The sequence below is a fragment of the Chlorobium sp. N1 genome (assembly GCF_004332115.1).
Classification (GTDB): domain Bacteria; phylum Bacteroidota; class Chlorobiia; order Chlorobiales; family Chlorobiaceae; genus Chlorobium.
Genome location: NZ_SJPA01000001.1, coordinates 171,131 through 286,473 on the forward strand (window position 1 = coordinate 171,131; position 115,343 = coordinate 286,473).

Sequence of the window (115,343 nt, forward strand, 5' to 3'; positions counted from 1 at the left end):
TGATCTTCTTGGCCAGGCTCTTGCGGACCTTCTCGATCGCCAGGACCTCGCGGACGAGCAGCTTGAGCATCCCGCCGCTCACCTCCGCTTCGGCGACGAGCATGACGGGCTCGTCGGCCTTGAGCAGGTGGGAATACTGCTCATAGACGCTGGCGAAGACGGTGAAGTCCGCCTTGCCGGTGAAATCCTCGATGACGCCGAAGAGCATCTGCTTGCCCTTCCGGTCGCGATAGGGCTTCGTCGATACCACGAGGCCGATCACCCGGTACTGGCGCGAAGGGGTGACGTCGCGCGAGTGGAGCTGGAGCGAGCTGAAGGCCTGCCAGTCCCGCTTCCATGGAGAGAGCGGATGGCGGCTGAGATAGAACCCCACAAGTTTCTTCTCGTGCATGAGCTTTTCGGGCTCGGGCATCGGTTCGGCGCCGTCCAGGTCCGGATAGTGCGACTCCTCGTCCATCGTCCCCTCTTCGACGCTGAAGAACCCGCACTGGCCGAGGGTGACGGCGCGGTTCTCGATCTGGCCGAACTTGATGGCCTTGTCGATGTTGGCCAGGAGCCGGGCCCGGTGGGAGTCGATCTCGTCGAAGGCGCCGGAGAGGATCAGGCACTCGAGCGCCTTGCGGTTCATCACCCGCTGGTCGACGGATGCAGTGAGGTCGAAGAGGTTCAGGAAGTCTCGCTTGCGCCGGAGCCGGGCCGTGATGATGGCACGGGCCGCGCCGCCGACCTGCTTGATGGCGCTGAGCCCCACCCGGATGCCCGGCACGCCCGTCGAGTCGTCGACCGAGAAGAGCGCGTCGCTCCGGTTGATGGAGGGAGGAAGGATCGAGATGCCGAAGCTCTTGGCCTCGTCGGTGAGATGCTTCATGCGTTCGGTGTCGCCGATCTCGCTGTTGAGGATGGCGGTCATGAATTCGATCGTGTAGTGCGCCTTCAGCCATCCCGTCCAGTAGGCCAGCACCCCGTAGGCTGCCGAGTGGCTCTTGTTGAAGCCGTAGCCGGCGAACTCGGCCATGAGCTCGAAGACCCGCGTGCCGAGGCTCTCGTGCACCCCCTGGGCCACGGCGCCCTGGACGAAGTCCGCCTTGAACTTCTCCATGATCTCGGGCTTCTTCTTGCCCATCGCCTTGCGCAGGTTGTCTGCCTTGGCCATCGAGAACCCGCCCATCACCTGCGAGATCTGCATCACCTGCTCCTGGTAGACGATGACCCCGTAGGTCTCCTTCAGGATGGTCTCGAGCATCGGGTGCATGTAGTCGATCGTCTCGCGGCCGTGCTTGCGGTCGACGAAGAGGTCGACGGCATTGCGCTTCTCGTCGATGCGCGCGTTCAGCGCCCCCGGCCGGTAGAGGGCGCTCATTGCGATGATGTCGCCGATCTGGGTCGGCTGCAGCCGCGTCATGTAGCTCTGCATGCCGGAGGACTCGAACTGGAAGATGCCGGCCATCTTCCCCTCCTGGAAGATGCGGAAGGTCCTGCGGTCGTCCATCGGCACCGTCTCGAGCTCGATCTCCCTGCCGTGGCGTTTCCTGATGAGCCGGAGGGTTTCGTCGATGACGGCGAGGGTGACGAGGCCGAGGTAGTCGATTTTCAGCAGGCCGGCCGTCTCGATCCAGTTCTTGTCGAACTGGGTGACCATCTGCTTGTCCCCCGCCCCGTCCTGACCCTTGGACTTCAGGCCGGCCGTCTCCTCGTCGAGGTCGATCTCGTCAGCGTACTGACGCTCTTCGGTCTCGATCTTGTTGGAGACGTAGAGCGGCACCTGCTCCTCGAGCGGCCCTTCGGTGATGACGACGGCGCCGGCATGCATCGAGACGTTGCGGGCCCGGCCCTCGAGCGCGCGGGCGTACTCCATGAGCTCGCGGATCTCCGGGGTGCTGTCGGCATACTCGCGCAGCTCCTTGACCTCCTGCAGGGCCTTCTCGAGTGTGGTTCCGGGCCTGGGGGGAACCATCTTGGCGAGCCGGTCGGCGACCGAGAGGGGAACCTCGAGCACGCGGGCCGCGTCGCGGATGGCAGCCTTGGCGCCGAGGGTGCCGATGGCGACCACCTTGGCCACGCTCTCTGCCCCATACTTCTCCACCGTGTACTCGAGCACCTTCTGCTTGCCGACCGGGGTGAAATCGATGTCGATATCGGGCATGGAGAGCCGCTCGGGGTTGAGGAAGCGCTCGAAGAGCAGCTTGTACTTGAGCGGGTCGATCCGGGTGATGCCGGTCAGGTAGGCCACGATGCTGCCGGCGGCCGAGCCGCGGCCCGGCCCGACCGAGTAGCCCATCTGGCGCGACGCCTTGATGAGGTCGCTGACGATGAGGAAGTAGGAGCTGAACCCCATCTTTTCGATAACGCCGAGCTCCAGCTCGATGCGCTCCTTCACATCCTCCTTCGTGATGCCGTCGGAAGGGTTCTGGCCGTACTTCTCTTTGGCACCCTCCCAGGTCAGGTGGCGGAGGTAGGCCGCCTCGTCGGCGAACTCCCCGGGAACGGGAAAATGCGGCAGGATCGGATCCTTTTCGGAAAAGGCGTAGGTGCAGCTTTCGGCGATCTCGAGGGTGGCGGAGAGCTCGCCATGGCTGTCGTCGAAGAGCATCGCCATCTCATCGGGACTCTTCAGGTAGTACTCCATCCCGGGAAGGGCCTGCAGGTTCTGGCTGGAGAGCTTCTCCTTCGTGCGATTGGCCACCATCGCCCGGTAGCATCCCGCGTCGCGGCGCTCGAGGTAGTGGACGTTGTTGGTGGCGACGAGCGGAATGGAGAGTTTGCGGCCGAGCGCCACCGTCGCTTCGTTGAGTTCGTCGTCGTAGTGGGTGTTGTGGCGCTGCAGTTCGAGATAGAAGCGGTTGCCGAACAGCTCGCGGTAATACGCAGCCAGCGTCTCGGCCTCCGCCGTGGCCCCGGCAAGCAGGGCGCGGCCGATGCGGCCCGCGCTGTAGGCAGAGAGGCAGACGAGGCCGTCGTGGAACTCTTCGAGCAGTTTGGGATCGGCATGCGGCATGCCGTTCTGGAACCCGTCACGGGATGCCCTGGAGAGCAGGATGCAGAGGTTCCTGTACCCGGTCTCGTTCTGGGCAAGCAGGATGAGAGAGGGGGCCTGCCCCCCCTTCTGCTGGTGCTCAGCACCCTCGAGCAGGAACAGCTCGCTGCCGATGATCAGCTCGACTTCGGCCCTGGAGGCCTCGCTGAAGAGCTCCGGCATGTTGAAGATGGCGCAGTAGTCGGTGACGGCGATGCGCTTCATCCCGCGGGAGGCCGCCGCCCTGAAGAGCTCGCCCGGAAAAATCGGGCTGCTCTGCATGGAGTAGTGCGTATGGGCGTGCAGATGGACGAAATCCATGGGTTCAGGGCGTCTCTTGGGTGGCAAAAGGGATGGGGTAATATGTGCATTGCGAAGCAAAAATCCACCATGCGCAGCCGCTAAAAATCCCGTCTTATGCCAAGCAGTCCCGCCCCGTCGCAGCGGGCGGGACTCAGCGGCGTTCAGCCACCCCCCGGCCGAGCACCCGCCGCAAAGGTTCCCGGGGCCGCTCGCTGAAGAGCGCCGACTGGAAACGGCCGCGACGGACGATATCCTCGTAGAGCGACTCGTACGAGCGGACCATCGCGTCGGCCGAGAAACGCTCGATGAACTCCCGGCGGCAGCGGTGGCGCGAGATCGTGCCGATGTGGCGGACGGCCCTGATGAAATCCATCCGGTTCCGGCAGAGAAAGCCGGTCTCGCCCTCCGTGATGATTTCGGGAGAGGAACCGCAGGCGCGGACGATGACCGGCGTGCCGGAGGCCAGCGCCTCGATCATGACGAGGCCGAACGGCTCCGGCCAGTCGATGGTGTTGAGCAGAGCGCGGGCGTTTTTCAGGAGCTCCCGCTTTTGCCGCTCGTCCACCTCTCCGAGATACTCGATAAGAGGGTGGCCGAGGAGCGGGCGGACCCGCTCTTCGAAATAGTCGCGGTCGACAGGATCGATCTTTGCGGCGACCTTGAGCCGGACTCCGCAGGCGATGGCGAGCATGATGGCCTGGTCGGGCCGCTTCTCGCGCGAAAACCGCCCGAGGTAGAGGAAGTAGTCGTCCGGGTGCTCGTTGAAGTCGAATGCGGAGGGCGGATAGCCGTGGTAGACGGTGCCGACCCAGTTGATGTCTGGAACGGGGCGGCGCTGGTCGTCGCTGATCGAGACGTAGGGCAGGTGGCGGTACCGGCGCATGATGGCCGCATGGTCGCCGATGTCGAGCCGGCCGTGCATGGTGAGCACGGTCGGCGAGGGAGCATGGACGGCGTAGGGGAAGGTCACGTACTCGAGGTGCGAGTGGATGATGTCGAACTGGCCCGCCATCCTGCCGTAGACATCCTCGAGCATCATCATCGTCCTCAGGAGCGGAGAGTGCTCCTTGCGGCCGAGCCGCAGCCCCTCCCGCACCGGTGCGACAAGCGTGGCGCTCGTCATCGAATCCCCGGAGGCGAAGAGGGTCACCCGGTGCCCTCGTTCGACGAGGCCCTCGGTCAGGTGGTAGACCACGCGTTCCGTGCCGCCGTACTTCCTCGGCGGCACCCGTTCGATGAGGGGGGCAATCTGGGCGATCCTGAGCGGTGTCGTCTTCATCGGTCTCCTTCCTTTTTCATGTTGGCGTATAGGGCAGTTCGGCACGGACGTTGGTCGTGATCCTGCAGGTCCGGCAGTAGAGGCTCAGCGGCACTTCGACGTCCTCGTCGGAGTGGACCAGGACCGACACGCGGTCGTGGTAGACATCCACCTCCACCAGCCGATCCCGCCAGCGGACCGAAAAGGAGAGGCTTTCCCATTTCTTCGGCAGCCAGGGCTTCAGGACCAGCCGGTCCGACTTCAGCGAGAACCCCCCGAATCCGTAGACGGCCGTCTGCCAGGCTCCTCCGACAGCGGCGGCGTGGATGCCGAGATCGGTGTTCCTGTGCAGGTTCTCAAGGTCGAAAAGAGCCGTTTTCATGAAATAGCTGTAGGCCCGCTGCCTCCGCCCGGCCGCGATTCCGATCATGGCGTGGATGCAGTGGCTGAGCGAGGACTTGTGGGCCGTGCGCTTTTCGTAGAAATCGTAATTGGCCTCGATCTCATGGCGGCTGAAGGCATGGGGAAAGAGCATGATCATCATGATGACGTCCGCCTGCTTGATGAGCTGCGTCGACTGGATGTTGCGGTAGGTCACCCCGCGCGGAAGGACGGGATGGCCCTGGCGGTCGAAGCGCCCGATCACGTACTCCTTCAGGCCGAAATAGCCGTCGAACTGCTCGATCACGCCGGTTTCCGGGTTGCGCCTGAAGCCCAGCTTGCGGCTCATGCGCAGCCAGGAGGCCACCTCCGCCCTGTCGAGCGAGAGCCGTTCAGAGAGCGTTGCGAGCAGGTCCGGACGTGATTTGCCGACATGCTTGAACAGCATGGCCGCGAGCTTCAGGTGCCACTTGACGAGCATGTTGGTATAGGCGTTGTTGTCGACATGCTCATGGAACTCGTCGGGCCCGATGACTCGGCGTATCTCGCAGCGATCCCCGCTGTCGACGATCCTCGAGGCCCAGAACCGGGCGGTGAGGAAGATCATCTCGAGACCGCAGTCGGCGAGGAACCCTTCGTCGCCCGTGACCCGGAAGTACCGCTCCACGCCGTAGATGACGTCGGAGACGATGTGATCCTCCTCCGTGCCGGTATAGATGAAGCGGATGGTGCGTTCCAGCTTGGAGGCGAAGCGCGGCGTCACGTCCACGCCGGTCGTTGCCGACTCCCACGCATACTTGGCGCCCTCGCACCCCATCCGCCGGGCGTTCTCCCTCGCCCCCGGCAGCGTGTTGAACCGGTAAAGCAGCATGTTGCGGGCCATCTCCGGGAAGTTGTAGATGTAAAACGGCAGGATGAAGATCTCCGTATCCCAGAAGACGTGGCCCAGGTACCCCTCGCTGCTGAGGAACTTGGCGCCGATCCCGCCCGGTTCGGGAGGACCGTTGATGAGAAGCTGGTAGATGTTATAGCGGAGCGCCTTCTGGGCCCCTTCATCGCCCCGGATCCGAACGTCGGCCTGATGCCAGCGCTCCTCCCAGAGCTCCACGTGCGAGCGGATCTCGCCCTCCACGCCGGCCCTGACGAAGTCCCGGAGCCGGCAGATGGAATCCTTCATCATGGCCTCGGGCGGCACCTCCCGGGCGGTGGTGACGACGGCGAGTTTCTCGAAGACGTAGGAACTCCCCCGCTCCACGTCGAGGGTGATTTCGCTCGTGAACTTCTCGCCGTAGATGCGCGGCTCCCATTTCAGGCGCCCTGCCGCGGGGGAGACCAGCCGCCAGGAGGCCGCCTCGGCGATGCGCACCGACTGCTCCCGGGTCTTCATTCCGAGGTACATGAAATTGCGCCCGCGCTCGATTTTCTCGAGCTGCAGATGCTTGAGCTGCTCGCCCTGGAAGTAGCCGCGGTTGCAGACCGCGCCGTTCAGGCCGCTGTTGACGCGCAAGGGACCCGAAAAGTTCCTCGGGGTGATGCGCACCAGCATGCACCCGTAGTGCGGGTTATGGAGCATGGCGATGCGGAGGGTCTCGAGCGTGAGGATCCTGCCGGACGGGTGGCGGAAGGTGGTGCGGCGGTGGAGCACCCCTTTGCGCAGGTCGAGGATCTGCTCGTGCTGAATCGGCCTGGCGGTCGAAAGGCAGAACGGCTCGCCCTCCACCCAGAGCGACAGGTCGGTCCACATCGGACACTTGACGAGCTCCTCGACGTCGGCCTCGGATTTGTCGTAGAGGCCGGAAATGTACATGCCGCCCGAGTGGCCCGGCGGCAGCTCCTCGAGGCTCCCCCTGATGTTGAGATAGCCGTTGCCGATGGTCAGGAGCGTCTCGTTGATCCGGATCTGCTTCTCGCTGCGGCGGAAGCCGCTCTTGCGCAGCAGCCACTCCTCTGAGGAAAGCTCAAGAAGAGCCTCCCTGTTCTCCCCTGCCCTCTCCGCTCCCATGACTCGCTCCCCGGGAGATGCTCCCGACGCTTCATTAGTACAATGGGGGAAGAAAGCAACTGCAACAGCCGGTGCGGCCAAAAAGTTCGGCGTTGGAGCACAAGCCGCACCGATAGTTCAGGAACCGGCAAAAAAACTCGTGGAAGCGGAGAGGGATTTCAGGGGTCCGGTATGGGGATAACGCTTTTTTTCTTATCATTTAATAACACTCCGCCACCAAAGGGGCGGGGTCACGGACACCGCCCCGGCCCTGCAGGAACGGCAGGATCCGGAAACCGCTTCACCAATGCCTTAACCGCCACCCGCTTTGGAGCAAAACACCTACCATCAGTGCCCCGTCTGCAGCTTTCCGCTCACTGCCGACAGTGCGGTCTGCCCCCGGTGCGGAAACGACATCCTCGAGGACATCTCCTCGCTTGACGAGCAGGACATGGAACGCCACCACCGCATCGTCGAGGAGAAGAAGGCCGAGTGGTACACCCGCTGCCTGACCGACAAGATCACGGGGTTCGACGAGCCCGCAGGTTCGACTCCCGAAGCGCTCACGCCGAACAGCGAGTCCCGCCACATCTACTGCAGCCCCGACGAAGCCGAGTTCCTCCGCACCACCACAAGAAAAGCCCTCATCGCCGAGAGCCAGCTGCGCAGGAAGTGGTGGAACGCCCTGACGGCCGAATGGAAGGAGGTGGTCCGCCAGACCCTGAAGCTGAAGGGCGATCCGGGCGAGGGCGAGCTGCTCGCCTTCTTCGACACCACGAGCCTGCGCTGCGACAACCGCCGGATCCACGACCTCCTGCCGGTCGCTCCGCTCGAAAAGCTCCAGCAGCTGCGCTGCGACGAGTCGCCGGTCGAAAACCTCGACCCGGTCTCCCATCTCACCAACCTGCAGCGCCTTTACGCCTTCGACTGCGACTTCAGCTCGCTCGAACCGCTCCGCCACCTGAAGAGCCTGAAGCTGCTCTGGATCTCGAGCACGATGGTCGAGTCGCTCGAACCGATCAGCGGACTCGTCAACCTCGAGGAGCTCTACTGCAGCGAGACTCCGATCACCGACCTCTCGCCGCTTCGAGACCTCAAGGCCCTCGAGAAGCTCAGCTGCTACAAAACCCGGATCGACTCCATCGAAGCCCTCTCGGGCCTTGAAAACCTGATCGAGCTCGGCATCAACAACTCCGCGGTACGCGACCTCTCGCCGCTCTCAGACCTCGGGAACCTCGAATACCTGCGCTGCAACAAAACGCTCATTGAGGACATCGAAGCGCTCCGCAACCTTCCGTTCCTGCGCGAGCTCAGCATCGCCTCAACCCCGGTCGAGAGCATCGAGCCGCTTGAGATGCACGCCGAACTCGAGGAGCTCGACATCACCAACACCAGCGTCCGCTCGATCGAGCCGATCATGGCCCACGAAAGCCTCGAGAAACTCGAACTGACGGCCGGCCGCATTCCCGAGGCGGAAGTCGAGCGCTTCATCGAGCTGCACCCCGACTGCGAAGTCATCCTGAAAAGCTGAACGGCAGCCGAACAGCCCTATACAGCAATGGCGGCCATATGGCCGCCATTCTTGCGTCTGGACGCAGAAGCTGCAAACAGATCCCGTTACATGAAGACGGCAAGCAGAAGGCCTGCAGCGACCGCCGAACCGATGACGCCGGACACGTTCGGGCCCATGGCGTGCATCAGGAGGAAGTTGTGCGGATCGGCTTCGAGACCGACCTTGTTCGCGACGCGCGCGGCCATCGGCACGGCAGAAACGCCGGCAGAGCCGATGAGCGGGTTGATCTTCTGCTTCAGGAAGAGGTTCATAAAACGGGCCATCAGCAAACCGCCGGCCGTACCGATCGAGAAAGCCAAGAGGCCGAGGACCAGGATGCCGAGGGTCTCGAGGTTCAGGAACTTCTCGGCAGAAAGCTTGCTGCCGACGCCGAGTCCGAGGAAGATGGTGACGATGTTGATGAGGGCGTTCTGTGAGGTCTCGCTGAGACGCTCGACGACACCGCACTCCTTCATGAGGTTGCCGAACATGAGGAAACCGATGAGAGGAGCCGCAGAGGGCAAAAGCATCGCACAGAGCAGGATCACGACGATCGGGAAGATGATCTTCTCGCGCTTCGAGACGTAGCGGAGCTGGCTCATCTTGATCTTCCGCTCAGCCTCGGTCGTGAAGAGCTTCATGATGGGCGGCTGGATGATCGGCACGAGCGCCATGTAGGAGTAGGCCGCCACAGCGATGCTGCCGAGCAGGGCCGGGCTGAGGCGCGAGGCCACAAAGATCGAGGTCGGACCGTCGGCACCGCCGATGATGCCGATCGAGGCGGCGTCCTTCATGGTGAAGTTGATGCCCGGGACATACTGGGAAAGCAGGAGCGCTCCGATGAGGGTCGAGAAGATGCCGAGCTGGGCGGCGCCGCCGAGCAGCGCGGTCTTCGGGTTGGCGATCATCGGACCGAAGTCGGTCATGGCACCCACGCCCATGAAGATGAGCAGCGGGAAGACGCCGGTTTCGATGCCGACGTGGAAGATGTAGTAGAGGATGCCCCCCTCGTCGTTGATGTAGGCCAGCGGGATGTTCGAGAAGATGGCGCCCATGCCGATGGGAAGCAGGAGCAGCGGCTCGAACCCCTTGGCGATGGCCAGGTAGATGAGCAGGGCGCCGACGCTGATCATGAGCAGGCGGCCGAGCCCTTCGGTCCAGGTCAGCCGGTTGTCGGTCACAAGGGCGTAGATGCCGGTACTCTCGACGAGGTTCTTCATGACGATACTCAGCGAGAGCCTGTCGGTGGTCGCCTCCGAGCCCTGGACGTTGACGAGGAGATCCTCGCGCGAAATCCGCATGAGTTCGGTGCCGGGAGGGATGGCGGAATACTTGTGGTAGAGCTTGTCGTTGATGTAGGTGACATGGCCTGAGAGGCCGGCCGTCACCGAGATCTTGTTGTGGGCCTCATCGGCGAACAGGCCGAGGAAATCGCCCTCACGGACGGCATCGCCGACCTGCAGCTTCCGGCTGTCCCGGATCGGCACCTTCACCAGCTCGAGGCTGTCGGGAATGGTGAGGATGACGCAGTCTCCCTCCGTCTGGAAAAACGTCTGGGAAAACCCTGCCGTCGTCATGAACAGCAGGGAGAAGACGACCATCAGTAACTTGCGCATAGCTGTCGTTTGAATCCTTGAATGGTTTCGAGGGGCACTCTTTCCCCATGCGTACAGCCGCAGGCCGGGCGCATGGGGATACATGTAAGCAGTCTTCAGGCGATGGAGACGAGCTGGTCGCCGGTCGCCACGGTGTCTCCGACGGCGACGTCGATGGAGACGATCTTGCCGGCTTTCGGCGACTTCACCGGGGACTCCATCTTCATGGCTTCGATGACGGCGATCTCGTCGCCCTCGGCGACGGTGTCGCCGACTTCGACCGAGATGGCCACGACCGTTCCGGGAAGCGAAGCCTCAACGGGAACGCCGTCCCCGGAAGAGGGTGCCGGAGCTGCCGATGGGGTTGCGGCCTGCACTGCAGGCTTCTGGGCGCCGGTTCCATCGGCGACCGATACGTTGAAGGACTTGCCGTCTACCGTTACGATATAATTTGACATACAGGATTTCTGAGGTTTGTCGATGAGTTCATTGAGACGCTGGTTGACATTCTTCTCCGCAGCGGCAGGTTTCCTGCCGGCGATCTTGGCCGCCATTTCGGCTTCGACGTCGGCCTTGTAGCGGATGCCGAGCGGCTTGTCGCCCTTGAGGAACGCAACGCCCTTGGCTCCGCAGGTCGCGGCGATGAAGATGTTCTCCTCGGTCGCTTCAATGCCGGCCTTCTCGAGAAGGGAGCGGTTGTATTCGATACCGAGCTCGGGGTTGCGGTCGTTAATGTCGTGCACGTCCTTGCGGGTCGGCTCCAGTCCGAGCTGCTCGGAGGCCAGGCGCACCACTTCCGGATCGGGTTCGGCCGGGGTGTGGCCGAAATAGCCGAGCACCATCTTGCCGTAGCTCTCGGTGATCTTCGTCCAGGGCCCCTGCACGGTGTTGGCGAAGGCCTGCTGGAAGTAGAACTGCGAGACCGGGGTGACCGAAGAGCCGAACCCGCCCTTGGCGACGACCTCCCGCATGTTGCGGATGACCTCGGGAAAGAGGTGCAGGGTGTTGTTGTCGCGCATCATCTGGGTATTGGCCGTCAGCGCACCGCCGGGCATCGGCGAGAACGGGATGACCGGATTGACCTCCTTGGCTTCCGGCGGCATGTAATACTTCTCCATGCGCTCGGTGAAGAGCGACTCGACCTCGATGTACTTCTCGGGATCGATGTCGAGCGTATAGTCGGTGCCGCGCAGGCGGTGCCACATGGTGAGGATGTCGACCTCTGCCGTGCCGCCGCTGACGGGGGCCATGGCAAGGTCGATAATGTCCGCTCCGCCCTCGATGGCGGCAAAGTTGCAGGCCACGCCCATGCCGGCGGTGTCGTGCGTGTGGAACTCGATGAGGGTGCCCTCGGGCAGCATCTTGCGGGCTCCACTGACCGCTTCATAGACGACCGCAGGAGTCGTGACTCCGGAGGCGTCCTTGAAGGCGACGCTGTCGAAGGGGATGCCGGCGTCGAGGATCTCCTTCAGCTTGTCGAGGTAGAACTGCGGGGTATGGCAATAGGTCTCTTTCAGTCCCGGAGGCAGGCCCATGAGGGCGATGACCACCTGGTGCTTGAGGCCGGCGTTGTGGATGCACTGGCCGGAGTAGGCGATGTTGCGCACGTCCATGAGGGCGTCGAAGTTGCGGATCGTCGTGATGCCGTGCTTCTTGAACATCCTGGCGTGCAGGTCGATGATGTCGCGCGACTGCGAGACCAGGCCGACGACGTTCGCGCCGCGTGAAAGGGTCTGGAGGTTGATGTCGGGCCCCACGATCCTGCGGGCCGTGTCCATCATCTCGAAGGCGTCCTCCTGGCAGTAGAAGTAGAGGCTCTGGAAGCGGGCGCCTCCGCCGATCTCGAAGTTGTCCGTCCCGGCCGCGACCGCGGCCTCGAGAGCGGGAATGAAGTCCTCGGTCTTCACCCGTGCTCCGTAACAGGACTGGAACCCGTCACGGAAGGAGACATCCATAAACCGTATGCGTTTCATGTGGCTACTTTGTTTTTTTAAGCTTTGTCAGGTTCATCGTTACGCACTCAGGCCCGGCCTGATGCGTGGGCATGGACGGCCGCCGTGATGACGGCGGTGAGCCGTGCAGCATCATCGGCGCCCCCCATGGAGGCCGATTTCTTCATCTCCTTCTCTTTCTTCTTCCTCCGCTTCGCCTCGATCTCCTCGAGCAGGCTCTTCTCTTCGCCGAGGGCGTGGGTTCTGTAGACATTCGAGAGGATGGTGATCATGAGGATCATCAGGAGGAGGAACACATAGACGGTGAGCATGCCCACCACCATCAGGATAACGCCGTCAAAAGCCATTGGTTCGGATTGTTTTGGTTGTTGCTTGGCAGTCGGAACACGGTGCTCCGGCAAACCGCCGGAGCGCGGGGCTCAGCCCTCGGCCTCGAGGGCCTTCATCGAATCGCTCTCTATTTCGCTGTGGAGGCTGTTGCCGTGGGCGTCCATGGTGACGATTGCCGGGAAGCCCTCCACCTGGAAATGCCACATCGCCTCCGGCACACCCATCTCCTCGAGGAGATCGACGCCGGTTACGTTCTTGATGCAGGCCGCATAGTACTGCGCGGCGCCGCCGATCGCGTTCAGGTAGACCGCTCCGTGCTCCCGGAGGCCGCTGAGGGTCTTCGGCCCCATGCCGCCCTTGCCGATGATGGCGCGCAGGCCCAGCTTCTCGATCACGTCGGCCTGGTAGGGCTCCTCGCGGATGGAGGTGGTGGGCCCTGCGGCGTTGACCCTGTAGGATCCGTCATCCTGCTTCAGCACGACCGGGCCGCAGTGATAGAGCACGCCGCCCTTCGTATCGACCCCTTCGGGCAGGTCGTGGTGCATGATGTAGTGGTGGAAAGCGTCACGGCCGGTGTGCATCTCGCCCTCGACGATGACGACGTCGCCGACCTTCAGCGAACGGACCTGCTCCTCGGAGATCGGAGCTTTGAGCACGACCTCGCGGCCGGTAAGCGGCATGCCCTCGCCTTTGGCCATGCGGGTGATCTCATTCTCGTCGCGGAACTGCCACTGCCTGATGCTGCCGTCATTCGGGTCGATGATGACGCCGAGGCGGCGGTAGGCCCAGCAGTTGTAGGCGACGGAAACGAAGAAGCTCGCCGGCACGCGGTGCGACTTGCCGATCTTGCAGCCGAGCAGGGTGGTCTTGCCGCCGAATCCCATCGGACCGATGCCGAAGGTGTTGGCCGAAGCCATGACGCTCTCCTCGAGCCCCTGCAGTTCGGGATCGGGATTGGTGTCGTCGACCCGGCGGAAGAGCTGCTTCTTGGCGAGCTCGTAGCCGCTGGTGCGGTCGCCGCCGACCCCTACGCCGATGAAGCCGGGGCTGCAGCCCTGGCCCTGCGCCTGCCATACCGAGTGCAGGATGCACTTGCGCACGCCGTCGATGTCGCGGGCCGCGCGGCCGAGGCCGGGGATCTCCATCGGAAGCGAATACTGGATGTTCTTGTTCTCGCAGCCGCCGCCCTTGAGGATGAGCCGGACCTCGATCTCCTCCTTCTCCCAGGGCTCGAAATGGATGACGGGGACATGGCAGCCGAGGTTGTTGCCGGAGTTCCTGCCGCTGATGGCGTCGACGGCGTTCGGGCGAAGCTTGCCCTGACGCGAGGCCTCGGCGACGGCCTCCTCGATCTCGCGCTTCATCATGAGCTGGTCGGCGCCCTTGGGTGCGTGGATGAAGAAGGTCGGCATGCCGGTATCCTGGCAGACGGGAGCAACCCGGTCGACGGCCATGTCGATGTTGAGCGAAATGGCCGACATGCACATTCCGGCCCTCGAATCCGGCTCTTCCCGGCCTATGGCCCCGGCAATCGCCCGGCGGACGTCGCTCGGAAGGTTGGCCGAAGTCTCGGTGACGAGGGAGAGTATCGAATTTCGGAAATGCGTCATCATAACGAAAACAGCTCTACGGGTTCAGTGAAATACGAACGGGGCCTCAAACCGAAACGATCCGGTTCGAAACATCCTGCTTGACGAGCAGCACGGGAATATCGGAAGAACGGAACACCGCCTCGGCGACGCTGCCCATCATGAGCCTGCGGAAGCCGGTGCGGCCGTGCGAGCCCATGATGATGAGATCGGCACCCCACTGTGAAGCCTGGCCGGCGATGACATTCGAGGCATCCCCCTTGAGCACCAGCACGTCGGCCTGGAGCCCCTTCTTCTTTTCCGACATGAGCAGTGAGGAAAAATCTTCGGGAAGCACGTCCTCGGCCGGCTTGCCGCTGATCGGCACCCCATAGCCCGCCGCGGTCTTCTCGGCGATGTTCCCGCCGTGGAGCACATGCAGGAATCGCACGTGGGCGCCGACGCGGTGCGAAAAATCGATCGCGTAGCGGACAGCCGTATGCGAAGCCTCCGAATAGTCCGTCGGACAGATGATTTTGGTCAGATGGATCATAATCTCAGAAGTGGAACCTGGGTTGAACGGCCGGGAGCAGGGAAGGCCTCAAGACCATAGGGAGAAAGGCCATAGCCGCAAAACTTCAATTTAAACTTTTTTCGGACTTAATCTATCAGATTGTGCCGCCGCCGGACAAACCTCCCGATAAGACAAACGCACGGCCCGCGCCCCCCCATGCTCCCCCTCGGCGGAGGTTGGCCGGAGGGCGGAGTCCTCGTATATTACTGAAAATGCGAAGTTCCGTTTTCTGCAAACCTCCCCTCACAGGACCCTTCAGAGGGAGATGCCATGGACAGGCTTCCTGATGCGCTTCTCGACCCGCGGGCCTACCCGCACCCGGCAGAACAGGTGGAGATGGTGGAGACCCACATCTCCTGGATCTTCCTTGCCGGAGCGCATGCCTACAAGGTCAAGAAGCCCGTCGACCTCGGCTTCCTCGACTTCTCCACCCTGGAGAGGCGCCGGCACTGCTGCCACGAGGAGATCCGGCTGAACCGGAGGCTCTCGCGGCATATCTACCTCGACGTCGTGGAGGTGGTGCGCCGCAACGCAACGCTCCGTATCGGCGGAGAGGGCGAAACAGTCGACTATGCCGTCAGGATGGTACGCTTCGACCGCTCGCGGGAGCTCGACCGCCTGCTCCGACAGGGAGCGCTCGATACCGGCACCGTCCGGCGCCTGGCAGACACCGTCGCCGCATTCCACCTCGAGCAGGAGCCGCTCTCGCCCGAAACACCGTTCGGTACGGCCGAAGCCGTCATCAAACCGATGCTCGAGAACTTCCGCCACCTCGAGCCCGCCGCATCGGAGGCCGGGGAAGGGCCGGCGCTCGAACGGCTCAGGGAGTGGACGCTCCGGCGCCACCGCGAGCTCACTGCGGCCTTCGCGGAGAGGAAGAGGAACGGATGGATCCGGGAGTGCCACGGCGATCTGCATACGGCCAACATGGTCCTCATCGAGGGCGAGGTGGAGGTGTTCGACTGCATCGAATTCAGCCGCGAGCTCAGCTGCATCGACATCGCGAGCGACGCCGCATTCCTCTTCATGGACCTCCTCCACGGCGAACACAAGAAGCTCGCATGGACGTTCATGAACGGCTGGCTCCAGGGAACCGGCGACTTCGAGGCGATGCGCGTGCTCAAATTCTACGTCCTCTACCGGGCGATGGTGCGGGCCAAGGTGGCGGCGATACGCTGCAGCCAGGAGCCGGGGGAACAGCGCCGCCTGGCGTTCGAGGAACACCGCAGCTTCATCCGCTTCGCAGAAACCCTCGTCGGGTGCCGCCGCCCCGCCCTGCTCGTCACGACCGGGCTCTCCGGCAGCGGAAAATCGACCCATGCCGCCGCCCTCGCCCCCGTCCTCGGCGCCGTGCACGTGCGTTCCGACGTCGAGCGCAAGCGCCTCTGCGGGCTCCGGCCGCTCGAAAGCAGCCGGGAGCTTCCCGATTCCATCTACACCCCGGAAATGAGCCGCAGGACCTACCGCCGGCTCCTGGAAGCCGCCCGGGCCGCACTCGAAGGGGGCTGGCCGGTCATTGCCGACGCCGCGTTCCTCCGCCGCTCCGAGAGGCAGCGGTTCATCGAGCTTGCAGAGCGCCTCGGCTGCCCCTGCAGGATCCTCTCGTTCGAAGCCCCCGACGAGGTGCTCCTTGCGCGGGTGCGGGCCCGGAGCGAACGGAGGAACGACGCTTCCGAGGCCGACGAAGCGGTCCTCATGGAGCAGTACGGAAAACGGGAAGGGTTCGGCCCCGAGGAGGAGCGGCTGGTGGTGCGGATGGAGAGCGGGGGAAGGATGGATCCGGAGGCCGAGGGGAGGCTCGTCGGAGCCTCCCTCGAGCGGACATGATCAGACCTCGATGCCGAAGGCGTAGCGGATCGCGTAACCGGCCAGGAAGCTCAGGGCGGCGACAGAGAAGCTCAGCCCCACCATTTCGAAGAAACGGGCCCTGAACGGCTCGTTGCGGGCGACGGAAATGTAGTAGTTGAAGAAGCCGATGATGAACACCGCGCCTGCGAACGACAACCCCAGCGACACGTAGAGGTCGGCAAGGAGGATGTAGGGGGCGACAAGCACGACGACCGTCAGAAGATAGGCGATGCCGGTATAGAGCGCCGCCCGGAAGGGGTTGTTGCCGTTCGGCTCGGACTTCGTCGAAAGGTACTCCGAGGCCGCCATGGAGAGCGCCGCGGCAAAGCCCGTGATGGTGGCCGAGAGGGCTACGAGCGTAGCGTCCTGCAGGGCGAAGGTCAGGCCGGCAAGCACGCCCATCAGCTCGACGAGCGCGTCGTTCAGGCCGAGGACGATCGAGCCGGTATACTGCAGGCGCTCCTCGTCGAGCAGCTTCAGGAGCGCTTCCTCGTGCTCCTCCTCGTCGCGCAGGATGCCGCTCGCCTCATGCAGGGACGGAGGCAGCGCACCGTAGGCATTGAGCGCCCCCTGCTCCCCCTTCTCCATCAGCCGGATGCCGAAGGTGAAACCGAAGAGCATGCTGATGAGCGAGTAGAACCAGATCCGGAACCGGTTCGGGCGGACGTCGCGGCCGGTATGCTGCTTCCAGATGTTGTAGTGGCGCATCTCGTCATCGGCGATCTGGGCCAGCACCCGGCGGTTCTTCACCCCGCGCACCTTGGTCGAGAGGTTGCGGTAGATGTAGTACTCGGTGATCTCGTTCTTCTGGAAAGCCTCGAGCTCCCTCATGTTCAGTTCCCTGTTGCGTTTCACATTCTGCGTTTTTGCGGTTGTTGAGCCAGGCGGTCAGCGAGAGAGCGTCGCCGCCTCGATGAGTTCGTTCATCCTCGAGACGAAATCCGTCGTAGAATCCAGTCCGCCCTCGAGCAGGAGCGCCCCCTCGTAGAGCTGGCGGATGGTGGTCCGGATGAGCGGGTTCCTCTCGTCGGCCATCATCATGCCGGAAAGGTTCCGGATGATGGGGTGCGAGGGGTTCACCTCGAGGATCTTCTTGCCGGCCGGCATCTCCTGCTGCATCATCTTCATCATACGCTCCATCTGGCTGTCCATGGCATCCTTGCCGCTGACGAGCGTGACGGGGGAGCTGACGAGGCGGTGCGACTCGACGACGTCCTCGATCCCCTCGCCGAGGGTTTCGCGGAAGATGGCGAGCAGCGGCGTCAGCAGGTTCTCGGCGACCGCCTCATCCCTCTCCTTCGTCCCGGAAGAGAAATCGATGTCGGCCTTCTCGATGGACTTGAGCGGCTTTTTGTCGTACTCGTGGATCGAGGGGATGACGAAAACGTCGACCGGATCGCTGAGCAGGAGCACCTCGATACCGTTGTCCTGGAAATACTCCAGGTTCGGGTTGGCGAGCAGCTGCTTCTTCTCGCCGCCGGAATGATAGTAGATCTCCTTCTGCTCCGCCCCCATGCGTCCGACGTACTCCTTCAGGGTGACGTACTCCCCCTCTGCGGTTTTGGTGCTCTCGAAGCGGAGGAGCTCGATGAGCTTCTGGCGGTTGGTGAAGTCGGTATTCAGGCCGATTTTCACGATCGGGCCGAACGCCTTGTAGAAGGTGCGGAACCGCTCGGGCTGCTCGGTTGCCATCTCCTCGAACCAGCCGAGGATCTTGCCGGTCAGGATCTGGCGGATCTTGGCCATGACGGGGCTCGACTGCACGATCTCGCGCGAAACGTTCAGCGAGAGGTCCTCGGTGTCGACCACGCCGGCGATGAAGCGGAGGTACTCCGGCAGGAGGTCGCGGCACTCGTGCTGGATCATCACCTTCTTGACGTAGAGCTGCGGGCCCTTCTGCTCAAGCTCGCCCTGGCGGTAGAGCAGCTCCATCGGAGCCTCCTTCGGAAGGAAGAGGATCGCCTTGAAGCTGACGGCGCCCTCCACCGACACATGCAGGTAGTCGAGCGGGTCGTTGAAGTCGTTGGAGATGAACTTGTAGAACTCGTTCACCTCCTCCGTCTTCAGCTCACTCTTCGGGCGCTGCCAGAGGGCGGTGATGCTGTTGAGCTGCTTCTCTCCGAGATAGATGGGGAAATCGACGAAGTTGGAGTACTTCCTGATGATGTTCTCGACGCGGTACTCCTCTGCGAACTCCTTGTGCTCCTCCTTAAAGGTGAAGGAGATCTTCGTGCCCGGCTCGTTCTTCTCGATCTTCTCGATGGTGTAGGTACCCTGGCCGGAAGAGCGCCAGCGGAGCCCTTCGGAGCCCTCCAGGGCGCTGCGGGTCTCGACCGTCACCTCGTCGGCAACCATGAAGACCGAGTAGAAACCCACGCCGAACTGGCCGATGAGGTTGCCGTCGAGCTCCTGCTTCTGCTCGCGGAGCGCCTGCATGAAACCGAGCGTACCGGATTTGGCAACGGTGCCGAGGTTGGCGATGAGCTCCTCCTCGGTCATGCCGATGCCGCTGTCCTCGATCGAGAACGCCGCCGTCTTGGAGTCGAGCGTGATGCGGATCGCCGGCTCGCCGACGGCCTTGAGCCGGCCATCATCGGAAAGGGAACCGAAACGGGCCTTCGAGAGCGCGTCGGAGGCGTTGGAGACCAGCTCGCGGAGGAAGATTTCAGGATGGGTGTAGAGGGAATGGACGATGAGGTCGAGCAGCTGCTTCATTTCAGCCTTGTACTCGAACTCCTGGACTGCGCTGTTTTTTTTGCTCATTATGGTTCGGTCGTTGATCGTGATCTGATGAAACTATTGACGTGCCGCCTTTCGATGAAGAATGAACGGTGCACGGCCATGCCGATGCCCCGCTCAGTGGCGAAGCATGAATTTAATGGAGACAGGTTAATATAGCAAGCTCCCCGGGCAGCTAGGAGCGACGAAGCTTGCGGCGGGCCGCCGCCTCGCCCTCGTAGACCCGCTTGATGCCGTCTCCCATGGCTTTTTCGATCTCCCGGGTGTTGGAGACGAGCCGTTCGAGCCCGCCCATCTCGACGGAGGCCGCCTGGTCGGATCCCCACATGGCACGGTCGAGCGTGACATGGCGTTCGATGAAGGTCGCGCCGAGCGCGACTGCCGCCCAGGTGGTTGCAAGTCCCGTCTCATGGCCCGAATAGCCGATCGGCACCTCCGGATAGAGCGCCTTCAGGCTCTCGATCATCCTCAGGTTGAGCTCCTCGACCGGACAGGGGTAGGTGGAGTTGGTATGGGCGATGAGGAGGTTCTCCCGGCCGAGGGCGGCGATGGCGGTCTCGATCTCCTCCATCGTCGACATGCCGGTGGAGACGATGAGGGGCCGGCCGGTGTCCCGGGTTTTCTTCAGAAGCGGAAGGTCGGTGAGCGAGGCCGATGCCGCCTTGTAGCACGGAGGCTCGAACGCCTCCATGAAGTCGACGGCCTCCTCGTCCCAGCAGGAGGCGAACCAGAGGATCCCCTGCTCGCGGCAGAAACGGTCGATCTCCCGGTACTCCTCCACGCCGAACTCGACCCGGTAGCGGTAGTCGATGTAGCTCATCCGGCCCCAGGGCGTGTCGCGCTCGATGTCGCGCTGGCTCTCCGGCACGCAGAGGTCCGGAGTGCGTTTCTGGAACTTCACCGCGTCGCAGCCGGCCTCGGCCGCCCCTTCGATGAGCTTCTTGGCCGTCTCGAGCGAGCCGTTGTGGTTGATGCCGATCTCGGCGATGATGAAGACCCGGTGGCCGTCGCCGACCTCCCTGCCGCCTATGTTGACTGACTGCATTGGTTCTATGTATCTATCTGTAAAACAGTGAAAAATGCCTTTCCAACGGCCGCCCTAGAGGCTTCCGAGGCGGATGAGCCACTCTGCGAAATCCCTGAACGCTCCGTGCCCCCCGGCCGACGGCGCACGGTAATGGACGAGAGGCTCGACGAACTCGGTCGCATCGGCCGGGCATGCCACGAGGCCTTCCGGGCCGATCGCCTCCATGATCTCCACATCGTTGACGTCGTCTCCGATATAGGCCAGCTCCGAGAGCTGCAGACCACTCTGTTCGAGCACCTCTTCGAGCATCGAGCGCTTGTCCTTCACGCCGAGGTAGAGACGGCTCATGCCGAGTTTTTCGGCGCGCTTGCGAAGACTCGGCGAGGTCTCGCCGGTCATGACCGCGGTATCGATGCCGTGCATGCGCAGCCGTTCTACGCCCATCCCGTCGCGGATGGAGTAGCGCTTCATCGCCTCTCCCGCTTCGGAATAGTAGACGCCGTTGTCGGTGAAGACGCCATCGTTGTCGGAAATGACGAGACGGATTGCGGCGGCACGTGAGGCAAGCGTGGCGAACGGCAGTGAGAGCATGCGATGACGGGTATGGTTGCCCTGCGCCGGCCGGACCACAGCAAAAGGAGCGGACGCGGAACAGGGAGAAAGAGTATGCTGCGGCAGAATATAGGAACATTTTCCTCATTTTCAGAGCGGCGAAAAAAATACGCACCGCCACACTATCCACAAGTTGTCAACATTCCATGCACATCCGAACGCCGTGTTGTCCACAGGCGGCAGAGAACTACGCCAGAACGAAAAAACCGGGCACGGAAACAGCAAACCGCTACCCCAAAACAACTTAGCGGAATACACGGCCTTAACAGCGAAAGGCCGCATCCCCTTCCGAAGGGGCTCATCATGGGATGCGTCAAAGTTGTCAACACCGGCAAAACGCAGACGGGGACGGCCGAAGGGGGATCGGGAGCCCTGAAAACGCCAGAAATGCCTCCTCCTTAGGGAGTACGCCACGAGAGACAGGATAGCGTAATCACCGGAACCTCGGCTCCCGACGCGGCGGATGCGAACCGGGGCTCTCAGCGGCAACTATTCGGCAAGCAGCACCCTGCGGCATGCCTGGAGCTCCTTGCGGCGTTTGGCGGTCGGCTCCGGGTAGCGGAGATCGAGCCCCCGGAAGAGCTCGAGAAGGATCGAGGATACGATGAGCCGGGCGTTGCGCTTGTCGTCGGCGGGAACGATGTACCAGGGGGCGTGCTTCGTGCTCGTCGCCGAGAGGCATGCGGTGTAGGCCGCCATGTAGTCGTCCCAGTATCGGCGCTCCTCGATGTCGTCCATGCTGAACTTCCAGTTCTTCTCCTCCGTGTCGATCCGCTTCAGGAACCGGCGTCGCTGCTCCTCCTTCGAAAGGTGGAGAAAGAACTTGACGCAGCGGGTGGCGTTCAGGTCAAGATGGCGCTCCATGTCGTTGATCGAACGGTAACGGTGCTCCCATACCGTCTCCTTGCGGTGATGGCCGTCGGCGATCCCCTCGCTTTCGAGGATTTCGGGATGGACGCGCACGATCAGCACCTCTTCGTAGTACGAACGGTTGAAGATGCCGATGCGCCCGCGCTCCGGCAGGACGCAGCCGGTACGCCAGAGGAAATCGTGGGCATGCTCTTCCGGCGAGGGGTGCTGGAAACTGTGGACCTGGCACCCCTGCGGATTGACGCCGGTCATGACATGGCGGATGCAGCTGTCCTTGCCGGCCGCGTCCATGGCCTGGAAGACCAGGAGCACGGCATAGCGGTTGTCGGCGTAATGCACCGCCTGCAGCTCGCTGAGCAGCGACACGTGGCTCGCAAGAAGCTCCCTGTAGTGCTTTTTGGAGCTGTAGAAGGGGTCGACGAGGGTCGGACGGGAGGAGAGGTCCACAGGCTCTCCCGGAGCCGCGAGAAACCTCGAGGTATCGATCCGGCTTTCCATCAGCAATCCTCCTTATGGTTCGACTGTTGAGTACGGCGGGGGCCACAGCGGCAATATACAACAAGGAAGGGACCCCTTCATCCCTCCGCCCCAAACGGCAGAACGGCAGGGGAACCGAAATCCCCCTGCCGTCCACACTGCAGCGTACCTGCCCCGGAAGGGCCTTCAGCCCGTCAGTTTACGGGTGCATACACCTTGTTGTAGTTCTCGATGGCATGCAGGATGCTCTCACGGGCGATTTCTGCGTTCTGGAACTGCTCGACGAGCACGGTCTTGTTCTCGAGCGACTTGTACTCCTCGAAGAAGTGCTGCAGCTCGGACTTGAGATGCGGTGAGAGCTGGTCGATGTCGTGGATGTTGCTCATGCTCATGTCGTCTTCGGCCACGGCGATGATCTTGTCGTCGCCTTCCCCATGGTCGATCATGCGCATCACGCCGATGACGCGGGCACGGACCAGGCACATCGGCACGATCTGGCACTGCGATACCACCACGATATCGAGCGGATCGTGGTCGTCGCCGAGCGTCCTGGGAATGAAACCGTAATTGGCGGGATAGAACACGGAGGAGAAGAGCACCCGGTCAAGCATCAGCATGCCGGTTTTCTTGTGGAGCTCGTACTTGGTCTTGCTGCCCTGAGAGATCTCGATGATCGCGTTGACAACCGAAGGGCTGTCCTCTCCTACCTCAACATGGTGCCAGGGATTGAAATTCATGAGCGTCAGAATCGTTAAATGTAATTGAAGCCTGCAATGAAAAATGCTGTGCTAGTATAGCATTTTTTTTCAAACCGCCATACCCTCCAACGATTTAGGGCGGAATCCCCGGCTATGCGCCCCCGGTGCCGTCCGCCTGCACGCGGAACCGGGGCTCGCGGTACTCTTTCGGCAGATGCTCCGGTGCGATCGTCGACGCGTTGCCGTCGCGCAGTGCTCCGTAGTGCGGAGAGAGGATCTCGATGCCGGCCTCCTGAAAGCAGTCCTGGATGTTCTGGTAGAGTTCCGAATAGATCGAGGCCATGCTGTGCGGCCGGTCGGTATAGGCGTTGACCTCGTAGTGGACGTAGAAGTCGTCGAGCGCGGTCTGCAGCACGAACGGCGCCGGCTCGGCAAGCAGCCCCCCGGTCTTCCGGGCGGCAAGGATGAGGGTTTCATGAATCCGGCGCCACGCAACGTCGTAGCCGAGCGTCACGGTGGCATGCAGAATCAGCCCGCCCCCGTGCGATTCGCCGCTGTAGTTGATGATGTGGCTTCCCATCACCATGCCGTTGGGTATGGTGATCTCCTCGTTCTTGATGGTGCGCACCCGCGTGACGAGCAGCCCCTTTTCGACCACGTCGCCGACCGTATCGGCGATCCTGACCCGGTCCCCCACCCTGAAGGCGCCCGTATAGGTGAGGACGACGCCGGAGACGACGTTGGCGACCACCGAGGTCGAGCCGAGCGAGAAAAGGAGGCCGATGAAGACCGAGATACCCTGGAACGCCGGCGAGGACGATCCCGGCAGATATGGGAACGCGAGCACCAGGGCCAGGGCGATGACGAGGAACCGGACCAGCTGGTAGGTCGGCACGGCCCACTCCGCCTTGAAGCGGGCGATGGTGATCGTCCCCTTTTCGACCTCCCCGAACAGGAAGCGGATCAGCCTCAGCCCGTAGCGGGTGCCGACGACGATGACGACGAGGATGAAGAGGCTCGGAAGATACTCCGTAAAGCCGCTCCATGCATGCTCGATGCTGAGGAAAAACGAACCCAGCGCGCTCTGCACGGTGCCGCGCGTCTGCGGAAAGATGCTGAACAGGCCGGTCAGGTAGACGAAGGCGAGCAGCGCGTTGAGGCCGAAGCGCACATAGCGGCTGAGTCCGAGCAGGAACAGGGTAAGCTGCGAGGAGGTGAACACCTGCACTTTCTGGATGGAAAACCCCTTCAGCCGGCGGTCCTCTTCGCTGCGGATCACGGCCTCGAGCCTTCCGAACCCGCCCTTGAGCCAGCCCGTCACCCGAAGGAGCAGGAGGCTCTCCAGGCCCACAAGGGCGACGTTCAGGACGAACTCCACGGCAGGAAGGACGATGAAGCACCGAAGCACCAGGAAACTCTCCTCGATGAAACGCGCGATGGAGGGATGCGTGCCGAGGATATGCCAGCCGGCAACGGCCGCCGAGACGATGAGGGCCACACGCACGGCCGTGGAGAAGCCCTGCGTTAGCGGGGTATGCTCCTTGAGCTTCAGGCGGATGGCGACGAGTCGGAAGAGCGGGGTGCGCTCGAGGAGCGCGGCGAGGAATGCGGCAATGCGGCCGGCAAGCAGCAGGGTGAACAGGACGACGGCAACGGCCGCCGCAAGGGTCGCCCAGAGGGAGTCAGGGACGGCACGGAAAAACTCAAGAGGATCCATCTGAACAGGGGCGGTGAATAAGGGTAGAATGAGAACTGTTTCCGGAAGATACATCCTTGATGCAGGTAATACACCGGAATTTATGCAGAAGTCCCCGCAGGCCCGCCATGAGGGAATTCTTTTTTTGCACGCCGTCTTCGTATCTTCACGCCACCCGAACAATACAACAGACGCCCGAAGAAACGGATCGCACGCCCATGGATTTACAGAAAGAGATCTCGAAACGCAGGACCTTCGCCATCATCAGCCACCCCGACGCGGGCAAGACGACCCTGACCGAAAAGTTCCTGCTCTTCGGAGGGGCCATCCAGACGGCGGGAGCCGTCAAAAGCAACAAGATCCGCAAGAGCGCGACGAGCGACTTCATGGAGATCGAAAAACAGCGCGGCATCTCGGTGGCGACCTCCGTCATGGGGTTCGAGTACGAGGGCAAGCGCATCAACATCCTCGACACGCCGGGCCACAAGGACTTCGCCGAAGACACCTACCGCACGCTGACGGCCGTCGACAGCGTCATCCTCGTCATCGACTGCGTCAAGGGCGTCGAGGAACAGACCGAGCGCCTGATGGAGGTCTGCCGCATGCGCCGCACCCCGGTCATCATCTTCATCAACAAGCTCGACCGCGAAGGACGCGATCCGTTCGAACTGCTCGACGAACTCGAAGAGAAACTCTCGATCAGCGTCCGCCCCCTGAGCTGGCCCATCGGCCAGGGCCAGTCGTTCAAGGGCGTCTACAACCTCTACGGCAAGAACCTCAACCTGTTCGAGTCGAACGCCAGCCGCGTGACGGAAAGCTTCGTCAGCCTCCGCGACCTCGAAGATCCGGAACTCGAGCGCTGGATTCCCGACAGCTTCGCCCGGAAGCTCCGCGACGACGTCTCCCTCATCGAAGGCGTCTACGAACCCTTCGACAGGGAACTCTACCGCGACGGGCTCCTTGCGCCGGTGTTCTTCGGCAGCGCCATCAACAACTTCGGCATCCGCGAGCTGCTCGAGACCTTCATCGAGATCGCGCCGAGCCCCGATAAACGCGATGCGGCGGAGCGGACCGTCCAGGCGGCAGAGGAGGCCATGACGGGCTTCGTCTTCAAGATCCACGCCAACCTCGACCCGAACCACCGCGACCGTACGGCCTTCTTCAAGATCTGCTCGGGCCGCTTCGAACGCAACCGCTTCTACACCCACACCCGGTTGCAGAAAAAGGTCCGCTTCTCGAGCCCGACGCACTTCATGGCCAACGAAAAAAGCATTATCGACGACGCATGGCCGGGCGATGTGATCGGCCTGTACGACAACGGATCGCTGAAAATCGGCGACACCCTCACCGAAGGGGAGGAGCTGCACTTCCGCGGCATTCCGAGCTTCTCGCCGGAGATCTTCAAGGCGCTCGAGAACCGGGACCCGATGAAGCAGAAGCAGCTCGACAAGGGAATACGGCAGCTGACCGAAGAGGGGCTCGCGCAGCTTTTCACCCAGTTCGGCAACCGCAGGATCATCGGCACGGTCGGAGAGCTGCAGTTCGACGTCATCAAGTTCCGCCTGGAACACGAGTACAACGCCCAGTGCGACTTCAGTCCGCTGCGCTACCACAAGGCATTCTGGGTCACGGGAACCGACCGCGCCATGCTCGACGAGTTCCTGCGCCGCAAGGCCGGCGCGATCGCGCTCGACCGCGAGGAGCGCCCGGTCTTCCTCGCCGAAAGCGAATGGATGCTGAAGGTCGCCCGGGAAGACTACCCCGGCCTGGAATTCCACACCACCTCCGAATGCGAAACGGACGAATAGCGAGCGACACCCTGCACGTCCCGTAACGCCACACCTGCAGCAGAACGGCACAGCGGACAGAACGCCCCGGCACGCCCACGTCCACTCCGCCAAGACGCCGCCTCCGGCACGGAATTTGCCATAAAACTGTTGTCATGACGGCCGGCGCCGCCGGCGCCGGATCCACCACAACAGGACCCTGATGCACATACGAATCCATACGGCCGAAGGCAGCCGGACCTACAGCAGCATAGAAGAGATGCCGGAAGGCACCGGCAAGGGGTTTGCGGCATGGATGCTGATGGCGGGCGAGCACTTCCTGGCGATCCACGACACCGTCATCGAGATCATCGAAGGAGAAAAGGACCCATCCAGCGAAGACGGAGCGGCTACGAGCACGCCGTAAGCAGCTCCCCGACCTTCGAGGCAAGCTCCCTGACCGAAAAGGGCTTCTGGATGAAACGCACCCCACGGGCCGAAACTCCCTGGCCGTCGATGACGTCGGCCGTGTATCCCGACATGTAGAGCACCCTGATGCCGGGATGCAGTTCGGAGATCCTCGAGGCCAGCTCGCTGCCGTTCATCTTCGGAAGGATCACGTCGGTGAGGAGAAGATCGATCGAGCCGCCGTGCGAGCGCGCCAGGGAGACGGCCTCGCCGGGAGAAGGTGCGGAAAGGACGGCGAACCCCCTGGCTTCAAGCACGAAACGGCAGAGCTTGAGGATGTCCGGCTCATCCTCGACGATGAGCACCACCCGGCCATCACTGCGTCCGGGAACCTCGCACTCCGCGACGCTGCCGGAACCGGCACAGACGGAACCGTCCTCGGCCACGACGGGAAGATGGATGCTGAAGCGGCTTCCCCGGCCGGGCTCGCTCGAGACGTCGATGAACCCGCTGTTCTGCTTGACGATGCCGTAGATGGTGGAAAGCCCGAGGCCGGTCCCCTTCCCGAGCTCCTTCGTCGTGAAAAAGGGCTCGAAAATGTGGGGGAGCACCTCCGGCTCCATTCCCGAACCGGTATCCTCGACCGTAAGCACCGCATACTCCCCCGCCTTGCGCTCGCCCCTCTCCTGCGGGAATGCCCGCTCACCCAGATGAACGATCGAGCTGGAGATGGTCACGGTGCCGTTCCTGCCGATCGCGTCGCGTGCGTTCACGCAGAGGTTCGTCAGAATCTGGTCGACCTGCGAGGGATCGATCCTGATCCGGACACCCCCGGCACCGGGACGCCAGTCGAGCTCGATGTGCTCGCCGATCAGGCGGTGCAGGAGCGACATCGTATCCGCGATGGCCTGATCGAGCTCGAGCACCTTCGGGAGCACGACCTGTCGACGGGCGAAGGAGAGCAGCTGGCGGGTGAGATCGGCGGAGCGGTTGGCCGCCTTCAGGATGGAATCCAGGTGATCCCGCCCGTCCGAATCCTCAGGGGTCTCCTCGAGCAGGGCCTCGGCATGGCCGAGGATCACGGCAAGCATGTTGTTGAAATCGTGGGCGATCCCGCCGGCAAGCTTGCCGACGATCTCCATTTTCTGCGAATGCTGAAGCTGCTGGCCGAGTTTCTCGTTCTCCTCTTCCGCCCTCTTGCGGTCGGTGATGTCGACCCCGGTGCCGATGATGAAAGGCATGCCGCCGATGATCGCCCGGCGCCCGGTCATGAGGAACCAGCGGTAGTCGGGTCCGCCGCGAAGCAGCACGCGGCCCTCAGCGATATCCTCCACCCCGGTCTCGAGCACCCGCTGCATCCGCTGGACGGCTTCGGCCCGGTCGTCGGGATGGAAGGTCTCCATGGCGTTGCAACCGGCCATCTCACGGTCGCCGGAGCCCACGATGACGTCGCGCTGGAACGCATTCCATCGCACGTAGCGCCCCATGGCGTCGAGCATATAGAACGCCCCGGGAATAGACTCTATGATACTGTCGGTAATGTCATGCTCCGGAATCCGGGAGATGCCCTGAAGTTCGCCGAAGGCTCCGTGGCCCGGCTGCAGGGTACTGTCCATAATGGTGCGGCAGGAATTGTTGGGGGCAAGTCGCAACTATGCAAAATATACTTTTATTTACCCAAAACAATACGCCCACATAAAAACAGCGTATAAAAGCAGCTGAAAGGAAGGGGCCGACATGAGGAAGGACGGGAAGGGGAAAAAGAAAAAGGCGACTGCGGAACCTGCCGCAATCGCCTTTCGTGTCGGGGTGGCGGGACTCGAACCCACGACCTCTGCGTCCCGAACGCAGCACTCTACCATCTGAGCCACACCCCGATATGAGATATCCCCTGCTTCCTGTGCCCTTGGACAGATTCGAACTGCCGACCTTTAGTTCCGGAAACTACTGCTCTATCCACTGAGCTACAAGGGCCCGTCCGAGATTCACTGCACTACCTTGAATCAGGGCTTCAAAGATAACATTTTTTCATTCTTTTCAGAACAAACATTTCAGAATATTTTTTCTCACCCCTCTACGACGCCCGCGGCTTTCATGACGCCCTCGGCGGCGAGGTTGGCGCTCATGACCGCCCCTCCCATGGAGTCGTAGTAGAGCTGCTGGGAGAAGCCGCCGGCAAGGAAGAGGTTCCCGACCGGCGTCTGCTGCGTCGGCCGGTACTGCTCCATGCCCGGCAGCGGCGCATAGACCGAACGGGGGATGCGCACGACCGTCGACTTCAAAATCTTCGCTCCGGCCGAGGATGCGGGATAGCAGTCGCGCACGGACCGGTCGACCTGGGCGACGATCTCGTCGTTCATCTTCTGCATGAGCGGTGCTGCGGGGGCCACGCAGAACTCGAGGCGGCTCCCGCCCCGGAAGGGCTCGCCGCGAAGCGTATCGTAGTCCGGCGTGGTACGCGCCAGGTTGGCGTAGACGGGAATGACGCCGTCGGGACTGAAGAGCACGTTGTCGACCGGGGTGATTTCGCGGTCGTACCAGAGCTGCACGGAAATGACCGGCACCCCTTGGAGGCGGTCCAGGTCGCTGAAGAACCGGTCGTGGCGCTTCAGGGCCTCGGGCAGCACCCGGTTGAGGTTGTGGATCGGCAGGGCCGCAAGGTAGTAGTCGGCCGTCAGTATCTCGCCGTTCGTGAGCTGCACGCCCTTGATCTCCGTGCCGTCGAAGAGCAGTTCCTCGACCGAAGCGCCGGTGCGGAACTCGGCCCCCTTGCCGCGCGAATGCTCGACAAGCGGACGGTGGATGTATTCCGAGGGGGCGCCCTTCAAAAATCCCATGCGCGAGGCGTCGGGCACGCGGTAGAAGGTCTCGGTGACGTCGAGGATGATCTTGGCCGATATCTCTTCGGGCGGGATGAACTTGAGCGCCAGCGACATGGGCCGGAACATCCTGTCCATGAGATGGCTTCCGAACCGCTTCTTCTCAGCCCACTCGGCGAAGGTCAGGTGGTCCTGGGTCGGCGGATAGGCCCGCTGCTGCAGTGCGAGCGGAATGAGCGAACGGGAAAAGGCCGCCATCTGGCCGAACGTGAAATAGCCGTTGTTTATGATGGCCGGAAGCAGATGCAGCGGGCTCGGCAGGTTCCAGGTATTGAAGGTGAAGTCCTTTCCTCCCGACATCGTGTAGGTCAGCCGGTGGTCCTTCCAGAGGACCGCGTGGTAGGAACCGATCTCGCGCAGGAGGTCGTAGAGCACATCGTAGGCGCCGAAGAAGCAGTGGGTGCCGGACTCGATCCAGTCGCCCTCCTCATCCTTCCAGCTGGAGACCTTGCCGCCGAAGATATCGCGTTTTTCAAGAAGCCTGACCTCGAATCCGCGGTCGGCGAGGCGCTTTGCTGCGGTAAGGCCGGCCAGGCCGCCTCCGAGGATCAGTACCGATTTTTTTTCTCCAGTCATAATCTGTCCGATATGCTTGTTCAGAAACCGCGCTCTCCGCCTAGACCGCAGAACGGCCCTCCATGGCCCGTGAGAGGGTGGCTTCGTCGATGAATTCAAGTTCTGCGCCGACGGGGATGCCCCGGGCGATCTTGGTGACCTGGACGCCGAGAGGCTTGAGCAGGCGGCTGAGGTAGAGCGAGGTGGTCTCGCCTTCGACCGTGGGGTTGAGGGCGAGCACGATCTCGCGCACGCCGCCGGCCTCCTCCCCCCGGAGCCGCTCGAGCAGTTCGCGGATCTTGACGTCGTCGGGACCGACGCCGTCGAGCGGGGAGATCACCCCGTGCAGGACGTGGTAAAGGCCCCGGTAGTGGGCGGTCTTCTCGAAAGCCAGCACGTCGACCGGGGACTCGACGACGCAGATGAGGGTGCGGTCGCGTCCCCGTCCGCTGCAGATCGGGCAGGGATCATCCTCCCGGTCGGTGACGTTCTGGCAGACCGAACAGCGGATCACCCGTTCCTTGACGTCGACGAGCGCCGAAGCGAGCCGCTCGGCCTCCTCCCTCGGCTGCTGCAGGACGTGCATGGCCAGGCGGCGGGCGCTCTTGCGCCCGATGCCCGGAAGCCGTGAAAAGGCCTCGATCAGGGTTTCAATGGAGGATGAACCGTACTGCATGCGCCCTGGGTGGTTACTGGCCGAGGTTCTTGAGGAGGTCCTGGGGGTTGATCATCCCGCCGGCCACCTTGGAGATCTCCTCCTGGGCCATCTGGCCGGCGGCCTCGAGGGCGTTGTTCACCGCGGCGAGCACCAGGTCCTGGACCATTTCGGCGTCGTCCATGATCTCGGGATCGATCGTGAGCTCGAGCAGGCGCTGCTTGCCGTTGACCGTGACCTTCACCATCCCGCCGCCGGCCTCGCCGGAGACCGTGAGTTTTTCCAGCTGCTTCTGCACATCCTGCATCTTTTCTCCGGCCTGCTGGATCTGCTTCATCATATCGCCAAGGTTCGGCATTGCCATCTTCTCTCGTTCCCGTTTGTCTCCGTTACTGTAAAAAACTCCGGCACCCGCAGCGGGCATCGCGCCCGTCCCGGATACCGGAGACACTTTCCCTCACGTTCCCGCCATGGAAGACGGCCGTCCCCTCACTCTTTCCTGCGAAGGGCTATGTAGATCTTCTCGAGGATGTCCTCGGTCGTCAGCTTGTACTTGCGGAGCAGGTCGTCGGGCTTGCCCGATTCACCGAACTGGTCCTCGACACCGACCATCTCGATCGGAACCGGTATGTTGCGGGCGCAGACGCCGGCGACGGCGTCGCCGAGGCCGTTGTGGATCTGGTGCTCCTCGGCCGTGACGATGGCGCCGGTGTCATTGGCGGCGCGCACGATCGCCAGCGTGTCGATCGGCTTGATGGTGTGCATATTGAGGACGCGCACTCCCACGCCCTCCTTCTCGAGGATGCGGGCGGCTTCGAGCGCCTTCCAGACCATGATGCCGCAGGCGATCACGGTGACATCCTTTCCGGGATGGAGTTCGATCGACTTGCCGATCTCGAATCCGTCCTCGTCGAGGGAGAAATCGGGGACGTTCGGGCGTCCGAACCGGAGGTAGACCGGGCCTTCGTGGGCGGCGACGGCTCTCACGGCGCGCTTCGTCTCGCTGAAGTCGGCCGGCACGACGACCGTCATGCGCGGCAGGCCCCGCATGAGGCCGATGTCCTCGAGGATCTGGTGGGTGGCGCCGTCCTCGCCGAGGGTGAGCCCGGCATGCGAGGCGCAGACCTTCACGTTGAGGTTCGAGTAGCAGAGCGACTGGCGGATCTGGTCGTAGACGCGGCCGGTCGCGAAGACCGCGAAGCTGGCGGCGAAGGGGATCTTGCCGGTGGTGGCAAGGCCCGCGGCCATCGAGATCATGTTCGCCTCGGCGATGCCGGTCTGCACGAAACGCTCGGGGAATTCGTCGCGGAAATGCTGCATGTTGAGCGAACCGGTCAGGTCGGCGCAGAGCGCGACGACGGACTCGTTCTCCCTGCCTGCTTCAAGAAGGGCTTCGCCGAATCCGGCACGGGTCGCCTTGTTGCCGCGCGATGCGTATTGCCCGGCTTCGGCTCCGGTGTTATTTTCTCCCATTACTGATCGGAATAGAGTAGATTACAAAAGCTTTACCCATTTGTCCCCGCCCTGCCGGGACCGGCTGAAAAACCAAGCCCCCCATGACGAAAGTTGAATATAAGCATACAGAAATAGCGGTAAAAAAAAAACTGGGGCAAAACTTCCTCACCGACCGCAACATCACGCGCAAGATCGTCGCCCTCTCGGGTGCCGGCCCCTCAGACAGGATTCTTGAGATCGGCCCGGGATTCGGGGCGCTGACGCGCGAGATCCTCGAGGTGGCGCCCTCCTTCACGGTGGTCGAGAAGGACCGTGCGCTGGCCGCCTTCATCCGCGAAGAGTACCCGCAACTGCACCTCCTGGAGGCCGACTTCCTCGAGGTGGACCTCTTGGCGCTGGCCGCCGAAGGCCCCCTGAGGGTACTCGGCAACATCCCCTACTCCATCACCACCCCGATCCTCTTCAAGCTGCTGGAGAACCGCTCCGCCATCATGTCGGCGACCCTCATGATGCAGCACGAGGTGGCCGCGCGGCTCGTAGCCGCACCCTCGACGAAAGAGTACGGGATCCTGGCCGTGCAGCTGCAGGCCTTCTCGGAGATCCGCTACCTCTTCAAGGTCGGCCGCAAGGTGTTCCGCCCGCAGCCGAACGTCGACAGCGCCGTCATCAGCATGGTGCCCAAGGCGGAAGCGCCGGTGGACGACGCCAGAGGGTTCAGCCGCTTCGTGCGCACGGCCTTCCACCAGCGGCGCAAGACCCTCCTGAACAACCTCAGGGAGACTTACGCCCTCGATGAGGTCGGGGAAGCCACCCTGAAACTGAGGGCCGAAGCCCTCAGCGTCGAGGAACTCGTGCAGCTCTTCGGGCTTGTCCGTCCGCTCCCGGCCGGCTGAGCTGGCGCACCAAGTGCCTGAAACGACAAAGGAGGGCCGGCGCACATGCATGCCGCCAGCCCTCCCCTGCACCGGAACGGAACCGGTTGCGGCTCACTCCTCTCCGATGAACTCCTTCTCCTCCTCCTTGACGATCAGCACCGGGCACCCGGCCCTGCGCACGACCGTTTCGGCAACGCTGCCCATCAGGAGCCGGCTGAGCCCCTTCTTTCCATGGGAGCCCATGATGACGAGGTTGACGTCGAGCTCGTTCACCCGTTCGAGGATGATGTCGGCGGGGTTGCCGATGCGCACCACCCCATCGGCATTGACACCGGCGGCGCGGAGCTCGCCGAGCAGCTGCTGGAGGTCCTCTTCGGCGGCCTTTTCGAGATCCTCTTCGAGCGGCACGTAGTTGAGCGAGATGTCGACAGCCATCGGCCGGGGCTCCACCACGTTGAGGAGCATCAGCGAGGCCCCCATGCCGGAGGCGAACTCCTGGGCGTAACGCACGGCCTTCTTCGAGGCGTCCGAAAAATCAACCGGACAGAGGATGGTCTTGATCTTGAACATGGCTGGATGGGTTAGGTTGTCGGGCGGGAAGCGTGGCCGGTTTTTTCCATGAAGACGGAAAACAGGTCGATCGGGATCGGGAAGACCGTGGTGGAGTTGTTCTCCTGCGCGATGTCCTTCAGGGTCTGCAGGTACCGGAGCTGCAGGGCCGAAGGGGCGGCCGATATGACGGCGGCGGCGTCGGCCAGGCGCTGGGCGGCCTGGAACTCGCCCTCGGCGTTGATGATCTTCGAGCGGCGCTCACGCTCCGCCTCGGCCTGCTTGGCCATGGCCCGGCGCATCTCTTCGGGAAGGTCGATCTCCTTCACCTCCACCTTGCTGACCTTCACACCCCAGGGCGCGGTGTCCTTGTCGAGGATCGACTGGATGCGCTCGTTGATCTCGTCGCGCTCGGCCAGCAGGTTGTCGAGCTCCCCCTGCCCGCAGACGCTGCGCAGCGTGGTCTGGGCGAGCTGCGAGGTGGCGAAGTGGAAGTCCTCGACGTCGAGGATGGCCTTCACGGGATCAAGCACCCGGAAGTAGACCACCGCGCTCACCTTCACCGAGACGTTGTCACGGGTGATGATGTCCTGCGGCGGGACATCGAGCGTGACGGTGCGCAGGTCCACCCTGACCATCTTGTCGATGCCGGGAATGAGGATGATCATGCCGGGGCCCTTTGAGCCGAGCAGCCGGCCGAGCCGGAAAACCACGGCGCGCTCGTACTCGCGGAGGATCTTGACCGAGGAGGCCAGAAAGGCCACGAGAAGTATGAGAATCGTGAAGAGGTTCATGGAGAGCATGGATAGAGTGGGTCTGGAACAGCTGTTTGGCGGCACCCTCCGCGCCGCAGAAACCGTCTTGAGCGGTGCGCGGAGGGATGCGCACGCCATTGACATGAAAGCAACCGCTGCGTTCATGTACTCTAAAAGTAAATATGGCAGGTAAAGCGTTCCCTTCCAAGTCCCCGCAAACCCTATTTCGCCGAAGCGAGTTACGCTTTACATTAAAGAAACTTATCAGTATGTTTAGTTGTTCTCTTTCCTGTTGGCGCAGCTCTTCAGGCACCCTTGCGGCAACCGCCCCGAAGGACCACGGCACGCACCCGATGAACCATCACCATAAGCCACCATGTTTTACTTCGATCCCCTCTATCTCATATACGCACTCCCCCCGATGCTGCTCGGCCTCTGGGCCCAGTTCCGCGTCAAGGCGGCATTCAACAAATACTCGCAGGTCCGCACCCGCACCGGCATGAGCGGCGCCGAGGCGGCGCGGCGCATCCTCGAGCGCGGCGGCATCCCGCAGGTCACGGTGGAGGCTACCCGCGGCATGCTCTCCGACCATTACGACCCCCGCCACAAGGCCCTGCGCCTGAGCGAAGGGGTCTATAACGCGACGAGCGTCGCCGCCGTCGGCGTCGCGGCGCACGAGGCCGGCCACGCGCTGCAGGACAAGACCAACTATTTCCCGCTGCAGGTCCGCTCGCTCATGGTGCCGGCCGTCTCCATCGGCAGCAGTATCGGCCCGATACTCTTCATGGCGGGGCTGTTCCTTGCCGGAACCCTCGGCACGACGCTCGCCTGGGCGGGCATCATCCTCTTCGGCTCGACGGCGCTCTTCGCGCTGGTGACCCTGCCGGTCGAGATCGACGCCAGCCGCCGCGCCAAGGCGCTCCTGGTCTCGCAGGGCATCGTCTCGCCTGCCGAGATGCAGGGAGTCAGCGCGGTGCTCGACGCCGCGGCCCTCACCTACGTGGCAGCCGCAGCGCAGGCCGTCATGCAGCTCGTCTACTTCCTCTCCATCATGAACCGCCGCAACTGAACGGCACCATGAAGGAAAAAAGGGAGAGGAAGACCATCCTCATCACGGGAGCCTCGAGCGGCATCGGCGAAGCCACAGCGGTCCTGCTCAGCGAAGCGGGCTGGAACGTGGCGCTCGCGGCCCGATCCGGCGAGAAGCTCGAAGCGCTCGCCAGGCGGATCGGGACTGAACACGCGCTCGCCCTCCCGACCGACGTCTCGGACTGGCAGGCACAGGAGCGGATGGTGCGGCAAACGATCGAGCGGTTCGGCTCGATCGATGCAGTCTTCGCCAACGCGGGATTCTCGAAAGGCTCGAGCTTCTACGGCGGGTCCGACCGCCCGGACGAGTGGCGCGAGATGGTGCTCGTCAACGTGTACGGCGCCGCGGCGACCGCCCGGCTGGCGCTGCCGGAACTGGTGAAGAGCAGGGGGCACTTCCTCCTGACCGGATCGGTAGTCGGGCGCATCACCTCCATCCGCAACCTCTACTCGGCGACCAAGTGGGCCGTCACCGGCATGGCGCAGGCGATCCGCAACGAGATGGCCGGAACCGGCGTGCGCGTCACCCTCGTCGAGCCCGGAGTGGTCGACACCCCCTTCTGGGAGAGCATCCCGAAGCCCGGCACGCCGGAACTGCTGCCGGAAGACATCGCCCGCGGGGTCCGCTACGCGCTCGAGCAGCCGCCGCACGTCGACGTCAACGAACTCCTGATACGCCCCGTCGGCCAGCCGCACTAACACCAGACCATTTGCCAGCCATGCTCATCACCTTTGAGGGAATCGACGGCGCAGGAAAATCCACGCAGATCAAGAAACTCGCCTCGCACCTCAGGCACAAAGGCCGCGAGGTGCTCACCCTGCGGGAGCCGGGAGGAACGGAAGTCGCCGAGAAGATACGCCAGATCCTGCTCGAAAGCCGCAGCGACATCACCCCCGTCGGCGAACTGCTCCTCTTTTCGGCAAGCCGCGCCGAACTGGTGGCGGAAGTGGTGCGGCCGGCACTCGAGCAGGGCCAGACCGTCATACTCGACCGGTTCTTCGACTCCACCACAGCCTACCAGGGCTACGGCCGGGGGCTCGACATCGAAATGCTCCGCACCGTCATCTCGATCTCGACCGGCGCCCTCTCCCCCGACATCACCTTCTACCTCGACATCCTGCCCGAGGAGTCGCTGATCAGGAAGTTCTCGGAAAAGTCCCTGCCTCTGGCCTTCGAAAGCGAGGAGCTCGACCGCATGGAGCGTTCGGGCCTGGAATTCTACCGCAAGGTGCGCGAAGGCTACCGGAAACTCATCGAAGCCGAACCCGAGCGATTCGTGCGCATCAACGCCCGCCTCAAGGTGCAGGAAATCCACCAGGAGATCGTCAGATCCCTCAGGGAGCGCTTCGACGAGGGATCATAGCCACTCAGGCCCTTTCCTGCAGGGAACCCCTGAAGAAGGGTTGACGTTGTGTTAATTATCCAACAATCCTGCCGATTTTGGCGGGATTTTGCTTAGATTGTGTATCTGTAACGCCTCTCCTTTCCACCGTTTCCCGATACGCCGCAAGCCAATGCACGAAAGCATCCTCAAAGAGCGCCAGCTGACCACCTGCACCACCCCCATCACGCTGCAGGACATCAGGACCCTCAAGGAGCTTTACACCCTCAAGGCAGAAACGAAGGAGCTGCGCGAGCCGATCGTGCGCAACATCATCAAGCAGCGGGTCGTCGGAAGGGCCTGCGTCGAGTCGCTGAAAAACGCGCTCTACTCGCTCGAGACCATCTACATCGACGACAACACCGGCCACCGCCTGCTCCGGCTCGACGGCATGAAGCAGATCGAGGTGGACCTCACCTACGAGATCCGCGAGCTGCAGAAGGACATCTACTACCTCGAGTACGGCGAAGACAAGTTCATCGACTACCTGGCCAAGTTCATGCCGGAGTTCCGCGCCTACGTCAACAAGGGCGTGAACATGCTCAAGGGTAAGCATTTCAGCGCGTTCATCACCGACCGCGACGGCACCACCAACAACTACTGCGGACGCTACCGCTCCTCCATCCAGCCGATCTACAACTCGGTCTTCCTCTCGCGCTTCGCAAAGAACTGCTGCACGCACCCGATCATCATCACCTCGGCGCCGCTCAAGGACTTCGGCATCCTGAACGTCTCGATCAACCCGAGCCACACCTTCGTCTATGCCGGCTCCAAAGGCAGGGAGTTCATCGATCTGGACGGCGAGTTCAACAGCTTCCCGATCGAGGAGGACAAGCAGAAGCTTATCCACCGGCTCAACGACCACCTTCGGGTGATGCTCCAGGATCCCGACTTCGAGAAGTTCAACTTCATCGGTTCGGCGCTGCAGATCAAGTTCGGCCAGACCACCGTCGCACGCCAGGACATCAGCAGCTCGATCCGCGACGACGAATCCTCGGCCTTCCTCGAAAAGGTCAAGAGCATCGTGCGCGAGATCGACCCCGAGGGCAAGAACTTCCGCATCGAGGACACCGGGCTCGACATCGAGATCATCCTCACCATCGACGTCGACGAGAACGACAGCCTCATCAAGGATTTCGACAAGGGCGACGGACTGGCCTTCATCAGCCGCGAGCTCGGCCTCGAGGGAAGCAGCGGCCCGATCCTCGTCTGCGGCGACACCCCCTCCGACATCCCGATGCTGAAGGCCGCCATGGAGATGTTCGACGACGTCTGGACCATCTTCGTCACACGCGACCACGAACTCAAAAAAGAGGTCCAGGAGATCTGCCCGAAGAGCATCACGGTGCCCTATCCGGACATCCTGCTCACCATCCTCGGCCTGCTCTCTCTCTGATTTTCACTCTTTTCCGCACCATACAACCATCATACTTTACTACACGGCATGAGCACACTCTTCAAAGGCGCGATATTCGATCTGGACGGTGTCATCACGGGAACGGCCAAAGTCCACAGCCTGGCCTGGGAATCGATGTTCAACACCTTCCTCAAGCAGTACTCGGAAGACAACAGCGAACCGTTCGTCCCCTTCGATCCGCTGCACGACTACCACCGCTACGTCGACGGCAAGCCGCGCATGGAGGGGGTGAAGAGCTTCCTCGAGTCCCGCGACATCGAGCTGCCCTTCGGCGAGCTCGACGACATCCCCGAGAAGGAGACCGTCTGCGGTCTCGGCAACCGCAAGAACATCGTCTTCACCGAGATCCTCAAGCGGGAGGGACCCGAGGTCTACCAGACCTCCGTCCGGCTCATCCAGTCGCTCATCGAAAACGGCATCCGCATCGGAATCGCAAGCTCCAGCCGCAACTGCAAGCTCATCCTCGAGCTTGCGAACCTCGAACACCTCTTCGAGACCCGCGTCGACGGCGAGGTCTCAATCGAGCTCGGGCTGAAGGGCAAACCCAACCCCGACATCTTCGTCACCGCAGCCTCGAACCTCGGCCTTGAGCCGCACGAGTGCGTGGTGGTCGAGGACGCCATCTCGGGCGTGCAGGCCGGCTCGCGCGGCAACTTCGGCATGGTGCTCGGCATCGCCCGCGACATCGACGGCTCGAAGCTCCGTGAGCAGGGCGCCGACGTGGTCGTGCGCGACCTCGGCGAGATCACGATCGACGGCATCAGGGAGTGGTTTACGGAGGGCCTCCGCCACGAAAGCTGGAACCTCACCTACACGGAATTCCAGCCGAAGGAGGAGAAGCTCCGCGAAACCCTCACCGCCATCGGCAACGGCTACCTCGGCGTGCGCGGCGCCTGGGAGGGGGCGGACGCCTCCGACCACCACTACCCCGGCACCTACATCGCCGGCGTCTTCAACCGCCTCCCCTCCAAGGTCCACGGCCAGACGGTCTTCAACAACGACTTCGTCAACGCGCCGAACTGGCTCCCCGTGCGCTTCCGCATCGGCGGAGGCGAGCTCATCGACCCGATGGAGCAGAAGATCCTCAGCTACCGCCAGAACCTCGACATGGAAAGCGCCGTGATGGAACGTGAGATGGTCGTCCAGGACAACCTCGGACGGATCTCGCGCATCACGAGCCGACGCCTGGCGAGCATGGCGGACCCGCACCTCGTCGCACTCCGCTTCACCCTGCGCCCGGTCAACTACAGCGCACCGGTCGAGTTCCAGACGATGATCGACGGCACCGTCGAGAACAAAGGCGTCGCCCGCTACAGCGAACTGGCCTCCGACCACCTCGAGGAGGTCTCCGGCTCCTGCGGGAACGGCCAGATGATGCTGCACGTCCGCACCAGCGTCTCCAAGTACGACATCGTCACCGCGGCCCGCACCCGCGTGCTCTCGCACGGCAAGGAGCAGGAGACCGAGCGCACCCCGATCCGCAAGACCCGCTACGTCGGCGAGTCGTTCACGCTCGAGCTCACCCCCGACAGGAGCGCCACGATCGAGAAAACCGTCGCCATCCATACCTCGCTCGATACCGGCGCCGCTGCGCCTCCGGCGGAGGCCGCCGCGGCAACCCTCAAGGGTGCCGGCTCGTTCGACGAGCTCATGGAGGCGCACCGCGCGGCATGGGCCGCCATCTGGGAGCGTGCCGACATGCAGGTAGAGGGCGACCGGTTCAGCCAGAAGGTGCTGCGCCTGCACATCTACCACATGATGGGCACCGCCTCGCCGCACAACCCCTCGATCGACGCCGGCATGCCGGCCCGCGGCCTGAACGGAGAATCCTACCGCGGCCACATCTTCTGGGACGAGATCTTCATCCTCCCCTTCTTCAACAGCCACTTCCCGGAGATCTCCAAGGCGCTGCTCATGTACCGCTACCGCCGGCTCGCCGCAGCCAGGGAGTACGCCCGCGAGAACGGCTACAGCGGAGCCATGTTCCCCTGGCAGACCGCCGACGACGGACTGGAGGATACGCAGATCCTGCACTTCAACCCCGCCAGCGGCACCTGGGGCCCCGACCTCAGCCGCAAGCAGCGCCACGTCTCCATCGCCGTCTTCTACAATACCTGGCGCTACGTGCACGACAGCGGCGACAACGTCTTCCTCAACGCCGAAGGTGCGGAGCTGATGCTCGAGATCGCCCGCTTCTGGGCCTCCATCGCCCACAGCTCGGCTGAATCCGGCAAGTACCACATCGAGGACGTCATGGGTCCCGACGAGTTCCACGAGGCGCTTCCCGGAAGCGGACGAGAAGGGGTGAAGGACAACGCCTACACCAACATCATGACGGCCTGGCTTCTGGAAAAGGCGGTCGAGGTCACCGAGAAGATCGAAGGGCCGGCCCTCAGCGCGCTCATGGAGAAGATGCAGCTCGGCTTCGACGAGATCGAGCTCTGGCGCACCATCAGCCGCAACATGACCATTCCCGTCGACAAGAACGGCATCATCGAGCAGTTCGACGGCTACATGGGGCTCCGGGAGCTCGACTGGGCGCACTACCGCCAGAAGTACCCGAACATCCACCGCATGGACCGCATCCTCAAGGCGGAGGGCGACAGCCCGGACAACTACAAGGTCGCCAAGCAGCCCGACGTGCTGATGACCTTCTACACCCTGCCTCCCGCCGAAGTCGCCCGCATCATCGAAGAGAACGGCTACGGCCACGTGGACCCGGCCGTGCTCGTGCGCGAGAACTACGACTACTACGAACCCCGCACCAGCCACGGCTCGACCCTCAGCAAGGTGGTCCACTGCATCATCTCCGGCTACCTCGAAGGTGGCGACGAGACCGCATGGAACTGGTTCAGCGAAGCGCTGAAGAGCGACATCCGCGACACCCAGGGCGGCACCACCCAGGAGGGCATCCACTGCGGCGTCATGGCCGGGACGCTCGATACCGTCACCCGCTTCTTCGCCGGCATCTCCTTCGACGGCGAACGGCTCGAGGTAACGCCCAACCTTCCGGCGCGCTGGAAAAAGCTCTCGATGAAGGTCGCCTTCCGCGGCAGCCTCTACGCGGTGGAGATCGAGCGGTCGAAAACCACCCTCACCCTCATCGACTCCCCCGCGGGCGAAGCCGCAGCCGCCATCAACGGCAGAGAGGTCACCCTCACGCAGGGCAAGCCCTGCAGGGAGAGCTAAGGGAAACGTCGCAAAACCGGGGCCGACTCCATGAGCTGCCCCGGTTTTGTATTTTTGGCGTCAAACCCCTATTATGATTTTTTCTTTCCAGCAGTTCTATCGCACGAAAGCATATGCGCCTATCAAATTTCCGCTACACCCTGCCGAAGACCCGGATCGCCGACCATCCCGCTGAACCGCGGGATTCATGCAAGATGATGGTGCTCAACCGACGCAAGAAGGACATCGAGCACAAGGTCTTCGAGGACATCGCCTCCTACTTCAGGAAGGGCGACCTCCTCATCCTCAACAACAGCAGGGTCTTTCCGGCCAAGATCTTCGGCCAGAAGGAGAAGACCGACGCCAAGATCGAGGTCTTCCTGCTTCGGGTGCTCAACCGCGAGGCAGGACTCTGGGACGTGCTCGTCGACCCCGCCCGCAAGGTCCGGGTCGGCAACAAGATCTACTTCGACGAGGACGTCGTGGCCGAAGTGGTCGACAACACCACCTCGAGAGGCCGCACCATCCGCTTCCTCAACCCCGAGATCGACGTCTTCAGCCTCGTCGACCGCATCGGCACCGTCCCCCTCCCGCCCTACTTCACGAGGAAGGCCAAGGATGCGGACAAGGAGAACTACCAGACCGTCTATGCGAGCCAGACCGGTTCGGTCGTAGCCCCGATGGCGGGCATGCACTTCACGATGCCGCTGCTCGAGAAGATCAAGAAGATGGGCGTGAAGATCCTGCCGATCACCCTCCACCCGAGCCTGAGCACCTTCAGCGCGATCGAGGTCGAGGACGTCTCCAAGCACAAGATGGATTCGGAATATTTCAATATTCCCTACCAGACCGCCATGGAGATCAACGAGACGAAGATCAAGAAGAGCGGACGCGTCATCGCGGTCGGCACCACCACCTGCCGCGTGCTGGAGGCCAATGCCACCGTCGACGGCAAAATCAAGTTCGGCCAGGGATGGACCGACAAGTTCATCTATCCGCCCTACCAGTTCAAGGTGACCGACGCCCTCCTGACGAACTTCCAGCAGCCGGAGACGACGCTCCTCATGGTCGTCAGCGCGTTCGCCGAGCACCGGCTCCTCATGGACGCCTACAAGGTCGCGCTGAAAAACGACTACAAGTTCCTCGCCTACGGGGACGCCATGTTCATCCACTAAGCAGTACCTGGAACACGTGAAGGCCATCGCCATCATCGCCGCCAGCGGCGCGGGAAAACGGATGCGGCTGCCGGGCGGCAAAAGCAAGCAGCTGCTCGAGATCGGAGGGCTGCCGGTCATCCACCACACCCTCCGCGCCTTCGAGGAAGCGGAGCTCGTCGGGGAAGTCTACATCGCAACGAAAGCGGAGAGCATCGAACTGCTCCGGGAGATGGCCCTCAAGGCCGGCTTCGGGAAGGTCCGCCACGTCCTCGAGGGCGGCGCGGAGCGCCAGGACTCGGTCGGCAACTGCGTGAGGGCGATCGCCGAAAGCGGCAGCGAGGCGGAGGCCATCCTCGTCCACGACGGTGCGCGCCCCTTCATCCGCCCCTCGGAAATCGACGAGATCGTCCGGCTCTCGCTCGAATCGGGAGCCTGCGTCCCGGCCAACCGCCCGAAGGACACCATCAAGTTCGTCGGCGACGACCCCCGCTACTTCGGCGCCACGCTCGACCGCTCGAAGCTCCTCCAGGTGCAGACCCCCCAGGGGTTCCGTACCGAACTGCTGGTTGAGGCGCACACGAAGGCGGCCGAAGAGGGCTGGTACGCCACCGACGATGCCGCGCTCGTCGAGCGCTATTTCCCCGAAAACCCCGTCAGGATCTACGAGACCGGCTACCACAACATCAAGATCACGACCCCCGAGGACATCGGCGTCGCCGAGGCGATCTACCGCTCGCTCCGGGAAGAGGGCTGAAGGGGGCGGCAGAAGAGGGAAAAAAGGCAGATTGGATTTGTTTATTACGCGGGCTGTCGTATATTATCAGCCCGGAAATGGTGAGGTAGCTCAGTTGGTTAGAGCACAGGATTCATAACCCTGAGGTCGAGGGTTCAACTCCCTCTCTCACCACCAACCGCCAGTTTGCCCCCCACAGGCAAAACACCGAAAGCCCCTGATTCAGCAGGGGTTTTCGCGTGTATGGCTCCCGCCGCCGTTTGCCACCTTGCCATATACTTAAGAGGAAACCGATACAGTACGCTACGGTTCGGGTTGCCCCCCTCAAATTTCCCTCTTGATCTCCTGCAACTGCGCGTCCTCCTTCAACAGGCTCAAATCCTGCTGCCGATCCCGTAGCTCGAACTTCTCCGGATACTGAATGACGAGGCTCCGCCCGTAATGACACACCACCGGCACCATCCCGACCGGCTTGGGCTTGTCGACAAGGCTCTCCGGCTCCATGCCGCTGTCCGTGATCCGGTAGGCCTCGATCTTCTCCCTGGTCCAGATCCGCTCGGCCAGCACCTTCAGCCCGTACCGCTCCTGCACCCGCCAGACCCATACCATCGTGCAAGGGTAATCGCAATAGAGAGAAACTGCCGCAACAGCATTGGCGAAACTTCTCAAAGCGATAAAAAAAGCGAACGGTTTTTTTAAAAAAAGTGCGATATTGGTTGGCACGAAGCGGTGAGGTATCCGATATCGAAGAAACCGCCAGTGAAGTCTGAAAGAGGAGGGTGTTCGCGCGCTCTCTTACCACCAGAAGCGGGTGTAACTCAGTTGGTAGAGTGTTTGCTTCCCAAGCAAAATGTCGCGAGTTCGAATCTCGTCACCCGCTCACACTCCGATTCCCTTTTGCGTCAGTCACGCACTCCCCCCCCCTAACCACACCGATACGCCCATGAGCCAGCCATCCGTATTCGTTGGCGCCGTCAGCGCCGAGGAGATCAACCGCACGCAGATCGTAGACGGCCAGATGGCCCGACACATCGGCATCGAAATGGTCGAAACGGGGCCCGACTTCATGACGGCCCGCATGCCGGTCGACCATCGCACCATCCAGCGCATCGGCATCCTCCACGGGGGAGCATCCCTGGCGCTGGCCGAAACGGTCGGCAGCATCGCCGCCTCCTACTGCGTGGACCGCGAGAAGTTCTACATCGTCGGCCAGGAGATCAACGCCAACCACATCCGCCCCACCAGGAGCGGCTGGATCTACGCCACCGCACGCCCGCTCCATCTCGGCCGAGCCTCCCAGGTCTGGGACATCCGGCTCAAAAACGAGGAAGGCAAGCTCACCTGCGTCAGCCGCTTCACCGTCGCCGTCCTGAAAAAGGACGACGCGAAGGCCTGAATCCCCCCGCAATCCGCCGCCGCCGTTATGAAAGAGCGCTTCCCGGACCCTCCGGGGGCGCTTTTTAACGAAACTTTTTCTAAATTGCAGGTTCCTTAGCACACGCTCCATTCAGGCCGTTTCACCTCATCTGTCGTAGTCAGGGTATGCAGACCGTACAAGCTGAACCGCTCACCGCCTCTTCCGCCTCCGCCATCTCCCCGGAAACCGTCCTCCAGCAGCTGGTCCGCGAGCAGAAGACAAGGAAGAAGTGGCTTTTGATCCAGCCGAAGAGCGGCACGAGCATGATGGTCGACTCCGGCACCGTCAGCATGCCGCTGAACCTCATCATGGTGGCGACCCTCGTCGGACAGCTGTTCGAGGTCACCTTCATCGACGAACGGCTCGGAGAGAGCGTACCGGAAGATTTCTCCGGCTACGACGTCGTGGCCGTCACCTCCCGCACCCTGAACGCAACGAAAGCCTACAGCATCGGAGACCGGGCGCTCCGCCAGGGAAAGACCGTCATCCTCGGCGGCGTCCACCCGACCATGCTTCACGGCGAAGCCTCATCGCACTGCACAAGCGTCGTCTACGGCGAGATCGAGTCCGTCTGGACGGAGCTGGCCACCGACCTCCTCAGGGGCCGCATGAAGCCCCTCTACCACGCCACGGAGCTCAAGCCGATGGAGCACATGCACCGCCCGGACTTCAGCTACGCGCTCGGAGCGAAGAACGCGAAGAAGTACAGCTCGCGGATTCCGATTCTGGCCACCAAGGGGTGCCCGGTCGGCTGCAACTTCTGCACCACCCCGACCATCTACGGCAAGAGCTTCCGCTACCGCGAGATCGACCTGGTGCTCGAGGAGATGCGCTACCACCAGGAACGCATCGGGAAGAAGAACGCCAACTTCTCCTTCATGGACGACAACATCAGCTTCAGGCCGAAGTACTTCCTGACGCTGCTCGAGGAGATGTCGAAAATCGGCATCCGCTGGAACGCCAACATCTCGATGAACTTCCTCGACAAGCCGGAAGTGGCCGAACTGGCAGGCCGCAGCGGCTGCGACCTGCTCTCGATCGGCTTCGAGTCGCTCAACCCAGAAACGATCAAGAGCGTCCACAAGGGCTCCAACCGCCTCGGCAACTACGAGACGGTGGTCCGGAACCTGCATCAGAACGGCATCGCCATCCAGGGCTACTTCATGTTCGGCTTCGACAACGACAGCGAGGAGAGCTTCCAGCTCACCTACGACTTCATCATGAAGAACCGCATCGAGTTCCCCGTCTTCTCGCTCGTGACCCCCTTTCCCGGCACTCCCTACTTCGAGGAAATGAAGCCCCGCATCCGCCACTTCGACTGGGACAAGTACGACACCTACCACTACATGTTCGAACCCAAAGGCATGGGCGGAGAGACCTTCCTGAAGAACTTCGTCAAGCTCCAGCAAGAGGTCTACAAGGGCAGGGCCATCATGCGCCGCATGCAGGGCAAGCCCCTCAACTGGGTATGGCTCGCCAACTTCATGATGAACCGCTTCACCCGCCGCCTCACACCGGAGATCTACCTGTAGGGAGAGCGAATACGGAATGAACGATAAGATGGAAGGGCGGTCATGCAGACCGCCTTTTTTCGTTACGGCCGGAGAGGGCCTTTCAGCAGGCGAGCTCACGAAAGGCGCTCCGGTAGCGGAACATGCCCGCACGCGCCAAATCCATCGGTGCTGTGAACTCCTCCCGGCAGGGCGTGAGGCGATACCCTGAAGAGGTTTCAGTAAGAGAGAGCACCTCCCCGGGGAAAGACAATGCCTCCCGAACCGCCGACACTGCATACATTCACCCGCATAAACACCTCCGTTTTGTCAAACCGCACGGGACGGGAAAGGAACGCAAGATTCAAGAAAACCGGTCGGATAAGGGGCGCGTGAACTGTGCATGCATGTCCTGAGTTCGCCATTTAGTGCGGATGCTCTGGAACCCCAATCTTTTCAAGCAGGCTGTTGGTAAGTTCGCTCGTCTCCATCTGCATCACGTGCACCTCGCCGGTTCTCTGATCGAGTATCTGCGCTTCGTGCACCTTCCAGAGCTCTTCACGGATTTTCCTTAACGACAGCCCCGTATTGATCTCCAGGTATTTGCCCATCATGAGGCCCATGAAGCAGACAAGCATGTGGGCTTTGATGGAGTCCTGGGTTCGATGGAAGATCGGCCTTGCCTGCAGGTCCGACTTGCTCATGCGAAACGCCTGCTCCACATGCCAGAGATCGCGGTAGTATGAGATCACGTCCGTACTCGACATCGTCTCTTCCGGAATGTTCGTAACGAAGCCCTTCACGCCGAGCAGCTTCTCCGTTTTGGCCTGCAGTGCCGTATCGAAAATGAACGACTTGTCCTTCTCTTTGGACTTCTTGACGAACTTGGCCCGCCGACCGGGCTCGTTACGTTCAAGCAGGTCAAGCGCACGCTTGACCTGCTTGTCGAACTCGCGCTTATCCTTCCTGTAGCGGGCGTCGGAGAACTCGCAGATCATGGCGGCGTTCTTGACGGAGTGGCCGTAGTCGAAGCGCCTCAGAGCCTTGTCCGTACGGGGCAGCGTTCGATCGATCAGATCGATGAAGCCCGCGGTTGTGCTTGCCAGTCGGGCGCCAACGATGTAGCAGTACCCTTCCTTTTCCAGTTCCTGCATATTGGTTTTCGAGAGCATGGCGGCATCGGCAACGATCACCGGTTTGGTTTCGCCGACCCTTTCCTGAAGCCGCTTCACGACGGCAAGCATGGTATGGCCTTCGAAGGTGTTGCCTTCGAACACCTCGTGCATGACCGGAAACCCTGAACGTGTGGTGATGAGACCGACGACGATCTGCGGCTGCATCGGCTTGTTGTCCTTGGAGAATCCCGGTTTCTGGAAGTCGTACTCCTTGAAGGACTCGAAGTAGAGCGTGGTGACGTCGTAGAGCACCAGACTGAACGTCTCCTGCATGTCTTCACGGGCGGTCTGAATCGCTGCCGTCTCGATTGCTGCCTGATGCTCGATGAGTTTGGAGAGCATGCGGTAGGCCGTTCGTTCGACGTATCGAACGCTGAAATAGCGCTCCAGCAATTCCAGCGTCTTCAGCTTCGATGCCGGCTCGATGATGCGCATGAGCGCCAGGTCAAGATAGAGTTCGTTTAGGTCGCCGAGGCCGCATTTCCGGGCACAGGCAAGCAGAACTCGACGCGCAAACTGATGGGTAATACCGACAAGCCTGGTCTGAGCGAGAACGCTGGCGAGCGTTGACGGGGATGGTTCTGGCGGAGTTTCGGCAAAGAGATTCGGTTGCCGGCAGTGGGCTTCAGCGCACTCTCGGGCCTCGGTCATCAGCAACTCAAGATCGTGCTCGGTATGGGCACTGCCGATGTGCTTGAGGGAAGAGCGTTGTTTCCCCTTGTTCTGGACAACCTGGACGGCTGTTGCCCCAGATTTAGTCTTAACTGTTCTGATTGTCAAGTCTCCGCGCATGGAGGAAGATACCATTAGTGCGGATACCCGAACCCCAGAAAAACTTAAGTCTCTGAAAAATAATGACTTATTTTTCAGAGACTCGAAAACAGGGTCAATGTGGCGAAGTCAGGAAGAAAACCGGTCGGATAAGGGGCGCGTGAACTGTGCATGCATGTATGCATATCCGCATGCGATCAGGCTGGTATGGTGAATTATGCGCACACGGAAATCACCCTGAGCCCCGACTGCCAACAACCTGGAAATGGGTGCAAATGGGTGTGCTATTGGGTATGCTTGGTACCGAGACACGTCAAATCACCCCGGAGATCTTCAGGAGCAATAACAGGGAGATCTCTCCTGCCACTCCAATCGAAGTTCCTGGCAGACGTCGCCCCCGCCTAGAGGTAGCGGAGGGAGATTTCGATCTCCTTCACAGGCGTATCGAGCTGGAACGAAGCGTCCCTGAAGGTGGGCGGGCCGAACGAGGTTCGGGGGTTGTTGGAGGTGCCGACACCCTCCCGGGGCATGCCGAGGAAGTTGGCGTCGAGCTTTCCGCCCGCGTCCTCGTCGTGGAAGACGCTGACGGCGTAGGTGCCGTAGGGAACGGGACCGATGCTGACCGCATGGAGCGAAGCCGGAACGGAGAGGCGCCGGAGCGCCCGGTCGGTCTTTACGGGGAAGCCTTTCCTGTTGTCGAAAAGAAGAACGACGAGCCGGCCCTCCCCGCCCTCGACGCCGGAGACCCGGACCGAGACCGCTCCCCTCTCCTCCGCCCTGGCGGGCAGGGGGAGGAGAAAGGAGACACAGAAGAGGAGCGCTGCGGCCGTCAGCCTCACTGCTTCTCTTCTTCGGGAAGGTCGAGGCGGATGCTCAGCTCGCGGAGCTGCTCCATAGAGACCTCCGACGGGGCCGACATCATGAGATCCTGGGCCTGCTGGTTCATCGGGAAGGCGATGACCTCACGGATGTTCTGCTCGTCGCGCAGGATCATCACCAGGCGGTCGAGCCCTGGAGCGATGCCGCCGTGGGGCGGGGCGCCGAGCTTGAAGGCCTCGATCATGTGGCCGAAGCGCTGGTCGACCTCGCGGCTGCTGTAGCCGGCGATCTCGAAGGCCTTGTACATGATCTCCGGCTTGTGGTTGCGGATGGCGCCGCTGGAGAGCTCGATGCCGTTGCAGACGATGTCGTACTGGTATGCGAGGATGTCGAGCGGGTCCATCGTCTCGAGCGCCTCCATCTCGCCCTGCGGCATGGAGAACGGGTTGTGGGAGAAGTCGATCTTCTTCAGCTCCTCGTTGTACTCGAACATCGGGAAGTCGACGATCCAGCAGAAGGAGAGCTCGTCGGGATCGAGGGTGAAGAGGTCGCCGAAGTAGGTGCGCATGCCGCCCATGATCCTGCAGGCCGCCTCCCATTTGCCGGCGGCGAAGAAGACCACGTCGCCCTGCTCGAGGCCGAGCTGCTGCTTCATGGCCTCGAGCTCCGGCTCGGTCATGAACTTCACGATCGGACCTTTCGGCCCCTCCTCGCGGAACTGGATGTAGGCAAGGCCGGCGGAACCGAGCTCGCGGGCCCGCTTTTCGGCCTTGTCGTAGAAGAGACGCGACTCGCCGCCGCGCCCCTTGAGCACGAGCGCCTTGACGGCGTGGCCGGGTTTGGTGTTCGAGGCGAAGACCTTGAATCCGGACTCGGTGAACATCGAGGTGACGTCCTCGATCTTGAGCGGGATGCGCAGGTCGGGCTTGTCGGTGCCGTAGCTGTCCATCACCTCGCGGTAGGCGATGCGGGGGAAGGGGAACTGGGCGATGCGCTTTTTCGACATGGTTTCGGTCAGGTGCCGGAACATGCCCTCGAGGATCTCGAACAGGTCGTCCTGCTCGATGAATGCCATCTCCATGTCGAGCTGGTAGAACTCGCCGGGGCTGCGGTCGGCACGGGCGTCTTCGTCGCGGAAGCAGGGAGCGATCTGGAAGTAGCGGGGGAAACCGGCCACCATCAGGAGCTGCTTGAACTGCTGGGGAGCCTGCGGCAATGCGTAGAACTTGCCGGGATGCAGGCGGCTCGGCACGAGGAAGTCGCGGGCGCCTTCGGGCGAGCTGGAGGTGAGGATCGGCGTCTGGATCTCGATGAACTGGCGCTCCTCGAGGTAGCGGCGGATGGCCGCGCTGATCTTGCTGCGGAAGATGATGTTCTCGTGGATCTTTTCACGGCGCAGGTCGACGAAGCGGTACTTGAGCCGGAGCTCCTCGGAGGTCTGCACTTCGTCGGCCACGGGGAACGGAAGCGGTCGGGCATGGCTTTCGACACCGAGCGAGGAGACGACGACCTCGATCGAGCCGGAAGCGAGCCGGGGGTTGACGGTCTCGGGCGAGCGGTCCACGACCCGGCCTTCGACCGTGATGACCGATTCGGCGTGCAGATGGCTGGCGACCTCGAAAAGCTCCTTCTCCTCGGGCTGGACGACGAGCTGGCAGATGCCGGTATGGTCGCGCAGGTCGATGAAGACGAGGCCGCCGTGGTCGCGGATGCGGTGGACCCAGCCGCCGAGCCGGACCTCTGCTCCCTCCGAGCCGGAGCCGAGCTGGCCGCAGTAGTCGGAACGGAAACGGTTTTTTAGGGCTATAGCTTCGCCTGCTGCTGTCGTCATGGTCTATGTGGGATGTCGTAGGGATTGGAATATGCTGTGCCGGCCTCGGCCGGAAAGACTGAATATCGGGAATTTTGGCCTTAAATCATAACAAAGCGCCCCCTCACCCAAGCAACAGACATGGGTCAAAACGGCAACGGGACACCAGAGTACCGAACAGCCTCGGGGAGGCCGGAAGGAAAGAGTTGCCGGGGGCTCCATAACGGGATCCGTCAATGGCGTTGACGGGTGAACAACAGCGCTTCGAGCCCTATACGGCAGAACCCTCTTGAAGGATCAGGGATTCCGAAACGCTATACCCTTTGCCCCTGACGGTCTTGATCGGGAGCCTGACTCCCGACTCGACCGCTTTCTGGCGCAGGCGGTGGATCACCACGTCCAGCGTCTGGCTACCGGACCGGGAACCGTCGTAACCGAGAACAACCATAAGTTGCTTACGTGTAGCATGCTGCTCCGGATTTGAGACCAAAAACTCCATGATATCCACCTCTCTTGAGGAGAGGCTTATCTTTTCGCCGGTCGGAGCAGTGAGGATGGCTTTAGATCTATGGAGTTGCCAGGATGGTGATAACGGCTCGAGGTGATGAACGGCGGGATCCGAAGCCTCCTCAGCCCGGGGGCAGAGCCTGCCGAGGTTACTCTCCACCGTCGCGATGAGCTCCGAGGTATCGACTGGTTTGAGCAGATAGGTGTCGGCACCGGCCTTATAGGCAGCAACACGGCTTTCTATCGCGGACCGGGCGGTCAGTACGACGATGCGCATCCGGGTGTTCTGACGGATGAACTCGGCAAGCACCACCCCGCTCTGATCCGGAAGACCGAGATCGAGAATTGCCAGCGAACAGGGCTTTAGGGCGACTTTCTGATAGAAGTCGAGTGCGCTTTTGGCTCCGATCACCTCATAACCGTACAGTGAGAGGGTCTCGACAAGGCTTTCACGGAAATCGCTGTCGTCCTCAACGACAATGATGCGGCCCTGTGCGGATTCGTCCTTGAGAAGCTCATCGGGCGCTGCCATGGATGGAACAGTAGTCATACGCTTACGCTGTTTCGTTCTCTGCTAGGACAGGAAGGATGATCCTGGCTTCGATGCCGTTCCCCACCCTGGAAAGAGCAATGGAGCCCTCATGCTGCGTCACGATATTCTTCACCAGCCAGAGCCCCAGACCGGCCCCGGCCGTGTTGCTGGCATTTGAACCACGGTGGTATTTTTCGAAAAAGAGCTCGAAATCCTCTTCAGAAAAATCCGCCATCAGCTGGTTTCCGACAACAATCTCGACATGTTCTCGGTCATTCCGACAGCATCTGATGCTGATTTTCGACTCATCCGGCGAATACTTCCGGGCATTGTCGAGAAGATTGAAAATCGCAAATTTTATCCCGGATTCCTCACCGTATATCTTTTCTTTTTTGGTGCAGTTCTCGAACAACACCTTCCGCTCCTTCCATATCCCAGAGAAGGTCTCGACCTGCGACCTGATGATTTCTGCCAGCATGAGCGGATGTGGGTTTGCAAACGACTTGTGCCGTTCCGCCATTTTGCTCTCCTGGATCGAAACCTCGAGGACCTCCACCAGACGGGCAATGCTCCGATCGATCTTGGCGAACTCCTGGCGGTTGGAATAGTTCCCCATCTTATTCTTGATCTTTACGAGATCAAGATTGGTCCTCATGACCGCAAGCGGGGTTCGGTACTCGTGGGAGATCATGCTCAGGAAACGGTGCAAGCGATCCACCTCCCGCTGCAGCTGGATGTTCCTGTCGGCAATGGACTGCTCGAGCCGGCTGATGTTCTGCTGCTGCATCTTCTCCAGCGTGATATCGACTATCATCACCAGTAGCAGGGCTGCGCCGTCGAGTTCGATGAACTCCGTCGAATAGAGGACATCGACGACATCGCCATCCTTGTCGCACATGAGGATCGGCTTATTGCAGATCCGTTCACGCCGGGAAACGCTCGCAAGGATATCTTCGTAATCGGACTCGCTGAAATGCAGGCCCAGTTCGAGACCGGTCCTGCCCATAACATCTTCGAGCGAGTAGCCGAGCAGCTCCAGCCATGAGTCGTTGACATCGATGATCCTGCCGCTCTCGATATCCTTGATGCTGATGGCAATCGGTGCATTGTCGAAAATGCTCCTAAATTTCTTCTCGTTTTCCCGGAGCTCATCGTCGAGGCGCTTCCTGTCGGTGATGTCCATGACCGTTCCGACATACCGATCCAGCCTGCCCTTGCTGTCGAGCTGGGGCTTGCCCCTGCAGACCAGCCAGTGAAGGCTCCCGTCTTCAGGGTGGCACACCCTGAATTCGATATCGATGTTCGTCTCCTTCGTAGCTGCCTGCATGACGATTCCGAAGGTCTGCTCCCGATCCTCCAGGTGGACGTTGCTTTCGCACAGCTTATGGTTGTTCGTCTTGCTGCCGGGCTCGAGGCCGTAGAGCCGCCAGATGCGATCGGACCAAATCACCTCGTCGCTCTTGAGGTTCCACTCCCAGACACCGGCCCTCGTGGCCTCGAGGGCAAACGCCATCCGAGCCTTGCTTTTCTCAAGCTCCACCTCAAGCTCCTTCTGCTCGGTGACATCGATGACCGTCCCGAGGTATTTGACAAGAACGCCGTCGTGCGCCCTCACGGCCTTCCCCCTCGACATCACCCAGTGATGGGAGCCGTCAGGATGCCTGACACGGTAGTCGATGGAAATGTCCTGGCCTTTTGCGGCGGCATTCTGGACAGCCCGACAGGTCGCATCCCTGTCTTCAGGCGGTATGGTGCTTGCCCAGAGTTCAAAGGAGGGGGGGGCAGCTCCGGGGTCGAGGCCGTAGAGCCGCCATACCTCTTCCGACCATACGTTCCGGTCGCTTTTCAGGTCCCATTCCCAGACACCCGCATGCGCCGCCTCCAGGGCGTAATCCAGGCTGGCCTTGCTCTCGTGCAATCGGATTTCTGCCAACTTGCGTTCGGTGATGTCGGTCACAAGCCCGATGTAGCTCGCAAGGGCTCCGTCATCGTCGAAATGCGGCTTGCCCTGGGAAAGCAGCCAATGGACGGAGCCGTCGTGGGGATGGATCACACGGTATTCGACAGTGGCTTCGCGTCCATGGGACAGGGCGTCCCTGATCATGCTGCTCACAAACTCCCGATCCCCCTCATGGACCGTCATGACGCAGAGCTGGTTGTCGAGCTTCTCGCCCTCGACCGGCAACCCGTAAAGCCCCCATACCTCTTCGGACCACTTCAAGGCGCCGGATTTCGCATTCCATTCCCAAATACCCGAACGGGCAGCATTCAGGGCAAAAGATATGCGCCCCTTGTAATCAAGCAACTGCTGCTCGACGGAGAGTCTCGCGGTTTCTCCGCTCCCGGAAGAAGGAGGCGGGGAATCGCTGCCCCGCCCAAACATCTTCGGATCCGAAGGAAGAGTGACGACCAGGCGTGTCTCCCCCTCTGCGGTCGGAGGGAGCGGGCGCACGTTTCCGGCCTGGCGTCCATCCGTGCAGGCCTGGAGGCAAAGCTCCGGAAGCGCATCAGCCAGCGAAGACCAGGAGGACGAAGAGGAGAGAATGCGAAAAAGGTTTTTGCCGAGCGTGCGGGATGGGGCACGGCCGATAGCGGAGAAAAAAGCGCCATTTGCCTGAAGAAGCTTGCCGTCGCAACTAACAACGGCAACGGCATCCGGAATCAACTCAATGAGTGCAGCGATCGATTCTTTGTCAGAATGGGATGTCGGCATGGGCGCCACAGGCAGCTAATCTATTAAAAATTTATGTTTTAATAATTAATGAAAGTTTTCACAGACATCAAAATACCGACAAGCATGAAGGCTTACATATACTTCATGCCTATCAGCGCCGCGGCCACGAACTGGTTGATGAGGAAAAGGATGTTGTTGATCACCTGGAAACGCAGGAAGGCGTTGTGCTCGTCCACCTCGCTCTTGCCGATAGCGTTGCCGAACCCATCGGTGACAGCCCCCTGCATGAACGACGCCCCGGTCCTGGGGTCGCGGTATATCGGCACCTGCACCATGATATTCACAACAAGAGATGCCAGGATCATGTACATCAGAATATGGAACCCCCACTGCCATGCGAGGACTGCGAAGCCGGCGAAAGCCAGGTCAATGATGATGAAGGCCGTCAGGAATGTGTATCGGGGACCGATGAGCACCGTCAGGGATTTCATGCCGCTCTCGGCGTCCCCCTTCTGCGACTTGAAATCGTTCATGATGATGAGCGACATCGCCATGAAGAAGTTGAGCACGGCGAGCCATACCACCTCGGGGCGGATCTCGCTGAAAAGCACGTTGGCCGAAAGGTAGGTAATGAAGCCGTAGGAGATGCCGACGGCCGGAGCTGAAAGGAAGATGTTCTTCTTCAGCTTGAAGGGCGGGGCCGAGTATACATAACCGAGCCCTAGGCCCGTCGCCATGCAGAGGGAGAAGACGACGCCCCGCTGGCCTCCGATATGGAAAGAGAGAACGATACTGGCAAAAAGCGCGACAAGCAGTACGATGCCCCAGTTCCAGGCAGCCTCCTTTTCCGAGATCCGTCCTGAAGGGATGGGCCGTGTCGGTTCGTTGAGACGGTCGAGTTCAAGATCGAAATAGTCGTTGACGGACTGGCTGAATCCCGTACCGAGGGGGCCGTACATGACGAAGAGAAGGAACAGGAGGAGATAGTCGTGAACAGTAGGCTGCATCGCCCCGGAACCCATCACGCCGCAAGCAAGACAGGGAAAAACGCTGATCCAGGTAACGGGATCGAGCAGTTCGATATGACTCCTGATCTTGTCTTTCAGGCTAAATGTAGTGGAGGATGGCATAGCTTGAGTATTCATGGTTGATTCCGGACTGAACGACAGATTCATCAGAGAAAAATGTCCGGCGTCAGACTTCGGGTGAAGCGGTTCATCTGGAGGTTGGCCAGCCAGACCCAGTTGACGGGCTTCCCCTTCATTCGGCGCATGATGGCCCCTCCGCGGTAGACTTCCCGCTGCACCTTAACGAAATTGTCAAGGAAAGCCCCTGTACCGAGACCCTTGGGCTCGAACATGTAATGGTAGGTATCGTACTTGTCCCAGTCCTGATGGCGGAGACGCGGCTTCATCTCGTCGAAATAGGGCGTTCCGGGAAACGGGGTGACAAGCGAAAAAACGGGAAAATCAATCCGGTTGTCCATGATGAAGTCGTAGGTCATCTGGAAACTCTCCTCACTGTCGTTGTCGAACCCGAACATGAAGTAGCCCTGGATGGCGATGCCCTGCTCATGGAGGTTCCTGACCACGGTGGAATAGTTCTCGAGCCGGTTGGATCCCTTGTGGACGCTTTTCAGGGTTTCGGGGTTGAGGGACTCGAAACCGATACTCATCAAATCGCAGCCCGACCATGCCGCAAGCTCGGCAATCTCAGGGTCGTGCAGGAAATTCATGGAGATATTCGCATTCCAGCGAATCCCCAGCCGCCCCATATGACTGAGGAGCTCTTTGAAATACGCAGGACGGAAGCTGATGTTATCGTCCATGAAGGAGAAATGGACCCGTTCCTTTCCGAGCCTCTCCTGATGGTAACGCATCTCTTCGAGTACGAGCTCGATGTCGCGAAAACGATAGTTTTTCCCGTAAATGGTCGGCGTCGTGCAGAAATTGCAGCCGACCGGGCAACCTTTTGTCGCAAGGATTGGAATGCGGGAGCTGTACTTGCGGCTGTTGCGGCTCCCGAGAGCATAGGAAAAATCTGGCCGAAGTATGTCGTTCATAGGCCTGAGCCCTTCGGCCCGGTAGACAGGCTTCATGGTCCCCTGAATGACGTCCCCGGCAAGTTCGGGCCATACGGACTCGATTTCGCCATAAACGACACTCGTGCAGTGCAAGCAGGCCTCATCCAGAGACATGGTCGGGTGGACGCCGCCGAGCAGGACAATCCGGCCCTGGGCCTTGGCCTTTTCGGCAATACTGTATGCTTTGGTGGCGTTTAGGGTGCGGGAGGTAACGGCGACGACGTCATAACCGGAAAAATCGTCCGGGACAGGATCGCCCAGACGCTCGTCGATGAAATCGACGTCGAACATGCCGCCGACAAGGGTCGCCACCATCATGAGATTCAGGGGCATGCTGACCCTTCCCGAATCGACCATCATGCTGGTCGTGCTCACGGGCTGGATGAGCAACCATTTCTTGCCGGATTTCCGGCCGGTATGCGTCAAGTGCTGTAGCTCGGACTGTACTGCAGAGGCGGGTTGTTCGACTGACGTCATACTTCAGCTTACAATAATAGAATGGCGGTCAGGCTCAAGCATCGAACCGTCGGCAGACCTCTTTGGTCGGCCGAGCATAACCCGATACGCTCGGCGAGGCTCCGCTCAGGCGGCCAAACTCCTGCGAGTTGCCGTAGAGCTGCGGATATGCGTTTGCTCCGAGGCGCTTGGTGCACTTTCCGACATTTTCGAGATAATCGCCGACAACCCACCAGTGACCGTCGATGAACACCTCGAGGAATCTGCCGTAGGCTTCAGCACCACGAACGAATGCGCCGTTGAAATCTTTCATAGTGAAAAGGGGGGTAAAATATGGATTCGGCAAAGCCGTTAAATGTAAGGAACGAAACCTAAACTTCCTAAACCGGCCTCAGATGTCAGCTCAGGTCGCCCGTAGCGAATCCGCACCGACCCTGCGGAGACGAGGCATAGGTAACCTCCCCGTCAGGCCCTTCGTGAAGCACCGCCAATTTCCGGGGAAACCCTTTTGCAGGAGGATGCACAGGACCGTCCCTATCGTCATCAGGCCTGCCCCTACGAAAAAAAGACTCGACGGAACCCGCCACACGGGCCCATAGGAAAAAGGTGAGGTACTCGCGATTTTTCATTGCCATGGGGGAAAAACTCAATCACAACCTTTCAAAGATTACAATTTTACACTATACTGATAGTAAGTAAAGAAAGATTAAGGACTTTCCAAACCCCCAACCCCAAAGAACCATGGCCAACGAAACAAGCAACGACATCAACAGCTCCGTCAACGACCTCATGGCGGCTGTCGCCAGGATCGGCCAGATGCAGGTAGAGATCGTCACCTCCGTTATGAACACGGTCGCATCCGCTGCCGAACCGCTCGGAAAGAACATCAGCGACCTGGCCGGCAACATGGCGAACACCGTATCACAGGCAATGCAGAACATCTCCTCGACAGTCAACCCCCAGAAGTAACCCTTGAGTCCATTCCGACAGGGCGCTGCATGCCTTCAGAGCATGAAGCGCCCTGCTTCGTTTTCCGCCAACGTCTTCTGACAACCCGAAAAGCGCAATTGAGCCATGAGCGAGTCATCCGGCACACCAATGCAAACAGCAACGAACGGAGTCCAGGGCCTTGCGATGATGGCTCCCGTCATAGGAATTCCCGCGGGTCTGCATGCAGTAAGCGGAGCCCTCGTCGCCGGAGCGGGCATTCTTGCGACCGTGGCCCCGATCGCCCTCCCGGTAGCCGTTCCTCTCCTCTACACATTTGCCTCGAAAGGCGACATAAACTCAATCACCGATAGGCTGTTCCCTACCGGAAACACAGCCAAAGACGAACAACAAATCACTCCCGTACCGGTCGGCGATCGGGAGACAAAAAAGGATGCAGCGGCTAAAACCGCGGCAGGGCACAACAATCAACAAACAACGCCCCCCCGCTTATGATTAGGCAATTATGGCTCAATGCCGTGAAATCGGCATGGAAAAGCTACATAAAGAAAATCGAGAGGTGCTCTACCGAAAAGAGGTTCAGCGAGTATCTCAAACAACGCCTTGACATGGACATGACTCTGGAAGAATTCGCCGAGATGGTGTTCATAGAAGGGTTCACGGCCGGGGAGCACTACGCACGGAAAATCCCCTTGCCGAAAGGGGCCGGCAAAGTCAGGATGAATTGAACGCCAACAACCACACAACAGAGATAGACCATGAAAGAGAACCCCATAGCCTCTGCGGCTGCGGCCGTCGGCGTCGCCGGCGGAGCCGCCCTCTTGACCCCCATCGCAGCACCGGCCCTGCACGGAATCGCCGGATTCGCTTTAGTGGGGCTGGGCGCCTACATGGCCGGGTCGAGCATCATCAAAGCAACAGGATTCGTCAGCAAGAAGGCTAACGGGCTGCTCGGCGAAGGATCTTCGGCAAAGGAACTGCTGAAGGGGAGCGTCTTTTCCATGCAGAAGAAAAACGACCCCGCCAGGGAGGTCCCCTTCAAGCCCTGAGGGGACCGGCCTGAAACGAACGAAGTACCCGATGCATACCGAACTGCCCTCGAGTTGGCGATGGGTCGATGATGCGGCCCCCCGCTACCATGAAGTACAACTGCCCCTCTCCCGCCTCGCATGGCTGCCGTTTGCAGATATCCCCAGATCATACGACCTCTTCTCCCTTTATGCAGACCTGAACGACGCCTACCCGGAAGGGTTCGTAATCCGGGGGTGCCCGCCCGGCATGAGCGACCTCTTTCTCTCACTGGAGCATGAGACGTTCCGCACAGGTATTGACGCACTCATCGACCTGACAGACCGCTCGCATTTCGAAGGGAAAAAGGTGCTTGCCTCCCTGAAGCGGGGCTGGAGGCACGGTCGAGTCGAAGAGGTCCCGATCGAAAACGTCTGCGCCAAGCGCTTCGGGGCGCTCTGGAGCAGCACCCCGCATGCAGGAACGCCCCGACTCCGGAACGTATACAGGAGCGATCCTGCCCATGCGTCCCGTTGCTTTATTTTCCGCTCCTGTTCGGGTGAATGGCTGGCCTGCATGACCCTTTCCAGACGAGGGAAGAATGCGTACCATACGGAACTAATGCTCCGTAGCACCGATGCTCCGGGAGACATTATGGAATGCCTCATTGCGGAGACGGCCGAACAGCTCCGCTCGGAAGGCGTAGGAGAGCTGAGTCTGGGCGAGGTGCCCTTCCTGCTCCATGAGGAGGATCTCCAGCCGATGAGCCTCCTTGAACGCGTGCTCGTCGTCGCCGCGCCGCTCTGCCGGCACGCCTACGATTACGAGGGGCTCTACGCCTTCAAAAACAAATTCCGTCCCAGATGGCGGACCATGCGACTCTGCGCCGGGCCCGGAGTAAGCTTCACCCCCTCGCTTCTTGTCGAACTGGCCTATGCGATGGGATTCATCGAGCTATTCACGCACAGCACGGCGCAACTTCTGGAATCGATGAAGGACGAAAACGAAACATCCTCCTGAACCTAGCTCCCTGACGATGAAACGCATAGCAGTCCTGCTTGTGGCCCATGGAGAAGCCGAAACAGACAGCTTCGGCGAGAACTTCACGATGCTGCGACACACTTTCGAGCATGCCGCCGCCATCATCCCGTTACCCGCTCCGGTCCGGTTTGCCGCATCAGTGCTCGGGGCATTGAAAAACAGGCTGACCTTCCGTCGGCAGGACTACCGCTCACCCCAGAACACGATCACCCGAAAGCAGGCGTCCATGCTCCAGGAAAGGCTCGGGAATGCTGGGAGGTATGAAGGGAAATCCTTTGTGGCATATGCCGCATTCCATGCCACGCCGCCCTTCGTCGAAGATGCCCTGCAACAAGACAGTGAGAGCGATACTTGGGTGCTGGTTTCGATGTCGCCGGTCGACAGCCAGGTTACCTCAGGGCGCCTCCGCCAGCTTGCCGAGTCCCATGCGCTCCATGGAGGCCGGAAGCAGCCGCTCGTCGTCGACGGGTTCTGGCATGATCCCGACCTTTTCCGGCTCTATCTGGACCATGTCTTCAACTATGGCAGGACCGGGCACGACACGGCCCTGCTGCTGCTCTTTCACGGAACCCTCCTCAACGACCCCGAAGACGGTCCAAAGCAGATGCACAGCGGCCTCAGGAAACTACAGGCAATGGGACAGAGGCTCCTGGAAGCCTTCGCTGGGGACTCCAGGAACCGCTACCGGGAGATACGGCTCGCCTATCTCAACCCCGATGTCGGCGGAAGCTGGACCACCCCCTCCGTCTCGGAAGCCATCCAGGAGCTGTCGGCCGAAGGCGTCGGGCGCGTCGACATCTTCTGCTGCGGCTATTTTTCAGACGGCACGGAGACCCTTCTCTATGCCGCCCGGGAGACAAAAAAATGCACGGTGCCGGATGTGCACCACCTGCCCTGCATCAACGACTCGGATTCCTTCATCGACCTGCTTGCGACAAGAATCCTCACGGCTGTCCGAGAGAACACCCAGGAAAGCTTCCGCGCCACCATGTCATGAATCGCGAAAACACTTACATTTCTTTCATATATTCGATCATCCCAATCAACAAGAAAGCCCCCACCCGCAATGCAGATCATCATCAACGACAAGCCCTGCGACGCCTCGATAGGCCAGACCATCTCCAAGGCGGCTCGCCTCAACCACAGCCATGTCGGCTACCTCTGCGGGGCCCATGGGGTATGCCAGACATGCCAGGTGATCGTACTGGAAGGCGGCGAATGCCTTTCGCCCCTCAATGATGTCGAAGAAGCCTTCCTGACCCCCAAGCAGGTTGCCTCAGGCATCCGTATGGCGTGCCGCGCCACCATCGAAAGGAAGGGCCCAATCAGGATCCTCTCCCGGCCAGAAGCCGTCCGCCGAATGCTCTTCACGGATCCCATGCCGCTCTTCGAATACGGCGCGGAAATAGGCACAGGCTTAGTCAGCCAGGCTCTTCCGGGGCTCGGCAACCTATTAGGGCGTGTAGTCAAGGGGGAACTTTTCAACGAAGACGAGCTCGAAGAGCTCCGCGATTCGCTCGAAGGTCTTGTCGGGCTCACCGTCGAGACGCTGCCGGAGTACCTTCCCTTCAAAGACGAGCTGATGGGAATGATCAAAACACTGCCGGTCGAACTGCCTGCAGAGCTACAACAGCTGATCCCTAACTTGAAGCTGCCGATAGGACTGCCTTTCATGGAGACAAAGCGGCAAAAAAAGTCAGCGAAGGCCGTTCAGATTGCCTTTACCCACCGGAAACCCGGTTCACAGGACCGGCAGGAGAAGTGACGCCCCCCCCCACAGCATCCCTTGCTTCAGTAGATCAGCTCGCCGCCGAACTCCGTGACGATGTAGCGGACGACCTCGTTCTTGCGGGCCAGCTCCCCGAAAAGGTCGAACACGCTCTTCTCCCTCGTGCAGGCATCTTTTTCGGCGTCGTAGCGGATGCGCACCTTGAGCGTCCGCCCGTAGAACTCGCTGAGCTTGCGGCCGAGCAGTTCCGCCTCCTGGAGTAGCTCCTCGCAGGAGAACTTGCGGCAGCAGACGATCTCGAGGATCCCCTTGGCGCTGCAGGCAGTGATCTCGCACGACTGCAGATGGGTGGCCAGGATCGGCTCGCCGCCCTTCTGGAGGCTGTCGACGAACTGGTTCCACTCGAGCCGGAGTGCCTGCACCTCGCCCTGGCTCTCCGCCGACGTGTCCCGGGCGGCTGCCGCACCGCCGCCGGAAACCGAAGGAAGGGACGAAGCCGGGTTGGAGACGTAGCCCGTGAACTTTTTCTGCCAGGAACTCAAGTCGAGCCCTCCCTCTCCCGGAGCCGGACGGACTGAGGGACGGGCGGAAGGCGCAGGGGGTGGAGCCGCCGACGGATCCACGGACGGGGCGGGAGGAGGAACCGGGGCCGGTTCGGGGACGGGAGAGGAAGTTTGGGCCGGTGATGGAACAGGAGCAGGGGAAGGAACGGCCGGAGCAGCGGGAGCGGCTGCCGCCGGCGGTTCGACGGCGGCAGCCTCCGGAGCCTTCGTTACGACGTCACGGGCTTTTTTTTTTGAGGCCTCCCCCGCTTCGGGAAGCCCGGCCGGGGAGCCGTGCAGCTCGACGAGGCGCAGGAGCGCCAGCTCGAAGCGGAACTGGTACTCGAACTGGAACTTCAGCTCCTTCTGGGTCTCGAGGAGAAAGGAGGCCATCCGCATGAGGTCTTCGGCGGAGAACTTCCTGGCGTCGGCCTCGTAGCGCTCGCAGACGGCCTCGGGACGCTCGACGAGGCGCGAGGAGCGCAGATTCTGGACCATGAGGAGGTTGCGCAGGTGCTCGATCAGCTTCTCGAGGAAGTCCTGTTCGTCGTAACCGTTCTGTATGACGAACTGGGCCACCTCGATCATCTTCGGGGCGTCGCCGGCAGCGATGGCGTCGGTCACCTGGAAGAGCTGCTCGTCGTCGATGTAGTTGAGCAGGTCGGCCACGCCGCGGTAGCTGATGGCGGCTTCCCCGTCGCCTTCGGCGGTGAAGGCGATCACCTGGTCGAGGATGCTCTGTGCGTCGCGCATCGAACCCTGGGCCTTGCGACAGACCAGCTGGAGCGCATCCGGCTCGACCCGGATCCCTTCAGCGTCGCAAATCTGCTGGAGCTGCTCCTGGATACGGGGCAGCGGAATGCGCTTGAAGTTGAAACGCTGGCAGCGCGAGGCGATGGTCGCCGGGATCTTGTGCAGCTCGGTGGTGGCGAAGATGAAGATGGCGTGCGGCGGCGGCTCCTCGAGCGTCTTGAGGAAGGCGTTGAATGCCGCGATGGAGAGCATGTGCACCTCGTCGATGATGTAGACGCGGTAGCGGCCCTTCTGGGGCCCGTAGCGCACGTTCTCGCGCAGGGCCCGGATATCGTCGACGCTGTTGTTGGAGGCGGCGTCGAACTCGGCGATGTTCAGGCTCGTGCCGCTGTCGAAGTCGCGGCAACTCTCGCACTCCCCACAGGGTTCGGTGACGTTCTGGAGCCAGTCCGGGTCCTCGATCATCCGCTGGCAGTTGAGCGCCTTGGCGAAGACCCTGGCGGCCGTGGTCTTGCCGACGCCGCGCAGGCCGGAGAAGATGTAGCCGTGGCCGAGCCGGCCCATGCGCAGGGCGTTCTGTATCGTGCGGGTGATATGCTCCTGGGCCGTGATGTCGGCGAACTTCGCCGGCCTGTACTTTCTTGCGATTACCTGGTAACTCATGCTGGACCTTCGTTGCTCCCTTCCATCAGTTGTAAGAGGGGTACGCGCATCTCATTGCTGAGGAATGCGCCGAGACGCTCCCGGACCCCCTGCAGTTCAGCTCCATCCCCCGCCGGGTCGCGCCCGGAGAACTCCTCGGCCCCGAAATCGGGCGGAAGGCTGCAATAGAGATCGTACAGCGTGAGGGAATGGAGGTCGCCCGTCACAGCCATCCCGCCTCCGGCGGTCAGGTGGACGAAGCGGCAGTCAAGAAGAATATCCACAATTTTTCTTAAAGAGGAAGGGTTCTCGCGAGGAAACTCCCTGAGAATTTTTTTCATGTCCACCGGCCCCCCCTGCCGCTCGAGCCGCAGGACGAAACCGAGGACCGCCAGTACGAGGGGAACGCCGCGCAGGGGGTCGAACTCCACCCCGGCGCCGCCGGAAGGCCTGCGCGCCCCGAGGCAGTAGACCACCTCGGCACCGCTGAGCACGACGACCCATCCGAGATAGATCCAGAAGAAGAGCATCGGAATGACCGAAAGCGCCCCGTAGATGTGCTCGAAGGTGGCCACGTTCGAGACGTAGAAGGCGAACCAGCGCCTGGAGATCTCGAAGAGCAGCGTAGCCAGGAGCGCGCCGGTGAGGGCATGCAGGAAACGGACCCTGCGGTTCGGCACGAGCAGGTAGAGCAGGAGGAGCGCCAGCGCCGTAATGCCGGAGGGAAGGAAGGAGAGCAGGCGGGTCTTCAGCTCGACGAGCGGGCCTTGGGTGAAGACCGTGTACCAGACGAACGAACTGGCCGTCAGGCTCGCGGCAAAGAGGATGGGACCGAGGGTCAGTACGGTCCAGTAGAGGGTGAAGCCCTGCAGCGCCTTGCGCGGCGAGTGCACCTCCCAGATCTCGTTGAGGGTGCTGTCGACGGTCGAAAGGAGCACGAGGGCGACGATGAAGAGGAAGAGCGCCCCGAAGAAGGGCATGGTGAAGGTGTTGCCGATGAAGCCGGAGAAGTACTCGCGGATCATGCCACCGGTGCCGGGCACGAAATTGCTCACGATGAAGTCCTCGACATAGGGCTGGAACGGAGCGAAAACCGCGAAAACGTTGAGAACGGAGAGCACGACGGCCAGGAGCGGCACGATGGAAAGAAGGGTCTGGAAGGCCAGCGAGCCGGCGCTGAGGAAGATGCGGTCGTGAACGAAGTTCTGGAAGAGGAACGGCACGAACGAGCGCAGGAAATCACCTGCCGCCCTGAGCCACCGCCCCGGGCCCTTCGTTATGCTGCTGGTGCCAGATGCCATGTTCCGGTTCGTTCAGGGTTCGTTCGGTCCGTATGCAGGGAGATTCTGCAGTAAGATAGCAATTCAGCGGGAATCGGCGGCATCGGAAGCCGAACCGCCCGCCATGCTGCTTTCGCTTCGGACCCTCGTCATGAGCAGGAGCCCGGCCGTAAAGAAGAGCAGCAGCGAGCCGAGCGCCGCCTTCTGGCTCCCGGCGCCGGCCGAGACCAGGCCGAAGACCAGCGGGCCGGCGATCGCCGAGGCCTTGCCGAAGGTGCCGTCGTAGAACCCGAAGAACTCGGCCAGGTGCGCCCTCGGCGTCAGGCGGGCCATCATGGAGCGCGACGCCGCCTGCGAAGAGCCCATCGACATGCCGGCGAGCATGCCGGTGGCCATGAAGAGATCCTTGCCCTCGCCGACGATGCCGAGGAGAATGACCGCGAACCAGATGAAGAGGGTGATGACGATGGTTCGCTTCGGGCCGATCCGGTCGGTCACGAACCCGAAGAGCACCGAACCCAGGATGGCGGTCGTCTGCACCGTCATGAAGAAGACGATCAGCTCGCCGCTCGTGAAGTGGAGGGTGTTCTGGGCATAGATCGAGGCGAAGGCGATGACCGTCAGGATGGCGTCGTTGTAGAAGAAGTAGGCCAGGAGGAATCGGGAGAGATCGGGAAAGGAGCGGATATGGGCGATGGTAGTCTGCACCTCCCGAACGGAGCGCATGACCCCCGCCAGCGAAAGCGCCGGGCCTTTCTGCTTGCCGGAATCGCGGAGTACGAGAAAGAGCGGCGTGGCGAAGAGCGCGAAGAACCCCGCAGACAAGAGGAAGCTCAGCTGAATGTTCGCCTGGTTGACCGCCGTCACGCCCCCCTCGAGCAGCGGACGGAGGAGCAGGAGGATGGAGAGCGCTCCGAGATAGCCCATCGCGTAGCCGTAGCCGGAAAGCCGGCCGATGCTCTTTTCCGAGGTGATCTCCTTGAGGTAGGCGTCGTAGAAGACGAGCCCGCCCTCGAAGCCCATGTTGGCAAGGACGAAGAGCACGACGGCCATGACGGCCGTACCGGGACCGGAGAGGGAGAGCAGCGCCGTCGCAACGACCGAAAGCAGCGTGAAGGAGAAGAGGAAGCGCTTGCGCCGTCCCGAGAGGTCCGAGGCGGCGCCGAGAACGGGCGAGACGAGGGCGACGAGCAGCATGGAAACACTGACGGCCGCACCCCAGAGGGCGTCGCCGGATGGATCCCCCATGCAGATGACGTTCTTGAAATAGAGCGGGAAGACGAAGGTGACCATCATCACGCTGAAGGAGGTGTTGGCATAGTCGAACAGCAGCCATGCGAGCACCTTCCCTCTTCCAGTCACGGCGGGGCGGGGCTTAGAGCTGGCTGAAGAGGGACTCGAACATGCGCCGCCCGTCTTCGGAGCCGAGGAGTTGTTCGCTGGCCCGTTCAGGGTGCGGCATGAGCCCGAGCACGTTGCCCCGGCGGTTGGTGATGCCGGCGATGCTCGAGACCGAGCCGTTGGGGTTCGATTCGTCGCTCACCCGACCCTCGCGGTCGCAGTAGCGGAACGCCACCTGGCCGTGTTCCTCGAGGCTTTCGATCACCTCGGCCGGAGCGAAGTAGTTGCCCTCGCCGTGGGCGATGGGAATGCTGAGGACCTCGCCCTTTGCGTAGAGTTTCGTGAACATGGTGGAGCTGTTCTCCGTCCTGATGAAGGTATCCCGGCAGAGGAACTTCTTGTCGCGGTTCTTCGAGAGCGCACCCTCGAGCAGGCCGCTCTCGAGCAGCACCTGGAACCCGTTGCAGATGCCGAGCACGGGAAGGCCCTTTCCGGCAGCCTCCACGATCTCCTGCATGATCGGGGAGAATCGCGCGATGGAACCGGCGCGCAGGTAGTCGCCGTAGGAGAAGCCGCCGGGAAGGATGATCGCCCTGGCCCCCTGGAGATCGTGCGAGCCGTGCCAGAGCATGACGGGCCGGACGCCCTCGAACGACGAGACGGCATGCATGGTGTCATGATCACAGTTCGATCCAGGGAAAACAACGACCCCTACGGAGATATCAGCCATGTGTCAGCGGATTTTGTGGATGAACGGGAAAGGGAAGCCTTCAGGCCTGCTCCAGTTCGAATGAATAGTTTTCCATAACCGGGTTCGAGAGCAGCTTCAGACAGATCTCGTTGCAGACCCGTTCGGCCTCTCCCCGATCATGTTCATTGATGCTCACCTCGATGTACTTGCCGATCCTGGCCGAACCAACGCTGCCGTACCCGAGGTTGAGCAGGGCGTGCTCGACGGCTTTTCCCTGGACATCGAGAATGGACTGGCGGAGCGTCACCTTAATCTTAGCGGTATATGCCATGGTCGGAACGGGTGGTTGGTTGGTGGAATTTCAGGCGACCCGCTGCCGCACGAACAGCGTGAACGAGCGCAGGATGCCGAGCAGAATATACAACAACATGGCCAGAAAAAAAGCCTTCGTCTGAAAGACGAGGACGGAGAACGCCGCGAGGCCGTAGAGCAGCATCTGCAGGGGCCGGCGTCGGAAGGACTCGGCCGTCGGCTTCGGCAGGGCGTCGTAGTTGACCTTGCTGACCATGAGCAGCGCGAGGATCACCGAAAGCCAGCCCAGCACCGCCGGCATCATCTCCACGGGGAAAAAGCGCTCGGACTGCATCCAGAGCACGAAGCCCGCGATGGTGAGTGCCTGGGCGGGGGTCGGCAGCCCCGAGAAGGAGTCCTTGCTGTAGCCGATCATGCTGATGTTGAAACGGGCGAGCCGCAGTCCGCTGCCGATCATGAGCAGGGCGCTGAGCGCCAGGCCGAGCATGCCGGGAATGCTCTCGAGCCCGAACTTGTAGGCCAGGTAGGCCGGTGCGGCGCCGAAGGAGACAAGGTCGGAGAGGGAGTCGAGCTCGAAGCCGAAATCGGAGATCCCGTTGGTGGCCCGGGCGACGAATCCGTCGACGGTGTCGAAAAACGCCGCCAGGACGATGAGCCAGCAGGCCGCGACGTAGCTGCCCTCGCCCGACATGACGATGGAGGCGTAGCCGGACACCATGTTCATGACGGTGAAGACGGAGGGGAAAAACGAGCGGGAGACGAAGGGGAAACGCTGCGGCCGCTCGGGGGAGTCCTGGCCGATGCAGGGCGGATAGCGTTTCGATTCGGTGGTATTGGGGGGAGCGGCCATAAGGGTGACAGACTTCATCATGATGATCGGCAGCCGGCGGGCCTGCCGTCTAAAGTACAATGTTTCGCCGAGGCTGTAAAGCCCAGGTCTCCTGCGGGGAGGATCAGTAGCTCTCCTCCGCCGAGGGGAAGCCGCCGCTCTGGACATCGGAGACATACCGGCGGACGGACTCTTCGATGATGGTGTTGAGGTCGGCGTACTGGCGCACGAAACGGGGGTGGAACTCCCGATTGAGGCCGAGGATGTCGTTGACGACGAGCACCTGGCCGTCGCACTCCACTCCGGCGCCGATGCCGATCGTCGGGATGGAGAGCATCCCGGAGATCTCCCCGGCCAGGGACGAGGGGATCTTTTCGAGCACGACGGCGAAGGCTCCGGCACGTTCGAGCGCCGCGGCGTCCTCGAGCAGCTGCTCGGCTTCGGCCCGGTCCTCGGCCCGCACCTTGTAGCTGCCGTACTTGTATATTGACTGTGGCATGAGGCCGAGATGGCCCATGACGGGGATGCCGGCATCGGTGATGCGCCTGACGGTGTCGGCGATAGTGCGCCCGCCCTCCATCTTCACGGCGTCGCACTCGTGCTCCTTCATGATCTTTCCGGCGTTGCGCAGGGCCTCCTCCCCGGAGAGCTGGTAGCTCATGAAGGGCATGTCGACGACCACCATGGCCCGGCCGGTCTCGGCCTGCACCCCCCGCACGACCGCCCTGGCATGGTAGATCATCTCGTCGACGGTGATGGGCAGGGTGGTGTTGTGGCCGGAAAAGACGTTGCTTGCCGAGTCGCCGACGAGGATGACGTCGATGCCGGCCCGATCGAGGATCCTCGACATCGTATAGTCATAGGCGGTGAGGACGGAGATCTTCTCGCCGTTCTGCTTCATGTCGTAGAGGCGGCGCGTGGTGACGTGGGCGGCCTTCTGCTGTGCGCTTTTGTTCATGCTCGCAAGATCTCCTGTATGAATGAGGGAAAAGACCGCCGGCCGGAATCATCCTCCCCCTCCGACGGAATCGGCACCACCCGGGCGCCGCCATGGGTTTCGAGTGCGGCCGTCATCAGTTCGACAAGCCGCCGGTAGGATGGAATGTAACCAAGAATCTCCTCAAGGGAAACGGTTTTCCTCGCCAGCTCATCGCGAACAGCCAGAGAATCCCCCTCCCCCGCCTCCATAACGAAACGGGAAATATCCATGTCGCGCCGCGAAAACGGCAGCGAACCATGCTGGAGCAGCACCCGGCCGCTGCGGCGCTGCGCCGATCCCACCAGCTTCCGCCCATCGACCTGCAGCTCGTGGCGCGCCGATGCGGCAAAGCAGGCCACCGGTGCCGAAGCGCCCCGCACAGGGAGGCTCGAGCGGCAGAACTCCGAGCAGACACCAAGCCCTGCAAGCCCCGCCTGCAGCACCTCGTGCACGTAACGGTACAGCTCGGTGTTCGGCGTCGCCGAGTCGGTAATGAAGCTGTAGGTGAACTCGTCGCCGTGCAGCACCGCACGCCCTCCGGTCGGCCGGCGGACGATATCGACCCCCTCCCTCCGGCACCGTTCCCGATCGATGGACGAAGGATCCTGGTTGTAGCCGAGGCTCACGGCATGGGGGGACCAGCCGTAGAAGCGCCAGAGGCAGCTCCCCTCCCCGAACTCGCGCCGGAAGCGCCCGTCGGCGAAGGCCTCCATCATCCGGCGGTCGAAGGCCATGTTCGCCTCTCCGCTCATGCAGCCGGTGTCGATGGTGAAGATGGAGGAGAAAGCGGGAACGGGAGCCATCGCTCGAGTACTGGGAGTTCATTCTGCCTGTGCGGCGCCCCCAAGGGCGCTGTTGCCGGAAAGCCAAGATAGCCCAAAAAGGGACCGCCGCCAACACGCCCCCGGAACGGCCGAGAACGCAGAAAGGAAAAAAGCGGCGTCGGCTCACTCATTAAAATGCCCGGGGAAATTGTTTGTCTCGTCCGCGGGGGCTATTTTGACGAACAGCAGAACAAAGAGGCCCCCGGGCCTACACCGCGTTGAAAAAGCCACCGAAAAACCGGGCATAAAAAAGGAGAACCATGGCATCATCAGTAGACAGCTCGATAGAAGAGATACTCGGCTCGTTCCGCACGATCGCCATCGTCGGCCTCTCGCCGAAACCGGAACGGCCGTCGAACGCCGTGGCGCGCTACATGATCGATGCCGGCTACACCGTCATTCCCGTCAACCCCGGCCAGAACTCCATCCTCGATCGCACCTGCTACCCCTCGCTCAGCTCGATGCCGCCGGAGGTGGCCGAAACGGTCGAAGTCGTCAACATCTTCCGCAAGCCGGCAGACATCCCTCCCGTCGTCGACGAGGCGATCGCCATCGGGGCGAAGGCGGTCTGGATGCAGCTCGGCCTGACCAACGGGCCTGCCGCAACAAAAGCCCGCGAGGCCGGCCTCATCGTCGTAGAGAACCGCTGCATCTCGGTCGAGCACCAGCGCCGCCTCAACTGAACCCTGAACACCGCCGGACACCGCCATGCCCCATACCACCGTAGCCCTCCTGTTCGGAGGCCGTTCCGCAGAGCATGAAATCTCGGTCATATCCGCCCGGGCCGTCGCCGCGCACATCGATCGCCAGCGCTACCGCGTCCTGCCGATATACGTCGCCCGCGACGGAGACTGGTACGCCGGCGGCGTGGCCGAAGAGATACTCCGGCTCGATCTTTCATCCCTCATCCGGAGCAGTTCGCTCGAATCGGCATCGGCGACCCTTCGCCGGATGGCTGAATCGTCCGGCCAGGCTCCCTTCAACTTCGACTTCCGCCATATCGACGTCGCATTCCCGGTCCTGCACGGCTCCTACGGCGAAGACGGCCGGGTACAGGGGCTGCTCGAGACCCTGCAGGTGCCCTTCACCGGCTGCGGGGTGCTCGCATCGGCCCTCACCATGGACAAGGCGCTCACGAAACTGGCCGCCCGGGACGCCGGGCTCACGGTGGCACCCTCGGTGACCGTTCTCAGCCGGGAGTACCACGCCGACCCCGCAGCGGCGCACCGGCGCGCACAGGAAACGCTCACCTTCCCGATGTTCGTCAAACCCGTGAGCCTCGGCTCCTCGGTCGGCATCACGAAGGTACACATTGAAGACGAACTGCCCGAAGCGCTCGCCCACGCCTGCAGCCTCGACACGAAGGTGCTGGTGGAGGAGGCCGTCAAGGGCCGCGAGGTCGAGGTCGCCGTCATCGGCAACGGCGAACCCGAGGCATCACCCTGCGGCGAGATCGAACCCGGCGGCGAGTTCTACGACTACGAGGACAAGTACATCCACGACACGGCGCGCCTCTTCATTCCCGCGCGCATCCCCGCGCCGCTCCAGGAAGAGGTCCGCCAGGCCGCCATCACGGCCTACCGTGCGCTCGGGTGCCGCGGGATGGCGCGCGTCGACTTCTTCGTCGACGAAGGGAACAAAAGCATCGTCTTCAACGAAGTCAACACCATTCCGGGCTTTACCCCGGTCAGCATGTACCCCCGGCTGATGGAAGCCGCCGGAACGCCCTTCACCCTCTTGACCGACCGGCTCATCCGGCTCGCCCTGGAACCCGAAGAGGGGGCTTCGGCCTGAACAAAGCCATGCAGACGAACGACGACATGGGAGGCGCCTTGAACCCCCACCTGTTTTTCGCGGAGGTCTCGCTCGACATCTCGCGCGGCGAGCACCAGACGGCCCTCGAACGCCTGAGCCCCCACAGAACGCTCTTCGCCGACTCCTACCTCTTCAACATCCTCTACGCCCGTGCGCTCCGCGGAACCGGAAGCATCGCGGCCGCCATGGACCACCTCAAGACCTGCTGCGCGATCGCCCCCGCGAACCAGGTGGCCCGCCGCGAACTCCTGGATCTCTGGTCGGCAGACGATATGGACGCCGCCCTGAAGAGCGCGCCCGCCTCAAGCACCGAGGCTCCCGCCGACCGGCTGACGGCAGAGCTCGAAAAGCTCTCGGAAGCGCTCATGAACTTCGAGCCCGCCATCGCCGCGGAGACCGCCGATCCGACCCCGATCGTCGAACAGAAGATGCCCTTCTCCGACGAAGAGTCGATCGAGGTCCCCACCGAGACCCTCGCCCGCCTGTTCAGCATGCAGGGAGCGACGAAAAAGGCCATCAAGGTCTACACCCAGCTCATCCGGCTCCAGCCGGAAAACGCGGCCGGCTACATGCAGGAGATCGACGCCCTGCTCGAGAACCTCTGAGCCTCCCCCCCCCACCCGGAAACTTTTCAGGCGTATCGACGGTAGTAAGATGCATATGCGCATGACGCTTACGGGGCAGTGCCCGCTCTTCCTTATATTGCAAAACAGCGGCACGGGCCCGCAAACAGGCCTTAATCCGTACCACACCAGCACCATCGATGCCGTCACCACGACTCTGGCTCACCGCGCTCCTCATCCTGCTCCTCTCCCCCGCCTCGCTCCGGAGCGAAGAAGCCCGTCCGCGCCGGCTCACCCTCGACGAGTGCCTGCGCGAAGCGCTCGCGACCGCCTCGACGGGCAAAAAGGCCGAACACGCCCTCACGCTGAAAGGGACCGACGTGCTCCAGAGTTACGGACGCTTCCTTCCCGCCCTCACGGCCTCCGGCGCCTACTCCCCATACCGGGTATCAAAAGGCTATTCGCCCGCCACGGCCACCACCCCGGAGGGATACTCCACGACGAAAACCGAATCCGCCTCGGCCACCCTCAGCGCCTCGATAAACCTCTTCAACGGCCTCGGCGACTACGCCGCCCTGCAGGCGGCGCTGAAATCGAGGCGCGCCGCACGGCTCAGCCTCAGGCGGGCCTATGAGACCATCGCCTACGACGTCACCCAGGCTTACTACCAGGCCCTCCTCGACCGCGAGCTGCACGCCATCGCCCTGGAGGACCTCGCCACCTCGGAAGACCAACTGAAGCTGACCGAGAACCAGTTCAGGGTAGGGCTGAAGTCCATGACCGACCGCTACCAGCAGGAAGCCGAAGCCGCATCCCGCCGGCTCGCGGCCATACGGGCCGGGGCCCGCGCCGAACGGAGCCTTCTCGAGCTCCTGCGACGAATCCAGCGCGATCCGGCCGAACCCGTCGCCCTTGCCGATCCACCCAGGCAGATGGGCGCAACGCCTTACGCCCTCCCCCCGCTCGACTCGCTCCTGCAGACGGCCCTCGTGCAGCGCGCCGACCTCAGGGGAAGCGAACTCGAAACCCGCGCCGCCCGATGGAAGCTGAGCCAGGCCCGCGGCCGACGCCTCCCCTCCATCGACGCCACCTGGACGCTCTCGAGCGATGCCAGCCGCTACCTCGGCAGCTTGCCGACGCTCGACGACACGCCGGCTCTCGGGGACCAGCTCGACCGCTCCGTCGGCCAGGCGGTCTCGATCGGGCTCAGCTGGACCGTCTTCGACGGATGGCTGACCGCCTACCAGGTACAGTCGGCTAGGATCGGATGGCTCGACAGGGAGCTCGACCTCGGCGACCTGCGTCGCGACATCGAAATCGACCTCCGCCAGGCATACGGCGACTACCGCTCCGCCCTCGGCGAAACCGAAACGGCCGAGGTGAGCCTCAGGGCCGCCCGTTCGGCATATGAGGCCGTCAGGAAGAAATACGAACTCGGGGCGGCGGGCTTCGTCGACCTCTCCGCCGCCCGCGCCGCCCTCTTCAGCGCCCGATCCAGCCTGACGCAGGCACGCTACGGGCTCGAGCTGCAGAAAAACGTGATCGCCTATGCCACGGGCACCGTCCCGCTGCCCGTGAACCCCCAACCCTGAGCGAAACCGATGAACAGGAAAAAAACACCCGGCAGGAAAAAACGCATGCTGCTTTTCGCAGCCGCAGCCATGGCGGCCATCGTCGCCCTCGCCGCCATCTTCTTCGGCGGCAGCAAGGAGCCCGAGGTCAGCGTGGAACCTGCGATGCGCAAAGAGGTCGTCCACCTCGTCACGGCAACAGGCAAGATCCAGCCGGAAACCGATGTGGCAATCTCGCCCGACGTCTCCGGCGAGATCATCGAGCTGCCGGTCAGTGAAGGCCGGCAGGTAAGGAAAGGGGAGCTCCTCTTCAAGATCCAGCCGGACGTCTACATCAACCAGGTCGAACAGAGCCTGGCGCAGCTCAACCAGGCCAAGGCGCTGAGCCTCGAGGCCTTTTCGAGGAAGGTCAAGGCCGAGGACGATTTCCGCAAGTCGACGATCCTCTTCAGGGACACGCTGATCTCCGAAAGCGACTACCTCTCGGCCAAGACCGCAGCCGAGGCGGCGCGCGCCGCCTACAGTTCCTCGCGCTACGCCATCGCCCAGAACCGGAGCCTGCTCGAGCAGAACCAGGACCGGCTCAAGAAGACCGTCGTGCGCGCCCCGATCAGCGGCTCCATCATCTCGATCGAAAGCAGGCTCGGCGAGCGGGTCGTCGGCACCGGCCAGTTCGCCGGCACCGAGGTGATGCGCCTCGCCGATCTCGACAGCATGCAGGTCGAGGTCGAGGTGAATGAAAACGACATCGTCAACATCCGTATCGGCAACCCGGTAACGGTCACGGTGGACGCCTACGGCGAACGTCCCTTCAGGGGTACCGTGCACGAGATCGCCAACGCTGCCGTCTCGACGGCGGCCGGCACGCAGGAGGAGGCCACCAACTTCGCCGTCAAGGTGCGCATCTACAACCATGAGCGCCTGCTCAAGCCCGGCATGAGCGCCACGGCCGACATCGAGACGGAACGGGTGAAGGACGCGCTCGTCGTCCCCATACAGAGCGTCACCCTGCGCGCCCCGGGGATCGGGGCGGTGCGCGAACGGGTCGGCGCCAGGGGCGCAACGCGCGAGGAGAACCGCCAGGGGGTCTTCGTCCTCAGGGGCCGGAAGGTGCACTTCACGCCCGTCGAGACCGGCACGACCGACAACACCCACATCGTCGTCACCGACGGGCTGAAGGAGGGCGAACAGGTGGTATCGGGCAGCTACACGGCCATCAGCCGCGAGCTGCAGGACGGCCAGCAGGTCCGCCTGGCCGATTGAGCAAGAGAACGAACCCTGAACCCTATGCCCTCACCAGCCGTCATCACCATGCAGTCGCTCTGCAGGTACTACGAAATGGGAGACCAGCTCGTCAAGGCGCTCGACGACGTGTCGCTCGCGTTCGAGCCTAACGGCTACGCCGCCATCATGGGCCCCTCCGGCAGCGGAAAGTCCACCCTCATGAACATCATCGGCTGCCTCGACACGCCCACCTCCGGCACCTACATCCTCAACGGGGAGAACGTCGCCCAGATGGACGACGACGAGCTCGCCCGCGTGAGGAACCGCGAGATCGGCTTCGTCTTCCAGACCTTCAACCTCCTCCCGCGCCTCAACTGCCTGCAGAACGTCGAGCTGCCGCTGATCTACGCCGGCGTCGAACCCGAAGAACGCCGGGAGCGGGCAGAATCGGCCCTCGGGAGGGTCGGGCTGCAGGACCGCATCGCCCACCGCCCCTCCGAGCTCTCGGGAGGACAGATCCAGCGGGTTGCCATCGCACGCGCGCTCATCAACACCCCCTCGATCATCCTGGCCGACGAACCGACCGGCAACCTCGACTCCACGACGAGCCACGACATCATGGAGATCTTCAGCGAGCTCTCCCGGGCGGGCAACACCATCATCCTCATCACCCACGAAGAGGAGATCGCCCTGTACACGAAACGGATCATACGGCTCCGCGACGGCCGCGTGGAAAGCGACGAGCGGCGATGAAGAAGCGTCTGCGGCAATTCCGTTACGAGAGCGGCGAAAGCTTCAGGATGGCGCTCTTCCAGATACAGGAGAACCGGATACGCTCGTTCCTCACCGCGCTCGGCGTCATCATAGGAATCGTGGCCATCACCATGATGGGCACGGCCATCAACGGCATCGACATGGGCTTCGAGCGCAGCCTCGCCATGATCGGCTACGACGTCGTCTACGTGCAGAAGACCTCCTGGAGCACCATGGGAGAGTGGTGGAGGTACCGCAACCGGCCGGACCTCAAGACCGACTACAGCGGAACCATCAACCGCATCATCGAAAGCAACCCCCGCTCCGAGCTGCTGGTCGCCGTCCCGCAGATCTCCACCTACCGGGCCTCGGTCCGTGAGGCCGGCCAGTCGATCGAACAGGCCTTCGCGCTCGGCACCGACGAGCGCTACCCCGAAACCGCCTCGGGGGACCTGGCCGAAGGGAGGTTCTTCACGCCCGGGGAATCTGCGGCCGGAGACCGGGTCGCCGTCATCGGCGACGACATCGCCCGCGGCCTTTTCGGCGAAGGCTCGGCCGTCGGACGAACCATCACGCTGAAAAACACCCGATTCCGCGTCGTCGGCACCTTCCGCAAGCAGGGCAAGTTCCTCGGGCTCTTCAGCTTCGACAACCAGGTCATCATGCCGATCGGGGCGTTCGAGCGCGTCTACGGCAAAAACGCCTTCGTCACCATGCGCGTGAAGATCCGCCAGGAGGAGCACCTCACGGAAGCCAAGGACGAGCTGCGGGGCATTATGCGCAGGATCCGCCGCCTCCCGCCCGGCACGGAGGACGACTTCTCCATCAACGAGCAGCGGGCCTTCAAAAGCCAGCTCGACCCGATCAAGAACGGCATCGCCGCAGCCGGCATCTTCATCACCGGCATGTCGCTCTTCGTCGGCGCGATCGGCATCATGAACATCACCTTCGTCAGCGTCAAGGAGCGCACGCGGGAAATCGGCCTGCGCAAGGCGCTCGGTGCCCGGAGGAAGACCATCCTCATGCAGTTCCTCATCGAGTCGGTGATGATCTGCCTCATCGGCGGGCTCGTCGGGCTCCTCACGGCGCTCTCCATCACCTGGGCCATCGGCCGGATCGTGCCGGACTTCCCGGTAAGCTTCTCCTTCGGACTCGTCGCCGCAGGGCTCATCGTTTCCGTCACGACCGGCATCGCCTCAGGCCTGGCCCCGGCCGTGACAGCCTCGAAACTCGATCCGGCCGATGCCTTGAGACATGAATAGCAACGCCCATGCCGCTTTCTGAGATCATCCGCCAGGCGCTCTCCTCCCTTGGCGCCAACCGCCTCCGCTCATGGCTCACCATCATGGGGGTGGCCGTCGGCGTCTTCTCGATCATCGCCGTCATGACCACCGTCGACGCCCTCGACCGGAGCGTGGAGTCCGGGCTGGCGAGCCTCGGCGCCAACACCTTCCAGATCCAGAAATACCCCGCAACCGTCTTCGGCAGGGGGCACCGGCGCAACCTCTACGTCAACCGCCCCGACATCAGCTGGCGCCAGGCGCAGGAGTTCAGGAGGAACATGGAGGGAAAAGCCCGGACGGTCGGCCTGAGCATCTCCAGCCAGGGAAACCGCGCCAGGTACCGCAACCGCACCACCAACCCGGACGTCACGCTCGTCGGCGGCGACGAGCACTTCGCTGCGGCCAACGGGCTCGGCCTCGCATTCGGACGCAACCTCACCGACAACGACGTGCGCTACGCCAGGAACGCCGCCCTGCTCGGGGCCGACCTGGCCCGGGCGCTCTTCCCGGGCAGCGAAAACCCCATCGGCGAACCGGTACGCATCGCCGGGAAGGTCTACCGGGTGGCCGGTGTCTTCACACGCAAGGGCGCGGCGTTCGGCCAGAGCCAGGACAACTTCATGCTCATCCCCGTCACACGCTACCTCAGCCACGTCAACGAAAAGGGCAGCCTCTCGATCACGGTGGAGGCGCGCTCCCGGGAGGAGTACCCGAAAACGCTCGACCTGGCCGTCGGCGCCATGCGCCTGGCCAGGGGGCTCGGGATACGGGAAGCCAACGACTTCGAGATCCGGACCAACGAATCGCTCGTGGAGTCCTTCCGCGACATCGAGCGAGCCATCAGCGTCGGCGCCTTCATCATCAGCTTCATGGCGCTGCTGACGGCGGGCGTGGGCATCATGAACATCATGCTCGTCAGCGTCACGGAACGGACAAGGGAGATCGGCATCCGCAAGTCCATCGGCGCCCCCAAAAGCAGCATCCTCCGCCAGTTCCTCCTGGAAGCCATCCTCCTCTCCCTCGTCGGCGGACTCTTCGGGGCCGCGGCGGGAACCGGAGCGGGCAACCTCGTCGCGCTGAACCTTCAGCTCCCCCCCACCGTCCCCTACCTCTGGGTCGCCGTCTCCATGGCCGTCTGCTCGGCCATCGGCGTTGGATTCGGAATCTTCCCGGCGTGGAAGGCCGCCAACCTCGACCCCGTCGAAGCGCTCAGGGGCAAATAATCCTTCTGAATTATTGCGGCCCCTTTGTATATTTTACATATAAATCCCCCGCCGCAAACGACAAAACAGAGACGCCATGACACAGATCCTGAAACTCAGCCGCCCCCTCGCCTTTCTCCTCATCCTGGCAACCGCCACCATGACCTGGGGCTGCGAAACAACCAGCCGGACCGGCAGGGGTGCGGGCATCGGAGCCGCGGCCGGCGGGGTGATCGGCGGCGTCATCGGCAGCCGGTCCGGCAGCTGGGTGCAGGGCGCGCTCATCGGAGCGGCAGTCGGCGGCGCGGCCGGCGCGCTCATCGGCAACTACATGGACAAACAGGCCGCAGAGATCGACCGCGATGTCCAGGGCGCGAAGGTGGAGCGTGTCGGCGAGAGCATCCGCGTCGTCTTCGACTCCGGCATCCTCTTCTCCACCGGGTCGTCCACCATCACATCAAGCAGCCGGTACAACATCGAGAAGCTGGCCAGGATCCTCAACCGCTACGGAGACACCAACATGGTCATCGAAGGCCATACCGACTCCCTCGGCAGCGAAGCCCAGAACCAGCTGCTCTCGGAGCGGCGCGCCGAATCGGTCGCCAACCTCCTGAAGACCTACGGGGTCGCTTCTTCCCGCCTCTCGCCGGTAGGGTACGGCGAAACCCGGCCCGTCGCCTCGAACGAAACCGAAGCGGGACGACGCCTGAACCGCAGGGTCGAGGTGCTGATCTACGCCAATGACGAGCTGAAGGAGCAGGCCCAGAGCGGCGAGCTGAGAATGTAGGAAAGAAAAGAGGGGAAAACGGGTTCAGTCAAACACGCCGCAGCTCTTGTGGTGGGTTTTTTTTATCTTGGGGTTGCGAGATGAACAACAAACGGAACCAACGTACGAACGAACAAAACACCCCCATGACACACTTCAAGACGGCCGAAGAGATCCTTTTCGGATGGGTCACCCGGGTCTGCAGCGCCAATCCGGACGAAATCGCCGCACTCTACCATGACGACGCGGTGCTGATACCGACATTCTCACCACACACGGTCATGGGCCCGGAGGCCATCCGGGGGTACTTCGCGCAGCTGGCCACGAGGGAGGGCATCGGCGTTCGCCTGCACAGCAAGGCGCTGCGCACGCACGTCATGAGCGAGAACATCTCGACCATAAGCGGCATCTACTCGTTCGAGTTCGAGGTCGACGGGGTGCTGCTGAGCTTCCCCTCGCGCTTCACCTTCGTCGTGGATCTCTCGCAGCCGAAGCCGATCATCCACCATCACTCCTCGCAGGTTCCGAGGAACCTCTCCTGAAGCATCGCTGCGGCGCCCCCGCGAAGGGGCGCCCGGCAGCATCACTCCTGCGAGCCGCCCTGCTCCTTGAGCACCTTGTCGATGCGGTCGATCTTCTCTTTCATGGAACCCAGGTGGCGAAGCATCGCCTCGTGGCGGAGCTGGTCGCGCATGGGCTGGGCCGGATAGCCGCGGATGGCCGTGCCGGGCTCGAGGAAGGATTTCGAGACGCCGGCCTGGGCGGCGACATGGGTGCGGTCGGCCAGCTCGAGGTGGCCGGCGAATCCCGCCTGCCCTCCGATCATGCAGCTCCGGCCCATGATGGTGCTTCCGGAAATGCCCGCCTGCGCGGCGACGACCGTATGCTCGCCGATGCGGCAGTTGTGGGCCACCTGGACGAGGTTGTCGATCTTCACCCCTTTTGCGATGACGGTACTGCCCATCGTGGCGCGGTCGATCGTGGCGTTGGCGCCGATTTCGGCATCGTCTCCGATCTCGACGATCCCCATCTGCGGGATCTTCACGTAGGAACCGTCCGGCTGCGGCGCGAAGCCGAATCCGTCGGCCCCGATGACGGTGCCGGCGTGGATCACCACCCGCTCGCCGATGAGGGTGCCGTCATAGAGGGTGACATGCGGAAAGATGGTGCACTCCCCGCCGATCCTGACGTCGTGCATGATGACGGCGTGGGGAGCGATGGTGGTGCCGGCGCCGATCGAGCAGCGGTCGCCGACGACGGCATGGTCGCCGATCGTGACCCCATCCCCGATGGAGACCCCTTCGCCGATGACGGCCGTCGGAGCCACACCCGGACGGGCGAGGGTCCGGGGACGGGCGAAGCGCTGGAGCACGAAGACGAATGCGGTATAGGGGTCGCTGACCTTCAGGAACGAGCGCCGGCCTGCATGCGCCGTGACGTCAACCGAGCGGTGGACGATGACGAGGGAGGCGCTGGTTTCAGAAAGGTAGCGGAGGTACTTCTCGTTGGCGACGAAGGTGACCTCGCCGGCCGCGGCGGATTCGATCTTGGCGGGGCCGCTGATCGCGCCTCCGCCATCGCCGACGAGCTCGACATGTTCGAAAAACTGTGCAAGGTACTGCTTGATCTCTTGGATGGTCATGGCGCTGAAGCTCTGGGGTCGCAGGTCAAAAAGAGGAAAAAAATATTAATTTTTCGCCCGTTTTCATTATATTCGGAGTCCCCGTAAGTGTATCGGATCGGAAAGGACGGAGAAGGATACCGCGGGGCGTTGAAGAACTGCCATAATATAACCCGTTTCACCCGAAAATGCAGGACACGATGGCAAAACCCATTAAAATTTTTGCAGGCCGCAGCAACCCCGTGCTTGCAGAAAAAATTGCCGCCTATCTCGACATGCCCCTCGGCGATGCCAAGGTGGAGAACTTCTCCGATGGCGAGATTTCGGTCAACTATTTCGAGTCGATCCGGGGCTCCGACCTGTTCATCATCCAGTCGACGAACCCTCCCGGGGACAGCCTGATGGAGCTCTTGATCATGATCGACGCCGCACGCCGTTCCTCGGCGGCAAGGATCACCGCCGTCATCCCTTATTACGGGTACGCACGCCAGGACCGAAAGGACAAGCCCCGCGTGGCCATCACCGCCAAGCTCGTGGCCAACCTCCTCACCAAGGCCGGCGCCAACCGCATCCTCACCATGGACCTGCACGCAGCGCAGATCCAGGGATTCTTCGACATCCCCTTCGACCACCTCTACTCGAGCGTGGTCCTCATCGAGCACGTCCGCCACGAGGCGTTCCGCGACAACCTCGTCGTCGCCTCCCCTGACGTCGGCGGCGTGAAGCTCGCCCGCAAGTTCGCCGAGGAACTCGGCACCGACCTCGTCATCGTCGACAAGCGCCGTCCGAAGGCCAACGTCGCGGAAGTGATGAACATCATCGGCGACGTTAGAGGCAAGAACGTGCTGCTCGTCGACGACATGATCGACACCGCCGGGACCCTCGTCAACGCCGCCAAGGCCATCCGCGATGCCGGCGGACTGAAGATCTACGCGGCAGCCACCCACCCGATCCTTTCGGGACCGGCGATCGAGCGCATCAACGCCTCGGTGCTCGAAAAGGTCATCGTCACCGACTCCGTGGTCACCGGCCACGAGTACTCGCCGAAAATCCAGACCGTCACGGTCAGCAACCTCTTCGGAGAAGCGATCAAGCGCATCTACGAAGATGATTCGGTCAGCTGCCTTTTCGACAGCAAGAACATCACCCAGAAAATCACGAACAACCATTAAACACTAGCCGTTAAGAGGACAGGAAGAGCATGGAAACAACAGTACTCGGGGTCGCTCCCCGCGAAATAAAGAAGAACGCCGCCGGAAAGCTCCGCAAGACCGGCGAGGTGCCCGCGGTCATCTACCATAAGGGCGAAGAGACCGTGGCGGTGAGCGTCAACGAGATCGCGCTCAGCAAGCTCGTCAACTCGGCCGAGTCGCACATCATCGACCTGAAGTTCCCCGACGGCAAGACCAAGCGCTCCTTCATCAAGGAGGTGCAGTTCCATCCCGTCACCGACAGGATCATCCACACCGACTTCCAGCTGGTTTCGGCCAACGAGGTCATCGAGATGGAGGTTCCGGTCGCCATCGAGGGTGATGCTGCAGGCGTCGAGAAGGGCGGCAAGCTCCAGATCCTGCGCCACTCCCTCCACGTGAAGGGCAAACCCGGCGACATGCCTGCGCACCTCACGATCGACGTCACGTCGCTCGAGGTCGGACACAGCATCCACGTCAGGGAGATCCCTGCCGAGGTCTTCGGGCAACTCGAGCTCGTCGACGATCCCGACACCCCTGTCGTCAGCGTCCTCGCTCCCAGGAAAGAGGTGGAGACGACCGAGGAAGCCGCTGCCGCAACCCCGGAAGCCGCCGAAGAGGCCTGATTGCCCGGAGCCCGCGCTCCCGCGTTTTCAACAGAAGAGCCGCCATCCCTCAGGGAAGGCGGCTTTTTTTGTATTTTTGCTTAATATTGCGTGGCCCGCCCGACTCCCGGGCAGCACCCGAAACCAGCCAGAGCCAACAAGCCTCAGCGTGAAACCAGATACCACCGCACCGGCGCACCGCACGCCCCCTCCCGGCCGGAAACAGGGTTCGGGATGGTTCATCCCCGCAGTACTCGCCGTCTTTCTCCTGCTTCTCTTCAGGGAGGCTCCGCTCATCCTGCTGAGCTTCCGTTCGCTCTCGTCGGCAGCTCTGCTGCTCGTGCTCGACCCGTCCGCACTCTCGGCCATCTTCACCCCCGAGATCGCGGCGTTCTGGATCGGGGCCGCCTACCTCGTCGCCATCCCCGCAGTCCTCTCGGTGCTGCTCTGGAGAAAACGGCGGAAGAGCCGCAAAGAGAACGGACCCGGCGAAGAGGAGGCAAGCCTCCGGAAGATCAGCTTCAGGGCCTTCATGCGCCAGAACATCGCCCTCGTCGCCTCCGCCATCATCTTCATCCTCTACTCGACGGCATTCCTGGCCCCCTTCATCGCCCCGTTCAGCCCCTACGACCAGCAGGACTTCCTCGTCACCGCCTACCGGCCTCCCATGACGCAGCTCGAGGCGCTCGTGCTCAAACAGCAAAAAACCCTCGAGATCCCCATACAGCAGGGCGAGGGAATGGCCGTGCGCCTCCAGAACAGCCTCATTTCAGACTTCCGCGCACTCAAGACACGCAACCAGCCGAACGCCGTGCGATTCGTCGACAGCTACCGGATCGAAAAGGGCACCGTCACCTACCGCCAGGGCATGCGGACGAAAACCATGCCTGTTGAAGAGCTGATGGATCCGGCGAACCCGGCCGTCAGCCGGATCTTCGGCCTCGGAACCGACCAGTACGGACGCGACATCCTCAGCCGGGTGGTCTACGGCTCGCGCATATCGCTCTCCATCGGGTTCCTCGTGGTGCTGATCTCGGTGACGCTCGGCACCGTCGTCGGAGTCACCTCGGGCTACTTCGGCGGGTGGGTCGACGCCCTGGCGATGCGCCTCGTCGACATCCTCATCGCCTTCCCGGCGCTCTTCCTCATCCTCATCATCATCGCGACTTTCGGCAACTCCATCTACCTCATCGTCATCACCCTCTCCTTCACCGGATGGATGGGCGTGTCGCGCATCGTGCGCAGCCAGGTGCTCTCGCTGAAGGAGCAGGAGTTCATCCTCGCGGCCCGCTCGCTCGGGCTCTCGCACCTGCGCATCATTTTCCGCCACCTCGCCCCCAACACCCTCACCCCGGTCATCATCGCCGCGACGCTGCGTATCGGCAGCATCATCCTGACCGAGGCGGGCCTCTCCTTCCTCGGCCTCGGCGTCCAGCCGCCGGTCCCGAGCTGGGGCAACATCATCAACGAGGGCCGCGACAGCCTGCTCAACCACTGGTGGATATCGACCTTCCCGGGCATCGCCATCCTCGTCACCGTCGTCTGCTTCAACCTGGTCGGTGACGGCGTGCGCGACGCCCTCGACCCCAGGATGCGGGGGCAGGAGTGAGCAGGGCGGGCGATCCCACGGCGTGGACGACCCTGTCGACGGAGTACCTGCACCGCGAGCCGTGGCTCACCCTGCGGCGCGACCGGGTGCGCCTGCAGAGCGGCAGGATCATCGAGGACTACTACGTGCAGGAGTTCCCGCCGTGGGTGAACGTCATCGCCGTCCGGAAGGACGGAAAGATCGTCCTCATCCGCCAGTACCGCCACGGTATCGGCGGGGTCTTCTATGAGCTGCCGGCCGGGGTGCACGACCGCGAGGGGGAAAGCCTCATGGAGGCCGCACAGAGAGAACTGCGCGAAGAGACGGGCTACGGCGGAGGGAGGTGGCGCCGGATGATGGAGCTCAGCGCAAACCCGGCGCTGCAGGACAACCGATCGACGACCTTCCTCGCCGAAGGGGTGGAGTTGCTCGGAAGCCAGGAGCTCGATGCGACCGAGGAGATCACCCTCGCCCCGATTTCGCCGGACGAGCTGCTCGGGCTCATCGACTCGGGCGGAATGGTGCAGGCTCTCCATGCGGCCCCGCTCCTGCGCTACCTCATCGGCCGCAAGAACGGAACCGGAACAAACGGGCGCCCTGGACAGGAGGAACAATGAAGAAAACCGCACAGCTGGCGCTGCTCGAAGCGGCCATCAAGGAGCACGGATACGCCCTGCGCTATGAAAAGGGCAACTTCCTCGGAGGCGACTGCCGCCTGAGGGAGGACCGGGTGGTCGTCGTCAACAGGTTCCTGCCGATCGAGGGCAAGCTCTACACCCTTGCGAAGGTGATCGGCAAGATCAACCCCCCGGGACTCTCTGCGGAGGTCGCCGGCATCATCGACAGCATGCTCAACAGCGGGCTCTTCGGCCGCCAGAACGACTGAACTCCTTCAGGGGAAGACCACCTGCCCGGCTTTCGAGCGAAGGCAAACCCCCTCTTGCCGAGCGGCGAACCATCCGAGAAAAGCCCGCTCCGCCTTCGGCATGAAGGGCGCCGCCACCAGCACCGTAAGGCCGGGCGAGGCCTCATGGAGCCAGTCTGAAAGCGCCGCCCTGTCCTTCGGCCGGAACCGGCCGAGCCGCACGACGGCAAGATCCCCCTTCCGCGGCACGCCACCCGGCGAACGCAGCCCCCCGACCCCCTTCACCATCACCAGCGAACGCCGGCGGCTCCAGGCCCGCAGCACCCCCGGCTCCGGACGGAAGACGAGGATCGAGGGCAGGCGCAGCAGTGCGTCCCCCCGGAGCATCCGGCGATCGGCGGGAATCCTCGAGACCAGGGAGTCGGGAGAGGCGAACGCGGCGACGGCCGCAACGGGCGGCATAAAGAAGCGCTCGACCTGGTCCACAATCCGTTCATGCGAGCCCCCGCCGCGCCCGCAGTCCACCTGCAGGCTCTCCCTCCCCGAACTGAACAGCATCGCCACGTCGCCCCCGAGGTTGACCGTGAGGGCGGAGGGCGGCAGTTCCCTCGAGCCATGGAGGAGCGGCCTCCACACGACGAGGTTCATGGCGCAAAGCAGCAGCATGATGGCCGGGGCGCGCCGCCCTCGGCGGACAATGAGAAGCAGCAGCGCGGCAAGCGCCAGATACCAGCCGAGCACCCCGGCAGGTCCGGGGCTGAAAGGCACCGAGGCGAACGGCAGGGCGGAGAACCACCGGGCCAGATCGACGCCGAGGCCCGAAAAGAACCAGGCGCTTGCAGCAAAAAGCGAGGCGGCAGAGGCGGAAAAAAGGTTCAGGAGGAGCGCCGGCAGGAGGGCGTAGACCATCATGGAGGAGAAGAAGACGACCGGCAGGTTGGCCGCGATGCCGACGAGGGAGAATGTCCCGAAATAGAGGGCGATGAGCGGAGCGACGCCGGCACTTGCCGCCACCGTCAGCATGAGACTCCCGCGGATGGCATGCCAGGCACGCGCCGCCCGGCCGCCCGCCGGCGAAAGAGACGGGTGGAGGCGGGGAAGCAGCAGGAGGATGCCGCCGACGGCGGCATTGGTCATCTGGAAACCGACGGAGAAAAGCTCGAGAGGATCGAGCAGGAGAAGGACGAGGTCGGCAAAGGCGAGGGAGTTCAGCGGAAAACTCTTCCTGCCCGTCACCCCGCCTCCGAGCAGGGCCACCGTCATGAGCGAAGCCCGCTTCACCGAAGGGGCGCCGCCGACCACAGAGCCGTAGACGACGAGGATCAGCACAGTCAGGAGAAACACCCCCACACGCCCGGGAGCGGTCACCCGCAGCCGGTGGAGCAGCAGGTTGACGACCAGCACCAGCAGCCCGACATGCAGTCCTGAGACGGCGAGGATATGCGCCGTCCCCGTCCGGCGGAACGCCAGGTCGAGATCCGCATCGAGCCCGTCTCGCTGTCCGGCCAGCACTCCCGCCATGAACTGCCGCCGGGGGTCCTCGGGGAAAAAGCGATGAAGGGTCGAAATGATGTAGTCGTGGACGGGGCGCACGAGGAATCGCTCGAAGGGCGAGGGAAGGCGCCCGTCCTCGTGAATGATCTGCCACGGCCCCGCAGAGAAGATCCCGGCCGAGGCCCGCTTCAGCCGGGCGCGCCGGTGCGGGTCGTACTCACCACGGTTGGCAGGCCCTTTTGCCATCCCGACCGTCCCCTTGACGAGCACCCTGTCCCCCGCCCTGACATCCGGCCCCTCGCCGCGAATGCTCCGGACGAACACCGAAGCGCGCTCCCGAAACGCCCGCTCCCGCCCGCCCTCGTGCAGGCGGTCGACCTCGAGCATGAAGGAGGTGCCGCTCCGGGATACTGCGGGGCGCTCCGCAACCCGACCCGCAACCACGACAGTGCGGCCCGCATGGGCAATGAGTCCCGCACGCGGCACGTAATTGAAGAGGAAGTCGCTGTAGGCGCCGAAGGCCAGGTAGACGAGAGCGAGGTAGCCGAGCGCTGCGGGAAAGGAGGGAAAGCGGCCGCGCCGGCGCCATGCGTCGGAGGCGAGCGCAGCGAGGGTGAGGGTGAGAGCGGCCAGGAAAGCCGCGATCCATACGCCAAGGGGAAAGGGATGGAGGGTACCGGAGAGGATGCCCGCCACGGCGGGGAGGAGAAGGCGGAGGGCGGGATAGGGCGCAAGCCCGGCAAGGACGGCCGGATCCTGCCGGCGTATAATTTTTACGGGCTCTAAGCCATTGTTTCGTATATTCTTCTTTTTCAAAGAAAGCTCCTAACCCGTTGCCTACATGCTGGTCAAAGAGATCCTGAACACGGCAGAGAAGCCGGTATTCAGTTTTGAGTTCTTCCCCCCGAAAAAAGACGCGGACTGGGACACCCTGTTCAAGACGATCACGGCGCTCTCCCCCCTCGATCCCTCATACGTCAGCGTCACCTACGGCGCGGGCGGCTCGACCCGCACCAGAACCCATGACCTGGTCACCAGGATCCAGAAGGAGACGGGCCTCTCGGTGGTCTCGCACCTGACCTGCATCTGCTCGAGCAGCCCTGAGACCGGAGAGATCCTCGAGAACTACCGCCGGCACGGCATCAACAACGTCCTGGCGCTCAGGGGTGACAAGCCGGCGGGAACCGCCACGCTCGAGGAGGCCATCAAGGACTTCCCGCATGCCATCGACCTGGTCCGCTTCATCAAGACGAACTACCCCGATTTCGGCATCGGCGTCGCGGGATTCCCGGAAGGGCACCCCGAAACACCGAACCGGCTGACCGAGATCGAGCACCTGAAAGCCAAGGTCGACGCCGGCGCCGACTACATCGTCACGCAGCTGTTCTTCGACAACCGCGACTTCTTCGACTTCAGGGACCGCTGCCGGCTTGCGGGCATCACGGTGCCGATCATTGCCGGCATCATGCCGGTCACGACGAAAAAAGGCATGATCAGGATGTCGGAGCTCGCGCTCGGGGCAAGGATCCCGGCTCCGCTGCTCGAGCTGGTGATGGCGGCAGGCAGCGACCGGGAGGTCGCCTCGATCGGCATCGACTGGGCGACCCGCCAGGTGCAGGAGCTCGTGGACAACCATGTCCGCGGGATACACTTCTACACCCTGAACATGGCCGACGCGACCCTCAGGATCTTCAGGAACCTCCACGCCTGAGCCCGCTCCTTCGGGCGGTCCCGGTCCGGACTGCGGACCGGGGCCGCAGCACACCTACTCGACCTCGTTCGCTATCAGCTGCTCGAAGCTTTCACGGCGGCGGATGAGGCGCGACTCGCTCCCCTCTACCATCACCTCCGCAGGACGGAGCCGTCCGTTGTAGTTGCTCGACATCACGGCGCCGTATGCGCCGGCAGACATCACCGCGAGCAGTTCGCCCTCGGGAGCGTCGCCGATCGGTCGCTGGCGCGCGAAAAAGTCGCTGGATTCGCAGATGGGGCCGACCACGTCGGCAACCACCGTCTCGTCGTGGCGCCGGACGCTTATCACCTCGTGATGCGACTGGTAGAGCGCAGGGCGGATCAGCTCGGTCAGTCCCGCGTCGACGACGAAGAATTCCTTGCCGATGTGGTTGCGTTTGCGGTAGAGGATGCGGGTGAGGAGCACGGAGGCGTTGGCCATGAGGAAACGGCCCGGCTCGAAGATCACCTTCGCCCCGGCGGGCTTGAGCATCGGAACCAGCTTTTCGGCAAAGCTGGAAAGCGGCGTCTCGGGCTTCATCGGGTCGTAGGTCGCGGGGAACCCGCCGCCGATGTCGAGATACTCGACCGCGAAGCCGCGGCCCTTCGAATAGCTGTGTATGTCGAGCAGCTTGGTGAGGGCGGCGACATAGAACTCGGGATCGAAGATCTGGGAGCCGATGTGCATGTCGAGCCCCACGAGACGGACGTGCCTGAGCTCGCCGAGCAGGGTGAAGACCTCCGGCAGCTCGGCCTCGTCGATGCCGAACTTCTCTTTGCTGTCGCCGGTGGTGATATAGGGATGCGTCTCGGCCGTCACGTTGGGGTTGATGCGCAGGGCGACCGGGGCGGTGAGGCCCGCGTCTCCGGCGATGCGATCTATCGAGCGGAGCTCGGAGAGCGACTCCACCTTCAGCATGAGCACGCCGTTTTCGAGCGCATAGGAGATTTCGTCCGGCCGCTTGCCGACTCCGGCAAAAATGATACGGTTTCCCGGCACGCCGGCCTTCAGGGCCCGGAAGAGTTCTCCGGCCGAGTTGACGTCGCAGCCGCATCCGAGGTCGCCGAGCGTCCTGATGACGCTGAGGTTGAAGTTGGCCTTCACCGAGTAGCAGGTGAAGTGGTCGAGGCCGGCAAACGCCGCTTCGAACTCGCGGTAACGGTCCTCGATGCTATGCCTGGAAGTGACATAGAGCGGGGTTCCCCACCGCTCGGCAAGTTCTTCGAGAGCGACCCCTTCACAGAAGAGCGCTCCATCGTCATAATGGAATGGTGTGCGGTCGAGCAAGATGCGAGAAGATTTTGATGTTGAAGAGGCAGCAATGCGGTAAGGCAATAAGATACCAAAAATCCCGCGCTTTTCGGAGCCGGGGGCGGAACCAATTCAGAGCGCGGGCAGTTCAAGCTTACAGGCCGGTTCACGAGGTATGCCGGCGCATGCAAGCAGTACGACACGATGAAGACACTACGAAAACCTTAACCAGGAGAAGAAACGATGCCGAACAGGAAACACCAGGAAATGCCCGCCCAGCAGATGACGAGGGAAGATGAGATCCGACTTGCCGCCTACTACCTCTGGGAGCAGAAGGGCTGCAGGACAGGTTGCGACGTGGAGGACTGGCTCGAAGCGGAGCAAAGCCTCGAAGGATAGGAACCGGCGAAGAGATTCCGCAGGTCAAGGGCCGCTCCGAAAGGGCGGCCCTTTCAGTACCGAATCCTTTCGGTGCGGGGGAAATTAAAGCGCGGGTTCCTGCTTGCAAATTCTGCCCCCGCATCGTATATTCACTGCTCTTTAGAATTTATCCCCTACTTACCCAAGGACGCGAACCATGGCAAAAGGAAAAGAAAACAGGATCGTCATCACGCTCGAGTGCACTGAAGCCAAGAAAGAAGGCAAGACGGTTTCACGCTACAGCACGACGAAAAACAAGAAGAACACCACCGACAGGCTCGTCCTGAAGAAATACAATCCCAACCTGCAGCGCCACACCCTGCACAAGGAGATCAAGTAATTTTTGTTTTTTGCATTGTAAGCCAAAAAGAGCTTATTTATTGATGTACAGCGCATAACGCGTTGCCCGAATGGCGGAACTGGTAGACGCACTCGTTTCAGGGACGAGCGCCGCAAGGTGTAGGAGTTCGAATCTCCTTTCGGGCACAATAAAGCTTCCTCAGCGATATGCACAGAAAGGCCCTCATAGAAGTTTCTGCAGACGGTTCGCCGAAGTCTGTTATTTCACATACCACCCGGCAGAGCGTGCACCTTTTCACTGAAAAGGTGCTTTTTTTATGCCTCAATAATCCAAAACACCAGCAGTAGTGGATCATACGAAAATCAATCTCCTCGTCAGGCTGCAGCACCTCGACAACCAGATAGAAAATATCGTGAGCCTGCAGAAGGGGCTTCCCGAAGAGATCAACGCCCTCGAAGAAGATCTCGCATTCACGAAACGGCAGATCGAAGCCCGCGCAAAGACCGCCGAGGAGCACCTGAAACTCCGCCAGTCGTTCAACGAGATCATCAACGGCTGCCACGAGAGGATCGCGTCCTTCAAGGAGAAACAGACCCTTGCGAGAAACAACAAGGAGTATGACGCCCTCTCCAAGCAGATCGAGTATGAAGAGAAGGAGATCGCCCAGGCCGAGATCCGCCTCCAGGACATCAGCCACGGCGAACAGCGCACCGAGGAGCTCCAGAAGAAGGGCCGCCAGCTGATCGAGGAGAACCGCTACGACGAGATCTCCGAGGACATGATGCCGGACGACGTCCTCCAGCAGCAGCTCGGCGACCTGGAAAAGCAGGTCGAGCATAAAAAGGAGGAGCTCAACAGCATCGTCATCGAAACCGAGGACGAGGTCAAAGGACTCAAGAAAAAAATCGACGAGCAGCGCGAGGTCATCAAGGCCGAAGCCAAGCGCCTCCTCGACAAGTACGACCACCTGCGCAGCGGCACCATCCAGAACGCCGTCGTGAAGCTCAACCGCAACGCATGCTCCGGCTGCAACACGCGCGTTCCGACCAACCGCCACACCATGATCGTCCAGGGCGGATTCTACCTCTGCGAGTCATGCGGCCGCATCGTCGTCCACGAACGGCTCTTCGAAGAGGCCGAAGGCTGAGCACGATACAGGAAACGGCCGAAGCCGGCCGTCACGTTCTTTTCATGGTACTGATCAGTTGATTCCTTGCTGAAACCGCAAGTGTGCAGCCGCTGTGCGCCCCCCGGGGCGCGCAGAGGAAAGTCCGAACTTCACAGGGCAGGGTGCCGGTCGAGATGCCCGAAAGGGGATCAAGCCCGGGTATGGCGGCGCAAGCCGTCCATAACAGAGAGCGCAGCAGAAAGCAGACCGCTCCGGGTGACCGGAGTAAGGGTGAAACGGCGGTGTAAGAGACCACCAGTCGTTCCGGCAACGGGACGAGCTATGCAAACCTCCCCGAAGCAAGGCCGAATAGGAAAGCTTTTCCCGCAAGGGAAAGAGGGCGGCCCGCCCGATTCCGCAAGGAGAGTTTTCGGGTAGGCCGCATTAGATAAATGGCTGCAGTTTTGCCCGGCCTGCCGGGTAATCCACAGAATTCGGCTTACATCTTCGGTTTCGGCTTTTTTATTTTCCCTCCCCGCTCCCTCTGCCCAGTCATGAGCGCCGACACCTCCTCGAGCAGTTCGCCCACTGAAAAGGGCTTCTGCAGATACCCTACCCCCCGCTCCGGCAGGCCTTCCCTGTCCAGCACATTCATGGCGTAACCCGACATGAAGAGAACCGGCAGGTCCGGACAGCGCTGGCTCACGGCCTCGTAAAGCTCCCGGCCGTTCATCCCCGGCATGACGATGTCGGTCAGCAGAAGATCGGGACAGTCCGATCCGTCCCCGACACGTTCCAGCGCCGATTCGCCACCGTCGGTATCGACGACCAGGTAGCCCGCATTGCGGAGAACATCAGCCACAAACGACCTGACGACCGCATCGTCCTCTACGACCAGGACGCTGCCGCCCCGTCCGGCGGCGCTTTCGGGTACGCCTCCATCGCCTTCGGGCGCCGCTATAGGCTCGCTTGAACGAAGCGGGAAATACACGCTGAAGACCGACCCCTTTCCCGGCTCACTCGAAACCGTAACCATCCCGCTGTGCTGGCGTGCGATTCCGTACACGGTCGCAAGGCCGAGCCCCGTCCCGCGCCCGCGCGCCTTCGTCGTAAAGAAGGGCTCGAAAATGTTCGCCAGCACCTCGCGCTCCATGCCAGACCCGCCGTCGGTGAACCGGAGAACAGCGCAGTCGTCGGCACCGACCGCCTCAGCGACCTCCTTAGGCATCAATGCAGCCGGAACGGATGCCGTCTCTATCAGAAGCGTACCGCCGCCCTGCATGGAGTCCTGGGCGTTGACGGCAAGGTTCATCATGATCTGCTCGATCTGTCCGAGGTCCCCCCTGATGGGAAGCGGCTCTTCAGACAGCGAGAGATCCATGATGACGTTATCCTGCATGGTCCGGCGCAGGAGCTGCTGGAACCCCCTGACGGCGGCATTGAGGTCGAGCACATGAAAATCGAGAGCCTGGCGGCGGCTGAAGACGAGAAGCTGGCGGACAAGGTCGCGGGCCCGGATTCCGGCGCCATGGATTGCGCGGATATCCTGGAGACGCTCGTCATCGGGACTGAACTGGTCGTCGAGGATCTCGGCATACCCGAGAATCGGCGTCAGGAGATTGTTGAGGTCGTGGGCCACCCCGCCGGCAAGCCGGCCGATGGACTCCATCTTCTGCGACTGGGAAAGCGCCTGCTCCAGCCGCCGGCCTTCCTCTTCCAGGCGCTTCCGCTCGGAGGTGTCGTGCATGAAGACCAGGGCGCCCTTCCGTCCTTCATGGCGGAATGGAACGGCAGAGACGTCGGTGCTGAAAAACGTTCCGTCGCAGCGGATGAAACGGCGCTCCTCGGGAAAGGGCAGGCCGATATCCTCATCATTGAGCTTGCGGATCAGTTCACGCACCCGCTCACGGTACTCAGGATGGAGCTGGCCGACCACCGGCCGGCCAAGCAGCTCACCCTCAGTTTCCGCGCCGAACATCCTGAGGGCGGCAGGGTTCAGGTAGGCGAAATCCCCCGCGGCCTGTATGAAGATGCCTTCAGGTGCCGATTCGACGACGGCGCGGAACCGCCCCTCGCTCTCCCGGAGAGCCTTTTCCGCCTTCCGGCGCTCGGTGATGTCCTCTGCCGTCACGATCCGGTAGAGCGGCTCGCCGTGCTCGTCACGCACGAATACGATGTCGACCTGTACCGGCACCTGGCCGCCGTCCCTGTGGATCTTGAAGGCCTCGAACTGGCAGGAACCGAGCTCGGAAGCGCGGCTGATGCAGGACCTCACGACATCAACCTGCGAATCCGGATAGAACTCGAAGAGCCGGTTGCCGACCATCTCTTCGACAGTCCGGCCGTGCAGGGCAGCAAATGCGGGGTTGCAGGCCAGGATCACGCCCTCCTCTGGATCCTCGATGGCAAGGCCGTGGGTACAGTGCTGGAAAGCGTCGGTAAGGAGGCGGGTCCGCTGTGCGGCAAGCATCCGGCGCGTGATGTTGCGCGCGACGGCATAGACGAAGCCGTCTGCGGATGAGGCGTTCCACTCCATCCAGAGCCACTCTCCGCTTTTTGCACGCAGTCGGTTTATGAAATTGATGGTGCGCTGGCCGGAACAAAGCCGCGCCATTTCGAGCTCCGTCGACTGCAGGTCGTCGGGATGGACAAGATGGCAGATCGGGCGCCCGAGCAGTTCGGAGACGGCATAGCCGAGATGCTTCTCCCATGCGGGGTTCGCCTGTTGCAGCTGACCCTCCGCCGTCATGACGGAGAGCATGTCGGGCACGAGTCCGAAAAACCCGCACCCGTCAAACGCCTCATGCGCCCCGCCCCTCTCTTTTCCCATCTGGATACCGCTGTCTTAGTTGTCAGGATCAAACGCCCCCCGGCTCTTCAGCCGGAAGGTCGATGCATGAACAGGGAATGGGGGACAGGCCCTCTCAGGCATCTTCGGGACGCACCTCGACCTGAGGGCGCCCGTCTTCCTTCAGCGTGACGGAAACGGTGACCGGCTTGCAGCAGACAGGACAGTCCTCGGTATACTCCTGTCTGCCTGCGGCGCAGTCGATGTCGAGTTCCATGGGCTCTCCGCAATAGGGGCACTGCACGACTACGGACTCAAGAAAGTTCATGGCTTCAACGCGTTTTGGTTGACTGAACCGAATTTCCGACCTACAAACTCTTTTTCAATATAACAGTCCCGGCGCTCAATCGGTTGCATGCAGCGCATACTCGCGCAGCCGGCGGCAGGCCTCGTCGAGCACCGCGTCCTCTTTGGCGTAGCAGAAGCGCACCAGGGACTCGCCCTTTCCGCCGCCGTAGAACGCCGTTGCGGGCACGGAGGCGACACCGGCCGTACGGAGGATGTGCATGGCCCGCTCGCGGGCAGAGCGGCCGGGAACCGAAGAGACGTCGGCCAGGACGTAGTAGGCGCCGTCGGGTACAAAGGGAGCGAGCCCCGCATCCTGGAGCGCCCGGCAGAAACGGTCCCGTTTCAGGCGGTACTCCAGGCCGAGTCCGCGGTAGTACTCCCACCCGAGCTCTTCCATCCCCCTGGCCACGCCCGCCTGCAGGGGTGCGGGCGCGCAGACGTAGCAGAGGTCGCTGAAGTGGCCGATGGCCGGCGCCCAGCGCCGGTCGGCGATGGCCCAGCCGATCCGCCACCCCGTCACGCTGAAGGTCTTCGATGCCCCGGAAATGGTGACGGTCCGCTCACGCATGCCGGGAAGGGTCGCCATGGGAACGTGGACGAGTCCGTCATAGAGGAAATGCTCGTAGATCTCGTCGGTGAACACAAACAGGTCGTGGCGAATGGCAACGTCGGCGACAGCCTCCAGCTCGCCCCGTGAAAAGACCTTGCCGCAGGGGTTGGCCGGCGTGTTGACGATGATGCCGCGCGTCTTCGGCGTGATGGCGGCCTCCAGCTCCCCTTCGCCGACAGACCAGCCGGGAGCCTCGAGGGGAACGAAAACGGGCACGGCGCCGGCGGAGCGGAGGGTGGTCAGGTGGTACCCGTAGAAGGGCTCGAAGAGGATCACTTCGTCGCCCGGTTCGAGCAGCGCCTGGAAGGCCGAGTAGAGGGCCCCGGTGGCCCCTGCCGTCACGACGATCTCGCTTTCCGGATCGCACGCCATACCGTAGAGGCGCTCCTGCTTGTCGGCGATCGCCTGGCGCAGCTCCGGGATGCCGGTATGCGGGGTATAGGTGTTCATTCCGGCCTCGATCGCCTCTGTGGCGCCACGGAGGACCGCCTCGGGGACGGGGGTGTCGCACACGCCCTGGGCGAGGTTCAAGCCGCCCTGCAGGCTGCACTCGAGGCTCATGCTGCGGATTTCCGACTGCGTCACCATCTCGTGGCGACGGCTGAGGTGAAGGCTCATGGGGATATGGGAATGCTATGGACGGAAGAGCTGGCGAAGGTAATGGTCCTCCTTTCGGGTCATTCGGCTGCGATCCTGCGGGGAGTGGTCGTCGTAACCGGCAAGATGAAGGACGGAGTGGATGGTGACGCGCAGCAGCTCGGCGTCGAAATCCGTCCCGAAGCGCCGGGCGTTCTCTTCGATGACGTCGAGGCAGATGTAGAACTCGCCCTCGACCACCCCCCCGCTTCCGTACGGGAAGGAGACGGTGTCGGTCGGCCAGTCGTGCTGGAGGTGCTCGCGGTTGATGCGCCGGCTCAGCCGGCTGCCGCAGTAGACCGCCGAAACCTCTCCGGCCGTCATCCCCTCGCCCTCGATTACCGCCGCCACCGCATTGCGGAGCAGGGCCCTCCTGAGCGGCCGGCGGGTGGTGTTATGTATCGTTGCCTGCACCACGGGAAGAGGCGTGTTCATGGTAGCCGGTGAGGGCGTCGATGTGCTTGAGCCGGTCCTTGTGCACCCGGTAGGTCAGTTCGACCTCCTCGTCGATGCAGCGCCGGCCGGTCACCTCGGCATGTTCGTAGAGGTAGCCGATGATCTTGTAGTCGGAGACGTGCACCCTGATCTTCCGCTCGCTGTAGTCCCGGCCGACATGCTCGGCAATGGCCTCCCTGAGGGCGGAGAGGTTCAGGCCGCGCGCGGCGGAGATGAACACCGCCTCCGGATAGCGGGCCCTCAGGTCGCGGAGCACCAGAGGGTCCTCGAGGGCGTCGATCTTGTTGAAGACGTCGATGATGTGGGGGTGCTTGACGCCGATTTCGCGCAGGGTGGCGCGTACCACCTGCATCTGCTCCTCGAAGCCCGGATGGCTCAGGTCGATGACGTGCAGGAGGAAGTCGGCCTGCAGCACCTCGTCGAGGGTGGAGCGGAAACTCTCGACGAGGGTGTGCGGCAGCTTGCGGATGAAGCCGACCGTGTCGGAGAGCAGCACGAGCTTGTTGATCTTCAGCTCGAGCCGCCGGGTGCGGGTGTCGAGCGTGGCGAAGAGCCGGTTCTCCGCGTAGGCCCGGGCTTCCGGGCAGAGCTGGTTCATGAGGGTCGACTTGCCCGCGTTGGTGTAGCCGACAAGCGCCACCCTCGGCACCGAGCGGCGGCTGCCGGTCTGGGTGTCGTGCTGCAGCGACACGTCGCGCAGCTTGCGTTTGAGCGAAGCGATGCGGCTGCGCACCAGCCGGCGGTCGGTCTCGATCTGGGTTTCGCCGGGGCCCTTGGTCCCGATGCCTCCCTTCTGCTTGGAAAGATGGGTCCACTGGCCCGAGAGCCGGGGAAGGAGGTACTCGAGCTGGGCGAGCTCCACCTGCATCTTGGCCTGGTGTGACTTGGCCCGGATGGCGAAGATCTGCAGGATGAGGCCGGTGCGGTCGATCACCTTGCAGTCGAGCGCTCGCTCGAGGTTGCGGGTCTGCACCGGCGTGAGGTCGTCGTCGAAGATGACGATGTCAATCCGGTCCCCCTTCACCATCTCGAGGAGTTCGTCGACCTTGCCGCGCCCGATGCAGTAGGCCGGGTCGCGGAGCTTCTTTTCCTGGATGAGGGTGCTGGCGGTGTCGGCGCCGGCGGTGTCGGCAAGGAAAGCCAGCTCGGCAAGGTACTCCTCGACAAGCGAACGGGGAATCTCGGGGGGCGTGGAGAGGCCGACCAGAATGGCCCTCTCTCGCGACTGCTGGGTATTTGGAGGTTCGGGCAACAGCGGCTCTGCGGGTTAAGTGATTCGGGGGCAACGGGCTGCCGGAGCGGCGTGTTGCGATATTATCTGCATTGTCTTATCTTGCCCACGCTTTCTCTCTCCGGTAGAATCAACAACACCGCGCAGGCGCTGAAATTTACAAATTTCCGCGGCCACGCCACAGCCCGGAACACGAGAAAAAGAGGAACCGCAGCCGACAACCAGCGCACGAGGGGATGCACCGAGCTCACGACACCGACACCACAGCCATGACGCCGGCCGCAGGCCATCTGGCGCTCGAGGACGCCTACCGCTACTGCCGCGCTGTCGCGAAGCACCACGCCAAGACCTTCTACCTGGCGAGCCTCTTCCTGCCGAAGGCGCAGCAGAAACCCATCTTCGCCATCTACGCCCTCCTGCGCACCGTCGACGACCTGGTCGACAACGCAGAAGCGGAACTCGAGGCCGGCAGCATCACCCGCCCAGAGATCAACCGCCGGCTCGAAGAATGGAAAGAGAAGCTCCGGCGCTGCTACGAGGGCGAGCACGGCGGTGACAGGATCATGATGGCCTGGCACGACACCCTGCAGAGTTTCAACGTCCCGATCGAACTCCCCCTCGACCTCATCGACGGGGTCGCCATGGACATCGAGTTCAAGCCCTTCCATACCTTCGACGAGCTCTACGTCTACTGCTACAAGGTCGCCTCGGTGGTCGGGCTCATGACCTCCGAGATCTTCGGCTACAGCGACCGCCAGGCGCTCCAGCACGCCATCGACCTCGGCATCGCCATGCAGCTCACCAACATCCTGCGCGACGTCGGCGAGGATATCGACCGCAACCGGATCTACATCCCCCTCGAGGACCTCGAGCGGTTCGGCTACAGCCGCCGGGAGTTCATGCAGCGGAAGATGGACGAGCGCTTCGTCAAACTCATGCAGTTCCAGATCGAACGGGCCCGCAGCTACTACCGCTCGGCCGACCGGGGCATCCCGATGCTTGAAAAGCACAGCCGCCTGGCCGTCGCCCTCAGCAGCGTCAACTACGGCAACATCCTCACGGCGATCGAGGAGAACGGCTACGACGTCTTCACAAAACGGGCGTACCGGTCGTTCACCCAGAAAATCATGACGATCCCGGAGATCTGGCTCAAAACACGAACCACTAAGTAAATACCCCGCAATGCACCAAGACAACGAACAGCTTTCGCTCAACGACCAGATGCAGCGCCGTTTCGACGAACGGCAGCACCTTATGCAGTCGGGCGTCAACCCCTACCCCTGCAGCTTCGAGGTCACCGGCTACTCGAGCGACATCATCGAACACTTCAGGGAAGAGGCGGAGGAGGAGGTGGCCGTCGCCGGCCGCATCATGGCCATCCGCCGTATGGGCAAGGCCTCCTTCGTCCACATCCAGGACGCGAAAGGACGCATCCAGATCTACCTGAAGAAGGACGAGGTCGGCGAGGAGTCCTACGCCACCTTCAAGCTGCTCGACATCGGCGACATCGTCGGGGTCAGGGGCTTCAGCTTCCGCACCCGCACCGGCGAGATCTCGGTGCATGCAAAAGCCTTCGAGCTGCTCTCCAAGTCGCTGCGCCCGATTCCGGTGGCCAAGGAGAAAGAGGTCGAGGGGAAAAAAGTGGTCTACGACGCCTTCGCCGACCGCGAGCTGCGCTACCGCCAGCGCTATGTCGACCTCATCGTCAACCCGGAGGTCCGCGAGACCTTCCGCAAGCGCAGCGCCATCGTCTCGCACATGCGAAGCTTCTTCACCGGCAACGGATGGCTCGAGGTCGAAACCCCGATCCTGCAGCCGATCTACGGCGGCGCCGCTGCGCGTCCATTCACGACGCACCACAACGCGCTCGATATGGAGCTGTACCTGCGCATCGCCAACGAGCTCTACCTGAAACGGCTCATCGTCGGAGGGTTCGACGGCGTCTTCGAGTTCGCCAAGGACTTCCGCAACGAGGGCATCGACCGCTTCCACAACCCTGAGTTCACCCAGGTCGAGCTCTATGTCGCCTACAAGGACTACGACTGGATGATGAAGCTCGTCGAGAACCTCTTCCACGAGACCGCCCTCGCGGTGAACGGAAGCGATCGGACGACCTTCCTCGGCCACGAGATCAGCCTTAAGCCGCCCTTCCGCCGCCTCACCATCGCAGACTCCATCAGGGAGTACACCGGCATGGAGATCGAAGGCAAAAGCGAAACGGAGCTGCGCAACATCGCAAAAGACCTCGGACTCGAGCTCGACCCGAAGATCGGCTCGGGCAAGATCATCGACGAGATCTTCGGCGAGTTCGTCGAGCCGAAGCTCATCCAGCCGACCTTCATCACCGACTATCCGACCGAGATGTCGCCCCTGGCCAAACCCCACCGCTCCAAGGAGGGGCTGGTGGAGCGCTTCGAGCTCATCGCAGGCGGCAAGGAGATCTGCAACTCGTTCAGCGAGCTCAACGACCCCGTCGTCCAGCGCCAGCGCCTCGAAGAGCAGGCACGGCTCCGCCAGCGGGGCGACGACGAAGCCATGGTGGTCGACGAGGACTTCCTGCGCGCCCTCGAATACGGCATGCCCCCCTGCGCCGGCCTCGGCGTCGGCATCGACCGGTTCGTGATGCTGCTCACCGGAGAGGAGTCCATCCGCGACGTCATCTTCTTCCCGCACCTGAAGCCGGAATAAAGGCTTCATACGAATACAGCATGGACCGAAAAGCCCCGGGGACGAAAACCCGGGGCTTTTTCGTTCATTCCCGGCGACTCATTCAGGCCGACGACGCCGAACGTGGCCCGAAAGAAAACCAACAAAAAAAACCGAAAAAAAATCAACCCGCGAATGCGTATTATGAACGAACGCCGATACCGTCAAGCTCGATCGAGCGCATCCGTACGCTGAAGCCATCAACCATATCAAGCGCAGACTCCATGCAGACCCATCAGGACGAGCTCTCAGGAATCCGCAGAGAGCTTGAACGGCTTCAGCGGGAAAACCGGGAACTCAGCAGTGACAGGAGACGCCTCGAGATGGTGCTTTCCGGCGCGGGAGCAGGCACATGGGACTGGAACCTTGGGACCGACGAAGTCGCGATGAACAAGCAATGGGCGGCCATGATCGGATATACCCTCGAAGAGATCTCGCCCACGTCACTGGAAACATTCAAGAACCACTGCCATCCCGAAGATCTCAAGTGCGCATTCGCCGTCATCCAGGAACATCTGGAGGGCAAGAGGGACCACTATGAGTGTGAAATCCGGATGCGCCACAGGGACGGTCGCTGGATACATGTTCTCGACAGGGGAAGCATCGTTGAACGGGACGGCAAGGGACGGCCAACAAGGCTGGCCGGATCGCACATAGATATCACCGAACGAAAGAAGTCGACCGACGAACTTGCCCGCAAGGAATGGAAATACCGCGCCATGTTCGAGAACATCCAGGACGTCTACGCCGAAGTGGAGGCGGAAAGCGGGCTCATCCTGGAGATCTCTCCCTCAATCGAACGGTACGGCTACAGCAGGGAGGAGCTCCTCCATACATCGATTGCAGACTATTACCCGTATCCGGAAGAACGCTTGCTGCTGTATGAACAGCTGAGGGAACATCGCCGAGTCGTCGACCATGAGGTCCATTTCCGCACGAAGAGCGGGGAATTGCGGGTCTTCTCCTTTACCGTGGAGATGATTGAAGGAAGCGAGGTCCTTCCTGCAAAAATCGTCGGCACCATGCGCGACGTCACTATCCGCAAGCGCAACGAGGAGCAGATACAGGAAAACGTCCGGCTGAAGAACAGCTTCCTCTCGACGGTGTCCCATGAACTGCGGACCCCGCTCTTTTCCATCCTTGGTTTTTCCAGCGCGCTCCTCAAAGGCAAAGAAACGATTGACAGCGCCACACGCGAAGAGTTTCTGAACATCATCCATGATGAAAGCGCCCGCCTTTCAATCCTCATCGAAGACATCCTGACCATCTCCCGAATCGATGCCGGCAACAGCCGCTACCATCCCGTCGTGCTCAACCCTGCGCCGCTCATCGACGATGTCGTCAAGATCCTGCAGAGGATGGCCGCTGAAAAAGAGATCATGATAAATAAAGCGCTTCCGCCGGAAGGGGTCCATATCACCTTTGACCGGGACGCGTTCAGGCAGGTACTGACGAACCTCGTCGGCAACGCCATCAAGTATAGCCTGCGAGGAGGAAGTGTAGTGATCGGGCTGGAGGAAAAAAACGGGCAGGCACTGCTTTCGGTCAGTGACGACGGCGTAGGGATCCCGGCGGAAGACCTCACCAAAATCTTCGAACAATTCTACCGTAGCGCCCACTCGGCGCACCGGGCCCATGGAACCGGACTGGGGCTTGCCATCGTCAGGGACCTGGTCGAAGCGCATGGGGGCACCATCGATGCATCGAGCACGCTGGACGAAGGAAGCACGTTCACCCTCAGCCTGCCTGCCGCTTCGCCTTCAGCCGGCTGAAGCCGGACAGCCCGGAGCCCGGGCGTGGCGGAAGCGGATGGATGCCGGATTGTGTCGTTTCTGCAACACTGTCGCCCAGGCCGGCCTTACTGCGCGCGGCTGCTTGCTTTTCTCGACCCCCGTGCGTATGATGAAAGAAGAGGTAACGACAGGCCGCCACCCTCGGGCCGGAATTCCAGTCACCCCCAGACGGAGGAGCGCCATGCATCTCATCCGCCGACCGCCATCCGCCCCGCCCCTCCTCGACATCGTAGGAGAAGGGGAAGGACTCCGCACCGAGTTCAAGCGCAAGGTCCACTCTCCCACCAAAATAGCCAAACCCATCGCCGCATTCGCCAACACCTGCGGAGGCATCATGCTCATCGGCATCGACGACGACGGCAGGATCGTCGGCATCCAGAGCGAAAAAGAGGCGCTCGAGATCGTCCATGAAGCGATACGCCGCCACATCGATCCCGTTCCCGACGTCGAAGCATACGTCGAAATGCACCGCAAACGGATGGTGCTGGCCGTCGTCGTTCCCGAAAGCCCCCATAAACCGCACTTCCACCTGAGCACGTCGCTCGACAGCCATACCTGCAGGCCATGCACGGCACGCAAGATCTATTTCAGGGAAGGAAGCAGCAGTCGGGCGATGGGAGAGGAAGACGCGGCGCTCATGATGAGGAACGCTGCATGCCGGTAGGCCGGATACCGGAGCGTTCGCGGGAAGTTGCCGACCAGCCCCGGGGGTAGACCGAACGCGATATCCGTCGCACCTGCCGGAACGGATGCAGCCCGATTGCTTACGCCTCGCGCACGCGCCCATCCGCCGCAAGCGGCACCCGCAAAACAAAGGTGCTGCCCCGGCCGACCTGGCTGGAGACCTCGATCCGGCCCTGCTGCACCTCGACGATTTGCCTCACGATGGCAAGACCGAGTCCGGTACCCTCGACAATGATGGAATCATGCTCGACGCGGTAGAATTTCTCGAAAATCTTTTCGTGCTCCGAGTCGTCAATACCGATGCCGTTGTCTTCCACCTCGATACGGGCTTCCGAGCCGTCCGCCATGATACGAGCCTCCACTCGACCGCCCTCCGGAGTGAACTTGATGGCATTGCCGAGCAGGTTCATCAAAACCTGCTTGAGTGAATCACGGTCGAATTCGATGAAGAGCTGATCGGCAGGATATGATTCGACCAGTTCGATGCGCTTTTCGACAGCCTGCCGACCAAGGACGTCGACAACTCCGGAAAACACGATGGCCGGGTTCAATCGCTGCGGCTTGTATTTTTTCTTGCCGGACTCGATTCGGGAAATGGTCAGCAGGTCTTCAATGAGCGCCGACAACCTGACGCTTTCGTCATGAATGATAGAAACGAACTCATTGCGGGTTTCCAGGTCAAGCACTTCGCTCTGCTTGAGCAGCGTGCTCGAAAAGCCGAGAATGGAAAAGAGCGGAGTACGCAGTTCATGGGAAACACTGGAAATAAAGTCGTTCTTGAGGCGAAGGTTCTCCCTGATCTGAATTTCATGTTCCTTTCGAAGGGTAATGTCGCGCAGCGAAGAGACTGCTTTAAGTCCACCACCGGGAAATTCCTGCAGACTTATGGCCAGCGACACCGTCGCAATAGAACCGTCTTTCCTCCGGAAATGGATCTCGTAATCCCGCAGCGAATCTTTTTCGAGCAGTTCGCGGTGGAGCTGCTGGAGCTCTTCCGGGTATGGGTATAAGCTTTCCAGCGGGACATTTCGCACCTCGCCGCTCTCGTAGCCGAACTGCCTGATCGAAGGGCTTACCTCTTCAATCAAACCGGAAGCGAGGTCGACAATGACATAGACGTCCTGGACGGATTCATACATGGCCCGATACCGCATCTCGCGCCCGAGCAACTCCTTGCTCAACACGTTGCGTCTCAACGCACTGAAAATCAGGTCCCCTCCAAGCTGAAGCAACGGAATGTCTATCGCCCTGATCGTCGAAACCTTACCCCTGACCCAATCCAGCCCGAGAAACCCCTTCAAGCCGGTTCCGTCAGACATCGGGAGAGCAAGAAGAGACTTGATATTCTGGCGTTCGAGAAGCTCACGTTCCGCATTTGCCTCCTCGGGAAGTCTTGAGACAAGGGGGATGAACACCGGCTGCATTTGACGATGCCGTTCCATCCACCAGGGAACGGCATCCGATGCAATCCCCTGCAGATTGTCCTTCTGCGATTCGATCCCGCCGGCACACCACTCATGGGTATTGCTTACCACCTCTCCGTCGTCTGAAATGAGAAACACATAGCAACGGTCAGCACCGGCAAAACCGCCGATTCTTGAGAGCGCCTCTTCGATAACTGCGTCAAGCTGAACGCTGTCGGGGTTCATCAGCAACATCGACACCCCGGCCAGAAGGCTCTGGAGCTCGTTTTTGGAACGAAGGTCGGTTTCCGTGGCCATGAGCTGCTGGTTGGCGGCCATCAGCTGCTGTTCGCTGGCCTGGAGCTGCTGGTTGGCGGCCATCAGCTGCTGTTCGCTGGCCTGGAGCTGCTGGTTCATCGCCGCCAGTTGGCGATTAGCCAGCGCCATCAATCGTTCAGCCTCCTTGCTTTCGCTGATATCACGAAAAACCCCCATCAGGGCAGGGCGACCGGCATACTCTACTTTCGATGCCAGAATACTGACGGGAATCCTTTTACCGGATGCCGTCAGCACCTCGGTCTCAACCACCCGCTGCGCCCCGTCACTCTGGCGTTGAAATGCAGGAATCAGCTCGGGAAGCAGGTCTTCGGGATGAATCGAATCGAAACGCATGGAACACAATGCCGAACACTCCCGTTCAAGGAGGAGTTCGGCGACATGGTTGCAATGCACGATGGTGCGGGTTTCGGAATCGGCGATGAGGATCGCATCGGTGATGCCGTTGTATATTTTCTCCAGCCGCTCGGACTGCCTGTTCAACTCGAGCTCGGCATTTTTCTGAGCCGTGATGTCATAATTGACCCCGGTCATCCGCACCGCCTTTCCACTCCCATCATGAGAGATCCTGGCAAAAGCCTTAAGATGACGAACCTCTCCGGACGGCGTCACCACCCGGAAATCAGTATCGAACGGCCTGACTCCCGCTATGGCCTCCTCCACAGCCGTAACGGCAACTTGGCGATCATCGGGATGCAGCCCCTTCTGCCATGCATCATAGGCCCCTGAAAACTCTTGAGAATCCACTCCGTAGAGCCGGTACATCCATTCATCCCAGACCAGCTGGTTCTTCTGCAGATCTAAATCCCATATGCCGATGCCGGCAGCGTCAACAGCCAGATTCATCCGACGTGCGAGTTCGGCCTTGTCTTCCAGAGTCTTATCCAGAGTCGTCGATAAGCACTGCAATTCGCTGATATTTCGATCGGCACCGACATAACCGGCAAAATTCCCCTCATCATCGAATACGGGAGTGGCGCTCGTCGCCATGGTCGCCAGATGGCCCTCTTTGTGGCGATTGATATTTTCAAGATCCCTGAACGGCTTCTGCTGGGCAAAGAATTCGCCAAACAGCACCCGCACCCTTTCAGCTTCTTCGGGAGGCATGAAATCAAACGGGGTTCGGCCAAGCATTTCAGCAGGATCGTAACCCAGAACATCCCTCACCTTCCGGCTCACGAACGTATAGACGCCATCTGCGTCGACTTCCCAGACCCAATCGTTCAGCGCTTCGGCCATGAGCTTAAACCGCCTGATGCTCCTGGCGTCCCTGTCGCAATGGGCCTGCATTTCCTCCAACTCCCGCCGAAGGGGCTGAAACGTATCGGCCGAAAACCCTGCAGCACAAACATCACGTTCGAGACGGATGAGTTGCTGCTCAAGGTGTTTTATATGGCGGGTGCCATGCGATTCCATCATAGGGGGGAGTAGATATTACCGGCTAGTTTACAATAACATGGGGGCGTAAAGAGAAAACCTCAGGGCAGATCGGCAGCCCTTGCCGACCGTGCAATGAAGCGGAACTGCAAAAATGCTGGTTGGTCCGCAAGGGTCGGATGCTTCCAGGAAAGAACGCGTCATCCCGAAAAGCCCGCAGAACAGTCGCGCTTCACCACAGTAACCGTAACGCGGCACATGCCGGAAAGGCTTTTCGTACGACAGAATCAGAATATAGGGAACGGCCGGGGAAAACGAAACGCAATACCATCCCTGCGGGGCGTTCATCCCTTCATCGTGCCGAGCGCCTCCAGAACGAAAGGGCCTTCGAACATCCCGACATGTACAATTTTTTTTTATCTTATTTCACCATTAAGGCTAATGCCCCCATATCCAAAGCCGTCGATATTTCCCCATGCCAATCGCTTCCGACCACCACGTCCTTTTTGTCGATGACGAACAGGATTCCCTTTTTGCCATAAAAAGATTTCTCCGGAGCGAGGACTATACGACCCATTTCGCCCGGAGTGCGGAAGAGGCGTTTGAACAATGTGAAGAGTACAACATATCCGTCGTGGTCTCCGACCTGAGGATGCCCGGCACATCCGGCCTGGAACTGATCGAATCGCTTCAGGCCCGATACCCCGAGATGATCAGGATCATTCTGAGCGGAACGGAAGACATCGGCATGATCATCGAAACGATCAACTCGGGAAGGATATTCCGCTTCATCCCCAAACCGGTCGAGGCGGAACGACTGAAAATAATCATGCGGGACGCCATTGCCATCCATACCCTGCAGACCGAACACCGGGAGATGAAGGCGCTATCCGAAAAACAGAACCGATACCTGACGCGGATCAACGACGAGCTCAGCCAGGCAACGGCCAGGCTCAGAAACAGCGAACTCCGGTTCCGCGCAATAAACGATGCGGCATTCGACCCCATTTTCCTCATCAACCGCAACGGCAGCATCGCCTATGCGAACAGTGCCGCGGAATCCACCTTCGGATTCACGAAATCCGAGTTCCACTCCATGCATTTCGGCAGCCTTCTGGCACAGGAGGAAGTCGATGAGGGGATCGAGGTCGACCTGCTGAACGCATCGGCAAACACGCTGAAGGAGAAGGACGCGAGGTTCATCGCCAAAGACGGGCGAACTATCGACGTCGCCATTTCAACAGGAACGGTCGATATCCAGACGATCCCCCATATCGTCATGATCGCCAGAGACAACACCCTGCGCATCCAGGCTGAACGCAGCCGCCAGCAGCTAGAGAAAATGCAGCATACCCTCGAATCGCAGATTGAGCGCAAGCTCATGCAAAGCCATACTCCGAAAGGACTTGACGGGGCGAAAATAAGCAACTTCATGCTTTCATCGGGGTATCTTAACGGTGATTTCGCCGACTTCATCGCCTACGACAACCGCCATATCGACATCATGACGGGCGATGTCATGGGCCACGGCATCCTCTCTGCCCTGGTGGGTTCGGGCTTGAAATCGCTCTACCTCAGAACGCTTGCGAGGAAAAGCCTCCAGAGAACCCTGCCAGAGCTCAAAGAGGTCGTCAGCGAGTTTCATCAGGGATGTATCAAGGATCTCCTTGAGATAGAAATCTACGCCACCATGCTTTTTTTCCGGCTGGACCTGGAAAAAAAGACACTCTCGCTCATCGACTGCGGACATACGCCCAGCCTCCACATCAACGCCAGAAGCGGCACCAGTTCCTGCATCAAGGGGACGAACCTTCCAGTGGGAATGGTCGAGCAGCAGACGTTCGAAACCGTAACGGTACCAGTCGAAGCCGGCGACATCATCGTCATCTATTCCGACGGCATCACCGAGGCGCAGCTCCCGGACGGCAGCATGTTCGGGGAAGAACGCCTGGCCGATCTCGTCTTCCGGCACCGCCACATGAGCAGTGACGACCTTCTTGCCCTGATATGCAGGGAGCTGGGAGCGGCAACCGGTTCCGAAACGTTTGAAGACGACGCCTCATGCATCGTAATCCGCATCGACGACATCCATGAATAACCCGTCGATACTGATCGTCGGGGGAAAGCCCGGCTCCGGAAGGCCATATGGCGATAAGGGCGGTACCGCCATACGCAGCACGCATGTCGAAAGCACCGACGATGCCATTCGACTGCTTGCGGATGGGGAAACGTTCAACCTCATCCTCGTAGCACCCGGCCCAAATACCCAGGATCCGGTACCCTTGACCAGGGAGCTCAGAGCCGCCCGTCTTTCGGCAAGCACAATCCTCTTCCCGGATGCGGAGAAACTGCACCTGGCGCTCGAATGGTTCAAAAGCCTTCCGAATGAAACCCTGAAAGGGTTCATCAATCCCTCAACGCCGTTCCCCGAAGAGACCATGCCCCCGACGGGGCAGGACGAGCCGATTTTTGACGGCCTCATAGGGGAATCTCCCGAGATGGGAAAGCTCAAGAAACTCATCGGGAAGATTGCGCCGACCGGCACGACCATCCTGCTGCAGGGTGAAAGCGGAACAGGCAAGGAGGTGCTTGCCCGGGTCATCCACAGCAACAGCTCCCGAAGCAAAGAGCCGTTCATCCCTGTCGACTGTGCGGCCATCAGCGGCAACATCATAGAAAGCGAGCTCTTCGGCCATGCAAGGGGCGCCTTCACCGGTGCGGAAAGAAGCACTCTCGGCATGATCCGCTCAGCGGACAAGGGAACCCTCTTCCTCGATGAAATCGGGGAGCTTCCGCTCAACATGCAGGCCAAGCTGCTCAGGACGCTCCAGGAACGAACCGTCAAACCAGTCGGCGACACCCGGCTCTATCCTGTCGACATCCGCATCATTGCGGCCACGAACCGCAACCTGGCCGAAGCCGTAAAAAACGGAGAGTTCCGCGAAGACCTCTATTACCGGCTCAACGCCATCACCATTTACGCCCCGCCCCTTCGGGAACGAATCGCCGACATCCCGCTGATATCCGGCCACATTCTCGAAAGGTTGAAAAAAGAAGGCTACCAGGGCAAACAGCTCTCCGGCTCCGCTCTTGCCGCACTCTCTTCGTGGCACTGGCCCGGCAACGTCAGGGAGCTTGAAAACGTCATCCGCAGGGCTGCGATGCTGGCGGGAGAGGAAACCATCGGCACGGACAGCATCTCTTTCGAAACAGGGATCAAATGGAGCCCGGCCACGACGGCCGAAACACCCGTCTCGATCGCCTCGCATGAGAAAGAGGCCATCGTCAAGGCGCTGCAGAAGACCTCGGGAAACCGCCGCGAGGCGGCCGAGCTCCTCGGCATCAGCGAAGCCACCCTGTACCGGCGACTGAAAGTTTACGGCATATAGCGGCCGTCCGCCGCCTGTCGCAATGAGAGCCGGCCGGAGCAGATCGCTAACATTCTGACAGTCCCCCGGAACCATACCGATGGAAGCACCTCCCGGCAAACGCATGCCAACAGGGAACCTCCCGAAGGAAATGACGTGGCATCATATTTGCAGTACACCCACAGACACACGCCGTATCGTGCCGTATGGATCACGGCCGCAGGCAAGGAATCCGGAGAAGCTTTTCATAACCATTTCCGACCGAGCAGATGCTCAATGCACTAATTCTTGGACTGAGAGAAAATACCGCAGAGCTTCTGCGCCTCCTCGAAGAGAAAGGGCTCATGGTCACAATTGCCGAAAGCGTCCAGGAGATCCCGCAACTACGCCAGGACGATCCGGGGTTCCGCCTTGCATTTCTGACCGACAGTTTTCCCGAAGCAATGAATGTGACCCTGCTTGCCCAGGTCAAGACAGCCTGCCGGCCGGAATGCATGGTCTGCCTTTCAGATCATGAAAGCGACGGCCAGGAGCGGATCCTGCGCTCTGCGGGCCTTGTCTTCCTGGGAAGTTACCAACGCTTCCTCACGCTGGCGGACCGCATCATACAAACCACGCTGTGTGCATCCGAAAGAAAGGACTGCGCGAGAAAACTCGAAGAACGCCTGATGAACAACGACACGAACGCACGCTGGAATCCCAGGCGGAACGCCATCCGGGCAAATATGGTTCTTGGCCGAATCGCCGAAAAAGTAACGGCCGTCCTGAGGGGGAAGACATCTCCCTGCCCTATGGCCAGAAAACCCGATCAACAGCAGTAACATCAGCAACAATGGAACTCGACCCAACAGTCAGGAAGGAACTGATCAGCAGAGTCAGCATGTCGATCAGCCCCAAAGCCCGCCATCGCAAGGCGATGAAGGTGTTTATCTGGGAAGCCACCATACGCATCTCCTACCACCTGAAGCGGATGATCGACATCGTCATCTCTCTTGCTGCCTTCATCCTGCTTCTGCCGATCTTCATCCTTACGGCAGCCGCCATATGGATAGAAAACCCCGGACCGGTTTTCTACGCCCAGACCCGGGTCGGCAGAAACGGAAAACACTTCAGCTTCTACAAATTCCGTTCGATGATCATCAATGCCGACAGGATGAAAGAGCAACTGCAGACGATGAACGAGTCCTCGGCAGGGGTTATTTTCAAGATGAAAAAAGATCCGCGGATCACGAAGGTCGGCAGGATAATTCGTAAATTGAGCATCGACGAACTCCCCCAGCTGATCAACGTACTCAGGGGCGACATGAGCCTTGTCGGCCCGAGGCCTCCCCTTCCGCTGGAAGTGGCCGAATACACGCTCGAAGAGCGTAAAAGGCTGCACGTGATTCCCGGGATCACCTGCCTCTGGCAGGTAAGCGGGAGAAGCGACATTCCGTTCGACAAACAGGTCATGCTTGACATGCAGTATATCCAGAGCGCCAGTGTCCTTAAAGACCTCGCCCTTCTTTTCAGGACCATACCTGCCGTACTCTCAGGCAAAGGTGCCTATTAAAGCCCTCCCCCACCATGGAATTCCGTATCGACACATCCACAGGCATGAACATCGGGATCGCAGTCCTGCCGGGGCGCATTGATGCAGCCAACAGCCCGCTCCTCCAGCAGGCCTTCCCCGAGTGGCTGAAGAAGACGTCCAATCTCGTTTTTGACTGCCGCCAACTCGACCTCCTTGACAGCAGCGGGCTCGGCGTTATCGTCTCCTGCCTGAGAAAAACAATCGAACGCCAGGGCGACCTGAAGCTTGCGGCCCTTTCCAACAGGGTGGCCATCCTGTTCGAACTGACCAAGGCCAAACGACTGTTTTCCATCCACCCCGACACCGGTGCGGCCATTCGGGCATTCAGTTCCGAAAACAAGGAGTGAGCGGAGATCACATGAAGAGTCTTTTCATCGTCAGGAAGTCGGAACACGCATGGATCTGCCGGCAGTTCAGCGCAGAGCATCCGCTCCTTGTCACGCTCTGCAACAAACCCTTCATCGAGTTTCTGCTTGACTTTGCCATCCTTGCCGGAGCCGATGCCATCCGCATCGTCAGCGACGGCCAGACGGCTCCGATTGAAGCGTACTGCGGAAACGGCAGCCGCTGGGGCATCGACATCAGCTACGCGCATATGCGCCCGGAAGACGACCGGGAGCGGATCATGGAAAAAAACAGCCGATTCTGCTCCGAAGACAGGGTCCTCATCATCGAAGGCGTGCTTTTCATCGAACACGACAAACATGCGGACTACCGGAGCTGGCTCTCCGCACTTCCGGAAGGCGGCATCGTCGATATCGGATCCGGCTCCCTGTCAATAAGCGGTGAGCCGACGAAGGATATGGCCGTCCCTTTCCGCCCCCTCATCAGCATCCCCGCAATTGAGTGCGTCAACGACTACTTCTCTCTTTCAGCCGCAACCCTGGGAGCCGGAACCCGCTATATCCTTCCCGGATACTGCAATGAGCCCGACTGCTTCATCGGCAGGAACGTCGTCATCCAGAAAGGGGCCGAAATCAGGAAGCCCGTCATGATCGGCAACAACGTGCAGATCATGACCGGGGCCGTCATCGGCCCGGCAACCATCATCGGGAGCAACGTCATCGTCGACCGCGAAAGCACCGTCAAGGGAAGCATCCTTCTGGACAACACCTTCATCGGGGAACAGCTTGAGGTCGACAGGAAAATCGGTGAAGGAAACCGGCTGACCGATCCGGCAAGCGGAGCGACGCTGATGATGGAAGATCCTCATCTCATGAGCGCCATCCATCAGCCGGCAGATGCCTCAGGCCTGCTGCGACAGCTCGTCCACTCACTTGCCGCAACGGCTCTCGTCCTCCTGCTCGCACTTCCATGGCTGGCGCTGCGCATGTTGCCGGCAGGACGAAGCAACCGGAACATCATCATTGAGCGCTATCCGCTGCTCTTCAGGGTGATCAGGGGTTCGATGCGGCTGATCGGAAGCCGCGGAAAGGACCGAAAGAACAGTGAAACACCCGATATGCACATCCGGCAGGCGAAACCGTCGGTCTTCGGCTATGCGGAAGCCGAACAGTGGCCGGAAACCGACAGCGACGCATTGATCGTCGACCACTATTACACGCGCCACGCCAGTCCGCTGAAGGATATCGGCCTGGCCATCAAGGCACTCATCAACCCCAAAACCTTCTGACAAGGAACGCCCATGAACATTGTCGAAACCGCCCGGAACGGGGCCACCGTCATTTCTCTGGAAGGGATACTCAACGCCGCCGCGGCTCCGCAGCTCAAGGCCCACCTCGAGAACTCGGATCCGGCAAGCCCGACGGTCATAGACCTGACAAACGTCGAGTTCATCGACAGCAGCGGGCTCGGTGCCCTGGTCGGGTTCCTTCGCAAAAAGAAAACCGGCAGCGGCTCATTGAAACTGGCCAACCTGAACAACCGCGTCAAAAGGGTTTTCGAAATCACCCAGGCATACAGCCTGTTCGATGTCTACGACGACCTGGAAGCCGCCATAGGGAAATAACGACACCGAAACCACCATGACAACAATGCTCACGGCAACGCTACGGGCAGAGCTGGCCAACATCCGGATCGCTGCGAACCTGGCCCGCTCGAGCGCGGAAGTCTTTGCCAATACCCATGGGTTCACCGGAAACATCGCTGAATTCGCCCATGCGTTCGAACTCTCCGTAAGCGAAGCCTTCACCAACGCCGTCCGTTACGGGGATCCGTCAAACGCCGATGCCGTGGTGCATATCTCCATCGAAAGCGGGCCCGGCAGCATAACGATAACCGTCAAGGACAACAACCCCCCGTTCGACCCGGCCCCGCCAACCCCTGAAATCCAGGGCTATCCCGAGGGAGGGTTCGGCCTGTTCATCATCGGCAAACTGATGGACGAGGTCAAATGCGAACACGAGGGGGGGGGCAACACGCTTGCAATGACGAAACATATCGGGTAGACCATGAAGCAGCCCACCCCCAATCCCATGGTATCGGTACTCGTCGTCAGTTACAACACGAAGGATATCCTCCGCAACTGCCTGCAGGCACTGCTGGCCAACAGCACGGGCGTGCTGATGGAGGTTCTGGTCGTCGACAACGACTCCATGGATGGATCGGCAGCCATGGTGCATGATGAATTCCCGGACGTCAGGCTCATCGACAACCATGTCAACAGCGGGTTCGCCGCCGCCAACAACCAGGCATACAGGGTGGCAGAAGGTGACTACATCCTCCTGCTCAACCCCGATGCCTACGTCAGGGAAGGCTCAGTCGCAAACGCCGTGGCGTTCATGGAACAGACTCCGGAATGCGGCCTCTGCGGAGGAAAGATCATCTCGCCCGAAGGCCGGCTCGAGCCATCCGCCCGACGATTCCCGTCGGTTCGATCGAAACTGCTGACCATCTCCGGCATCAGCGGGAAACATCCCGACTCCCCCATCCTCAACCGCCATGAATTCGGCGGGTTCAAGCACGACCGCCCAATGGAGGTGGACTGGGTACCGGGAACCTTCACCATCATCCGCCGCAGCATGCTCGAAACGATCGGGTTCTTCGACGAGCGCTTCTACCTCTATTATGAAGAGACCGACCTCTGCCGACGGGCGAAAAAGGCCGGATGGAAGGTATTCTTCATCCCCACGGCCGAAGTCATGCACATCGGCGGCGCCTGCAGCAAGACAAGAAAGGAAAAGACCTTCGACGAAGGGGCCTCACAGGTCCTCTCCTTCCGGCTCCGCAGCGAGTGCCTCTACTACAGGAAAAACCACGGGGCCTCGATGCTGTTGGCCACAACAGGGCTGGAACTCTTCTGGAACCTCCTGATCTTCATAAAGAACCTGGCCGTTCCCTCGAAAGAAGCGCAAAGAAAACGCAGCGCATCGATCGGCAACGGCAGACAGATCCTCAAAGCGCTCCGGGACACACGCTTCGGAGCCGTTGCACCGCCAACCCCCTGGTGAATGATGGGCATGCTCAACGACATCCGCCAGGACCTGGCAACGTACGGCGGAGACTGGGGCGCCCAGGGATTCTGGGTCATGCTTGTCTACCGCTTCGGACGCTGGCGCTACACGATCGGCAACCCCATAATACGGAAACCGTTTTCACTCCTTTACCATGTCCTGTATAAAGGTGCACAGATCCTTACCGGCATCGAGCTCCCCTGCGAGGTCCCTGTAGGCAAAGGGTTCAGGATAGACCACTTCGGCGACATCATCATCAGCGGCTACGCCAGCTTCGGTGACAACTGCGTGATCCGCAACGGCGTCACCGTCGGGCTCAAGAACATCGAGGAAAAGGCCGCTCCCGCCATCGGCAGCAACGTCAGCATCGGAGCAGGCGCCAAAATCCTTGGCAGGATCACCATCGGAAACAACGTCGACATCGGCGCCAATGCCGTCGTGCTGCAATCCGTCCCCGACAATTCCCTTGCAGTCGGGATTCCGGCCCGCATCCTGCCGAAGGAAAAGACGCCGACCGGCCTGTCACTATGAGAGCAAAACGGGCATACGCGGTTCTTGCAGCCATTACAACGGAAGGAAAAGCACTCCGGAACGAAGGCGTTACCGGGAACAAACCGGCCGGCAGCACATGGCACGGATTTTGCCTATAGCACAAGAGCAATAAAGGAACCCTCACCCCCCAACCATGCAACGAACACCGTCAGCCCCAATGATGCGCACTCACGGCCTTCCGGCCGTCATGGGATTGTCGCTTTTGTTCCTGCTCGCCTCATGCGGCGGCATCTCCCCCAAGCCGACCCGTACGCCCGTCCCCAATGCCCCGGGACGAGACTTCAGCATGAAGCTGCCCGCAAAGACGCCGACATTCACGAAAAAAGAGGAGCTCATGAAGGCTGAAGAGGAAAGCGGCCCTTTCGAATACCGTCTTGGACCGGGAGACATCATCGGCCTCAAGGTCTGGCGGCGCCCTGAACTCTCCGAAGAAAGGCTCATCGTCTCACCCGACGGATTCATTGCCGCCCCGAGGGTCGGAATGATCAGCGTCGTCGGCAAAACGCCCGAAGAGATTAAAAGCGCCATCACAAAAAAGCTTGAAATCCTTTATATCAACCCCGAGGTCACCATCCAGGTCCATGAATTCCTGAACAACAAGGCTTACGTACTCGGCAACGTGAACAGCCCCGGAATGGTAAGGTTCACAGGACGGGGCAGCCTTCTTGAAGGACTATCGCTAGCAGGAGGAGTGCCCAAGGATGACAGGATGACGCGCTGCTCCATCATCAGGGGCAGCAGCCAGGT

102 protein-coding genes, 5 tRNA genes and 1 other RNA gene (2 of these 108 running past the window's edge) are annotated in these 115,343 nt (G+C 61.6%); 59 read left to right on the forward strand and 49 right to left on the reverse strand.

The features are described from left to right. The 3 genes from dnaE to E0L29_RS00765 form a co-directional block, all read right to left on the reverse strand. Positions 1-3,334 carry the 5' portion of a DNA polymerase III subunit alpha gene (gene dnaE / locus E0L29_RS00755; RefSeq protein WP_131353551.1) on the reverse strand. Its footprint begins 236 nt before the window's first position, so only the first 3,334 of its 3,570 coding nucleotides appear in the window; the start codon lies at positions 3,332-3,334; the stop codon falls past the left edge of the window. Positions 3,335-3,467: 133 nt separating this feature from the next. Then, on the reverse strand, positions 3,468-4,595 hold the full coding sequence (locus E0L29_RS00760; protein WP_131353553.1) for a glycosyltransferase family 4 protein: 1,128 nt from the start codon (positions 4,593-4,595) through the stop codon (positions 3,468-3,470). Positions 4,596-4,611: 16 nt separating this feature from the next. Next, complete coding sequence (locus E0L29_RS00765) at positions 4,612-6,957, reverse strand: glycosyl hydrolase family 65 protein (protein WP_131353555.1); 2,346 nt, start codon at positions 6,955-6,957, stop codon at positions 4,612-4,614. 307 nt (positions 6,958-7,264) lie between these two features. Between E0L29_RS00765 and E0L29_RS00770 the strand changes: the two genes are divergently transcribed. Next, positions 7,265-8,467, forward strand: a complete 1,203-nt coding sequence (locus tag E0L29_RS00770) for a leucine-rich repeat domain-containing protein (RefSeq protein WP_131353557.1) — start codon at positions 7,265-7,267, stop codon at positions 8,465-8,467. An 86-nt stretch (positions 8,468-8,553) separates the two neighbouring features. Here the strand turns inward: E0L29_RS00770 and E0L29_RS00775 are convergent, their stop codons facing one another. From E0L29_RS00775 to E0L29_RS00795, 5 genes are all read right to left on the reverse strand, one after another. Further along, positions 8,554-10,104: a sodium ion-translocating decarboxylase subunit beta gene (locus E0L29_RS00775; RefSeq protein ID WP_131353560.1), complete on the reverse strand. Its 1,551-nt coding sequence runs from the start codon at positions 10,102-10,104 to the stop codon at positions 8,554-8,556. Between the two features lie 95 nt (positions 10,105-10,199). Beyond that, a complete protein-coding gene (locus tag E0L29_RS00780; protein ID WP_131353562.1) occupies positions 10,200-12,056 on the reverse strand; it encodes a biotin/lipoyl-containing protein in 1,857 nt (618 codons plus the stop codon). A 47-nt stretch (positions 12,057-12,103) separates the two neighbouring features. Beyond that, entirely contained in the window at positions 12,104-12,382 is a 279-nt protein-coding gene (locus tag E0L29_RS00785) for an OadG family protein (RefSeq protein WP_131353564.1), read from the reverse strand. A gap of 72 nt (positions 12,383-12,454) precedes the next feature. Then, entirely contained in the window at positions 12,455-13,975 is a 1,521-nt protein-coding gene (locus E0L29_RS00790; RefSeq protein ID WP_165498807.1) for a fumarate hydratase, read from the reverse strand. 46 nt (positions 13,976-14,021) lie between these two features. After that, complete coding sequence (locus E0L29_RS00795) at positions 14,022-14,486, reverse strand: universal stress protein (RefSeq protein ID WP_131353566.1); 465 nt, start codon at positions 14,484-14,486, stop codon at positions 14,022-14,024. 291 nt (positions 14,487-14,777) lie between these two features. On the opposite strand from E0L29_RS00795, the gene E0L29_RS00800 reads away from it, so the two are divergent. Then, positions 14,778-16,334, forward strand: a complete 1,557-nt coding sequence (locus E0L29_RS00800; protein WP_131353568.1) for a bifunctional aminoglycoside phosphotransferase/ATP-binding protein — start codon at positions 14,778-14,780, stop codon at positions 16,332-16,334. Here E0L29_RS00800 and E0L29_RS00805 read toward each other — a convergent pair whose 3' ends face one another. The 7 genes from E0L29_RS00805 to E0L29_RS00835 form a co-directional block, all read right to left on the reverse strand. Next, positions 16,335-17,210: a VIT1/CCC1 transporter family protein gene (locus tag E0L29_RS00805; protein WP_131353570.1), complete on the reverse strand. Its 876-nt coding sequence runs from the start codon at positions 17,208-17,210 to the stop codon at positions 16,335-16,337. It abuts the gene before it with no gap. Between the two features lie 33 nt (positions 17,211-17,243). Then, entirely contained in the window at positions 17,244-19,118 is a 1,875-nt protein-coding gene (gene htpG, locus E0L29_RS00810; RefSeq protein WP_131353572.1) for a molecular chaperone HtpG, read from the reverse strand. A gap of 151 nt (positions 19,119-19,269) precedes the next feature. Continuing rightward, positions 19,270-20,139: an N-acetylneuraminate synthase family protein gene (locus E0L29_RS00815; protein WP_131353574.1), complete on the reverse strand. Its 870-nt coding sequence runs from the start codon at positions 20,137-20,139 to the stop codon at positions 19,270-19,272. Between the two features lie 54 nt (positions 20,140-20,193). Beyond that, positions 20,194-20,712 carry an HAD-IIIA family hydrolase gene (locus tag E0L29_RS00820; protein WP_131353576.1) on the reverse strand — a complete coding sequence of 173 codons (519 nt, stop codon included), beginning with the start codon at positions 20,710-20,712 and terminating at the stop codon, positions 20,194-20,196. A 510-nt stretch (positions 20,713-21,222) separates the two neighbouring features. Continuing rightward, a complete protein-coding gene (locus E0L29_RS00825; protein WP_131353578.1) occupies positions 21,223-22,101 on the reverse strand; it encodes an ADP-polyphosphate phosphotransferase in 879 nt (292 codons plus the stop codon). Between the two features lie 173 nt (positions 22,102-22,274). After that, positions 22,275-22,817, reverse strand: a complete 543-nt coding sequence (locus E0L29_RS00830) for an inorganic diphosphatase (protein WP_131353580.1) — start codon at positions 22,815-22,817, stop codon at positions 22,275-22,277. Positions 22,818-22,929: 112 nt separating this feature from the next. Beyond that, positions 22,930-24,495 carry a mechanosensitive ion channel domain-containing protein gene (locus E0L29_RS00835; RefSeq protein WP_165498788.1) on the reverse strand — a complete coding sequence of 522 codons (1,566 nt, stop codon included), beginning with the start codon at positions 24,493-24,495 and terminating at the stop codon, positions 22,930-22,932. Between the two features lie 197 nt (positions 24,496-24,692). Here E0L29_RS00835 and E0L29_RS00840 point away from each other — a divergent pair, with 197 nt between their 5' ends. Both E0L29_RS00840 and E0L29_RS00845 read left to right on the forward strand, forming a co-directional pair. Further along, positions 24,693-26,282 (forward strand): peptide chain release factor 3, encoded by a 1,590-nt coding sequence (locus E0L29_RS00840; protein WP_131353584.1) that lies wholly within the window; start codon positions 24,693-24,695, stop codon positions 26,280-26,282. 181 nt (positions 26,283-26,463) lie between these two features. Continuing rightward, positions 26,464-26,667: a hypothetical protein gene (locus tag E0L29_RS00845; protein ID WP_131353586.1), complete on the forward strand. Its 204-nt coding sequence runs from the start codon at positions 26,464-26,466 to the stop codon at positions 26,665-26,667. Here E0L29_RS00845 and E0L29_RS00850 read toward each other — a convergent pair. The 7 genes from E0L29_RS00850 to E0L29_RS00880 form a co-directional block, all read right to left on the reverse strand. Further along, positions 26,651-28,264: an ATP-binding protein gene (locus E0L29_RS00850; protein WP_131353588.1), complete on the reverse strand. Its 1,614-nt coding sequence runs from the start codon at positions 28,262-28,264 to the stop codon at positions 26,651-26,653. The two genes, E0L29_RS00845 and E0L29_RS00850, sit on opposite strands and share 17 nt — an antisense overlap. Positions 28,265-28,452: 188 nt before the next feature. Next, positions 28,453-28,525: transfer RNA gene (locus E0L29_RS00855), tRNA-Pro, on the reverse strand. 24 nt (positions 28,526-28,549) lie between these two features. After that, positions 28,550-28,622, reverse strand: a tRNA-Arg gene (locus tag E0L29_RS00860). 92 nt (positions 28,623-28,714) lie between these two features. After that, positions 28,715-30,103, reverse strand: coding sequence for an FAD-dependent oxidoreductase (locus E0L29_RS00865; protein ID WP_131353590.1), 1,389 nt, complete (start codon positions 30,101-30,103; stop codon positions 28,715-28,717). 40 nt (positions 30,104-30,143) lie between these two features. Then, positions 30,144-30,758 carry a recombination mediator RecR gene (recR, locus tag E0L29_RS00870; RefSeq protein WP_131353592.1) on the reverse strand — a complete coding sequence of 205 codons (615 nt, stop codon included), beginning with the start codon at positions 30,756-30,758 and terminating at the stop codon, positions 30,144-30,146. Between the two features lie 13 nt (positions 30,759-30,771). Then, entirely contained in the window at positions 30,772-31,101 is a 330-nt protein-coding gene (locus tag E0L29_RS00875) for a YbaB/EbfC family nucleoid-associated protein (RefSeq protein WP_131353594.1), read from the reverse strand. Positions 31,102-31,226: 125 nt separating this feature from the next. Further along, complete coding sequence (locus E0L29_RS00880; RefSeq protein WP_131353595.1) at positions 31,227-32,210, reverse strand: transketolase family protein; 984 nt, start codon at positions 32,208-32,210, stop codon at positions 31,227-31,229. A gap of 83 nt (positions 32,211-32,293) precedes the next feature. On the opposite strand from E0L29_RS00880, the gene rsmA reads away from it, so the two are divergent. Continuing rightward, positions 32,294-33,085, forward strand: a complete 792-nt coding sequence (gene rsmA / locus E0L29_RS00885) for a 16S rRNA (adenine(1518)-N(6)/adenine(1519)-N(6))-dimethyltransferase RsmA (protein WP_131353597.1) — start codon at positions 32,294-32,296, stop codon at positions 33,083-33,085. Between the two features lie 93 nt (positions 33,086-33,178). Here rsmA and E0L29_RS00890 read toward each other — a convergent pair whose 3' ends face one another. Next, complete coding sequence (locus tag E0L29_RS00890; RefSeq protein ID WP_131353599.1) at positions 33,179-33,637, reverse strand: universal stress protein; 459 nt, start codon at positions 33,635-33,637, stop codon at positions 33,179-33,181. Between the two features lie 11 nt (positions 33,638-33,648). Then, positions 33,649-34,419, reverse strand: coding sequence for a slipin family protein (locus tag E0L29_RS00895; protein ID WP_131353601.1), 771 nt, complete (start codon positions 34,417-34,419; stop codon positions 33,649-33,651). Between the two features lie 328 nt (positions 34,420-34,747). On the opposite strand from E0L29_RS00895, the gene E0L29_RS00900 reads away from it, so the two are divergent. The 8 genes from E0L29_RS00900 (at position 34,748) to E0L29_RS00935 (ending at position 43,494) form a co-directional block, all read left to right on the forward strand. Further along, positions 34,748-35,440, forward strand: coding sequence for a zinc metallopeptidase (locus tag E0L29_RS00900; RefSeq protein WP_131353603.1), 693 nt, complete (start codon positions 34,748-34,750; stop codon positions 35,438-35,440). An 8-nt stretch (positions 35,441-35,448) separates the two neighbouring features. Then, positions 35,449-36,159 (forward strand): SDR family oxidoreductase, encoded by a 711-nt coding sequence (locus tag E0L29_RS00905; protein WP_131353605.1) that lies wholly within the window; start codon positions 35,449-35,451, stop codon positions 36,157-36,159. A gap of 20 nt (positions 36,160-36,179) precedes the next feature. Continuing rightward, entirely contained in the window at positions 36,180-36,824 is a 645-nt protein-coding gene (gene tmk / locus E0L29_RS00910) for a dTMP kinase (RefSeq protein ID WP_131353607.1), read from the forward strand. A 151-nt stretch (positions 36,825-36,975) separates the two neighbouring features. After that, positions 36,976-38,238, forward strand: coding sequence for a trehalose 6-phosphate synthase (locus tag E0L29_RS00915; RefSeq protein WP_131353609.1), 1,263 nt, complete (start codon positions 36,976-36,978; stop codon positions 38,236-38,238). Between the two features lie 48 nt (positions 38,239-38,286). Beyond that, complete coding sequence (locus E0L29_RS00920) at positions 38,287-41,448, forward strand: beta-phosphoglucomutase family hydrolase (protein WP_131353611.1); 3,162 nt, start codon at positions 38,287-38,289, stop codon at positions 41,446-41,448. A 113-nt stretch (positions 41,449-41,561) separates the two neighbouring features. Next, a complete protein-coding gene (queA, locus tag E0L29_RS00925) occupies positions 41,562-42,602 on the forward strand; it encodes a tRNA preQ1(34) S-adenosylmethionine ribosyltransferase-isomerase QueA (RefSeq protein ID WP_131353613.1) in 1,041 nt (346 codons plus the stop codon). 16 nt (positions 42,603-42,618) lie between these two features. Beyond that, entirely contained in the window at positions 42,619-43,338 is a 720-nt protein-coding gene (gene ispD / locus E0L29_RS00930) for a 2-C-methyl-D-erythritol 4-phosphate cytidylyltransferase (protein WP_131353615.1), read from the forward strand. A 79-nt stretch (positions 43,339-43,417) separates the two neighbouring features. Beyond that, positions 43,418-43,494 (forward strand) — tRNA-Met (locus E0L29_RS00935). 147 nt (positions 43,495-43,641) lie between these two features. Here the strand turns inward: E0L29_RS00935 and E0L29_RS00940 are convergent. Beyond that, positions 43,642-43,926 (reverse strand): hypothetical protein, encoded by a 285-nt coding sequence (locus tag E0L29_RS00940; protein WP_131353617.1) that lies wholly within the window; start codon positions 43,924-43,926, stop codon positions 43,642-43,644. Positions 43,927-44,124: 198 nt separating this feature from the next. Here E0L29_RS00940 and E0L29_RS00945 point away from each other — a divergent pair. The 3 genes from E0L29_RS00945 to E0L29_RS00955 all read left to right on the forward strand — a co-directional run bounded on the left by E0L29_RS00945 (position 44,125) and on the right by E0L29_RS00955 (position 46,266). After that, a tRNA-Gly gene (locus E0L29_RS00945) sits at positions 44,125-44,197 on the forward strand. Between the two features lie 63 nt (positions 44,198-44,260). After that, positions 44,261-44,713, forward strand: coding sequence for a hotdog fold thioesterase (locus E0L29_RS00950; RefSeq protein WP_131353619.1), 453 nt, complete (start codon positions 44,261-44,263; stop codon positions 44,711-44,713). Positions 44,714-44,859: 146 nt separating this feature from the next. Beyond that, on the forward strand, positions 44,860-46,266 hold the full coding sequence (locus tag E0L29_RS00955; RefSeq protein ID WP_131353621.1) for a radical SAM protein: 1,407 nt from the start codon (positions 44,860-44,862) through the stop codon (positions 46,264-46,266). 383 nt (positions 46,267-46,649) lie between these two features. Here the strand turns inward: E0L29_RS00955 and E0L29_RS00965 are convergent, their stop codons facing one another. The 8 genes from E0L29_RS00965 to E0L29_RS01000 form a co-directional block, all read right to left on the reverse strand. Continuing rightward, entirely contained in the window at positions 46,650-48,206 is a 1,557-nt protein-coding gene (locus E0L29_RS00965; RefSeq protein WP_347564552.1) for an IS1634 family transposase, read from the reverse strand. 365 nt (positions 48,207-48,571) lie between these two features. Then, positions 48,572-49,009, reverse strand: coding sequence for a DUF2141 domain-containing protein (locus tag E0L29_RS00970; protein ID WP_242664227.1), 438 nt, complete (start codon positions 49,007-49,009; stop codon positions 48,572-48,574). Continuing rightward, a complete protein-coding gene (gene aspS / locus E0L29_RS00975; RefSeq protein WP_131353625.1) occupies positions 49,006-50,820 on the reverse strand; it encodes an aspartate--tRNA ligase in 1,815 nt (604 codons plus the stop codon). The genes E0L29_RS00970 and aspS overlap by 4 nt, the downstream gene beginning before the upstream one ends. A gap of 250 nt (positions 50,821-51,070) precedes the next feature. After that, positions 51,071-51,856, reverse strand: a complete 786-nt coding sequence (locus E0L29_RS00980) for a response regulator transcription factor (protein ID WP_131353627.1) — start codon at positions 51,854-51,856, stop codon at positions 51,071-51,073. Positions 51,857-51,860: 4 nt separating this feature from the next. Beyond that, positions 51,861-54,551 (reverse strand): PAS domain-containing protein, encoded by a 2,691-nt coding sequence (locus E0L29_RS00985; RefSeq protein WP_131353629.1) that lies wholly within the window; start codon positions 54,549-54,551, stop codon positions 51,861-51,863. 92 nt (positions 54,552-54,643) lie between these two features. After that, positions 54,644-55,642 carry a (bacterio)chlorophyll synthase gene (gene bchG, locus E0L29_RS00990; protein WP_131353631.1) on the reverse strand — a complete coding sequence of 333 codons (999 nt, stop codon included), beginning with the start codon at positions 55,640-55,642 and terminating at the stop codon, positions 54,644-54,646. Positions 55,643-55,686: 44 nt separating this feature from the next. Further along, entirely contained in the window at positions 55,687-57,072 is a 1,386-nt protein-coding gene (locus E0L29_RS00995; RefSeq protein WP_131353633.1) for a radical SAM protein, read from the reverse strand. 34 nt (positions 57,073-57,106) lie between these two features. Then, positions 57,107-57,364: a bacteriochlorophyll c-binding family protein gene (locus E0L29_RS01000; RefSeq protein WP_131353635.1), complete on the reverse strand. Its 258-nt coding sequence runs from the start codon at positions 57,362-57,364 to the stop codon at positions 57,107-57,109. 428 nt (positions 57,365-57,792) lie between these two features. Here E0L29_RS01000 and E0L29_RS01005 point away from each other — a divergent pair, with 428 nt between their 5' ends. From E0L29_RS01005 to E0L29_RS01030, 6 genes are all read left to right on the forward strand, one after another. After that, positions 57,793-58,020, forward strand: coding sequence for a chlorosome envelope protein B (locus E0L29_RS01005; protein ID WP_131353638.1), 228 nt, complete (start codon positions 57,793-57,795; stop codon positions 58,018-58,020). A gap of 105 nt (positions 58,021-58,125) precedes the next feature. Beyond that, positions 58,126-58,494: a hypothetical protein gene (locus tag E0L29_RS01010; protein ID WP_131353640.1), complete on the forward strand. Its 369-nt coding sequence runs from the start codon at positions 58,126-58,128 to the stop codon at positions 58,492-58,494. Between the two features lie 263 nt (positions 58,495-58,757). Then, on the forward strand, positions 58,758-59,048 hold the full coding sequence (locus E0L29_RS01015; RefSeq protein WP_131353642.1) for a hypothetical protein: 291 nt from the start codon (positions 58,758-58,760) through the stop codon (positions 59,046-59,048). A gap of 31 nt (positions 59,049-59,079) precedes the next feature. Beyond that, positions 59,080-60,027: a phosphatidylglycerol lysyltransferase domain-containing protein gene (locus E0L29_RS01020; protein ID WP_131353644.1), complete on the forward strand. Its 948-nt coding sequence runs from the start codon at positions 59,080-59,082 to the stop codon at positions 60,025-60,027. A gap of 16 nt (positions 60,028-60,043) precedes the next feature. After that, the gene (locus tag E0L29_RS01025; protein ID WP_131353646.1) at positions 60,044-61,045 is read left to right on the forward strand and encodes a ferrochelatase; all 1,002 of its coding nucleotides are present in this window, start codon (positions 60,044-60,046) and stop codon (positions 61,043-61,045) included. Positions 61,046-61,114: 69 nt separating this feature from the next. Continuing rightward, positions 61,115-61,813, forward strand: a complete 699-nt coding sequence (locus E0L29_RS01030) for a 2Fe-2S iron-sulfur cluster-binding protein (protein WP_131353648.1) — start codon at positions 61,115-61,117, stop codon at positions 61,811-61,813. A 26-nt stretch (positions 61,814-61,839) separates the two neighbouring features. Here E0L29_RS01030 and dnaX read toward each other — a convergent pair whose 3' ends face one another. The 8 genes from dnaX to E0L29_RS01070 form a co-directional block, all read right to left on the reverse strand. Then, entirely contained in the window at positions 61,840-63,735 is a 1,896-nt protein-coding gene (dnaX, locus tag E0L29_RS01035; RefSeq protein ID WP_131353650.1) for a DNA polymerase III subunit gamma/tau, read from the reverse strand. Beyond that, a complete protein-coding gene (locus E0L29_RS01040) occupies positions 63,732-65,015 on the reverse strand; it encodes a YihY family inner membrane protein (protein ID WP_131353652.1) in 1,284 nt (427 codons plus the stop codon). Before E0L29_RS01040 ends, dnaX begins: the two co-directional genes overlap by 4 nt. 63 nt (positions 65,016-65,078) lie before the next feature. Then, positions 65,079-66,356, reverse strand: coding sequence for an MFS transporter (locus tag E0L29_RS01045; RefSeq protein WP_131353654.1), 1,278 nt, complete (start codon positions 66,354-66,356; stop codon positions 65,079-65,081). A 13-nt stretch (positions 66,357-66,369) separates the two neighbouring features. After that, positions 66,370-67,065 carry a phosphoribosylformylglycinamidine synthase subunit PurQ gene (gene purQ / locus E0L29_RS01050; RefSeq protein WP_131353656.1) on the reverse strand — a complete coding sequence of 232 codons (696 nt, stop codon included), beginning with the start codon at positions 67,063-67,065 and terminating at the stop codon, positions 66,370-66,372. Positions 67,066-67,105: 40 nt separating this feature from the next. Next, positions 67,106-67,357 carry a phosphoribosylformylglycinamidine synthase subunit PurS gene (gene purS / locus E0L29_RS01055; RefSeq protein WP_131353658.1) on the reverse strand — a complete coding sequence of 84 codons (252 nt, stop codon included), beginning with the start codon at positions 67,355-67,357 and terminating at the stop codon, positions 67,106-67,108. A gap of 30 nt (positions 67,358-67,387) precedes the next feature. Continuing rightward, complete coding sequence (pssA, locus tag E0L29_RS01060; protein WP_242664228.1) at positions 67,388-68,209, reverse strand: CDP-diacylglycerol--serine O-phosphatidyltransferase; 822 nt, start codon at positions 68,207-68,209, stop codon at positions 67,388-67,390. 82 nt (positions 68,210-68,291) lie between these two features. Further along, positions 68,292-69,125, reverse strand: coding sequence for a 3-methyl-2-oxobutanoate hydroxymethyltransferase (gene panB, locus E0L29_RS01065; RefSeq protein ID WP_131353660.1), 834 nt, complete (start codon positions 69,123-69,125; stop codon positions 68,292-68,294). Continuing rightward, positions 69,122-69,949, reverse strand: coding sequence for a lipoate--protein ligase family protein (locus E0L29_RS01070; RefSeq protein WP_242664229.1), 828 nt, complete (start codon positions 69,947-69,949; stop codon positions 69,122-69,124). The genes panB and E0L29_RS01070 overlap by 4 nt, the downstream gene beginning before the upstream one ends. A gap of 281 nt (positions 69,950-70,230) precedes the next feature. On the opposite strand from E0L29_RS01070, the gene E0L29_RS01075 reads away from it, so the two are divergent. The 10 genes from E0L29_RS01075 to E0L29_RS01120 all read left to right on the forward strand — a co-directional run bounded on the left by E0L29_RS01075 (position 70,231) and on the right by E0L29_RS01120 (position 79,689). Further along, positions 70,231-70,653, forward strand: a complete 423-nt coding sequence (locus E0L29_RS01075; protein ID WP_131353662.1) for a CoA-binding protein — start codon at positions 70,231-70,233, stop codon at positions 70,651-70,653. Positions 70,654-70,678: 25 nt separating this feature from the next. After that, positions 70,679-71,764, forward strand: coding sequence for a D-alanine--D-alanine ligase family protein (locus tag E0L29_RS01080; protein ID WP_131353664.1), 1,086 nt, complete (start codon positions 70,679-70,681; stop codon positions 71,762-71,764). Positions 71,765-71,772: 8 nt separating this feature from the next. Next, positions 71,773-72,390, forward strand: a complete 618-nt coding sequence (locus E0L29_RS01085; protein WP_131353666.1) for a hypothetical protein — start codon at positions 71,773-71,775, stop codon at positions 72,388-72,390. A gap of 158 nt (positions 72,391-72,548) precedes the next feature. After that, the gene (locus E0L29_RS01090; RefSeq protein ID WP_131353668.1) at positions 72,549-73,940 is read left to right on the forward strand and encodes a TolC family protein; all 1,392 of its coding nucleotides are present in this window, start codon (positions 72,549-72,551) and stop codon (positions 73,938-73,940) included. Positions 73,941-73,949: 9 nt separating this feature from the next. Continuing rightward, the gene (locus tag E0L29_RS01095) at positions 73,950-75,182 is read left to right on the forward strand and encodes an efflux RND transporter periplasmic adaptor subunit (protein ID WP_131353670.1); all 1,233 of its coding nucleotides are present in this window, start codon (positions 73,950-73,952) and stop codon (positions 75,180-75,182) included. A 24-nt stretch (positions 75,183-75,206) separates the two neighbouring features. Further along, positions 75,207-75,896 carry an ABC transporter ATP-binding protein gene (locus tag E0L29_RS01100; RefSeq protein WP_131353672.1) on the forward strand — a complete coding sequence of 230 codons (690 nt, stop codon included), beginning with the start codon at positions 75,207-75,209 and terminating at the stop codon, positions 75,894-75,896. Further along, entirely contained in the window at positions 75,893-77,158 is a 1,266-nt protein-coding gene (locus tag E0L29_RS01105; protein WP_131353674.1) for an ABC transporter permease, read from the forward strand. Before E0L29_RS01100 ends, E0L29_RS01105 begins: the two co-directional genes overlap by 4 nt. A gap of 8 nt (positions 77,159-77,166) precedes the next feature. Continuing rightward, positions 77,167-78,402 (forward strand): ABC transporter permease, encoded by a 1,236-nt coding sequence (locus E0L29_RS01110; protein WP_131353676.1) that lies wholly within the window; start codon positions 77,167-77,169, stop codon positions 78,400-78,402. Positions 78,403-78,478: 76 nt separating this feature from the next. Next, positions 78,479-79,168 (forward strand): OmpA family protein, encoded by a 690-nt coding sequence (locus tag E0L29_RS01115; protein WP_131353678.1) that lies wholly within the window; start codon positions 78,479-78,481, stop codon positions 79,166-79,168. Between the two features lie 125 nt (positions 79,169-79,293). After that, positions 79,294-79,689: a nuclear transport factor 2 family protein gene (locus E0L29_RS01120; RefSeq protein WP_131353680.1), complete on the forward strand. Its 396-nt coding sequence runs from the start codon at positions 79,294-79,296 to the stop codon at positions 79,687-79,689. Positions 79,690-79,730: 41 nt separating this feature from the next. Here the strand turns inward: E0L29_RS01120 and lpxD are convergent, their stop codons facing one another. Continuing rightward, positions 79,731-80,789 carry a UDP-3-O-(3-hydroxymyristoyl)glucosamine N-acyltransferase gene (gene lpxD, locus E0L29_RS01125; protein WP_131353682.1) on the reverse strand — a complete coding sequence of 353 codons (1,059 nt, stop codon included), beginning with the start codon at positions 80,787-80,789 and terminating at the stop codon, positions 79,731-79,733. A 179-nt stretch (positions 80,790-80,968) separates the two neighbouring features. On the opposite strand from lpxD, the gene E0L29_RS01130 reads away from it, so the two are divergent. From E0L29_RS01130 to E0L29_RS01150, 5 genes are all read left to right on the forward strand, one after another. Continuing rightward, the gene (locus E0L29_RS01130; RefSeq protein WP_131353684.1) at positions 80,969-81,940 is read left to right on the forward strand and encodes a ribose-phosphate pyrophosphokinase; all 972 of its coding nucleotides are present in this window, start codon (positions 80,969-80,971) and stop codon (positions 81,938-81,940) included. Between the two features lie 29 nt (positions 81,941-81,969). Further along, the gene (locus E0L29_RS01135; protein WP_131353686.1) at positions 81,970-82,584 is read left to right on the forward strand and encodes a 50S ribosomal protein L25/general stress protein Ctc; all 615 of its coding nucleotides are present in this window, start codon (positions 81,970-81,972) and stop codon (positions 82,582-82,584) included. A gap of 148 nt (positions 82,585-82,732) precedes the next feature. Next, positions 82,733-84,172, forward strand: coding sequence for an ABC transporter permease (locus E0L29_RS01140; protein WP_131353688.1), 1,440 nt, complete (start codon positions 82,733-82,735; stop codon positions 84,170-84,172). Continuing rightward, positions 84,169-84,768 carry an NUDIX hydrolase gene (locus E0L29_RS01145; RefSeq protein ID WP_131353690.1) on the forward strand — a complete coding sequence of 200 codons (600 nt, stop codon included), beginning with the start codon at positions 84,169-84,171 and terminating at the stop codon, positions 84,766-84,768. The genes E0L29_RS01140 and E0L29_RS01145 overlap by 4 nt, the downstream gene beginning before the upstream one ends. Further along, complete coding sequence (locus E0L29_RS01150) at positions 84,765-85,037, forward strand: hypothetical protein (protein ID WP_131353692.1); 273 nt, start codon at positions 84,765-84,767, stop codon at positions 85,035-85,037. The genes E0L29_RS01145 and E0L29_RS01150 overlap by 4 nt, the downstream gene beginning before the upstream one ends. A 6-nt stretch (positions 85,038-85,043) precedes the next feature. Here the strand turns inward: E0L29_RS01150 and E0L29_RS01155 are convergent, their stop codons facing one another. Next, positions 85,044-87,326, reverse strand: a complete 2,283-nt coding sequence (locus E0L29_RS01155; RefSeq protein ID WP_131353694.1) for a ComEC family competence protein — start codon at positions 87,324-87,326, stop codon at positions 85,044-85,046. A 25-nt stretch (positions 87,327-87,351) separates the two neighbouring features. Here E0L29_RS01155 and metF point away from each other — a divergent pair, with 25 nt between their 5' ends. Then, positions 87,352-88,221, forward strand: coding sequence for a methylenetetrahydrofolate reductase [NAD(P)H] (gene metF, locus E0L29_RS01160; protein WP_131353696.1), 870 nt, complete (start codon positions 87,352-87,354; stop codon positions 88,219-88,221). Between the two features lie 54 nt (positions 88,222-88,275). Here metF and lysA read toward each other — a convergent pair whose 3' ends face one another. Beyond that, the gene (gene lysA, locus E0L29_RS01165) at positions 88,276-89,529 is read right to left on the reverse strand and encodes a diaminopimelate decarboxylase (RefSeq protein WP_131353698.1); all 1,254 of its coding nucleotides are present in this window, start codon (positions 89,527-89,529) and stop codon (positions 88,276-88,278) included. A 207-nt stretch (positions 89,530-89,736) separates the two neighbouring features. On the opposite strand from lysA, the gene E0L29_RS01170 reads away from it, so the two are divergent. From E0L29_RS01170 to E0L29_RS11615, 6 genes are all read left to right on the forward strand, one after another. Next, positions 89,737-89,892 (forward strand): DUF2934 domain-containing protein, encoded by a 156-nt coding sequence (locus E0L29_RS01170; RefSeq protein WP_165498790.1) that lies wholly within the window; start codon positions 89,737-89,739, stop codon positions 89,890-89,892. Positions 89,893-90,070: 178 nt separating this feature from the next. Further along, positions 90,071-90,253 (forward strand): 50S ribosomal protein L33, encoded by a 183-nt coding sequence (gene rpmG, locus E0L29_RS01175; RefSeq protein ID WP_011358080.1) that lies wholly within the window; start codon positions 90,071-90,073, stop codon positions 90,251-90,253. A 64-nt stretch (positions 90,254-90,317) separates the two neighbouring features. Beyond that, positions 90,318-90,399: transfer RNA gene (locus E0L29_RS01180), tRNA-Leu, on the forward strand. 161 nt (positions 90,400-90,560) lie between these two features. After that, entirely contained in the window at positions 90,561-91,361 is an 801-nt protein-coding gene (locus E0L29_RS01185; protein WP_131353700.1) for a hypothetical protein, read from the forward strand. Positions 91,362-91,433: 72 nt separating this feature from the next. Further along, positions 91,434-91,840, forward strand: an RNA gene (gene rnpB / locus E0L29_RS01190) — RNase P RNA component class A. 524 nt (positions 91,841-92,364) lie between these two features. Continuing rightward, positions 92,365-93,843 carry a hypothetical protein gene (locus tag E0L29_RS11615; RefSeq protein ID WP_242664231.1) on the forward strand — a complete coding sequence of 493 codons (1,479 nt, stop codon included), beginning with the start codon at positions 92,365-92,367 and terminating at the stop codon, positions 93,841-93,843. 403 nt (positions 93,844-94,246) lie between these two features. On the opposite strand, the gene E0L29_RS01210 is transcribed toward E0L29_RS11615, so the two are convergent. From E0L29_RS01210 to hflX, 4 genes are all read right to left on the reverse strand, one after another. Continuing rightward, the gene (locus tag E0L29_RS01210; RefSeq protein WP_131353702.1) at positions 94,247-94,438 is read right to left on the reverse strand and encodes a CPXCG motif-containing cysteine-rich protein; all 192 of its coding nucleotides are present in this window, start codon (positions 94,436-94,438) and stop codon (positions 94,247-94,249) included. Between the two features lie 75 nt (positions 94,439-94,513). Next, a complete protein-coding gene (locus E0L29_RS01215) occupies positions 94,514-95,686 on the reverse strand; it encodes an aminotransferase class I/II-fold pyridoxal phosphate-dependent enzyme (RefSeq protein ID WP_131353704.1) in 1,173 nt (390 codons plus the stop codon). 15 nt (positions 95,687-95,701) lie between these two features. Further along, complete coding sequence (gene ybeY / locus E0L29_RS01220) at positions 95,702-96,118, reverse strand: rRNA maturation RNase YbeY (protein WP_131354670.1); 417 nt, start codon at positions 96,116-96,118, stop codon at positions 95,702-95,704. Further along, entirely contained in the window at positions 96,099-97,412 is a 1,314-nt protein-coding gene (gene hflX, locus E0L29_RS01225) for a GTPase HflX (protein ID WP_131353706.1), read from the reverse strand. The genes ybeY and hflX overlap by 20 nt, the downstream gene beginning before the upstream one ends. Positions 97,413-97,627: 215 nt before the next feature. Here hflX and E0L29_RS01230 point away from each other — a divergent pair, with 215 nt between their 5' ends. The 4 genes from E0L29_RS01230 to E0L29_RS01245 all read left to right on the forward strand — a co-directional run bounded on the left by E0L29_RS01230 (position 97,628) and on the right by E0L29_RS01245 (position 102,554). Continuing rightward, positions 97,628-98,563 carry a phytoene/squalene synthase family protein gene (locus tag E0L29_RS01230; protein WP_131353708.1) on the forward strand — a complete coding sequence of 312 codons (936 nt, stop codon included), beginning with the start codon at positions 97,628-97,630 and terminating at the stop codon, positions 98,561-98,563. A 10-nt stretch (positions 98,564-98,573) separates the two neighbouring features. Beyond that, positions 98,574-100,079 (forward strand): lysine--tRNA ligase, encoded by a 1,506-nt coding sequence (lysS, locus tag E0L29_RS01235; RefSeq protein WP_131353710.1) that lies wholly within the window; start codon positions 98,574-98,576, stop codon positions 100,077-100,079. A 242-nt stretch (positions 100,080-100,321) separates the two neighbouring features. Beyond that, positions 100,322-101,869: an ATP-binding protein gene (locus E0L29_RS01240; protein ID WP_165498791.1), complete on the forward strand. Its 1,548-nt coding sequence runs from the start codon at positions 100,322-100,324 to the stop codon at positions 101,867-101,869. Positions 101,870-102,071: 202 nt separating this feature from the next. Next, a complete protein-coding gene (locus tag E0L29_RS01245; RefSeq protein ID WP_131353714.1) occupies positions 102,072-102,554 on the forward strand; it encodes an ATP-binding protein in 483 nt (160 codons plus the stop codon). Between the two features lie 100 nt (positions 102,555-102,654). Here the strand turns inward: E0L29_RS01245 and E0L29_RS01250 are convergent, their stop codons facing one another. After that, positions 102,655-105,732, reverse strand: a complete 3,078-nt coding sequence (locus E0L29_RS01250) for a PAS domain S-box protein (RefSeq protein ID WP_131353716.1) — start codon at positions 105,730-105,732, stop codon at positions 102,655-102,657. A gap of 433 nt (positions 105,733-106,165) precedes the next feature. On the opposite strand from E0L29_RS01250, the gene E0L29_RS01255 reads away from it, so the two are divergent. The 11 genes from E0L29_RS01255 to E0L29_RS01305 form a co-directional block, all read left to right on the forward strand. Next, entirely contained in the window at positions 106,166-107,788 is a 1,623-nt protein-coding gene (locus E0L29_RS01255; RefSeq protein ID WP_131353718.1) for a SpoIIE family protein phosphatase, read from the forward strand. Continuing rightward, on the forward strand, positions 107,781-109,079 hold the full coding sequence (locus E0L29_RS01260; RefSeq protein ID WP_131353720.1) for a sigma-54 dependent transcriptional regulator: 1,299 nt from the start codon (positions 107,781-107,783) through the stop codon (positions 109,077-109,079). Before E0L29_RS01255 ends, E0L29_RS01260 begins: the two co-directional genes overlap by 8 nt. A gap of 248 nt (positions 109,080-109,327) precedes the next feature. Next, entirely contained in the window at positions 109,328-109,879 is a 552-nt protein-coding gene (locus tag E0L29_RS01265) for a hypothetical protein (protein ID WP_131353722.1), read from the forward strand. Between the two features lie 11 nt (positions 109,880-109,890). After that, positions 109,891-110,610, forward strand: coding sequence for a sugar transferase (locus tag E0L29_RS01270; protein ID WP_131353724.1), 720 nt, complete (start codon positions 109,891-109,893; stop codon positions 110,608-110,610). 14 nt (positions 110,611-110,624) lie between these two features. Beyond that, positions 110,625-110,978 (forward strand): STAS domain-containing protein, encoded by a 354-nt coding sequence (locus tag E0L29_RS01275; RefSeq protein WP_131353726.1) that lies wholly within the window; start codon positions 110,625-110,627, stop codon positions 110,976-110,978. 11 nt (positions 110,979-110,989) lie between these two features. After that, positions 110,990-112,264, forward strand: a complete 1,275-nt coding sequence (locus tag E0L29_RS01280) for a sugar transferase (RefSeq protein WP_131353728.1) — start codon at positions 110,990-110,992, stop codon at positions 112,262-112,264. Positions 112,265-112,276: 12 nt separating this feature from the next. Next, complete coding sequence (locus E0L29_RS01285) at positions 112,277-112,600, forward strand: STAS domain-containing protein (RefSeq protein WP_131353730.1); 324 nt, start codon at positions 112,277-112,279, stop codon at positions 112,598-112,600. Between the two features lie 16 nt (positions 112,601-112,616). Continuing rightward, positions 112,617-113,039, forward strand: coding sequence for an ATP-binding protein (locus E0L29_RS01290; protein WP_131353732.1), 423 nt, complete (start codon positions 112,617-112,619; stop codon positions 113,037-113,039). A gap of 3 nt (positions 113,040-113,042) precedes the next feature. Then, complete coding sequence (locus tag E0L29_RS01295) at positions 113,043-114,041, forward strand: glycosyltransferase family 2 protein (RefSeq protein WP_242664232.1); 999 nt, start codon at positions 113,043-113,045, stop codon at positions 114,039-114,041. A 9-nt stretch (positions 114,042-114,050) separates the two neighbouring features. Beyond that, positions 114,051-114,575 carry a serine acetyltransferase gene (locus tag E0L29_RS01300; protein ID WP_131354676.1) on the forward strand — a complete coding sequence of 175 codons (525 nt, stop codon included), beginning with the start codon at positions 114,051-114,053 and terminating at the stop codon, positions 114,573-114,575. Positions 114,576-114,753: 178 nt separating this feature from the next. Then, positions 114,754-115,343 carry the 5' portion of an SLBB domain-containing protein gene (locus tag E0L29_RS01305; RefSeq protein WP_242664235.1) on the forward strand. 472 nt of this gene lie beyond the right edge of the window, so 590 of the gene's 1,062 nt are visible here — the first part of the coding sequence; the start codon lies at positions 114,754-114,756; its stop codon lies off the right edge, out of view.

Bases quoted from the DNA above. Each gene is read 5' to 3' on its own strand.
- panB (WP_131353660.1), bottom strand. From the start codon at position 69,125: ATGAACAAAAGCGCACAGCAGAAGGCCGCCCACGTCACCACGCGCCGC.
- E0L29_RS01265 (WP_131353722.1), top strand. From the start codon at position 109,328: ATGCTCAATGCACTAATTCTTGGACTGAGAGAAAATACCGCAGAGCTT.
- E0L29_RS01000 (WP_131353635.1), bottom strand. From the start codon at position 57,364: ATGAAAGATTTCAACGGCGCATTCGTTCGTGGTGCTGAAGCCTACGGC.
- E0L29_RS01110 (WP_131353676.1), top strand. From the start codon at position 77,167: ATGCCGCTTTCTGAGATCATCCGCCAGGCGCTCTCCTCCCTTGGCGCC.
- E0L29_RS00965 (WP_347564552.1), bottom strand. From the start codon at position 48,206: ATGGTATCTTCCTCCATGCGCGGAGACTTGACAATCAGAACAGTTAAG.
- E0L29_RS01215 (WP_131353704.1), bottom strand. From the start codon at position 95,686: ATGAGCCTTCACCTCAGCCGTCGCCACGAGATGGTGACGCAGTCGGAA.
- E0L29_RS01040 (WP_131353652.1), bottom strand. From the start codon at position 65,015: ATGGCATCTGGCACCAGCAGCATAACGAAGGGCCCGGGGCGGTGGCTC.
- E0L29_RS00980 (WP_131353627.1), bottom strand. From the start codon at position 51,856: ATGACTACTGTTCCATCCATGGCAGCGCCCGATGAGCTTCTCAAGGAC.
- E0L29_RS00765 (WP_131353555.1), bottom strand. From the start codon at position 6,957: ATGGGAGCGGAGAGGGCAGGGGAGAACAGGGAGGCTCTTCTTGAGCTT.
- queA (WP_131353613.1), top strand. From the start codon at position 41,562: ATGCGCCTATCAAATTTCCGCTACACCCTGCCGAAGACCCGGATCGCC.
- E0L29_RS01010 (WP_131353640.1), top strand. From the start codon at position 58,126: ATGAGCGAGTCATCCGGCACACCAATGCAAACAGCAACGAACGGAGTC.
- E0L29_RS01130 (WP_131353684.1), top strand. From the start codon at position 80,969: ATGGCAAAACCCATTAAAATTTTTGCAGGCCGCAGCAACCCCGTGCTT.
- E0L29_RS01245 (WP_131353714.1), top strand. From the start codon at position 102,072: ATGCATCTCATCCGCCGACCGCCATCCGCCCCGCCCCTCCTCGACATC.
- E0L29_RS00900 (WP_131353603.1), top strand. From the start codon at position 34,748: ATGTTTTACTTCGATCCCCTCTATCTCATATACGCACTCCCCCCGATG.
- E0L29_RS01115 (WP_131353678.1), top strand. From the start codon at position 78,479: ATGACACAGATCCTGAAACTCAGCCGCCCCCTCGCCTTTCTCCTCATC.
- tmk (WP_131353607.1), top strand. From the start codon at position 36,180: ATGCTCATCACCTTTGAGGGAATCGACGGCGCAGGAAAATCCACGCAG.
- E0L29_RS00775 (WP_131353560.1), bottom strand. From the start codon at position 10,104: ATGCGCAAGTTACTGATGGTCGTCTTCTCCCTGCTGTTCATGACGACG.
- E0L29_RS00835 (WP_165498788.1), bottom strand. From the start codon at position 24,495: ATGGATCCTCTTGAGTTTTTCCGTGCCGTCCCTGACTCCCTCTGGGCG.
- E0L29_RS00880 (WP_131353595.1), bottom strand. From the start codon at position 32,210: ATGGGAGAAAATAACACCGGAGCCGAAGCCGGGCAATACGCATCGCGC.
- E0L29_RS01230 (WP_131353708.1), top strand. From the start codon at position 97,628: ATGCACCGAGCTCACGACACCGACACCACAGCCATGACGCCGGCCGCA.
- E0L29_RS01290 (WP_131353732.1), top strand. From the start codon at position 112,617: ATGACAACAATGCTCACGGCAACGCTACGGGCAGAGCTGGCCAACATC.
- E0L29_RS01070 (WP_242664229.1), bottom strand. From the start codon at position 69,949: ATGGCTCCCGTTCCCGCTTTCTCCTCCATCTTCACCATCGACACCGGC.
- E0L29_RS00875 (WP_131353594.1), bottom strand. From the start codon at position 31,101: ATGGCAATGCCGAACCTTGGCGATATGATGAAGCAGATCCAGCAGGCC.
- E0L29_RS01005 (WP_131353638.1), top strand. From the start codon at position 57,793: ATGGCCAACGAAACAAGCAACGACATCAACAGCTCCGTCAACGACCTC.
- rsmA (WP_131353597.1), top strand. From the start codon at position 32,294: ATGACGAAAGTTGAATATAAGCATACAGAAATAGCGGTAAAAAAAAAA.
- E0L29_RS00845 (WP_131353586.1), top strand. From the start codon at position 26,464: ATGCACATACGAATCCATACGGCCGAAGGCAGCCGGACCTACAGCAGC.
- E0L29_RS01275 (WP_131353726.1), top strand. From the start codon at position 110,625: ATGGAATTCCGTATCGACACATCCACAGGCATGAACATCGGGATCGCA.
- E0L29_RS01295 (WP_242664232.1), top strand. From the start codon at position 113,043: ATGAAGCAGCCCACCCCCAATCCCATGGTATCGGTACTCGTCGTCAGT.
- E0L29_RS01085 (WP_131353666.1), top strand. From the start codon at position 71,773: ATGCAGACGAACGACGACATGGGAGGCGCCTTGAACCCCCACCTGTTT.
- E0L29_RS01270 (WP_131353724.1), top strand. From the start codon at position 109,891: ATGGAACTCGACCCAACAGTCAGGAAGGAACTGATCAGCAGAGTCAGC.
- metF (WP_131353696.1), top strand. From the start codon at position 87,352: ATGCTGGTCAAAGAGATCCTGAACACGGCAGAGAAGCCGGTATTCAGT.
- E0L29_RS00815 (WP_131353574.1), bottom strand. From the start codon at position 20,139: ATGCAGTCAGTCAACATAGGCGGCAGGGAGGTCGGCGACGGCCACCGG.
- E0L29_RS01250 (WP_131353716.1), bottom strand. From the start codon at position 105,732: ATGATGGAATCGCATGGCACCCGCCATATAAAACACCTTGAGCAGCAA.
- lpxD (WP_131353682.1), bottom strand. From the start codon at position 80,789: ATGACCATCCAAGAGATCAAGCAGTACCTTGCACAGTTTTTCGAACAT.
- E0L29_RS00905 (WP_131353605.1), top strand. From the start codon at position 35,449: ATGAAGGAAAAAAGGGAGAGGAAGACCATCCTCATCACGGGAGCCTCG.
- E0L29_RS01150 (WP_131353692.1), top strand. From the start codon at position 84,765: ATGAAGAAAACCGCACAGCTGGCGCTGCTCGAAGCGGCCATCAAGGAG.
- E0L29_RS00955 (WP_131353621.1), top strand. From the start codon at position 44,860: ATGCAGACCGTACAAGCTGAACCGCTCACCGCCTCTTCCGCCTCCGCC.
- E0L29_RS00865 (WP_131353590.1), bottom strand. From the start codon at position 30,103: ATGACTGGAGAAAAAAAATCGGTACTGATCCTCGGAGGCGGCCTGGCC.
- E0L29_RS00985 (WP_131353629.1), bottom strand. From the start codon at position 54,551: ATGCCGACATCCCATTCTGACAAAGAATCGATCGCTGCACTCATTGAG.
- pssA (WP_242664228.1), bottom strand. From the start codon at position 68,209: ATGATGAAGTCTGTCACCCTTATGGCCGCTCCCCCCAATACCACCGAA.
- E0L29_RS01255 (WP_131353718.1), top strand. From the start codon at position 106,166: ATGCCAATCGCTTCCGACCACCACGTCCTTTTTGTCGATGACGAACAG.
- E0L29_RS01170 (WP_165498790.1), top strand. From the start codon at position 89,737: ATGCCGAACAGGAAACACCAGGAAATGCCCGCCCAGCAGATGACGAGG.
- E0L29_RS01210 (WP_131353702.1), bottom strand. From the start codon at position 94,438: ATGAACTTTCTTGAGTCCGTAGTCGTGCAGTGCCCCTATTGCGGAGAG.
- E0L29_RS00950 (WP_131353619.1), top strand. From the start codon at position 44,261: ATGAGCCAGCCATCCGTATTCGTTGGCGCCGTCAGCGCCGAGGAGATC.
- E0L29_RS00785 (WP_131353564.1), bottom strand. From the start codon at position 12,382: ATGGCTTTTGACGGCGTTATCCTGATGGTGGTGGGCATGCTCACCGTC.
- E0L29_RS01240 (WP_165498791.1), top strand. From the start codon at position 100,322: ATGCAGACCCATCAGGACGAGCTCTCAGGAATCCGCAGAGAGCTTGAA.
- E0L29_RS00940 (WP_131353617.1), bottom strand. From the start codon at position 43,926: ATGGTATGGGTCTGGCGGGTGCAGGAGCGGTACGGGCTGAAGGTGCTG.
- E0L29_RS00895 (WP_131353601.1), bottom strand. From the start codon at position 34,419: ATGCTCTCCATGAACCTCTTCACGATTCTCATACTTCTCGTGGCCTTT.
- E0L29_RS01280 (WP_131353728.1), top strand. From the start codon at position 110,990: ATGAAGAGTCTTTTCATCGTCAGGAAGTCGGAACACGCATGGATCTGC.
- E0L29_RS00825 (WP_131353578.1), bottom strand. From the start codon at position 22,101: ATGGAAAGCCGGATCGATACCTCGAGGTTTCTCGCGGCTCCGGGAGAG.
- dnaX (WP_131353650.1), bottom strand. From the start codon at position 63,735: ATGAGTTACCAGGTAATCGCAAGAAAGTACAGGCCGGCGAAGTTCGCC.
- E0L29_RS00890 (WP_131353599.1), bottom strand. From the start codon at position 33,637: ATGTTCAAGATCAAGACCATCCTCTGTCCGGTTGATTTTTCGGACGCC.
- E0L29_RS01120 (WP_131353680.1), top strand. From the start codon at position 79,294: ATGACACACTTCAAGACGGCCGAAGAGATCCTTTTCGGATGGGTCACC.
- E0L29_RS00795 (WP_131353566.1), bottom strand. From the start codon at position 14,486: ATGATCCATCTGACCAAAATCATCTGTCCGACGGACTATTCGGAGGCT.
- E0L29_RS01080 (WP_131353664.1), top strand. From the start codon at position 70,679: ATGCCCCATACCACCGTAGCCCTCCTGTTCGGAGGCCGTTCCGCAGAG.
- purQ (WP_131353656.1), bottom strand. From the start codon at position 67,065: ATGGCTGATATCTCCGTAGGGGTCGTTGTTTTCCCTGGATCGAACTGT.
- E0L29_RS00915 (WP_131353609.1), top strand. From the start codon at position 36,976: ATGCACGAAAGCATCCTCAAAGAGCGCCAGCTGACCACCTGCACCACC.
- E0L29_RS01285 (WP_131353730.1), top strand. From the start codon at position 112,277: ATGAACATTGTCGAAACCGCCCGGAACGGGGCCACCGTCATTTCTCTG.
- E0L29_RS00780 (WP_131353562.1), bottom strand. From the start codon at position 12,056: ATGAAACGCATACGGTTTATGGATGTCTCCTTCCGTGACGGGTTCCAG.
- aspS (WP_131353625.1), bottom strand. From the start codon at position 50,820: ATGACGACAGCAGCAGGCGAAGCTATAGCCCTAAAAAACCGTTTCCGT.
- E0L29_RS00995 (WP_131353633.1), bottom strand. From the start codon at position 57,072: ATGACGTCAGTCGAACAACCCGCCTCTGCAGTACAGTCCGAGCTACAG.
- E0L29_RS00760 (WP_131353553.1), bottom strand. From the start codon at position 4,595: ATGAAGACGACACCGCTCAGGATCGCCCAGATTGCCCCCCTCATCGAA.
- htpG (WP_131353572.1), bottom strand. From the start codon at position 19,118: ATGAGCAAAAAAAACAGCGCAGTCCAGGAGTTCGAGTACAAGGCTGAA.
- E0L29_RS01260 (WP_131353720.1), top strand. From the start codon at position 107,781: ATGAATAACCCGTCGATACTGATCGTCGGGGGAAAGCCCGGCTCCGGA.
- lysS (WP_131353710.1), top strand. From the start codon at position 98,574: ATGCACCAAGACAACGAACAGCTTTCGCTCAACGACCAGATGCAGCGC.
- rpmG (WP_011358080.1), top strand. From the start codon at position 90,071: ATGGCAAAAGGAAAAGAAAACAGGATCGTCATCACGCTCGAGTGCACT.
- E0L29_RS00840 (WP_131353584.1), top strand. From the start codon at position 24,693: ATGGATTTACAGAAAGAGATCTCGAAACGCAGGACCTTCGCCATCATC.
- E0L29_RS01015 (WP_131353642.1), top strand. From the start codon at position 58,758: ATGAAAGAGAACCCCATAGCCTCTGCGGCTGCGGCCGTCGGCGTCGCC.
- E0L29_RS00850 (WP_131353588.1), bottom strand. From the start codon at position 28,264: ATGGACAGTACCCTGCAGCCGGGCCACGGAGCCTTCGGCGAACTTCAG.
- E0L29_RS01030 (WP_131353648.1), top strand. From the start codon at position 61,115: ATGCAGATCATCATCAACGACAAGCCCTGCGACGCCTCGATAGGCCAG.
- purS (WP_131353658.1), bottom strand. From the start codon at position 67,357: ATGGCATATACCGCTAAGATTAAGGTGACGCTCCGCCAGTCCATTCTC.
- E0L29_RS01090 (WP_131353668.1), top strand. From the start codon at position 72,549: ATGCCGTCACCACGACTCTGGCTCACCGCGCTCCTCATCCTGCTCCTC.
- E0L29_RS00800 (WP_131353568.1), top strand. From the start codon at position 14,778: ATGGACAGGCTTCCTGATGCGCTTCTCGACCCGCGGGCCTACCCGCAC.
- E0L29_RS00790 (WP_165498807.1), bottom strand. From the start codon at position 13,975: ATGACGCATTTCCGAAATTCGATACTCTCCCTCGTCACCGAGACTTCG.
- E0L29_RS00830 (WP_131353580.1), bottom strand. From the start codon at position 22,817: ATGAATTTCAATCCCTGGCACCATGTTGAGGTAGGAGAGGACAGCCCT.
- E0L29_RS01020 (WP_131353644.1), top strand. From the start codon at position 59,080: ATGCATACCGAACTGCCCTCGAGTTGGCGATGGGTCGATGATGCGGCC.
- E0L29_RS01075 (WP_131353662.1), top strand. From the start codon at position 70,231: ATGGCATCATCAGTAGACAGCTCGATAGAAGAGATACTCGGCTCGTTC.
- E0L29_RS01025 (WP_131353646.1), top strand. From the start codon at position 60,044: ATGAAACGCATAGCAGTCCTGCTTGTGGCCCATGGAGAAGCCGAAACA.
- E0L29_RS01300 (WP_131354676.1), top strand. From the start codon at position 114,051: ATGCTCAACGACATCCGCCAGGACCTGGCAACGTACGGCGGAGACTGG.
- bchG (WP_131353631.1), bottom strand. From the start codon at position 55,642: ATGCCATCCTCCACTACATTTAGCCTGAAAGACAAGATCAGGAGTCAT.
- E0L29_RS01095 (WP_131353670.1), top strand. From the start codon at position 73,950: ATGAACAGGAAAAAAACACCCGGCAGGAAAAAACGCATGCTGCTTTTC.
- recR (WP_131353592.1), bottom strand. From the start codon at position 30,758: ATGCAGTACGGTTCATCCTCCATTGAAACCCTGATCGAGGCCTTTTCA.
- E0L29_RS00920 (WP_131353611.1), top strand. From the start codon at position 38,287: ATGAGCACACTCTTCAAAGGCGCGATATTCGATCTGGACGGTGTCATC.
- E0L29_RS01135 (WP_131353686.1), top strand. From the start codon at position 81,970: ATGGAAACAACAGTACTCGGGGTCGCTCCCCGCGAAATAAAGAAGAAC.
- E0L29_RS01105 (WP_131353674.1), top strand. From the start codon at position 75,893: ATGAAGAAGCGTCTGCGGCAATTCCGTTACGAGAGCGGCGAAAGCTTC.
- E0L29_RS00820 (WP_131353576.1), bottom strand. From the start codon at position 20,712: ATGCTCTCACTGCCGTTCGCCACGCTTGCCTCACGTGCCGCCGCAATC.
- E0L29_RS01100 (WP_131353672.1), top strand. From the start codon at position 75,207: ATGCCCTCACCAGCCGTCATCACCATGCAGTCGCTCTGCAGGTACTAC.